Genomic DNA, 102,604 nt, shown 5'->3' on the forward strand with positions numbered 1-102,604 from the left:
TAGTGACACGCCACTTCGGCGTGCCCACAGGCATATCCGCAGGTCAACCTACATATTCGTGCCCTAGTCGGCACCGCCAACTGTGGAACTCAGGTAGGGGGCTGGCTGGACACCCGCCCCGCCCGGGAGGGTTCGATCGTCGCCGTCGCGGAGCCGGCCGTCGTCCGGGCCGCCCTCGTCTACGCGTTGGGGGCGCCGCCGTCGACGTACTGGAACGTCGACGTCCGCCCGCTCTCCACGGTCACGCTCACCGGCCTGCCGGGCCGCTGGAGCCTGCGCCTCGAAACAGGCCCCCGCTGACCGGATGAATCGTCCCGCCAGGAGGGTGCGCGACGTCTTCCCGCCGGTCCGACCAGTCGGTATGTTGCGCATCGACCCTGTACCACCAGGCATGCCCAGGCGAGGGAGGCCACCGTGCCGCAGATCCACGGCCACTGCGACGACCGATTCTCAGGTGTGCGCACCGCATTCGAAGCGAACTTCCTGGAGCGCGACGAACTCGGCGCGGCCGTCACCGTCCTGGTCGACGGGGAACCCGTGGCCGACCTCTGGGGCGGCTGGGCCGACGAGGCACGTACCCGCCCCTGGGAGCGGGAGACCCTGGTCAACGTCTGGTCCACCAGCAAGGGCCCGACCGCGCTCTGCGCCCACATCCTGGCCGACCGGGGACTGCTCGACTTCGACGCCCCCGTCGCCACGTACTGGCCGGAATTCGCGGCGGCCGGCAAGGAAGCCGTTCTCGTACGCCATCTGCTCTCGCACCGTTCGGGCGTGGCCGGGCTGCGCGAGCCCCACAGTCTGGCCGAGCTGTACGACTGGGAGGTGACCACCACCCGGCTGGCGGCGACCGGGCCCTGGTGGGAACCCGGAACCCGGTCCGGATATCACGCGCTCTCGTACGGCTTCCTGGTCGGTGAGGTCGTCCGCCGGATCACCGGACTGCTGCCGGGCGAGTTCCTCCGGCAGGAGGTCACCGGACCGCTCGGCATCGACTTCACCATCGGCCTGCCGGAGAAGGAGGCCGACCGTGTCGCGGAGCTCGTCGTGCCGAAGGCTGCTGCGGGCGAGCAGGCGGCGCTGTTCGCCCGGATGGCACCGGTGGCCGTCGCCTCACTGCTCAACCCGCCCACCGGTGCGGCCGCAGCCAACACGCCCGGGTGGCGGGCCGCCGAGATCCCCGCAGCCAACGGCCACGGCACCGCCAGGGCCGTCGCCGCGCTGCACGGGATCTTCGCCGGACGGGGCCGGCTCGGCGACCGGCGGATCCTCTCCGAGGAGGCGGCCGAGCGTGCCCGCGAGGGCCAGGGCAGCTGCCGGGACCTGGTCCTCGGCATCGGCTTCGACCACGAGACGGAGATCGCCCTCGGCCTGTGGCTGAGCGGCCCCCAGGGTTCGTACGGCCCCAACCCGCGCGCCTTCGGCCACGACGGCGCGGGCGGCTCCTGCGGCCTCGCCGACCCGGAGGCAGGTGTCGCCCTGGGGTACGTCATGAACCGGATGGGACCGCGCATCGCCGACGACCCGCGCAAGATGGCGCTGATCGAGGCGGTGTACGAGGCGCTCTGACGCGTGGGTGCGGCCGGGCCCCGGCCCGGCCGCAAGCTCACGTCACGGTCGGCGGCCACTCGAGCCTCGGCGCCGGCCACGAAGAGCCGTGTGCCGCGGCGGACCCGCGTGTGTGTCTGTATGGGGTGCCGGGTGCGGTTCAGGCGAGCTGTGTGGGCTCGTCCCGCAGTCCGGCCCCGATCTGCTCCCGGATTTCCTGGCCATCTGCATGACCGTGTACCGATATGGCCAGGTCACTGGTGGCGCGGTCCACTTCCTCCGGCTCACCGGAGAGGGCAAGGGCGCATTTCGTCTCGCTGGGGTACTCCCGGCAGTCGGTGACCTTCCGCATGAGGCACCTCCTTGCTCCCTTCCACTCTATTGCGGCCGCTCGCGCCGGGTCAGTCCTTCTGGCGTGCGGCGGCAGCAGCGAGCGTGACGGCCTCGGCGATGCCGGTCTCCGCGGTCGCCTTGTCGATGCCCAGCCCGCTCAGCACGCCCGAACCGTCCTCGTGCTCCAGCAGTGCGAGCAGGATGTGCTCCGTGCCCACGTAGTTGTGCCCCATCCGCAGGGCCTCCCGGAACGTCAGTTCCAGCACCTTGCGGGCCCCGGCGTCGTAGGGGATGAGCTCCGGGAGCTCGTCGGCCGCGGGCGGCAGCGCCGCGGTGGCGGCCTGGCGGACGGAGTCCAGCGGGACGCCCTGCGCCTTGATGAACGCCGCGGCGAGCCCGTCCGGCTCGCTGAGCAGCCCGAGCGCCAGATGTGCGGGCAGGATCTCGTTGTTCCCGGCGGTACGGGCCTCGTTCTGCGCGGCCATCACGACGTTCCGCGCCCGCGGGGTGAACCGGCTGAACCCCTGGCTGGGGTCGAGGTCCGACGGTTCGCCCGGGTCCTTGGCGACGAAGCGCTTCTGGGCCGCCTGCCGGGTGACCCCCATGCTCTTGCCGATCTCCGTCCAGGAGGCCCCGGAGCGCCGGGCCTGGTCGACGAAGTGGCCGATCAGATGGTCGGCCACGTCACCGAGGTGGTCGGCGGCGATGACCGCGTCCGTGAGCTGCTCAAGAGCGTCGGAGTGGACGTTCTTGATGGCCTCGATCAAGTCGTCGAGCCGGACCGGGTTCGTCATGCGTACGGGATTCGTCATGCGTCAACCGTAGGTTGACAGTCTTGCAGTGTCAACCTACGGTTGACGCTGCAACGAAGGGGCGGAGAGTACCGAGACGCACAGAGCGCGCCGGACCGGCGGGTGGCCGGCCCGACGCGCTCGGGTGCGGGTCGGAAGGAAAGGGGCGGTGTCGCGTCCGGAGGGGGCCGGGAGTCGTAGCTCTCCATCCCGGCCAGGCGCCTCAGGTGCGCCCGCGAGTCCCTCGTACGGTCAGAGGACGCCGCAGTCGGCGATGGTGACCTTCGCCCGGGTCTTGCCGCTCTGCGAGCCGTAGCTCTCGATCTTCTTGACCAGGTCCATGCTCTCCTGGCCGTCGACCTCGCCGAACACGACGTGCTTGCCGTCCAGCCACGACGTCACGATCGTGGTGATGAAGAACTGTGATCCGTTGCTGTTCGGGCCCGCGTTGGCCATCGAGAGCAGACCGGGCTTGGTGTGTGTGAGCTTGAAGTTCTCGTCGGCGAACTTCTCGCCGTAGATGCTCTTGCCGCCGCGGCCGTCGCCGCTGGTGAAGTCGCCGCCCTGGAGCATGAAGTCGGGGATGACCCGGTGGAAGGAGGAGCCCTTGTAGCCGAAGCCCTTCTCGCCGGTCGCCAGCGCGCGGAAGTTCTCCGTCGTCTTCGGGACCACGTCGTCGAACAGGTTGAACGTGATCCGCCCGGCGGGCTCGTCATTGATGGTGATGTCGAAAAAAACCTTGGTCGTCATGGTTCCATCCTGACATCCGGGCTGTCGGTCACCACCGCACGGGGTGGCCCGAGCGTCCGATCGCCCCGAGGCGGCCGGGTGGACCGCAGGCAGAATCCCTGCGCGCGGGGACGGCGCAACGGGCTGATGTCGCATCGGAAATGGTTGCACGGCGCCCCTTTGCCTCCGTCCGGATCGCAGTCCACACTGATACGTCGCGCACGGCCATCGCCCCCCTCTCCCGCGTCCCACCGCGGAAGCGAGCGGTACGTGCACACCCAGCCCCGCGAGACGGTGCCCCACCCCGGCTCCACCTCACCGGTCAAGGACGCCCATGCGACGCTCCACCCTCATCACCCGGGCCCTCGGCAGCACCGCTCGGGTCTGCGCCGCTGTGGCCCTGTCCCTGGTCTTCGTACGCCACGACGCGCCCGCCCCGCGCTGGGACATGATCGGGGCGCTCGGAGCGGCTGCCGTCACCGCCGGAGCCTGGGCGCTCGCCTGCCGTGCGGCGCCGCCGCTCGGCGCCGCGCCGTCCATCGCGGGAGGGCGGCCGCCGCTCCCGCACCGGCTCCCGCTGCCCGCTCGTGACGAGGCGCGCCCGTACCTGACCGGAACCCGCCCCCCGTCGTCCGACCGCGCGGTCCGGCGCCCGCCCCGCACCGCCAAGTTCGCCGCATCCGTGCACACCCGGATACTCGGTGGTGCCCTGCTCGCCGCCCTGCTCGCCGCACCGGTCCTGTACATCGGCCCCGACCGGCTGCCGGCCCTGCTCGGCTGGCTCCTGTGCGTTTCAGCGGCGGCGGCCCTGGTCGTCCTCGCGCTCCGCGGTATGGCAGAGGCGACCCGGTCGCTGCCCGAAGGCTTGTCCTGGACCGTGCAGGAGGAGTCGGACCCGTCGATCGCGTGACGCCGAGCCGCCGGCCACGTCCGGCTTTCCGGCTGCGAGTCCGGGCAGGTACGAGAAGGTGACCGCGGTGGTGTCCGGACCGTCGAGGCCGCTGCTGATCCAGCCTCGGCGTGCGTCCCACCGGCTCAGCAGCTCCGGCCGTTCCGTCAACCCTGCCTTTCCGCCAGTCCTCCCACACCACCTGTCTTCGTCGCCGCGAATAGCTTTGCATAAAACTGCAGCGATGCGTATAGTCATGCCATCGACGAGGAGGATTTCGATGCCGGTACGTGCAGCGGTAGCAGGAGCAAGCGGATACGCCGGCGGGGAGCTGCTCCGTCTGCTGCTGGTTCATCCCGAGGTCCGGATCGGTGCCCTCACCGGCAACACCAACGCGGGGCAGAAGCTCGGCGCCTTGCAGCCCCATCTGCGGCCGCTCGCCGACCGGGTGCTGCAGCCGACCACCACCGAGGTCCTCACCGGGCACGACGTCGTCTTTCTCGCCCTGCCGCACGGGCAGTCCGCCGCCGTCGCGCAGCAGCTCGGTGACGAGGTGCTCGTCGTCGACATGGGCGCCGACTTCCGGCTGAAGGACGCCGCCGACTGGGAGAAGTTCTACGGGTCGTCGCACGCCGGGACCTGGCCCTACGGTCTGCCCGAACTGCCCGGTGCCCGCGCGGCGCTGGCGGGGTCCAAGCGGATCGCGGTGCCCGGCTGCTACCCGACGGCCGTCTCCCTCGCACTCTTCCCGGCGTACGCGGCCCAGCTGGCCGAGCCCGAGGCCGTGATCGTCGCCGCGTCCGGTACCTCCGGGGCGGGCAAGGCGGCCAAGCCGCATCTGCTCGGTTCCGAGGTGATGGGCAACATGTCCCCGTACGGCGTCGGCGGTGTGCACCGGCACACCCCCGAGATGATCCAGAACCTCAGCGCCGCGGCCGGCGAACCGGTCACGGTCTCCTTCACGCCGACGCTCGCGCCGATGCCCCGCGGCATCCTCGCCACCTGCAGCGCGAAGGCGAAGCCGGGGGTGAGCGCCGAGTCCGTCCGTGCCGTGTATGAGAAGGCGTTCGCCGAGGAGCCGTTCGTCGACCTGCTCCCCGAGGGGCAGTGGCCCGCCACAGCGTCCGTCTACGGTTCCAACGCCGTACAGATCCAGGTCGCCTACGACGAGGCGGCAGGCCGGATCATCGTCATCAGCGCCATCGACAACCTCGCCAAGGGCACCGCCGGCGGCGCCCTGCAGAGCATGAACATCGCCCTCGGACTTCCCGAGGACACTGGTCTTTCCACGATCGGAGTGGCACCGTGAGCGTCACGGCAGCACAGGGGTTCTCAGCGGCGGGTATCGCCGCGGGGATCAAGGAGAGCGGCAACCCGGATCTGGCCCTCGTGGTCAACAACGGCCCGCGCCGCGCCGCCGCGGGAGTCTTCACCTCCAACCGCGTGAAGGCCGCCCCCGTCCTCTGGTCGGAGCAGGTCCTCAAGGGCGGCGAAGTCACCGCCGTCGTTCTCAACTCCGGTGGCGCCAACGCCTGTACGGGCCCGCAGGGCTTCCAGGACACCCACGCCACCGCCGAGAAGGCCGCCGAGGTCCTCATCGGCCACAGCGCCGGTGAGATCGCCGTCGCCTCGACCGGGCTGATCGGCACGCTGCTTCCGATGGACAAGCTGCTGCCCGGCATCGAGACCGCCGCCGCGGCGCTGAGCGAGCACGGCGGCGAGAAGGCCGCCATCGCGATCAAGACCACGGACACCGTCCACAAGACCGCCGTCGCGGGCGGCGCGGGCTGGACCGTCGGCGGGATGGCCAAGGGCGCGGGCATGCTCGCGCCGGGGCTTGCCACCATGCTGGTCGTCCTCACCACCGACGCCGATGTCGACGCCCCGGCGCTGGACACCGCACTGCGCGCCGCCACCCGCACCACCTTCGACCGGGTCGACTCCGACGGCTGCATGTCCACCAACGACACCGTGCTGCTGCTGGCCTCCGGTGCGAGCGGCATCACCCCGGAGCAGGACGAGTTCGCGGAGGCCGTACGGGCCGTCTGCGCCGACCTGGCCAGGCAGCTGATCGGTGACGCCGAGGGTGCCTCGAAGGACATCCGGATCGAGGTCATCAACGCTGCGACCGAGGACGACGCCGTCGAGGTGGGCCGCTCCATCGCGCGTAACAACCTCCTCAAGTGCGCCATCCACGGAGAGGACCCCAACTGGGGCCGGGTCCTCTCCGCGATCGGCACGACGAAGGCAGCCTTCGAGCCCGACCAGCTGAATGTCGCCATCAACGGCGTCTGGGTCTGCAAGAACGGCGGCGTCGGCGAGGACCGCGACCTCGTTGACATGCGGTACCGCGAGGTGGAGATCACCGCCGACCTCGCCGCCGGATCCGAGTCGGCCGTCATCTGGGCCAACGACCTCACCGCGGACTACGTCCACGAGAACAGTGCGTACAGCTCATGAGTGCGGCGCGGAAACACACCGCACTCCCGAAGGCGGAGATCCTCATCGAGGCGCTGCCCTGGCTCACCCGGCACAACGGTAAGACGGTCGTCATCAAGTTCGGTGGGAACGCCATGATCGACGAGGAGCTGAAGGCGGCCTTCGCCCAGGACGTCGTCTTCCTGCGGCAGGCCGGCCTCAAGCCCGTTGTCGTGCACGGCGGCGGCCCGCAGATCAGCGCCCAGCTCGACAAGCAGGGTCTGGTCAGCGAGTTCAAGGCCGGGCTGCGCGTCACCACGCCCGAGGCGATGGACGTCGTACGGATGGTGCTGGCCGGACAGGTCCAGCGCGAGCTCGTCGGCCTGCTCAACCAGCACGGCCCGCTCGCCGTCGGCATGACCGGCGAGGACGCCCACACCATCACCGCCACCCAGCACCGCCCCACCATCGACGGTGAACTCGTCGACATCGGCCGGGTCGGCGAGATCACCGCGATCGACACCGGGGCCATCCAGGCGCTGCTCGACGACGGCCGGATCCCGGTCGTCTCCTCCATCGCGCGCTCCGCCGACGACAACCACGTCTACAACGTCAACGCCGACACCGCGGCCGCCGCACTCGCCGCCGCGCTGAACGCCGAGACGCTGATGGTCCTCACCGACGTCGAGGGCCTCTACGAGGACTGGCCCAACAGCGACGACGTGATCAGCAGGCTCACCGCGACCGAGCTGGAGAAGCTGCTGCCGGAGCTGTCCAGCGGCATGGTCCCGAAGATGCAGGGCTGCCTGCACGCCGTACGCAACGGTGTCGAGACCGCCCGTGTGATCGACGGACGGGTCCAGCACTCGATCCTGCTGGAGATCTTCACCGACGAAGGCATCGGCACGATGGTCGTGCCCGACGCACCCGACGCACAGGGGGAAGCATGACCAACGCCGAGCTTTCGCAGCGCTGGCAGGGCTCGCTCATGGACAACTACGGCACCCCGCAGCTCTCCCTGGTCCGCGGCGAGGGCGCCCGGGTGTGGGACGCCGACGGGACCGAGTACCTCGACTTCGTCGGCGGCATCGCGGTGAACGCGCTGGGCCACGCCCACCCCGCCGTCGTCGAGGCGGTCTCCACCCAGATCGCTTCACTGGGCCATGTCTCCAACCTCTTCATCGCCGAACCGCCCGTCGCGCTGGCCGAACGGCTCCTCCAGCTCTTCGGCCGGACCGGCCGCGTCTATTTCTCCAACTCGGGCGCCGAGGCCAACGAGGCCGCCTTCAAGATCGGCCGGCTCACCGGGCGGACCCATATGGTCGCCACCGACGGCGGCTTCCACGGCCGGACCATGGGCGCGCTCGCCCTCACCGGCCAGCCGAACAAGCGCGGACCCTTCCTTCCGCTGCCGGGTGACGTCACGCATGTGCCGTACGGCGATGCCGACGCCCTCCGGGCCGCGGTGACCACCGACACCGCGTTGGTGATCATCGAGCCCATCCAGGGTGAGAACGGTGTGGTCGTCCCGCCCAAGGGCTATCTGGAGGCCGCCCGGGAGATCACTCGGGCCACCGGCACCCTGCTCGTCCTCGACGAGGTGCAGACCGGTATCGGCCGGTGCGGCCAGTGGTTCGAGCACCAGGCCCACCAGGGCGTCGAGCCCGACATCGTCACCCTTGCCAAGGGGCTCGGCGGCGGGCTGCCGATCGGCGCCACCGTCGCCTTCGGCGCGACGGCCGACCTGCTGAAGCCCGGCCAGCACGGCACGACGTTCGGCGGCAACCCGATCGCCTGCGCCGCCGGTCTCGCCGTTCTGGACACCCTCGCCGCCGACGGCGCCCTTGACCGGGTGAAGCGGCTCGGCGAGAGGATCCGGGACGGTGTCGAGGGCCTGGGGCATCCGTTGGTCTCCCACGTCCGTGGCTCGGGTCTGTTGCTGGGTATCGTGCTCACCGAGCCCCTTGCGCCTCAGGTGCAACAGGCGGCTCAGGGAGCCGGACTCCTGGTGAACGTGCCCGCCCCCGATGTCGTACGGCTCATGCCGCCGCTGATCATCGGTGACGCAGAGGTGAACGCGTTCCTGGAGGCACTGCCCGGCGCTCTCGACGCGGCACACGGGGACGGACAATCCGGAGAGAAGCGCTCCGGAGAATGAGGCGACGACGATGACCGAGGCGCAGGAATCCGAGTTCGGCGGGCCGTCCGTGCCGCAGACCCGCACGGCCCGCCACCGCCGGATCGTGGACATCCTGAACCGGCTGCCGGTGCGCTCGCAGAGCCAGCTGGCGAAGCTCCTGGCCGACGACGGACTGAGCGTCACCCAGGCGACGCTCTCCCGCGATCTGGATGAACTGGGCGCGGTGAAGATCCGCAACACCGGCGGCGAGCTGATCTACGCCGTGCCGAGCGAGGGCGGCTTCCGCACCCCGCAGGCGCCGCTCGGCGAGTCCGCCAAGGAGGAGCGGATGCGGCGCCTCTCCTCGGAGCTGCTCATCTCGGCGGAGGCCTCGGCCAACCTCGTGGTGCTGCGTACGCCCCCGGGCGCGGCCCAGTTCCTGGCCTCGGCCATCGACCAGGCGGAACTGCACGACGTCCTCGGCACCATCGCGGGCGACGACACGCTGATGCTGATCAGCCGCGACCCGGCAGGCGGTCAGGCGCTCGCCGACCACATGCTGCGGCTGGCGCAGAACAGTCGCTGACGGCCCGGAGAGACGGATCAGTAACGGGTGATCGCGGTCGCGCCCGAGCGGGTCCCGATCGCGATGTGGGGACGGCGGGCCGGGTCCGCCCAGGCCAGGATCCGGTCCATCGCCGCCGCGGGTACGGAGACACAGCCGGCGGTCGCACCGCTCCCGTTCACATGCAGGAATATCCCCGCACCCCGCCCGTGCACCGGCCGGTCGTAGTTGAACCCGATGACCAGTGCGCGGGCGTACTGCTTCGGGTACGCGACCAGATGCTCGGCCTCGCCGGCCCGGCAGTCCGCGGGCAGCGGTTCCACCCAGCGGTTGTAGGCGCGCGCCGCGTTGTCCTGACACCACCACGACCGGTCGCCGGCCTTGCGGTACGGATAGCGGTTCCCGGCCGGCGCCGCCTTGACGCCGAAGGCGTACGGCAGGTCGTACAGACCGGTGGGGGTGGTGTTCGTGCCCTGGACCCGCCGGTCCCCCTCGGTCAGCCCCTTCGCTCCGAACCGGGCCGACGCGGACCCGGCCCGTACCCACTTCCCCGACCGCAGGTCCCACCAGCTGACAGTGCCCGTGGTGGATCCCGTGCCGGGGGCCTCGGCCGTGATCAGCTGCGAGCCGCCGCCCGTGTCGGCCAGCCGCTCCGGGAGCGGGTACGCGTCGGCGGGGCGGGCCGCCGTCGAACCCACGAGGGCGAGCAGAACCGAACCGGTCACCAGAGATATGCGCATGGACCGGACCGTAGACCGGACGGCGCCGGCCCACCCCCGCACGTACTCCGTTCGGTCCAAGGGCTCAGCCTGCCGTGGGCATCACGGGCAGCGGAAGCGGGAGTCCCGGCAGCCCGTCGATGCTCGTCGCGATGTGCTCCTTCTTGTCGAAGTACTCGCTGAGCGAGGCGTCGTCCTCGCGCGCGAAGCGCTGGGCGTGCAGCGGCCGGTCCTCCTCGTAGGACATGTACGGCACCGCGAATCCGCAGGTGTCCCGGATCAGCTCGGCCGTCACCACGATGATCGCGCGGAGCCCGTGCGGGGCGGGGTCGACGGGAAAATGGCCGAGCAGCCCGGAGAACCGCGGATCGTCACGGAAGACCGGCTCACCGCGGCCGTGCACCCGCACGATGTTCGGCGGCCCCTGGAAGGCACACCACATCAGGGTGATGCGGCCGTTCTCACGGAGATGGGCCACGGTCTCCGCGTTGCTCCCGGCGAAGTCCAGATAGGCCACGGTCCGCTCGTCGACGACCGCGAAGGAGCCGCTGACACCCTTGGGGGAGAGGTTGACCGTGCCGTCACCGTCCAGGGGCGCGGTCGCGGTGAAAAAGATGTGCTGCTCTTCGATGAAGGTCCTGAGCCGGCCGTCGATACGTTCGTATGTCTTTCCCATGAGGCGATTATCGAGGCCAACCCGCGCTGCGGCGGGGTATTTCGGGTGGTGGGACGGAGGCCGTGCGCTGTCGTGCAGAACCGGGTCCGCGCCGGTCTTGTTCGCCGGACGCGCCCCGCGAACCAGCAACTTTGACAAACCATACGGAGGACTGCATAGTTATACCCACCAGTGAATGCACCGTAAGGAGAAACCCGTGACCGAGCGCGTCGTACTCGCCTACTCGGGCGGCCTGGACACCTCCGTCGCCATCGGCTGGATCGCCGAGGAGACGGGCGCCGAGGTCATCGCCGTTGCCGTGGATGTCGGCCAGGGCGGCGAGGACCTGGACGTCATTCGTAAGCGCGCGCTCGCCTGCGGTGCCGTCGAGGCCGAGGTCGCGGACGCCAAGGACGAGTTCGCCGAGGAGTACTGCCTCCCGGCGATCAAGGCCAACGCCCTCTACATGGACCGCTACCCGCTGGTGTCGGCGCTCTCCCGGCCGACCATCGTCAAGCACCTCGTCGCCGCCGCCAACAAGCACAACGCCGGCATCGTCGCCCACGGGTGCACCGGCAAGGGCAACGACCAGGTCCGCTTCGAGGCCGGCATCTCCGCGCTCGGCCCCGACCTGAAGTGCATCGCCCCGGTCCGTGACTACGCGATGACCCGCGACAAGGCGATCACCTTCTGCGAGGAGAAGAACCTCCCGATCGCGACCACGAAGAAGTCCCCGTACTCCATCGACCAGAACGTGTTCGGGCGCGCCGTCGAGACGGGCTTCCTGGAGGACATCTGGAACGCCCCGATCGAGGACATCTACGAGTACACCCAGAACCCGGCCACCCCGCGCGAGGCCGACGAGGTCGTCATCTCCTTCAAGGAGGGCGTTCCGGTCGCCATCGACGGCAGGCCCGTCACCGTCCTCCAGGCGATCCAGCAGCTCAACGAGCGGGCCGGCGCCCAGGGCATCGGCCGGATCGACATGGTCGAGGACCGGCTCGTCGGCATCAAGTCCCGCGAGGTGTACGAGGCCCCGGGCGCGATCGCACTGATCACCGCCCACCAGGAGCTGGAGAACGTCACCGTCGAGCGCGAGCTGGCCCGCTACAAGCGGCAGGTCGAGCAGCGCTGGGGCGAGATGGTCTACGACGGCCTGTGGTTCTCCCCGCTCAAGCGCGCCCTGGACGGCTTCATCAACGAGGCCAACCAGCACGTCACCGGTGACATCCGGATGACGCTGCACGCCGGCCGCGCCGTCGTCACCGGCCGGAAGTCCAGCGAGTCGCTGTACGACTTCAACCTCGCCACCTACGACTCGGGCGACACGTTCGACCAGTCCAAGGCGCAGGGCTTCATCGAGATCTTCGGCCTCTCGTCGAAGATCGCCGCCAAGCGTGACCTGGCCTGACGCCACCCCGTTTACGTCACCGCCTCCCCGTTCCTCCGCGGCGGGGAGGCGGTCGCACATCCACCCTCTTGTCTCTTGAGGAGCACGCAGTGAGCAACGGCAACGGCAACAGCGACGTACGCCTCTGGGGCGGCCGTTTCGCCGACGGTCCGGCCGAGGCGCTGGCCAAGCTGTCCGCCTCCGTCCACTTCGACTGGCGTCTCGCGCCGTACGACATCGCCGGCTCCCGCGCCCACGCGCGCGTTCTCAACAAGGCGGGGCTGCTCACCGAGGACGAACTGACCCGCATGATCGCCGGGCTCGACCAGCTCGAAGCCGATGTCGCCGACGGGTCGTTCACCGGCACCATCGCCGACGAGGACGTCCACACCGCGCTGGAGCGTGGACTGCTGGAGCGTCTCGGCCCGGACCTCGGCGGCAAGCTGCGCGCCGGCCGGTCCCGCAACGATCAGGTCGCCACACTCTTCCGGATGTACCTGCGTGACCACGCCCGGATCATCGGCGGTCTGATCGCCGGGCTCCAGGACGCGCTGGTCGGCCTCGCCGAGGCCCACCCGGACGTCGCCATGCCGGGCCGTACGCACCTCCAGCACGCCCAGCCCGTCCTCTTCGCCCACCACGTCCTGGCCCACGTGCAGTCCCTGTCCCGGGACGCCGAACGGCTGCGGCAGTGGGACGAGCGGACGGCCGTGTCCCCGTACGGCTCCGGCGCGCTCGCCGGCTCCTCGCTCGGTCTCGACCCGGAGGCGGTCGCCGCGGACCTCGGCTTCGAGCACGGATCCGTCGCCAACTCCATCGACGGCACGGCCTCCCGCGACTTCGTCGCCGAATTCGCGTTCATCACCGCGATGATCGGAGTCAACCTCTCCCGGATCGCGGAGGAGGTCATCATCTGGAACACGAAGGAGTTCTCCTTCGTCACCCTGCACGACGCCTTCTCCACCGGCTCCTCGATCATGCCGCAGAAGAAGAACCCGGACATCGCCGAGCTGGCCCGCGGCAAGTCCGGCCGGCTGATCGGCAATCTGACGGGTCTGATGGCCACGCTGAAGGCCCTCCCGCTCGCCTACAACCGCGACCTCCAGGAGGACAAGGAGCCGGTCTTCGACTCCTGCGACCAACTCGAGGTCCTGCTGCCCGCCTTCACCGGCATGATGGCCACGCTCACGGTCAACCGCGAGCGGATGGAGGAGCTCGCCCCGGCCGGTTTCTCGCTCGCCACCGACATCGCCGAGTGGCTGGTCAAGCAGGGCGTCCCGTTCCGCGTCGCGCACGAGGTCGCGGGCGAGTGCGTCAAGGAGTGCGAGCAGCACGGCATCGAGCTCGACGAGCTCACCGACGAGCAGTTCGCGAAGATCTCCGAGCACCTCACCCCCGAGGTCCGCACGGTCCTCGATGTGCCGGGCGCGCTCGCCTCCCGTGACGGACGCGGCGGTACGGCACCGTCGGCCGTCGCCGTGCAGCTTGCCGAGGTCAAGAACGACCTGGCGGCACAGCACGCCTGGGCCATCGCCCGTCAGTAGGCAGCAGGAAGGGCATTGCGGGCTACGTTGGTCGGGATGGAGTTACGGAACCGATCCTCGAGGAGCCCGCGATGCCCTTCGCCCGCCTGGCCTCAGCGACGACCCCGACCGCCCATATCGGGCTCGGCCTGGCCGCGGTCGGCAGGCCGGCCTACATCAATCTCCACCGGGACCGGGACCTGCCCGGGACCCGCAGCGTCGAGGCACTGCGCGAGCGCACCCATGAGCTTCTCGACGCCGCCTATGCGCAGGGCGTGCGCTACTTCGACGTCGCCCGCTCCTACGGTCGCTCCGAGGAGTTCCTCGGCGACTGGCTGACCGCCCGCCCGGACGTGCGCGACGTCGTCATCGGCAGCAAATGGGGCTACACCTACACCGCCGACTGGAGCGTCGACGCCGAGGCGCACGAGGTCAAGGACCACAGCCTCGCCACCTTCGAACGCCAGCGTGCCGAGACCGAGGCGCTGCTCGGCGACCGGCTCGACCTCTACCAGATCCACTCCGTGACAGCCGACAGTCCGGCCCTCACCGACAAGGAACTGCACGAGCGGCTCGCCGCCCTCGCCGCCGACGGGGTCACCGTCGGTCTCTCCACCAGTGGCCCCGGCCAGGCGGACGCCATCCGCGCCGCCCTCGCCGTCACCGTCGACGGCGAGCCTCTCTTCCGCACTGTCCAGGCCACCTACAACGCCCTCGAGACGTCGGCCGGACAGGCGCTCGCCGAGGCGCACGACGCCGGGCTGACCGTGATCGTCAAAGAAGCGATGGCGAACGGCCGACTGGCCGGAACGGAGGCTCCCGCCGTCGTCCAGGAGATCGCTGCCGAGGCGGGCCTCGGCAGCGACGCGGTCGCGCTCGCGTTCATCCTGCACCAGCCGTGGGCCGGCGTCGTCCTCTCCGGCGCGGCGACCGTCACCCAGCTCGTCGGCAACCTCCACGCCCCCGTCCTCGACCTCGACGAACAGCGGCGGGACCGGCTGGATGCGCTGGTGGAGGAGCCCGAAGCGTACTGGCGCCACCGCGCAGGGCTGCCCTGGAGCTGACCGGCGAAGTGCGCCCCGATTCCCTGATCACCGGTGCCTGCGCCACCTCGGTGTCACATCGGCCCTGCTCGATCCGTCAGTCCAGTGACGGAACACGACGGAGGAATGGGCCTGTGGACGAGAACGAGTTTCTGGCGGAACGCTTCGAGGAGAACCGGCCCCATCTGAAGGCCGTGGCCTACCGGATGCTCGGCTCGGCGACCGAGGCGGACGACGCCGTCCAGGAAGCCTGGATCCGGCTCAGCCGCTCCGGCGACCGGCAGATCGAGAACCTGGGCGGCTGGCTGACCACGGTCGTCGGCCGGGTCTGCCTGGACATGCTGCGCTCGCGCCGGTCCCGGCGCGAGGAATCCCTGGAGACGCAGCAGTCGGGCGCCGACGCCCCCGGGCCGGCCCTCGGCCCGCAGCCCGACAGCGACCCGGAACATCAGGCGCTGGTGGCCGACTCGGTGGGGCTGGCGCTGCTCGTGGTGCTGGAAACCCTGGACCCCGCTGAGCGGCTCGCCTTCGTGCTCCACGACATGTTCGCGGTGCCGTTCGACGAGATCGGTCGCATCATGGACCGGACCCCGGCCGCGGCCCGGCAGCTCGCCAGCCGGGCCCGCCGCCGCGTCCAAGGCGTGGACGTGGTGCCGGACCCCGATCTCGCCCGGCGGCGTGAGGTCGTCGACGCGTTCCTGGCGGCCGCCAGGGATGGTGACTTCGAGGCGCTCGTCGCCGTGCTCGCCCCGGATGTGGTGGCACGGTCCGACGGCGGCGCGGGCGGCGTCGGCGCTCCGTCGGTGGTGCGCGGGGCCGCTTCGGTCGCCCGCCAGGCGATCATGTTCGCACCGTTCGCGCAGTCGTCCCGGATGGCACTGGTCGACGGGGCCCCGGCGGTCATCTCGGTCCGCGAGGGACAGCGGTTCTCGGTCATGCGCTTCACGATCGAGCGCGGCAAGGTTGTCGAGCTGTACGTGATCAACGATCCGGCCCGTCTTCCCGAACTGGATCTGACCGTGCTGGGCGACTGAGGGCGATTGACCGGGGCGGGCCGGGGCCAGCGGCCGCCCCGGTCCGCCACGTCCGGCCGGCGTCAGGAGCTTGTGAGGATGACGAGTTGCTGGGTCGCTCGGGTCATCGCTACATAGCGGTCGACCGCTCCTTCGATGCCCTTGCCGAACGTCTCCGGGTCGATGAGGACGACCAGGTCGAACTCGAGCCCCTTCGACAGCTCCGGGGTCAGCGACCGGACGCGGGACGTCGTCCGGAATGTGGGATCGCCGATGACGCAGGCGATCCCGTTGGCGTGTGCGGCGAGCCAGGTGTCGAGGATCGAACTCAGATTCGCAGCAGATCCGTGTACGACCGGGACGTCGCTGCTGCGGATGGAGGTCGGCACGTTGGCGTCCGGGAGCACGGCCCGGATGACCGGCTCGGCTTCCGCCATGATTTCTTCCGGCGTCCGGTAGTTGATGCTCAGGGAGGCCAGGTTGATCCGGTCGAGCCCGATCCGCTCGAGCCGCTCCTGCCACGACTCCGTGAACCCGTGCCTGGCCTGGGCGCGATCCCCGACGATGGTGAAGCTCCGGGACGGGCACCGGAGCAGCAACATCTGCCACTCCGCGTCGGTCAGTTCCTGAGCCTCGTCCACGACGATGTGCGCGAACGGACCGGCGAGCAGGTCCGGTTCGGTGCCGGGCGATGCCGTCCCGTCGACCAGGGTGTCCTGAATGTCCTGCCCGCGGAGCATCGTCACCGCACCTTCACCGTCGTCATCGGCCTCGAGCAGGGCGTCGACGACCATGGTCATGTGCTCGCGTTCGGCGGCGACCGAGGCGTTGTGCCGACGCCTACGTCGCGACGCCTCCGGGTCGCCGACCCGCTGGCGTGCTGCGTCCAGGATCGGCAGGTCGGACACCGTCCAGGCCTGGGCGTCCGCGCGCTGCAACTGCTCAACGCCATCGGGGCTGAGCCAGGGAGCGCACTTCCGCAGGTAGGCGGGTACCGACCACAGGTCTCCGACGAGGTCAGCCGCTTCGAGCAGCGGCCACGCGCGGTCGAAGGCAGTGAGCAGCTCCCTGTTCTGCCGCAGCGACTTGCGGAGCAGGTCAGCCGAGCCGTCGCCGTCGTGCTTGTCCACCAGGATCGTGAGCAGTTCCTCCCAGACCTGGTCGCGCGCCTCGTTGTGCGGAGCACCGAGTCCTGCTGATTCGAACGCCACGGCCCAATCGTCGGCGCTCAGCCAGAGGTCGGACCACTGCGTCGTGATCGTCATCCCCTTGGTGGGCGGCTCCTCGTAGAACCTGACGGCGGTCTCGATCGCCTTCACCAGGTTCGCGGACGACTTCAGGAGGGCCACGTCCTGGTCGGCCTCGCGCGCTGCTGCGGCTCCCTCGGGGACGAGGTCCCGCAGGGTGCAGGTCTGCACGCCCTCCTCGCCGAGGCTGGGGAGGACGTCGGCGACGTAGCCCAGGTAGGGCTCGTTCGGACCGACGAACAGCACGCCGCCCCGGCGGTGACCGAGGCGAGGGTCGGAGTAGAGGAGGTAGGCGGAGCGGTGCAGAGCGACGACGGTCTTTCCCGTACCCGGACCGCCGTCGACGACGAGAGCGCCGCGGGATCCCGCGCGGATGATGGCGTCCTGGTCGGCCTGGATGGTGCCGAGCACGTCTCGCATCCGTGGCGACCGGTTGCTGCCCAGGCCGGCGATGAAGGCGGACTGGTCGTCGAGCGCGGCGTGCCCGGCAAACCCGTCCGCGGTGAACACCTCGTCCCAGTAGTCGCTGATCCGGCCGCGGGTCCAGCGATACCTGCGGCGGCTTGCCAGACCCATCGGGTTGCCGTGGGTGGCTCCGAAGAATGGCTCAGCCGCGGGAGAGCGCCAGTCGAGCAGCAGCCGACGACCCGCGCTGTCCGTCAGGCCAAGTCGTCCGACGTACACGGGGCTGTCCGCGCCGACCATGTGTCCGAGGCACAGGTCCAGACCGAAGCGACGCAGTGCGCGCAGACGAGCGGTCAGCCGGTGGATCTCCATGTCCCGGTCCATCGCCTGCCGGCCGATGCCGCCGGGCGCCTTGCGCTCGGCATCGAGGCGGTCGGACAGTTCGGCGATCGACTGCTCGAGGCACTCCGCGATGGCCGCGAAGTGCTGCTCGTCGCCGCTGATGAGCGTCGGGTCGGCCTTGGGGGAGAGGCGGCCGGGAAGGTCGAACGCGCTGGTGGTCAGGGGGTTCACGTCATCAGCTCCGATCTGAGGCCGCTTGCAACCATTGCGCGCAGCAAGGCGTCCGGACCGGCGGGACGCACCGGGGGCCATGACGAGCGGCGCTCCGCCTGACGTGGCCCCCGTGGCCGTTGCCGGTTCAAGTCGCCAGGGTTTGTGGGTTCTCGTGTTCTGGGTCCTGGCTCGACGATCCCGCGTGGTTCACGCGGACATGGGCGGCCTTTCTCGGCTGACCGCGTCGAGCAGCAGCTTCGCGGCCACCGTTGTCCCGTCGGTGCGGATCGTGCCGGCCACGGCGGTCGCTCGTGCGCGGGTCCCGGGGGTCAGGGCCGTTTTGAGCGCGGCCGACAGGGACGCGGTGGTCGGAGTCGGACCGTCGTGTGCCGCGCCGATGCCCAGGTCGGCCACCCGGCCGGCCCAGTACGGCTGGTCCGCCGCCTGGGGTACCACCACCTGGGGCGCGCCGGCCCGGGTGGCCGTCGTCGTGGTGCCCGCGCCGCCGTGGTGCACGACGGCGGCCACCCGGCCGAACAGTGCCTGCTGGTTGACCTCGCCGACGACGAAGCAGTCGTCCTGGTCGTCGATCAGGGCCAGGTCGGCCCAGCCGTGGGCGACGAGCGCGCGGCGGCCCTGCGCGCGGATCGCCTCGACGGCCACCTGTGCGACGTCCGTCGATGTGCGCATGGGCATGCTGCCGAAGCCGACGTACACCGGTGGTGTGCCGGCGTCCAGGAACGCCACCAACTCGGCCGGGAGCGGGCGTTCGTCCGGCAGGATCCACGCGCCGGTCTGGACGACGCCGAGGTCCGCCGGCTCCTGCCACGGGTCCAGGATCGGGTCCGTCGCCAGCCACGGCTGGTCGCCGATGACGTAGTCGCGGACGTTGTCCACCGGTGGCAGGCCGATCGACGCCCGGTTCGTGTTGAGCGCCGCACCGAACAGCGCGTTGATGCTCTGGGCGTCCAGGTCCCACAGCACCCGGTTGTCCGTCACCTCGGGCGGGAACGGCCGGCCCGGATACGCCAGCGGCGGGTGGTACCGCGACGGCAGAGTGAGCTGCTGGAAGGTCACGGACACGGAGCGGATGCCCAGTTTCTCGGCCACCGACCGCGCGCCGGCTGCGGCCGGCATCATGCCGGTCGCCACCAGTGCATCGCATCCCTCGGCCGCCGCGGTGACCGCGTCGAACTGCGCGGCGATCAACTCGGCTGCGCGCCGGGGCAGGGATGACGGCGGCGGCGCCCCGGTCGTCAGCGCGCGCGCCGACCGGCCGACCGGCACCAGCGGTACGCCGACACCGGCCAACCGCTGTGCGAAGTCCTCGTCCGGCGGCGCGCACACCCGCACCTCCGCGTCGAGTGCCCGCAACTGCACCGCGAGTCCCACCAGCGGTTCGACGTCCCCGCGCGACCCATACGTCGACAACAGCACACGCACTTCGTGACTCTCCCATTTCCGCAGGTTGTGGCTTCGGCCGACGATTCTGCGGCATGACCCGGGCCTTGCCGCAAGGCCCCCCGTGCGCTATACGTTGAGAGTGGAAAGGCGTGGGTACTCCCCTTTCCCTTTTGTCGTCCGCTGTGGACTGACGACCTCCGCGCGAAACGGCGGCGTGCCACGTACGGCGGTATGTCGGCCCAGGAGGATCTCCCATGAACCTGCGGATGCAGCCGCGGAACGAGAAGTTCCTCGCCCTCTTCACGAGCCACTAGCGGCCGGCGACCAGTCCGAGCCTGTCCGCGGAGGGGAACCCGGGGCATGAAGCAGCCGGCGGTACGCCCTTATCGCGCAGACGCGCGACGGTGCGCGAACCGGTGAATCGCGGACTCGCCGGGTCACGACGCGCCGGAGACGGCCCTGCGGGAGCCTAGGGTCGCTCGCATGACGACCATCGACCTGGCAGACCTCGGCCGACGGATCAAGCTGAAGTCGGCCGCGACCGTGGTGCCCCGGCTGACCCGCATCACGCCCGGCAACGACCTGGAACGACTGGGCAGTGACTACGGGGGGTGGTGGGTCCCCACCAGCCTGATCACGTCCGGTTCGGTGGTTTACGCCGCCGGCGCCGGAGAAGATGTCACCTTCGACCTCGCCCTGATCGAGCGGTTCGGTTGTGAGGTGTGGGCGATGGACCCCACCCCGCGCTCGATCGCGTTCGCTGCCGGCATCACCGAACCGCGTTGGCACTTCCTGCCGCACGGCCTGTGGCATCGCGACGAAATCCTCCATTTCCATCCCCCCGTCGACCCCGCTCACGTGTCCCACTCCGCCACCGAAGCGCGCGGCGGCCAGGGCCCGGGCTTCGACGCTCCGTGCTTCCGGCTGGCCTCGTTCATGAATCGGCTCGGACATCAGCGTGTCGACGTGCTGAAGATGGACATCGAGGGGGCGGAGGGGCCGGTGCTGGATGACATCTGCGCCGGCACGCTGCGGCCTCGCGTGCTGTGCGTGGAGTTCGACGCGCCGCAGAGTCCCTTTGCCCTGCGGCGTCGGCTGCGCCGTCTGGAGAACATCGGCTACCGGGTGCGGCGGACCGAGGGGCGCAATTACACCTTGACCCTGCGTCAGCCCCATCGGCTTCCGGTGCCCGGAAGCCGTCCCGGCGCCCGGTAGGTGCCGGCAATCAGCGCTTCGCACCGGAGGGCCCGGACAAGAATGAGACGATGATGTCTCATTTGAGTTATGCTTGTCTCATGACTGTCGACCGTGAGCAAGTGCTGCGCAGCGCGGCCGCTCTGCTGACCCGCAAATCGACCGCCACCATGGATGAGGTCGCGAAGGCCGCGGGGATCGGACGCGCCACCCTGCACCGGCACTTCGCCGGCCGGGACGCCCTGGTCAGAGCGTTGGAGAACCTGGGGATCCAGGAGTTCGAAGCGGCCCTCGACGCCGCCGCGCTCGACGAGGGGGCCTCGGAGCAGGCGCTGCGCCGGCTGATCGCTGCTGTCGAACCGAGCGCCGGACTGCTGTCCTTCCTCGTCACCGAGAACCAGCTCTTCGAGGGCGACGAGATCAATGAGGGCTGGAACCGGCTGGACGCGCGGGTCTGCGCCTTCTTCCGGCGCGGCCAGGAGCGCGGCGAGTTCCGGATCGACCTGACCCCCGCCTGGCTGACCGAGGCCCTGTACGGGCTCGTCTCCACCGGAGCCTGGGCCGTCCTGGCGGGCCGGGTCGCCGGACAGGACTTCCAGTACATGATCGTCGAGTTGTTGCTCGGCGGAGCACGCCGGAGCGTGGGGCAATGACCAGCATCGTCCAGCACGCGCAGACCTCGGACGAACTGCGCCGCCCCGGACGGTGGATCGCGCTGGCCGTGCTCGTCCTCGCCGTTCTGCTCGTGGCCATCGATGCCACGGTCCTGGGCCTTGCGACGCCGTTCCTCACGGAGGATCTGCAGCCGACCGGCACCCAGCTGCTCTGGATCGGCGACGTCTACTCATTCGTCATCGCCGGCCTCCTGGTCTCCATGGGCAGCCTCGGTGACCGCATCGGCCGCAAGAAGCTGCTGCTGAGCGGCGCCACCGCGTTCGGCGCGGTCTCCGTACTCAACGCGTACGCGAGCAGTCCCGAAATGATGATCCTGGCGCGGGCGCTGCTCGGCGTCGCGGGCGCCACTCTGATGCCGTCCACCCTCGCCCTGATCCGCAACCTCTTCAACGACCCGCGTGAGCGCTCATTCGCCATCGGTATCTGGGGTGCCATGGCCTCCGCGGGCGCGGCCGTCGGACCGGTCGTCGGCGGGTTCCTGCTGGAGCACTTCTGGTGGGGGTCGGTCTTCCTGATCAACCTCCCGGTGATGGCGGTCCTCGTGGTCGTCGGCATCAGGATGATTCCCGAGTCGAAGAACCCGGCGCCGGGCCCCTGGGACCTGAGGAGCGTGGTGCTCTCCCTGGTCGGCATGATCGGTGTCGTGTACGCCATCAAGGATCTGGCCGCGCACGGGACCAGCTGGGAGGTCACGGTCGCCGGCATCTGCGGTGCGGCCGCGCTCTACCGGTTCGTGCGCAGGCAGCTGGGGCTGCCGGATCCGCTGCTGGACATGCGGCTCTTCCACCACCGGGGTTTCTCGGGCGCGGTCCTGGCCGACCTGCTGACCATTCTCGGCCTGTCCGGGCTGGTCTTCTTCCTCTCCCAGTTCCTGCAACTGGTCCAGGGACGCGGCCCGCTGGAGGCCGGACTCGCCGAGCTGCCGGCCGCCGTCGGCGCGGTGACCTGCGGTCTGATCGCCGGCCGGGCCGCCCGCCGGTTCACGGTCCGGTTCGTGGTGTCCGCCGGACTCGCGGCGGTCGGCGTCGCGCTCGCCGCCGTCACCTTCGTCCACCAGGAGACCGGTTATCCGCTGATCGGTCTGCTGCTGCTGGTCGTCGGCATCGGCGCGGGCTTCGCCTTCACCGTGACCTCGGACGTGATCCTCTCCAGCGTTCCGAAGGAGCACGCGGGCTCCGCGTCCGCGGTCTCCGAGACGGCGTACGAACTCGGCGCGGCCCTCGGCATCGCCCTGCTCGGCTCCATCGTCACCGGCGTCTACCAGGACTTCGTCACCCCGCACGGGGTCCCGGCCGATGCCGCCGCGGCGGCCCACGCATCACTGGGCGGCGCCGCCGAAGCGGCTCACGGCCTCCCGGCGGAGCAGGCGCAGGCGCTGGTCTCGGCGGCGCAGGACTCGTTCGTCGACGGGCTGCACATCGCCGCGGGCATCGGCGCGGCGGTCCTGCTCGCGACCGCCGCCGCCGCTTGGTTCCTGCTGCGTGGCCAGGCGCTGGAGGAGGAGATCGAGCATCCGTAGAGCCACCCGCGCCCTGCGGTGCCTTCGGCCGTACGAGTGGTTGTGAGATACGGAAGGGCCCGTACCGCCAAGCGGGGTACGGGCCCTTCGGATGTTCTGCGGATCCGCCGGATCAGGCGGCCTTGGCCTTCGTCGCATACATGTCGACGTACTCCTGGCCGGAGAGCCGCATCACCTCGGCCATCACGGAGTCCGTCACCGCCCGCAGCACGTAGCGGTCGCGGTCCATGCCCTCGTAGCGGGAGAACTCCATCGGCCCACCGAACCGGACCGTCACCTTGCCGGGCCTGGGGAGTCCCGCACCACCGGGCTGCAGCTTGTCCGTGCCGATCATCGCGAACGGCACCACCGGCGCGCCCGTCATCAGCGTCAGCCGTGCGATGCCCGTACGGCCCCGGTAGAGCCGTCCGTCGGGGGAGCGGGTGCCCTCCGGGTAGATGGCGAACGCCTTGCCCTCCTCCAGCACCCGACGGCCCGTCATCAGCGCCGCGACACCGCCGCGTCCGCCGTCCCGGTCCACCGGGATCATGCCGCAGCCCGTGAAGAACCAGGCCATCATCCGGCCCTTGAGCCCCTTGCCCGTCACGTACTCGTCCTTGCCGATGTAGAACACCGGCCGGGCGCAGCAGATCGGCATGATCATCGAGTCGATGAACGTCAGATGGTTGCCCGCGAGGATCACCGGACCGTCTCCGGGGATGTTCTCCACGCCCTCCACCTGGGGGCGGAACATCAGGCGCAAGAGCGGTCCGAGCACTGCCTTGATGAGTGCGTGTCGGGACAACGGTTCCTCCGGTGTAGTGGCCAGGGTCGGCCGAGGCGCGGGATCGTGACGGTATATGCAGGTGGGGACGATACTCGTGGGTACTCGCTGATCGCACATCGGGTTCATCGAGTGGATACGCAGTGTTGACGTGTGTTTCCGCCATGTTCGTCCACGGGCTGCCATGCGGAAGGCGCAGCTCCCTACGATCGGGCCTCGCTCGACGGTGCCACACATCACATGCGAGGGAGCAGTCATGACAGAGCGCGCACAGGTGAACCCCGGTCGGCGGACCGTCCTGGGAGCGGGAGCGGCCGTACTCGGCGCAGCCGCCCTCGGACTGCCCGGCACGGCGAACGCGGCCGAGAACACGGCCGGGTCCGCCGACGGCCGGTCGGGCAGCCACGGTCACCGGCTGGACCTGCCGGTGCCGACCGTCATCGGGCACCGCGGCACCAGCGGCTACCGCCCCGAGCACACGCTCGGCTCGTACCAGCTGGCACTCGACATGGGCGCGCACATCATCGAGCAGGACCTGGTGCCCACCAAGGACGGCCACCTTGTCTGCCGTCACGAGAACGACATCACGGCCACCACCGATGTCTCCGCCCACCCCGAGTTCGCGAGCCGCAGGACGACGAAGACCGTCGACGGCGTCTCCCTCACCGGCTGGTTCACCGAGGACTTCACCCTCGCCGAGCTGAAGACGCTCCGTGCCAAGGAGCGCATCCCCGGCAACCGTCAGAAGAACACGCTCTACGACGGCCGCTGGGAGGTCCCCACCTTCGAAGAGGTGCTCCAGTGGGCCGACCGCGAGGGCCGCAGGCGTGGGAAGCAGGTCTGGCTGTACGTCGAGACCAAGCACCCCACCTACTTCCGCGGCCTCGGCCTCGGCCTGGAGGAGCCGCTCGCCAAGCTGCTGCGCCGCTACGACCGCCACCGCAAGCAGTCGCCGCTCATCCTCCAGTCCTTCGAGCCCACCAGCATCCAGCGGCTGTCGAAGCTCGTCGCCACCCCGCGCGTCGTCCTGCTCTCCGGCGCGGGATCGAAGCCCTGGGACTTCGTGGCGACCGGTGACCCGCGCACCGTCGACGATCTCGTGAAGCCCTCGGGGCTGGCGTGGCTGGCGTCCTTCGCGCAGGGCATCGGTCCCACCCTGGACCTGATCATCCCCAAGGACGCGTCGGGCCGGCTCGCCACGCCGACCACCCTGGTGAAGGACGCGCACGCGCAGGGTCTGATCCTGCACCCGTACACCATGCGCAACGAGAACACCTTCCTGCCCGCCGACTTCCGGCGCGGTACGGACCCCAACGCGTACGGCGACGCATTCGGCGCGTTCCGGACGTACTTCGCGACAGGCATTGACGGGATCTTCTCCGACAACCCGGACACGGCTCTGCTCGCCGCGGCCGACTTCACCGGGAACTGACACCGCCGCCCACGTCAGCACCCGGCCGGGCATGCCCCGGTCGGGTGGTGCGTCCCGCGGACGGCAACCGGCCGCCCGCCGGCCCGCGTCGGGTGGGGTATGACGCTCCTCGCAGACGCCCCCGCCCAGGCCCCCGCGGCCGTGGTCCACGCCCTGTACCCCCTCGTCAGCGCCGAGGCGACGGCCGAGGCGAGCGACGCGGCGGCGGGCGCGGCCGTCGAACCCGCCGATCTCGAACAGGCCGTGTGGCTGCGGCTGCTGGAGCTGCTCGCGGACCAGCGGCCACCGGCGGACCCGGCGCGCTGGGTCCGCGCCACCGTACGGGCGGAGGCGCGCCGCGCCCGCCGTACTGTCCTTCGCGAACGTCCGTACGCCGACGAGACCACCGCGGATCCTGCCCATTGCCCCGAGCGGCTGGCGGTCGGCGCCGACGAACGCAGGGCGCTGCACGTCGCGGTGGGCCGGCTGCCCGGCCGGTGCGCCGGGCTGCTCGCCGAGATGCTCGCCCCGGGCGACCCCACCTACCGGGAGATCGCAGGGAAGTTGGGTATGTCACAAGGTAGTTTGGGTCCGATCCGTTCCCGATGCCTTGGATGTCTGCGCAGAATGCTCGCGGCGGAGGTTGTCGTTCCTGAACTGCGGGGATAGGAGCTGTTAGGCAACCGGCGGATCAGGTGAGCGGGAGGCATGCACACATGGGCATGAGTGTGATCATCTCGGCGGCGACGACAGAGGACGCCGAACAGATCTTGAAGCTCCAGTACCTCTGCTTTCAGAGCGAGGCGGAGCTGTACGGGAACTACCGGATCGACCCGCTTGTGCAGACCCTCGAATCGGTCCGCGACGAACTGACCGCGAACCTGGTGTTCGTGGCGCGGCTCGGGGACGAAGTCGTCGGTTCGGTACGCGGATCCATCGATCCGGACGGCATCGGGCAGATAGCCAAGCTCTGCGTCCACCCCCGGCTCCAGGGGCATGGACTCGGCGCCCGGCTGCTGCGGGCCGCGGAGTCCGCACTCGCGGACGAGCGGTCGGCCACCCGTTTCCGGCTGCACACCGGGCACCGCAGCGAGACCAATCTGCGGCTCTACCGGCGGGCGGGTTACGCACCCGTGGGCAACACCACCGGTCAGGACGGCGTCCAGCTCATCCAGCTGGAGAAGGACGCCGCCGCGCCGGCCTACGTCGCCAGCGCCTGAGCGGAGACGACGCGGGCGTCACGCGTTCCTGGCGCGACGCAGCCAGATCATCCCGGTGACCGGCAGGATCACCGGGATGAACAGGTAGTCCCTGCCCAGGTACGACCAGACGGTGGCGTCCGCGAAGGCCGACGGCTCGACCAGCGTCCACGTGCCGATGAGCAGGACGCCCGCGAGCTCGGCGGCGCAGCACACCAGCGCCGTCCTGCGTGCCTTCTCACCGCCGCGCACCAGCGAATACGTGATGAAGCCGTACACCAGGGCGGCGACGGCCGACAGCACATAGGCGAGCGGCGCCCTGCCGAAGTCCAGGATCATCTGGACGATCGCGCGGGAGGCGGCCGCGACGGTGAACACCCCGTAGAACCAGACGAGTACGCGGCCGGGGCCGGACCCCAGCTCGAACCCGGCCTTCTGCCCGGATGCGGAACCACCGGATGCGGAACCGGGGGTGGTGTCGGTCTCGGCCACGGTCAGCTTCCCCAGATGTCGTAGAGCCGCACTTGCAGAACGGCCAGCACGACCGCGCCCGCCGCCACTGTCACCGAACCCCATCGGGTCCGCTCGGTCAGCGACAGGAAGCCTGCCGCGGGCACGGCGGCGAACGCCCCGATCAGATAGCAGATGAAGATCGTCATGCCCTGGTCCGGCCGCTCGCCCCGGGCCAGCTGCACGACCGCCACCACCAGCTGGGCCAGCGCCAGCAGCGACACCACGGCCATTCCGATGAAGTGCCAGTCCTTGGTCGGCTGGTCCCGGTAGGCGGCGAAACCGCACCAGGCGGAGAGGGCGAGCGCGGTCACGGCGACCGCGACCGTCAGGGCGTCAAGCATGAGCCGAGGGTATTACGGACCAAAAGGCCCCCTGCGTGCGCCCCCGTACCCGGGCGCTAGGGTCGGCGAACATGAAGATCCACGCCGAGGCCCTGCTGTTCGACAACGACGGAACGCTGCTCTCCTCCATCGAGTCCGTCCACCGCTGCTGGACCAGGTGGGCACAGGAGTACGGCGTCACGGCGGAGGACTTCTCCGGCGTCGAACTGCACGGCCGTACGGCCGTCGAGATCATCGCCGAGCTGCTGCCCACGGACCGGGTCGACGGGGCCGTGGCCCGTATCGAACAGCTGGAGGTCGAGGACGTCCCCGGCGGCGTCGTGGTGCTCCCGGGCACCAAGGAGCTGCTCGGTTCGCTGCCCGCGCACCGCTGGGCCGTCGTCACCTCCGCCACCCGCCCGCTGGGTGAGGCGCGGCTGCGCGAGGCAGGCATCGACTTCCCGGTGATGATCGCCGCCGAGGACATCACCCGGGGCAAGCCGGACCCGGAGCCGTACCTCCTCGCGGCCCGTCGCCTGGGCGTCGACCCGGCCCGCTGTGTGGTCTTCGAGGACGCCCCCGCCGGGCTGCGGGCCGGTCGGGCGGCCGGGATGACGACCGTGGCCTTGGCCACAACGCACGACCGCGCCGAGCTGGTCGCCGATGCGGTCGTCGCCGATCTCTCCGCCATATCGGTGCAGGTCACGGCTGCGGGAGTGGAAATCGCCATCGCGGACTGAACCGGCCGGCGCGACCGTCCACGCCTGTCCGCTATACGGACAGGCGGATCGGCCGGAACGTTACGTCTGTTTTACTTGGGGCATGACCACGACGAGCAACCGCACCCTTGCGACCGAGGCGATCACGACGCCCGGTGCTCGTTGTATGTGTCGAATGCGCGCCTTCTGAGGGCCCCCGCCTGAGCCTCGCGCCCCGAAGCGAGACCGAGCCACGCCGTCCGCGTCCAGCGGAACGAGCTGATCCCGCACGTACCTGCCCCGGCCGACCGCCGCCGCAGCCGTGCCGAGACCCACCGGCCGAACACCCGAGTCCGAACAGTCTCTTCAGACGAATGCCCCGTGCCCGGCGGACACCGCGCCGTGCACTCGACAGTGACGGAAACCCCTGTGATCACCACTACGGGCCTCACGAAGGTCTATCAGTCGCGCGGCCGCGAGGACACCGCCCTCGACGGCGTCGACCTGCATGTCCGCGAGGGCGAGGTGTACGGCGTCATCGGACAGAGTGGCGCCGGCAAATCCTCCCTGATCCGCTGCATCAACCTGCTGGAACGCCCCACCTCGGGCACCGTGACCGTGGCCGGCCAGGACCTCACCGCCCTCGCGGGCCGGGGCCGCCGGGCCGGCAAGGAGCTCCGCGAGGCGCGCAGCCGCATCGGCATGGTCTTCCAGCACTTCAACCTGCTGGCCTCGCGCAACGTCCAGGACAACATCGAGCTCCCGCTGGAGATCCTCGGCGTCTCCGGTCGCGACCGCACCCGCAAGGCCCTTGAACTTCTCGACCTGGTCGGCCTCACCGACAAGGCGAAGGCCTACCCCGGCCAGCTCTCCGGCGGTCAGAAGCAGCGCGTCGGCATTGCCCGGGCGCTGGCCGGAGACCCCAAGGTGCTGCTCTCCGACGAGGCGACGTCCGCCCTCGACCCCGAGACCACCCGCTCCATCCTCCAGCTGCTGCGCGACCTCAACCAGCAGCTCGGCCTGACCGTCCTGCTGATCACGCACGAGATGGACGTCGTCAAGACGATCTGCGACTCGGCCGCTCTCATGCAGAAGGGCCGCATCGTCGAGTCCGGCACCGTCGGCGAACTGCTCGCCACCCCCGGCTCCGAGCTGGCCCACGAGCTGTTCCCGGTCGGCGGTACGGCCTCCGGCCCCGACCGCACGGTCGTCGACGTCACCTTCCACGGCGAGTCCGCGACCCAGCCGGTGATCTCCCAGCTCTCCCGTACGTACAACATCGACATCTCGATCCTCGGTGCCGCGATGGACACCGTCGGCGGCAACCAGGTGGGCCGGATGCGCATCGAACTGCCCGGCCGCTTCGAGGAGAACGTCGTCCCGATCGGCTTCCTGCGCGAGCAGGGCCTGCAGGCCGAGGTCGTGGACACGGCCGCCGCCGACAGCATCCCCGCACAGACCCCCGCCGCACTCACCCAGACCCCGCCCACCAAGGAGGTGGCCAAGTGACCTGGTCCGAAATGCAGCCGCTGCTGTCCCAGGGAACCGTCGACACCCTCTACATGGTGCTGTGGTCCGCGGTCGTCACCGTCCTCGTCGGACTGCCGCTCGGCGTACTGCTGGTCCTCACCGACAAGGGCGGGCTGCTCCGGAACACCGTGGTGAACAAGGTCATCGGCGTGGTCGTGAACATCGGCCGCTCGCTGCCGTTCATCATCCTGCTGATCGCCCTGATCCCCTTCACCACCTGGGTCGTCGGCACCTTCATCGGCCCGACCGCGATGATCGTGCCGCTCGCCGTCGGCGCCATCCCGTTCTTCGCCCGGCTCGTCGAGACGGCGATCCGCGAAGTCGACCACGGGCTCGTCGAAGCCGTCCAGTCGATGGGCGGATCCATCCCGACGATCGTCCGCAAGGTCCTGCTGCCGCAGGCCCTGCCATCGCTCGTCTCCGGGGTCACCACCACCGTCATCGTGCTCATCGGCTACTCGGCGATGGCCGGCGCGGTCGGCGGCGAAGGGCTCGGCTCCAAGGCCGTCACCTACGGATTCCAGCGCTTCGACAACCGGTTCATGCTCATCACCGTCGCGCTGCTGATCGTCATCGTGACCGCGGTCCAGCTGATCGGCGACGTGGCCGGGCGCGTGCTGGCCCGCCGAGGCCGCACCGCCTCCTGAGACTTTCTCTCCGCTCACAAGCCCGAACTCCTTGTCCGGGCGTACCACCCTCACCACCGGAAAGAGGCACTTTTCGTGCGTAAGAACATCAAGATCACCGCAGCTGCCGCCGCCACCGCTGCCCTTGCCGTCGGCCTCACCGCCTGCGGCACGTCGTCCGACCCGGCCTCCAAGAGCGAGACCGGCGCCAAGGCCGACACCTCCAAGGCGCTCGTCGTCGCCGCGTCCCCGACGCCGCACGCCGACATCCTGAACTTCGTCAAGAAGAACCTGGCGGCAAAGGCGGGCCTCAAGCTGGAGGTCAAGGAGTTCACGGACTACGTCCTGCCGAACACCGCCACCGAGAACGGCCAGGTCGACGCCAACTTCTTCCAGCACGTGCCATACCTCGACGACTTCAACAAGAAGAACAGCACCCACATCGTCGCGGTCGCCGATGTGCACCTGGAGCCGCTCGGCCTCTACTCCAAGACGGTCAAGGACCTGGCGGACATCAAGGCCGGCCAGACCATCGCCGTGCCGAACGACACCACCAACGAGGGCCGCGCGCTCCAGCTCCTCGCCGCGAACGGTCTGATCACCGTCAAGGACGGCGTCGGCACCAACGCCAAGCTCAGCGACATCACGGACAAGAAGGGCCTGGAGTTCAAGGAGCTGGAGGCCGCAACCGTGCCCCGCGCCCTGAACGATGTCGACGCCGCGGTCATCAACGGCAACTACGCCATCGAGGCCAAGCTCCAGCCCGCCAAGGACGCCCTCGTGCTGGAGAAGGCGGAGGACAACCCGTACGCCAACATCCTCGCTGTGAAGGCGGGCAACGAGAAGGACGCCCGCGTCCAGAAGCTCGTGAAGCTCCTCCACTCCGACGAGGTCAAGAAGTTCATCGAGGACACCTACCAGGGCTCCGTCATCCCGGCCTTCGGTCCCGTCGCCAAGTCCTGACACCCGTACCGCATCCGCGTGGCCGAGCCCCGCGCACCCCACCGGGGTGTGCGGGGCTCCGCCGTGCGCACCCGGCCATGCACAACGTCCGCCCGATGCTGCATGCTGTGCCTTTACACGGTCTTCGGCATGGAGCTGCGCATGACTTCCACCTTTCCGTCCATCTCCATCAGCACGGATCGGTTGGTGCTGCGCCCGTTCGACATGGCGGACGTCCCGGCGTACATCGAGATGATGAACGACGAACTCGTCACCGCCTGGACGGAGGTGCCCCACCCCTACACCCAGGTCGACGCGGAACGCTGGGTCCGCCGGATCGCTCCCGCGCAGCGCACCAGCGGCGACGGCATCGTCTTCGCCGTCACCGAATTCCTCACCCAGCGCCTCGTCGGCTCGGTGCGGCTCCACAACACCGACTGGCGCACCCTCGCCACCGAGGCCGCGTACATCACCGCCCCCTGGGCCCGCGGTGAGGGATACGCCACCGAGTCCCTGCTCGCCCTCGCCCAGTGGCTCTTCCGCGACCAGGGCTTCGAGCGCATCGAACTGCGCACCGCCGCCGACAACACCGCCTCCCAGCAGGTCGCCCAGAAGCTCGGCTGCATCAGCGAGGGCGTCCTGCGCAACGCCCGGATAGCGCGGACCCAGACCGAGGACGGCGGCTGGACCGACATCAGGACCGATCTGATCGTCTGGGGGCTGCTCCCCGAGGACCTCGAAGGAGTCGCCGAGCAGCTGGCCGACGCAGGGGGCTACGGCACCTACAGCGACTGGAACTGACGCCGGAACCGACGCCGGGGACCGCACCGGTACGGACCAGCGGGGGACCAGGTACTCTCACCCTGCCCACCGCTCGTGGGCAGCCCCACCTGCGACAACTCCAGGAGACTGACGAAAGATGGCCGACCGGGTCACGGTGATCGGCTGGGACGGCTCGCCACTGACCGCAGCGGCCAAGGCCGCGCTCTCGGCCGCCACCCTCGTCGCGGGCGCCGCCCACCACCTCGCACTCCCCGAAGTCCCGGCAACCGCCGAACGGATCCGTCTCGGCTCCATCGACCTCGCCGCCCGCAGGATCGCCGGCCACCGCGGCAGCGCCGTGGTCCTCGCCGACGGCGACCCCGGCTTCTTCGGAGTCGTACGCAATCTCCGCGCACCCGAACACGGCCTGGAAGTCGAAGTCGTGCCCGCCGTGTCCGCCGTCGCCACCGCGTTCGCCCGCGCCGGAATGCCCTGGGAGGACGCCCAGATCGTCGTCGCCCACCCCCGCACCCTGCGCCGCGCCGTCAATGCCTGCCGCGCCCATCACAAGGTCGCCGTCCTCACCTCGCCGGGCGCGGGTCCCGCCGAACTCGCGCTGCTCCTCGAAGGCGTGCACCGCACCTTCGTCATCTGTGAGGAACTCGGCACCGCACGCGAGCAGGTCACCGTCGTCACCTCCGACAAGGCCGCCGACCACGTCTGGCGCGACCCGAACGTCGTGATCGTCATCGGTGGCGGCCCCGAGCAGCAGTCCACCGGCTCCTGGATCGCCGGCCGCCACCCCCAGGGCGTACGCGGCTGGGCGCTGCCCTCGGACGCCTACCCCGGCAGCGCGACGGACCCCCAAGGGGAGTCGGGCGAGGGCGAGTCCCCGGGGCTGCGGGCCGCCCAACTGGCCAGCCTCGGACCACGTACCGGTGACCTCGTCTGGGACATCGGCTCCGGCAGCGGAGCCCTTGCCGTGGAGGCTGCACGGTTCGGCGCGGCAGTCCTGGCCGTCGACAGCGACCCGGACGCCTGCGCCCGTACGGCGGCCGCGGCCCGGTCCTTCGGCGTACAGGTCCAGGTCGTCCAGGGCCGCGCCCCGCACGTGCTGGAGCGGCTGCCGGAGCCCGATGTCGTACGGATCGGAGGCGGCGGAGTCCCCGTCGTCACCGCTGTCGCCGACCGCAGGCCGGAGCGGATCGTCACCCATGCGTCGACCCGGGACGAGGCCGAAGCGCTCGGCGCGGCACTCGCAGAGAACGGCTACACCGTCGAGTGCGCCCTCCTCCAGTCTGTCGAACTCGACACGACCGCATGGTCGGAGCGCGAACGCTCGGTCGTGTTTCTGCTCTCAGCGCGGCGGTCGGACCTCGCCCCCTGACCCGGTCGGCGTACGGCGCGGGGTAGGCTGGCCGATCGTTGTACCGCACCCGGCCGTTCGTCGCTTCGTTCGTCAATGTCCGGAAAAGGGGACCGTTTTGGACCCCGTTGTGGTACGGCGGACCCGGGGGATGCGCAACGTGGCGCAGTCCACAGCGAGCCGTGGCGGAACTACCTGCCGCGGCGGCGAACGGCCGCGAGAATGTTGTATGTCCGCGATCGATTCGTGCCGCGCGGCGAGCCCGCTCGTTCTTCATGACGAGCGCCGGCGTGCCGTGTTCGGGCGTCCCGGGCGAAGGGCCGAAGGAGCACTGACGATGGGCGAGGGGTACGCATGAGTGACACCGGCCAGATCCCGGGCGAGGGACTGCCGGAGAACGCAGGCATGGTGGAGCAGCCGGGCATCCCCGCCCCGGGTGCGTACACCTACCTCGCTCCCTCCGAGCATGCGTCCGAGGACGACGACCTCCTGCTGATGCCGAGCCCGCAGGGCGCCTGGAGCGAACCGCATGTCGCACCGGCCCCCGGCCAGCCGGTGGACGGCGGCGCCGTGCAGGTGCCGGTGCCGCCGGACGGGCAGGCCGCGTACCAGGCGCAGCCGCAGGGCCATGTCGGCGGTCTGCAGGCCGTGCAGGCCCAGGGGCCCGTCCAGGTCCAGGAGGCGCCGGACCCGGCTGTGTACGCCGTGCAGCAGGCTGTGGCCGGAGCGATGACCGAGACCGGGCAGGGCACACACGAGTCCGGCGGCCGTGACTCGGGTGCCGTCGATCTCAATGGCGTACGCATGCCGGCACCGGCCCCCGCTGCCGCACCGGTCGCGGTGGCGCAGACCGCCGCCCCCGTGCGTCGGCCGCTGCACCGCGGCCCGGCTTCGGGCGAGTCGACCCCGTCGTACGGCGGGACGCCGACCGGCGGTGTGGTCCGTTCGCTCGCCGACCGCGGACCCGCGGACGCACCGCAGACCCAGATGCCCGCACGGCACGCGGGACCGCCCGCCACCGGTCCCGAGTACCTCGACCTGCCGGGCCCGCAGCTCGGTGAGATCCCGCCGCAGGCCGGGAGCCCCTGGGCGGCCCAGGCGCCGGAGCGGTTCGCGGCGCGCGTGGCAGTGGCAACGGGAGCCGTGACCGCGGAAGCGGCCGCAGAAACGGTCGTCCCGGAGCCGGTTGCCGAGCCGATGCAGGTCGCACAGCCGGTGGAGGCCACCCCGCCGGCCGTACCCGCCGCTGCCGAGCCTTCCGTGGACGGCGACGCGTCCCTCGGCCGGTTCGTGGCCGTGGAGGGATCCGTGCCGACGACTCCGCACCTGGCCCCGACGCCGGTCGTGGAACAGGTCGTCGTGGAACACGCCGTCACGGAGCAGGCCGTCACGGAGCAGGTCGCGCAGCCGCAAGCTGTCGTCGAGCCCGCGCCCGAACCCGCACCCGTACCGGAACCCCAGGCCCCGCCCGAGCAGGTGGCGATCGTCATCGAGCCCGTACGGGCCCCGGTTGTCGAGACCCCCGAGCCCGTCGAAGCCGCACCTGCCGTGACCGAAATGCCCGCGCCCGAACCGGTGGTCGTCCCCGAACCGGTGGTCGTTCCCGAGCTCGTCGTCGTGGCCGAGCCCGACGCCGTACCGGTCGTTGCGTCGCCGGAGCCGGTCGCCGCTCCGGAAGAACCCGTCCTCGCGCCCGCCGCCGTGACCGCCCCCGAACCGGTCCGCGAGCCCGAGCCCGAGACCGGTCCCGAGGTCATCGAGACCCCGGACCTCACACCCACCGACGCCGGCCCGGACGCCGAGGCGCCCGCACCGGACCAGGAGCCCACGGAGCCGGTCCGGATCCCGGCTGCGGAGACCCCGGTGGCCGAGGCGCCGCAGCCCGCCGCGGAGACTCCCGACCGCGCCTCCGCACCCGCGCCCGGATACGACGACGCCGAGCGCGAAGCCGTGCTGCGGGTCATGCGCGAACGCCGCGACATCCGCAACGGCTTCCGCAGCGACCCCATCCCGCACGAGGTTCTGCTCCGCGTCCTCGAAGCCGCGCACACGGCGCCCAGCGTCGGCCACTCGCAGCCCTGGGACTTCGTCGTCATCCGCTCCGCGGAGACCCGCCGCTCCATGCACGAACTGGCGCAGCGTCAACGCGACGCGTACGCCAAGTCGCTGCCCAAGGGCCGGGCCAAGCAGTTCAAGGAACTGAAGATCGAGGCCATCCTCGACACCCCGGTGAACATCGTCGTCACCGCCGACCCCACCCGCGGCGGCCGCCACACCCTCGGGCGGCACACCCAGCCGCAGATGGCCCCGTACTCCTCGGCGCTCGCCGTCGAGAACCTGTGGCTCGCCGCCCGCGCGGAAGGCCTCGGTGTCGGCTGGGTCAGCTTCTTCGACGAGCGCGAGATGGTCCGCGCGCTGGGCCTGCCCGAGCACCTCGAAGTCGTCGCGTACCTCTGTGTCGGATACGTCGACGAATTCCCCGAGGAGCCCGAGCTGATGCAGGCGGGCTGGTCCAAGCGGCGCCCGCTGTCCTGGGTCGTCCACGAGGAGACGTACGGTCGCCGCGCGCTGCCCGGTGAGGAGCCGCACGACCTGCTGCAGGAGACCATCTCCAACATCCGTCCGCTGGACGCCAAGGCGCTCGGCGAGGCCTGGGAACGCCAGAAGCGGATGACCAAGCCGGCGGGCGCGCTCGGCATGCTGGAGATCATCTCCGCGCAGTTGTCGGGTCTCTCCCGGATGTGCCCGCCGCCGATCCCGGAGCCCGCGGCCGTCGCGATCTTTGCGGGGGATCACGGGGTGCACGCCCAGGGCGTCACCGCGTGGCCGCAGGAGGTCACCGGCCAGATGGTCGCCAACTTCCTCGGCGGCGGCGCGGTCTGCAACGCATTCGCGGCCCAGGTCGGCGCCGAGGTGTGCGTCGTCGACGTCGGCGTCGCGACGGAGCTGCCTGCGACGCCGGGCCTGCTGCCCCGCAAGGTGCGCGCCGGAACGGCCGACTTCACGACCGGGCCGGCCCTCACCCGTGAAGAGGTCCTCGCGGCCATCGAGGTCGGCATCGAGACGGCCCGCGATCTGGTGGCAGCGGGCAACAAGGGCCTGCTCACCGGTGAGATGGGCATCGCCAACACCACCGCTTCCGCCGCGCTGATCTGCGTGTACACGGGCATGGACCCGGCCGAGGTGACCGGTCGTGGCACCGGCATCAACGACGAGATGCACGCCCGCAAGGTCGACGTCGTCCGCCGGGCCCTCGAACTGCACCAGCCCGACCCGTCCGACCCGATCGGCGTACTTGCCGCGGTCGGCGGCCTGGAGCACGCCGCGATGGCGGGCTTCCTGCTGGGCGGTGCGTCGCTGCGTACGCCCGTCATCCTGGACGGGGTGAGCGCGGGCGCCGCCGCCCTGGTCGCCCGGGCGATCGCCCCCGAGGCCCTCGCCGCCTGCATCGCCGGTCACCGCAGCGCGGAGCCCGGCCATGTTGCCGCGCTCAACAAGCTGGGCCTTCGTCCGCTGGTCGACCTCGACCTCCGCCTCGGCGAGGGCACGGGTGCGCTGCTGGCGCTGCCGATCGTGCAGAGTGCGGCAAGGGCGATGCACGAGGTGGCGACGTTCGACTCGGCAGGCGTCACCGAGAAGTAGCGCCCGGGCATGGCCGGCCTCGCCGGCGCTCGAGACGAGGGGACCGGGGCGGAGCGCCCCGGTTCCGGGAGGGGGCGGGCAGGGGACGGCTCCGCGCAGCGGCCCCTTCGCCCGCCCCACCGCCCCGACCCGTGGCCCGCCCACCCCGTATCGTGGATCCGCACCCGCAAAACCGCACGTCACAGCCGCTCCACCGCTGCAGCGGCCCGCACCCCGCACCGCCCGAGGAGCCCGCACCGTCATGGCCGAGCACGCCGATCACCCCGCGTACCCCGTCGGACTGCGCCTGAGCGGGCGCCGCGTCGTCGTCGTCGGCGGCGGCCAGGTCGCGCAGCGCCGACTTCCCGCACTCATCGCGGCGGGCGCCGACATCACCCTCGTATCGCCGTCCGCGACGCCGTCCGTCGAGGCGATGGCCGACGCCGGTGAGATCCACTGGGAGCGCCGCCGGTACGAGGACGGGGACCTCACCGACACCTGGTACGCGCTCATCGCCTCCGACGACGCCGCCGCGAACGACGCCGCGTCCGCCGAGGCCGAACGCACCCGCACCTGGTGCGTGCGCAGTGACAACGCCGATGTGGCCACCGCCTGGACCCCGGCCACCGGCCGCAGCGAAGGGGTGACCGTCGCCGTCCTCTCGACCGATGCGCAGGGGCGCGACCCGCGCCACTCCGCCGCCGTCCGCGACGCCATCGTCGAGGGTCTGCGCGACGGCACGCTCGCCGCCCCGCACCACCGCACCCGCCCCGCCCCCGGCGTCTCCCTGGTCGGTGGCGGCCCCGGTGACCCCGACCTGATCACCGTGCGCGGGCGGCGCCTGCTCGCCGAGGCGGATGTCGTCATCGCCGACCGGCTCGGCCCGCGCGACCTGCTCGACGAACTGCCGCCGCACGTCGAGGTGATCGACGCCGCGAAGATCCCGTACGGCCGCTTCATGGCGCAGGAGGCGATCAACCAGGCGCTCATCGAGCACGCCAAGGCCGGCAAGGCCGTCGTCCGGCTCAAGGGCGGCGACCCGTTCGTCTTCGGCCGGGGCATGGAGGAGGCGCAGGCGCTCGCCGCCGAGGGCATCCCGTGCACCGTCGTCCCCGGCATCTCCAGCTCGATCTCCGTACCCGGCGCGGCCGGAATCCCCGTCACCCACCGGGGGGTCGCCCACGAGTTCACCGTTGTGAGCGGCCATGTCGCCCCTGACGACGAGCGTTCGCTGGTCGACTGGGCGGCCCTCGCGCAGCTGCGAGGCACCCTCGTGCTGCTGATGGCCGTCGACAAGATCGGCGCCATCGCCAAGGCCCTCATCGCCCACGGCAAGTCGCCCGAGACGCCGGTCGCACTGGTTCAGGAGGGCACCACGGCGGCGCAGCGCAGAGTCGACGCGACCCTTGCGACGGTCGGCGAACGGGCCGCCGCCGAAGAGGTACGCCCCCCGGCCGTGATCGTCATCGGTGACGTCGTCGCGGTCGGTACGGACACCCTCCCGAACCCCGCCGAGTAACCAGCGGTAACGGATCTTCTTCCAAGCCGTTGGCACCACACACCGGACAAGGCAGTATCAACCTGTGGCAGATCTCATCACCGTCGACGACCCCGACGACCCGCGCCTGCGCGACTACACGGGCCTGACCGACGTCGAACTCCGGCGCAGGCGAGAGCCCGCCGAGGGCCTCTTCATCGCCGAGGGTGAGAAGGTGATCAGACGCGCCAGGCACGCCGGGTACGAGATGCGGTCCATGCTGCTCTCGGCGAAGTGGGTCGATGTGATGCGCGACGTCATGGACGAGGTCCCGGCCCCGGTCTACGCGGTCAGCCCGGAGCTCGCCGAGCGCGTCACCGGCTACCACGTGCACCGTGGCGCGCTCGCCTCCATGCAGCGCAAACCACTGCCGGCAGCCGACGAACTGCTGACGAAGACCCGCCGGGTCGTCGTCATGGAGTCGGTCAACGACCACACCAACATCGGGGCCATCTTCCGCAGCGCCGCCGCCCTCGGCATGGACGCGGTGCTGCTCTCCCCGGACTGCGCGGACCCCCTTTACCGGCGCTCCGTCAAGGTCTCCATGGGCGCGGTCTTCTCCGTCCCGTACGCGCGTCTCGACAGCTGGCCCAAGGCCCTGGAGACCGTACGGGAGGCGGGTTTCAAGCTCCTGGCGCTGACCCCCGACGACAAGGCCAGCAGTATCGACGAGGCGGCGCCGCACCGGATGGACAAGGTGGCGCTGATGCTCGGCGCCGAGGGCGACGGACTGTCCCGGCAGGCCCTGGTCGCTGCCGACGAGTGGGTACGCATCCCGATGGCGCACGGCGTCGACTCGCTGAATGTGGGCGCGGCCGCCGCCGTTGCGTTCTACGCGGTGGCGACGGGCCGCCCGCAGGACTGACCGGCCGCTTCCCGGCGTCTACTGCTGCGGCAGCAGGTGCTGCTCCTGGTGCTGGTCCTGCTGTCCCGGGACCTGTGTGGCGCCCAGCCCACGGGCCGGTCCCTGGCAACCCTGCGCCGCCGCGATCCCCAGCGCCACCAGCAGCGTCACCACGACGAAGACGACGAGACGCTGCCGCAGCAGCCGCGGGTTGGCGGGGCGCCGGCCCGTCGACGTCGTACGGACCCCGGGCCGGGTCCCCGGACGCCCCTTCGTGCCGTTCGTCCCGTTGGTGCCCTGGGGGCGCTTGCCGGAGCGCGTGGTGTTGCGCGGCGGCTGCGGCCGCGAACCGCCGGTACGGGGTGACGCGGTGCGCGAGGGCGCCGTCTGCCGGCTCTGCGGTCGCGGCGCCGGAGCGCTTGCCGCACGCCGGGTCTGCTGTTCGGTGTACGGGCCGTCGAGCCGGCCGGTCGGCCGGTCCAGCTCCTGCGCCGAGCGCTGCACGGGCGGCCGGCTCTCGTGCAGTCCCTGCGCCTCGCGGGCCGCGATCTCCTTGAGCCGCATGGAGAGTTGAAGCGTGCTCGGACGCTCCTCCGGGTCCTTCGCCAGACAGGCGCTCACCAGCGGCGCCAGCGCGTCGTGCACCTCGTACAACTGCGGTTCCTCGTGCACCACGCGGTACAGCATCACCTCGGAACTGCCGTGCCCGAAAGGCGAGTCGGCCGTTGCCGCGTACGCCAGCGTGGCACCGAGCGAGAACACGTCCGTCGCGGGTGTGACCGCCGCGCCCCGCACCTGCTCGGGCGCCAGGAACCCGGGCGAGCCCACGGCCGTACCGACATGCGTGAGCGTGCTCGCCCCGGTCGCCCAGGCGATCCCGAAGTCGATGATCCGGGGGCCCTTGGGGGAGAGGAGGATGTTCGACGGCTTCAGATCACGGTGGACGACACCGGCCTCGTGCACCGCCACCAGACCCTCGGAGAGTGCCGCCCCGATCGACGCCACCTCGGCCGCCGACAGCGGACCTTCCTCGGCCACCTTGTCGTGCAGTGAGGGGCCGGGGACGTACTGCGTGGCGAACCACGGGCGGTCCGCCTCCAGATCGGCCGCCACCAGACGTGCCGTGCAGCCGCCGCGAATCCGCCGCGCCGCCGACACCTCGCGCGCGAAACGCGAACGGAATTCCTGGTCCTCGGCGAGATCCGGGCGGATCACCTTGAGCGCCACCCGCTGGCCGCGCCGGTCCGAACCCAGATAGACGACACCCATGCCGCCCGCTCCGAGTCGCCTGTGCAGCCTGAACGAGCCGACGACACGCGGGTCCTCGCGCCGGAGCCGCATCATCGCCATGTCTGCCCATCCCCGCTGCCTGGTCCGCCTGACGTGGCACAGCTTACGTACCCGTTGCCCGGCGCGCTCAGAGGCCGCGCCCTCGTCCGCCCATCGATTGTCAGTGCCGGGTGGGAAACTTGAAGAGTGGTCAGGGAGCCGCGGATCCACGCTCCCCGGCCCGTGCGAGATCTCAAAGGTCCGTCGCAGAAGGGGGATTGGATCAGTGAAGGGCGATCGAGTCGAAATAGTCGTGGATGCCGGAGACACGACGCGTACCTACGAAGTGGTGGCCGGCAGAGCGGGTCGCCGGGTGGAGACAGCCGTCCGCCGAGGGGTGGTCGAAGTGAGTGAAGTCACTCGCAACGGCTCCGTGGTCCGCACCGCCCGCTTCATGGCGGCCAGGGTGCTCGCCCTGGTCGAACAACCGGTTCCCCGGGAGGACGCATCCGAGCGTCCCCTCCGGGATGACCCCAAGGTCTAGTGCCCGATCTCCACCCAGGGGAGTACGCCGACCACCGACGGCTCATCCTCCGGGAGGCCCGGCATTCGATACGCGGGCATGACGCCCCGTGCCCCGGGCGTCCCTAATGTTGAAGTCGAGCGGCGGGCGTTGCACTCGTCCCCCGAGGTCAGGCACCCGCCGCTCCCACAACAGGTCAGGAGAGAAACCATGACGGACACGGCAGCGCGGACGATGATCCGTACGCAGGGGCGCAGGGCACATGCCGCGTTCGGCAGCCGTCCGTCGTCCGGTACGCGCCACCCGCTGGTGGCGACGGCCATGGTTCTTCCTCTGGCGGCCCTGCTCGTAGTCGTCTTCGGCGGCTGGGACGCAGTGGTCACACAGGCGTCGTCCGTGGGCGTGATGCTGGGGCGCTGAGCGGCGCCCCGGGTCCGGAAGAGCGGTCCGGACCGGGACATCGGGCCAACAACCCCGTGGGGACGGGGGTGCGGCAGACGGCAGCGTTTGTCCGGTCAGCTGGGGAGCTGACCGGACATCGCGCTTTCCGGGGGCCTTCGCGTCCGGCCGCGCAGCGCCCTGCCGGGTACGGTCGTCCGGCCGGCGCGCTGTCCGGAGGCCTCCGGCTCGACACTCGGCGCCGCACTGTGGCGTGCGCGGCGGCGCGTACGCTCTTCGGCGGGCCCGGACGGACCGGCCCGCACCTGCTGACACCGGGGGAGACCGTGACCACCGCAGTCGTGCGCGCGCTGGGCGCCCTCGCCCATGACGCGGCCCACCCGTCCACGGGCGCCAAGGCCCCGTGCGTCTGCCCGGCACCGGCGGTGCTCGCGGACCGCGCCGACGGCACAGTCGTCCGCAGCGGTCAGGTGGTCGCGAAGGCTCACGCCCCGGACACCGATACCACGGCCCTGGCCGCCCGCCTTGCCCTGGCGGCGTCCCCCGCGCTGACCGGTGTCCTCCTGCCGCCCGTACCCCGGCCCGCCGGGCACACCGCCCCCAACCCCACGGTGCACGGCCGCTCCGTGACCCTGTGGCCCCACGGCGAACCCGTCGACCCCGAAGACCCCGACGCCGCCCCCTGGGAAGAGGCCGCCGTCCTCCTGGCCCGGCTCCACCGCACCGCACCCCCGGCCCTGCCGGAGGTCCCCGCGATGCGCGGCCCCGCGAAGGCTGCACGCGCCGTGGCCCGGATGTGTGCCGCCCGGCCCGGCGACCCGGCCACCGTCCCCGTACGCGAAGCATGGCGGCGGCTGCCCGCCTGGGCCCGCGACGAGGCCGCCGCGCCCCCGCACCGCTCGCGCTTCCTCTGTCACGGTGATCTGCACCTCGGTCAGCTCGTCCGCCACCCCGCCCCGCACGGCCCGTGGCTGCTGATCGACGTCGACGATCTGGGCCTGGGCGACCCCGCCTGGGACCTCGCGCGCCCCGCCGCCTGGTACGCGGCAGGGCTGCTGCCCCCCGAGATCTGGCTGCGCTTCCTGGACGCCTACCGGGCAGCCGGCGGGCCGGCCGTACGCGCCGATGGCGACCCCTGGCCCGAACTGGACGTCCCGGCCCGCACCCTGACGGTGCAGACCGCCGCGCTGGCGTTCGCCAAGTCCGCCGCGGAGGGGCGAACTCCGGATGAAGTGGAACAGACGATGATCGACACCTGTGCCCGAATTGCGTCCCTCCCGCACGAGTTGGCCGCCGAACACTCGACGTAGGGTGAACCGATCGTCTCCGGGCATGAATTCCGGAGACGGCGAATCGACGGCGAGGAGCTGAGCCGACCATGCAGTGTCCCAAGTGCCACGCACAGATGCAGACATACAACCGCAATGGCATCCAGATCGAGCAGTGCAGCGGCTGCCGGGGGATATTCCTCGACTACGGCGAGCTGGAGACCCTGACCCGCATCGAGGCGCAGTGGACGCAGCAGGCGCCGCCCGCGCCGCCGGCCCCCCAGGCCTACCCGGCCGCACCTGCCCCCGCCTGGGGCGCCCCGCAGCAGCACGGCGGCCACCACGGCGGTCACCACCGGCACAAGAGCTTCGGGCACATGCTCTTCTCCTCCTGACCGGCCGACCATGCTGCGGGCCCGGACGTGCTGTCTCCGGGTCCGCAGCGTGCACGGCCCGGCGGCCGTGCATACCGTCGACAAAGTTTCGTCGGGCATCTGTGCAGCGGCATGGTTGATCCTTAAAGTTCCGGCCCATGACCTTCCTCGACAGGTCCCGGACCGTCGCACCACCCGGCTGGAGCCGCTGGCTGGTCCCGCCCGCCGCCCTCGCGGTGCATCTCTCGATCGGGCAGGCCTATGCCTGGAGCGTGTTCAAGCCGCCGCTCGAATCGGCTCTCGAACTTTCCGGCACCGCCAGCGCACTTCCGTTCCAACTTGCCATCGTCATGCTCGGTCTCTCCGCGGCCTTCGGCGGCACGCCCGTCGAACGCAACGGACCGCGCTGGGCGATGTTCGTCTCCCTCGTCTGCTTCTCGTCCGGTTTCCTCGTCGCCGCCCTCGGCGTGGCCACCGGTCAGTTCTGGCTGGTCGTCCTCGGCTACGGTTTCATCGGCGGTATCGGACTCGGCATCGGCTACATCTCGCCGGTCTCCACGCTCATCAAGTGGTTCCCCGACCGCCCCGGCATGGCCACCGGCATCGCCATCATGGGCTTCGGCGGCGGAGCGCTGATCGCCTCGCCCTGGTCGACCGGGATGCTCGAGACCTTCGGTACCGACAGTGCGGGAATCGCCACTGCCTTCCTGATCCACGGTCTCGCCTATGCCGGTTTCATGGCGCTCGGCGTCCTCCTCGTCCGCGTGCCCCCCGACGGCTGGCTTCCGGCCGGCCGTCAGGCGGAGACAGCGCCCCGCCGCCTCGTCACCACGGCCCAGGTCTCCGCCCGCAACGCGCTGCGGACGCCGCAGTTCTGGTGTCTGTGGGTGGTGCTCTGCATGAACGTCACCGCGGGCATCGGCATTCTGGAGAAGGCCGCCCCCATGATCTCGGACTTCTTCACGGGCACCTCCGCCCCGGTCACGGTCTCCGCCGCGGCAGGCTTTGTCGCCCTGCTCTCCCTGGCCAACATGACCGGCCGGCTCCTCTGGTCCTCGACCTCGGACCTCATCGGCCGCAAGAACATGTACCGCATCTATCTCGGCGTCGGCGCCCTGATGTATCTCACGATCGTCGAGTTCGGCAGCTCCAAGCCGCTCTTCATCTGCTGTGCACTGGTGATTCTCTCGTTCTACGGGGGCGGATTCGCCACGGTCCCCGCCTATCTGCAGGACCTCTTCGGTACGTATCAGGTCGGCGCCATCCACGGACGGCTGCTCACTGCCTGGTCCACCGCCGGCGTCCTCGGCCCGCTGATCGTCAACTGGGTGGCGGACGCGGGCGAGCGGGCGGGCCGCAGTGGGTCCGGCCTGTACACGACATCGCTGACGATCATGATCGGGCTGTTGATCGTCGGCTTCGTCGCCAACGAGCTCGTACGCCCCGTCCACCCACGCTTCCACGAGGCAGCGGAGAGGAAGACCCGTGCACACCAGCAGTCGTAGAACCCTCACCGCCGTGGTCTGGCTCTGGGTCGCCCTGCCGTTCGCCTATGGGCTGTACGAACTGATCAGCAAGGCCACCCAACTCTTCACCGGCTGACCCCGGTCGCTCGGGCCCACCCCGGAAACGACGTAGCCCCGGTCGTCTGGACGACCGGGGCTACGGCTGGTGCGCGATACTGGGATTGAACCAGTGACCTCTTCCGTGTCAGGGAAGCGCTCTCCCGCTGAGCTAATCGCGCAGGGTGAACCTGCGTGTACTGCGTGCGCGATACTGGGATTGAACCAGTGACCTCTTCCGTGTCAGGGAAGCGCTCTCCCGCTGAGCTAATCGCGCGGGGGGATCCTTGCGGACCAGTGGACGATACTGGGATTGAACCAGTGACCTCTTCCGTGTCAGGGAAGCGCTCTCCCGCTGAGCTAATCGTCCTTGGAGGTGGAGACGGGATTTGAACCCGTGTAGACGGCTTTGCAGGCCGTTGCCTCGCCTCTCGGCCACTCCACCAGGAGTGCAGGGGTTCGGGAAAAGCTCCCCCACTTCGAGCGGACGACGAGATTCGAACTCGCGACCCTCACCTTGGCAAGGTGATGCTCTACCAGCTGAGCCACGTCCGCTTGTCGTTTCCGTTTCACTTGCGTGTCCCGGCGACGTGTTGAACTCTAGCGGATTCCCGGGCCAGTACAAAAACGCGTTTGTGCAGCGTGCTGCGGTGCGTTCGCCCCGGCGCAGGTCACCGCGGGCCGTCCTAGACTCAGCAGCGTGCACGACCTCGCTCCAATGGCCCGCTTCGGCGGCCTCATCGCGTCCGATCTGCAGGACGTGACCAGTGATCCCGCCGCCCTCGACTCGTCCGGCTTCTGGGCTGTATGTGCCGATTTCGAGGGTGGCCTCGTCTGCGCCCGCTTCGGCACCGTACGGACCGCGCCGGTGCCCGCGCCGGTGCCCGCGCCGGTGCCCGGCGCCTGGCGTGGACCCGGAGCCGGCGACTGGACCTCGTCCCTGGACCGGGCCGCGTACACCGCCGGGGTACGCCGCATCCGGGAGTACATAGCGGCGGGCGAGGTCTATCAGGCCAACCTCTGCCGGGTGATGACCGCGGTGCTGCCGGACCCGGCCGCCGCGGACGTCGACGCCCTCACCGCGCTGCTGGCGCTCGGTAACCCCGCCCCCTATGCGGGAACGATCCGGCTGCCCGCGCACGGCGTGGAGATCGCCACCGCGTCCCCCGAACTCTTTCTGAAGCGGGACGGCCGGACCGTCGAGTCCGGACCGATCAAGGGCACCGGCCGCACGGAGGCCGATCTGCTGGAGAAGGACCACGCCGAGAACGTGATGATCGTCGACCTGGTACGCAACGACTTGGGCCGGGTCTGCGCCACCGGCTCGGTCACCGTCCCCGACCTCTGCGTGGTGGAGAAGCACCCGGGGCTCGTCCATCTCGTCTCCACCGTGCGCGGCCGCCTTGCCGACGGCGCCGGCTGGCCCGAACTGCTCGCCGCCGCGTTCCCGCCGGGTTCCGTCACCGGGGCACCCAAGTCCAGCGCCCTACGGATCATCGACTCACTGGAGACCGCGCCCCGCGGTCCCTACTGCGGTGGCATCGGCTGGGTCGACGCCGACCGCTCCACCGCCGGCCTCGCCGTCGGCATCAGGACCTTCTGGGTCGACCGCACCGAAGCCGCTCCGGTCCTCCGGTTCGGCACCGGGGCCGGCATCACCTGGGGCTCCGACCCGGAGCGCGAATGGGACGAGACCGAGCTCAAGGCGGAACGGCTGCTCGCTGTAGCGTCGGGCGCTCACCAAGCGACTGGAAGGACCGCGTGATGAGGATCTGGGTCAACGGCGCACTGCGCGACGAGGCCGACGCCAAGGTGTCGGTGTTCGACCACGGACTGACGGTGGGCGACGGCATCTTCGAGACCGTCAAGACCACCGCCGGCCGGCCCTTCGCCCTCACCCGGCACCTCGACAGGCTGACCCGCTCGGCCCGCGGCCTCGGCCTGCCGGACCCCGACCTCGACGAGGTGCGCCGGGCCTGCGCCGCGGTCATCGACGCCAACCCCATGGAGCTCGGCCGGCTGCGCATCACGTACACCGGCGGGCTCTCCCCGCTCGGCTCCGACCGTGGCAACGACGGGGCGGGCCTCGTCGTCGCCCTCGGGGAGTCCACCCGACGCCACGACACCACCGCCGTGATCACCGTCCCCTGGACACGCAACGAGCGAGGCGCGCTCGCCGGGCTCAAGACCACCTCGTACGCGGAGAATGTCGTCGCCCTCGCCCGCGCCCATGAACGGGGCGCCTCGGAGGCGCTCTTCGCCAACACTGTCGGGCAGCTCTGCGAAGGCACCGGAACCAACGTCTTCGTCGTCCTCGACGGGCAGCTGCACACCCCGCCGGTCTCCTCCGGCTGTCTCGCCGGGATCACCCGCGCGCTGGTCGTCGAGTGGGCGGGGGCGCACGAGACCGAACTGTCCATGGATGTGCTGGAGCACGCCGAGGAGGTGTTCGTGACCTCGAGCCTGCGGGACGTCCAGGCCGTCCACCGGATCGACGACCTGGAGCTGCCCGGCATGCCAGGGCCCGTGACGGCGAAGGCCATGCGGGTCTTCGACGAGCGTGCCGGGAACGACCTCGATCCGTGAGGCCGGTCCGTCCACCGGCCGGATCCGCAAAATCGGGTGACGGGCCGCGGTTCAGCGGATAGAACACCGGTGATGACCACGACCCTCCGGCCGACCGGGCCGATCCAGCAAGGCGCCGACGGCGCGAGGACCCGCGCGTACGACGTGTGCGACAACGGACGCCCGGTCGGCGTCGTCGAGATCGGCACCGACCCGGGGTTCGGAGCAAGGGCGGGGGTGCTCCGTTCCCTGCGGATCGACGAACCGAACCGCAGGCGCGGCCGCGGCACCATCGCGGCACTCGCCGCCGAGGAAGTGCTGCGCGGCTGGGGGTGCTCCCGGCTTGAGCTCTCGGTCAGGACAGAGAACACGGCCGGACAGCGGCTCGCTGCTGCGCTCGGCTACACCGAGCGCAGCAAGAACATGATCAAGGATCTGCCGCAGACCCCTCCCGCACTGCCGGGCGGCGTCACCGGGCGACCGATGACACAGGAGGAGTTCGCGCGGTGGGAGAGCACCGCCATCACCGGCTACGCGGAGACCTGGATCGCCCGCGGCGTCCCGGCGGACGAGGCCATGCGGAAGGCCGAGATCTCCCACCGGACGTATCTGCCGCACGGACTCGCCACGGAGAGCGCGCATCTGCACACCCTGGTCCATGAGGACGACGGGACCGTGGGACATGTCTGGGTGTCGAGGTTCGAGATGCACCCGGGGACGGTCGTCGGATACGTCTTCGATGTCGAGGTGCGGGAGGAGTTCCGCGGCCGGGGCTACGGCCGGGCGCTGATGCTGGAGGCGGAGCGCATCGGGCTGGCCGCCGGGGACGAGCGGATCGGTCTGCACGTCCTCTCGTCCAACACCCCGGCGGTCCGGCTGTACGAGTCGCTCGGTTACGAAGCGACCCAGTACAACCTCGTCAAGGCGCTGTAGCCGGCGGCAGGTCGACCCCGGCTGCGGAGAGGGCGCCGTCAGGACTGCTCGGCGATCAGCCGGTCGGCGATCTCCTCGATCCGCTCGCGCAGCCCGTCCTGATTCTTGCTGCCGTCCAGCGTCTCGCCGCCGATCACATACGTGGGGGTGCCGGTCACGCCGATGGCCTTGCCCTCGGCCTGGTCGGCGTCGATGATCAGCATGTGCCGCCCGTCGATCAGGGCGGTGTCGAACTCCTCGGCGTCCAGGCCGAGTTCACGCGCCACCTCGATCAGCAACGGCTCGCCCGTGCGGCCGAGCTCGTCGGTCCTGGCGAGCACGGCCTCGATGTACGACCAGTCCTTGCCCTGCTCCGCGGCCTCCTCGGCGGCCTGCGCCGCGGCATAGGCGTGCTTGTGCTTCTCCAGCGGGAAATGCCGCAGGCGCACGTCGAGCCGGTCGCCGTACCGGGCGCGCAGGGCGTCCACATCGGCGAGGGCGCGGTGGCAGTCGGGGCACTGGAGCTCGCACCAGACGTCGAGGACGACCGGGGCTGCGGGGGTGGAATCGCTCATGCTGCCAGTCTCCCAGGGCCCGCGTGTGCGTCCCAATCGGCCTCCGCACCGGTCCCGATCGATCGGTATGCGACGGGCTCCGGTGGGTATCCGGCCGGGCCCCGGTCGGCACCAGGGGAGGATCCCGGCCCTGAAATGTCCCTGATGTGGGCCTGGATCATGGCCACCCGCCGGGTGGGCGGTGCAGGATGGAAGGGACGTTTCCCCGTGCGCTTGGAGGCCCCGATGCTTGCCGAGACCATTTGCTCCGCGGTGTCCGCGGCGGGCTTGGGCATCGCCGCCGTGACCGCGTACCGGAAGCGCTTCCTGGCCGCGACCCGGATCGCCGCCTACTCCCTGGTCCCGATCGGTCTGGTGCTGACCGGGGTCGTCCAGTGGGTCTCCGACATCGCCTTCCAGCCCAGCGTCTGGCTCGGCTTCGGGCTGCTCGGGCTGGCCTGGCTGCTCTTCATGACCACACGTGCGATCGAACACCGTGGTGTCGGCACCCGCAGGGAACGCAAGGCCGCCGCACAGGCGGCGCAGCGTGACGCCGTCGCGCCCGCCGCTTCGGCGCCCTCCCTGGGGGGTGGCGTACCGGCGGGCCGGCCGCAGGCGAAGCCGGAGCCGGAGCCGAAGCGGCAGGCCGCTGCCGCGGGCGAGGACTTCAGCGACATCGAGGCCATCCTGAAGAAGCACGGCATCTGAGATCCGGCCCGCAGGCAGGCCACCGGGGGCGGGTGGGTGATGAATCGGCGGTGAATCGATTCATAAGTGATCCTTGTCGCCCTCCCGTGATCCTTGACGCTCTACGGGGATGGGGTTAGCGTCCCCGTCGGATTGAAACAATTCAGGTAGGGCAGGGCGAGTGGCGCGTGTGGCAGGGATCAAGGATGTGGCCCGGCAGGCCGGAGTCTCCGTGGGCACCGTGTCCAATGTGATCAATCGGCCCGAAGCGGTGCTGCCGGAGACCCGCGCCAGGGTCCTGGCCGCGATCGAGGAGCTCGGGTACGTACGCAGCGAGTCCGCGCGCCAGCTCAGGGCCGGCCGCAGCCGGATCATGGCGCTGCTGGTCCTCGACATGGGCAACCCGTTCTTCGTCGACGTGGCCCGGGGCGCCGAGCGTGCCGCGCGGCAGGCCGGCCTCGGGGTGATGGTCTGCAACAGCGGCCAGAGCCCCGCGGAGGAGGCGGAGTATCTGGGGCTCTTCGCCGAGCAGCGGGTGTGCGGTGTGCTGGTCACGCCGGCCGATGCGACCGGCCGCAATCTGGAGGCGTTCAGACGCCACCGCATCCCCTTCGTGCTGGTGGACCGGGTCGCGTCCTCCACCGGGACCTGTGCGGTCTCCGTCGACGACGTGCGGGGCGGCGCCCTCGCCGTCGGTCACCTCGTCTCGGCCGGGCACCGCGCGGTCGCGTACGTCAGCGGCCCCGGCGACCTTCACCAGATCAGGGACCGCCGCGAGGGTGCCCTGTCGGCTCTCGCCGGGGCCGGGCTGGGGCCCGAGGCGCTCGTCGAGATCCCCTCCGATCGCCTGGACGTGACGGCGGGCCGCGACGCCGGGGCCCGGCTGCTGGGGCTCGTGCCCCGGCCGACCGCCGTGTTCTGCGCCAACGACCTGCTGGCTCTCGGTGTACTGCAGTCGCTGTACGCGGCCGGGGTGCGGGTGCCGCAGGACATCGCCATCGTCGGGTACGACGACATCGAATTCGCCGCCGCTGCTGCCGTACCGCTCACCTCGGTCCGCCAGCCCGCCGTGGTGATGGGCCGGCTGGCCGCGGAACTGCTGCTGGAGGAGGCGGACGACGAGGACGGCACGCACGAGCACCGCAGCGTGGTGCTCCAGCCGGAGCTCGTCGTGCGCGCCTCCAGCGCGGCGCCGCACTGACCCGGGCCGCCGCGCGGTTCCCCGCCCGCGCCCGGGATTGGCTTCCTTCCGTGTTCCTTGTCCGTCCCTTCCTGCCGCATGTCCGAAACGGAGACGCCGTGCCGCTGTTCGATCTGCCTCTGGACCAACTCCGCGACTACCGACCGGAGTCCGGCGAACCCGCCGACTTCGACGCCTTCTGGAAGCGCACCCTCGACGAGTCTTCCGCGTTCCCGCTCGACCCCGAATTCCAGCCGTACGACGCGGCGTTGAGCACGGTCGACGTACACGACGTGACCTTCTCCGGCTGGGGCGGTCACCGCATACGTGCCTGGCTGAACGTTCCCGCGGGCGCCGAGGGCCCCCTTCCGTGCGTCGTCCACTACCTCGGCTACGGCAGTGGCCGCGGACTGCCGCACGACCACCTGGTGTGGCCCGCGGCCGGCTGGGCCACCCTGCTCGTCGACACCCGGGGCCAGGGCGCCGTCAACAGCCACTCGGCGGGCTCCACGCCCGACCCGCACGGCGGCGCCAACCCGCAGTCGCCCGGCTTCATGACCCGCGGCATCCTCGACCCCGACGCGTACTACTACCGTCGCGTGTTCACCGACGCGGTACGCGCCGTCGAGGTGGCCCGCACGCACCCGTCCGTCGACCCGGACCGGATCGTCGTGCACGGCGGCAGCCAGGGCGGCGGCATCGCCCAGGCGGTGGCCGGGCTCAGTCCGTACGTGAAGGCCGCGCTGATCGACGTACCGTTCCTGTCCCACTTCCGGCGGGCCGTCGAGATCACCGACAAGGACCCGTACCAGGAGATCGTGCGCTTCCTCGCCACCCAACACGGCCTCGCCGAGCAGGTGTTCTGTACGCTCTCCTACTTCGAGGGCATGAGCTTCGCCACCCGGGCGACCGTCCCGGCGCTCTACTCGGTGGCGCTGATGGACACCATCTGCCCGCCGTCCACCGTCTTCGCCGCTTACAACCACTGGGCGGGCCCGAAGGAGATCGAGGTCTACCCCTGGAACAACCACGAGGGCGGCTCATCGGCCCACCGCGCCGTCCAGCTGCGCATGTTGCGCGATCTCGGCTAGCGGTACGGGGGCGGGGAGCGCGCCGAAACCGGGCCGCGGTCCCGAATATGTGACGGCGGATCGGACGCCGGAGCGAATCCTCTCGGTCATGGAGAGGGTGAACTCCCGTCACAAAAAGGCGTGTTGAGCGCCAATGGGGTCCGGTCTGCGTCATGATCGTCCCGAGATGGTGGACACCTCCCGGGGCGATGCCCCCGCACCCCCTGACGAAGAGCCGCGTGGCTGCCTCTTCGCGCTGTCCCAGCCCCCTCTGATGATCTTCCTCACGGTGGTCGGCGGCCTGCTGCTGATGGCCGCGTTGCACGATCTCTTCCTGCTGTGAGCGGGCGATGAACCGGGCGGTGAGCGGTCAGCCGGCCGCTTCCCTGCGGCGCGCCCGGTATGCGGCGACATGCAGCCGATTACCGCAGGTGCGGCTGGAGCAGTACCGGCGGGAGCGGTTGCGGGACAGATCGACGAACGCGTCCCGGCAGTCCGGTGCCTCGCAGCGCCGCAGCCGCTCCTGCTCGCCCGCCACGACGATGAAGGCCAGCGCCATGCCGCAGTCGGCCGCGAGATGGTCGGCGATCGACGCGTCCGGTGCGAAGTAATGCACATGCCAGTCGTAGCCGTCGTGGTTGCTGAGCTGCGGTGTGGTGCCCGCGGCGGCCACGAGGTTGTTGACGAGACCGGCGGCGATCCGGGTGTCTCGTGTCGCGAAGATCTCCGCGAAGCGGGTCCGTACATCGTGTACGGCCCGCAGGTCCTTCTCGCCGAGGTCGTCCACCCCGCTGATGCGGTGCCGCCGGGCGAATCCGTACAGCGCTTCGATGTCGGCGAGACCGTCGTTCCGTTCGCCCTCCGGCGGGTCGGTCTCCGGTGCGGTGTTCACCAGATCGACCACCGTGTCGAGGGCGATCCGGGTGTCGTGGGGGATCAGCACGCTTTCGCTCCCTGGCCTCCGGCGAGCGGGCGCCCGCCGATGCCGGCTGACTCTACTGGCTCGGCGAAGGCGCACAGGGGCCCGAGAGGGCCCGTGGGGCCGGCGAGGAGCGCTTACCGGCCATGGGGTGGGCGCCAGGGGGCCGGGGGAGACGTACGGGGGCACTGAGGGCGCGCTGGGACATCCCAGGCACGGATCGGTGGGCCGGATGTGCGCCGGTGCGCGCCGGCGCACATCGCGCCGACGCCGTGACCACGGTGGTTTCCGTGGTCACGGCGTCGGTGTCTGCCCTATGTGGTTGTCTGCGCGGTACCGTCGCCCCGAGTCGGACGGCGCCGTGCAGCTCTCGATCTGGCTCAGCTCTCGGCCAGGATGTGTGAGAGCTCCGTATCGAGGTCGAAATGACGATGCTCGGTGCCGGGCGGCACTGCGGCGTCGGTCCTCTTCAGGAACGACTCCAGGGCCCTCGCCGGGGCCTCGAGCAAGGCTTCGCCCTCTGGGGAGCTCAGCGCGATGCAGACGACGCCCTGGCCGTGACTACGGGATGGCCAGACGCGGACGTCTCCGGTGCCGGTGGGCCTATGCAGCCCCTCGGCAAGGAGGTCGCGGGCGAATACCCATTCGACCGTCTCCTCCGCTCCGGTGTGGAAGGTGGCGTGCACGGCATACGGATCGGCCGTGTCATACCGCAGGCCCGCGGGTACAGGCAGTGAGGACTCGCTCGACACAACGAGGCGCAGGTGCAGCTCGCAGCTGACCGTGGTGTTCATAAGCGCCAGGGCCTTTCGCTCAGTGTGCGCTCGGGGATTCGCACGTCGGCGAAATCGACATGCCACCTACGGTGGCGTTGTAAACCCCTCTGACCTTTTTGTGGTCCTTCAGGTAGCTCGTACAGCGGTGTGTAACTTTGGGTCATGCGGCCATTCCGGTGACAAAGACCGTTCCGGTAGGTTGGGCCCTATGAATGCGGAGAGTGACGCGCGGGACGAGGTCGCCGCACCGGCGGCCCGGGAGTCCGCTGCGGGGGATGTGACGCCGGACGTCACGGAGGGTGCGGCTAAGGGTGAGCGGGAGCTCGGCTCGCGGGCGCCCGGCTTCATCAAGGCGTCCAAGGTGCTCCACCTGAGCTGGCAGGTCGGCGTCTTCGTGGCCGGCCTCGCCGTGGTCGTGGCCGGCATCATCCTGCTGCCGCTGCCCGGGCCCGGCTGGCTGGTGATCTTCGGCGGTATGGCGATCTGGGCGACCGAGTTCGTCTGGGCGCAGCTGGTGCTGCGCTGGACCCGCCGCAAGGTCACCGAGGCGGCGCAGAAGGCGCTCGATCCCAAGGTCCGGCGGCGGAACATCATCCTCACCGTGGTCGGGCTGGTGATCATCGCCGTGCTGGTCGGGATCTATGTCTGGAAGTTCGGGATCGTGATGCCGTGGAAGATCCACGAGTGACCCCAGCATGGTCGGAAGGCACCGCTGACATGGGGTAATGTTTGCCGTGCGCCGGGGCGATTAGCTCAGTGGGAGAGCGCTTCGTTCACACCGAAGAGGTCACTGGTTCGAAACCAGTATCGCCCACCCGGACAGAGGGTCCGTGAGACTGCAGAGTCTCACGGACCCTCTGCGTTTCCCATGCGCCCGGTGCCGTCGACCCCGTACGGGGTTGAAGCGCTTCGAACGAATTCGGCCCCGTCCACCGTCGTCGGCAGCGAGGCCGACCGGGCCTGCACCGACGACACCGCGCTGGACGGACTCGCCGCCATCGAGAACCTCGCACTCCTCGGTGACCGGATGTCGGTCTGAGGCGGCCGAAGCACGCCCAGGGCCGGGCCTCGATCATGTCAGCGCATCCGGCCCAGGGCGTCCTTCAGCCGCCGCGCATCGCGCAGCCGCTGCTCGTACGTCGCCCCGACCGCCAGCAGCAGCAGACCGGCCAGCGCGGGCGGCAGCCAGCGCGGCAGCGCACCCACGACCTGGACCACATACGGCGCCAGTTCGTGCAGCGCGTCCATCGCCAGCACCGCCCCACCGAGCAGCAGCAGGGCCTGCAGCCGCAGCCGCGCCCCGGCCAGTGTGATGACCAGCGCCGCCACCCCCAGCAGCAGCGGCCGCACCCACGAGGGGTCGACCCAGGCCGCGAAGAGGCTCGGCACCAGTGTTGCTGTATGGCCCGCCCCGTAGGCCGCCCATGAGGACGCCGCCGGATCACGGCGCCCGCGCAGCACACCGACCGCCAGCGCGGGCACCGTCACCGGCAGGGTGTACGCCTCCGGCGTCGACACGTCCGAAGCCGACAGCCGCACCCAGGTCGCCAGGACGAACAGGACCACCGCCACATACCCGGCCACCGGCCGCCGTTCCGCACGCACGGCCGTGCCCGCCGCCAGCACTCCGCACAGCGCGAGAACCAGGGCCAGGAACGGCGCATCCGGCACGGCCATCGCGACCGCCACCGCACCCGCGACAGCGCCGGTCGGCTCGACCGGCAACGCCGACGGGCCGTTCCGCAGCCGCGCCCCGAGCAGCACCGTCACCGTGGGGACGACCAGCATGAGCGGCGCCGCCCGGTACGTCGCCAGCTCCAGCGACGCCCCGACCGCACCGGCAAGCACCATCGCGCACACCACGGCCGCACACGCCGGCACCGCCTGCCTCACCCGGATCGCCGGCGCCGCATCGGTACGCGTCCCCACCGCCGCCGCCCCGAACAGCACCAGCAGCGCCCCGAACACCGCATACGTGGCGGGCTCCACGGCCAGCGACAGCACCCCCGCACTCACCGCCCCGACCACAGCGCACACCAGCGCGGCCGACGCGACAGGGTCCCCGCCGCGGCGCACCCCCCGTACTGCCACGGCGAGGAGCGCCGCGACCAGCACCGAATGCACCGTCACCGCCACCGCGTACGGGGTGTCCAGCGCAACCGGCAGCACCAGCAGCCCTGTCCAGCCGAGCACCAGCGCACTCGCACCCGCCGCACCCCGCCATGTCGCACCGGGGGAGACCACCGCCCCGGCCGTCCGCACACACCACGTCCACCAGCGGTACGCCGCTCCCGCCAGACCGGCCACCACCAACAGCAGCACCGGCGCGGTGGAGAGCTGCGACCACTCCATGTCCTCCAGCCCCAGTGCACCGCGAGCACGGCCCGCCGGTGCACCCGGCCACACCGCGGTCACCCGCGACACCGGACCCACCAGCGTCATCCCGACTGCAGGCGCCGCGGCCAGCACCGACCCCGCGACCACCACCCCCGACGCCCACAGCACTCCCTGCCCCGCCGGTCGCGGCAGCGGAGCCCGTACCGCCGCCAACAGCACGAGAGCGCACAGCAGATACACCGGAACCGACCAGTCCTGAGCAGCCCCCGCACGCAGCACACCGCCCACCCCGGCCACGACGGCAAGCCCGGCCAGCAGCCCACCGGCCACCGCGAACTCCTTCGGCGCCCGCCACACCCCGAACAGCGCGACCGCCGCCCCCGCCAGCAACAGCGCCGCGGGCGCCACCGCCGCCCGCGGCGCATCGGCCGTCACCGACAGCACCAGAGCCACCAGCAGCCCGGCCGACCCTGTCAGACATCCACCGACGGCCGCGGTCACCCGCACCGCAACGCCCTTGCCCCACAGGGCGATCGCACAGTCCAGCGCCGCCGTCAGCAGCATCGCCCCACCGAAGACCGATGCCTGCGCACCCACCGCCCAGGCCCACAGCACCAGCGTGAACTGCACGCTCACCACGGCCATCGGCAGCGGCAGACGCAGCTTGCCGAGCGCCAGACCGTACGCCGCCCACAGAACGGCCAGCACCGCCGATGCGGCCGAGGCGAACCCGAGACCGCCGGTGTCCGGCGCCGCCACCCGGTGCAGTGCATAGGCATCCAGCACCATCAGCACCAGCGCGAGCGCGCCCAGCGACTCGGCCGTCGACGACAGCCCACGGCGCAGCAGCACGGGGGGCGCGGCCAGCGCGGCGACCGTCACCAGAGCGAGTACCGCTGAGCGGCCGCCGATCCCCATCTGACCCCAGCTGACCAGGGTGAACGCGATCGCCGCGATCGTCAGCAGCAGACCGCCCAGGGTCAGCAGCACATTCTGCGCGCTGCGCGGCGGCACCGGGGCCGCCGAGGGGAAGGGGAGTGCGAACGGGGCCGGGGCCGGCCGTCCTGGCGGTGCGGCGGGAGGCGCGGCCGCCGGCTGCAGAACACTCAGCAGCCAGGCACGACGGGTCAGCAGCTGTATCCGGCGGGCGTCCAGCCGGGCCAGTTCACGGTCGAGGAGCGCCAATTCCTCGGCGGGCGGCGGCACATGTTCCATAAGCGGGAGTGTGGCGCGGCCCACAGGTCCGGACATGCGCTCGCGTACTCAGTTGCCGGACTGAGTATGCGCAGACTGGGACCCATGGACTGGAGTCACTACCGTTTTGTGAGTGTCTGGGATGTATCCGCCCCACCCGCTGTCGTGTATGGAGTCCTCGAACGCGCCGAGGAGTACCCGCGATGGTGGCCGCAGATCCGCGAGGTCGCCACGGTCGACGACGCCACCGGGACCATGCGGATCCGCTCCTTCCTCCCGTACGACCTCGTCATGACCGTCCGCGAGAGCCGCCGCGACCCGGCGGCCGGAGTGCTGGAAGTGACCCTCGGTGGCGACCTCGACGGCTGGGCCCGCTGGACCGTCACCGCACACGGCACCGGCGCCCGAGCCACGTACGAGCAGGAGGTCGAGGTGCGCCGGACGATGATGCGGCTGCTCGCGGTGCCGGGACGTGCGGTGTTCCGGGCGAACCACGCGCTGATGATGCGGGCCGGGCGCCGCGGACTGGCGGCCCGTCTTGAAGGAGTTTGAACCACACCCGCCGAGCCCTGTATGGTTCAGTGCGTTCCCGGGCGATTAGCTCAGTGGGAGAGCGCTTCGTTCACACCGAAGAGGTCACTGGTTCGAAACCAGTATCGCCCACCCCGGGAGAGGCCGGTCCGTCAGCACCATCGACGGACCGGCCTCTGCATGTCCGGATCACGATCACGGGACCGGCTTCCGCCGGTCCGCGATCATGCCGCCGCCGGGAGTTCCGGACGCAACGGCCACGCCGGATCCACCGCCTCCGGCGTACCGCTCTTCGCGAACCAGGCCTGCAGCCCGCGCGCCTGCGCCGCATGCCAGACTGCCTGCAAGGCATGCAGCTCCGCCGGGGACAACCGCTCCAGACGCGACGAGAAGCGCCGCCCCACCGCCCGCACCAGTTCCAGCGACGCCGCCGCATCGGCCGCCGCGTCATGGGCGCCGTCCAGCACTACCTCGTACAGCGCACAGAGATCGGTGAGCGTGCGCCGGCCCTTGCGGTAGCGGTCCAGATGCTTGTCCAGCACTCGCGGATCCAGCACGCACAGCGGCGTGTTCTCCAGATACCCGGCCAGCGACGACGCCCGGTGCCGCTTCAGCTCCCGGTCCAGCAGCGTCAGATCGAACGGCGCGTTCATCACGACGAGAGGGCGTCCGGCCGCGCACTGCTCGGCCAGTGCCCTGGCTATCTCCTCCACCACCGGCGCCGGCCACCGGCCGTTGCGCTGGAGGTGGTCGTCGGTCAGACCGTGGATCTCGGTGGCCCCCACGGGCACCGGCACCCCCGGATTCACCAGCCAGCGGGTGACGCGCATGCGTCCGCCCGCCGTGTCCTGGACGACGAGGGCGGCCGAAACGATGCGGTCCTCCTCGACGTCGACTCCCGTTGTCTCGGTGTCAAAAGCGGCCAGTGGCCCTTCATACCAGTGAGTCATCCCCGAACTCCTCGTGCCCGACCGGCAGATGGCGTGATTCCCCTGCCCGATTCGGTGATACCCGGGCCCTTTGCCTGATACGCCGTTTGCGGGCCGCTCCGTGCGGTGACAACACAGGTGAGGGGCGCGGAAGTTGCCCCGACCACTCACCAACCGAACAAACCGAACGGCACAGCCCGGAAGGCATACGGAGCCATGGCGCTCGCGCAGCCCGAATCAGGGGGCCCCTCCCGTGCCGAAGGCTACGGGGGAGGGCTGTTGCCCCAGCAGATCGCTCCGCTGCGCGGCACACTAGCCACCACCGCCTGCATGGAGACCCTCCAGGTGGGCTACTTGCACGCGGTCGCGGCCGCGGCGGGGTGCTCCCTGTCGCAGCCTTTCCCCGACAACGGCATCGACTGGCATGTCAGCCACGGCGCCCCCGGTCACCTCGTCGACGACGAGGTGACCATAAAGGTGCAGCTGAAATGCACCTATCAGATACCGCCGCACCCGACCGGACCGACGTTCGCCTTCACGCTGGACAACGCCCACCTCGTGAAGCTCGCCCGGACGCCCGTGTCGGTTCACAAGATCCTGGTCGTGATGGTTGTGCCCCGCAGCCAGGACGACTGGCTGCGGGCCGGCCACGACAGGCTGGACCTGCGGCACTGCTGCTACTGGACCAACCTGGCCGGCCATGCGGTGACAGGCCGGCACAGGACCACTGTGCGGATCCCGACCACGCGCATATTCGACGACCGCGCGCTCTGCGAGATCATGACGCGGGTCGGGGCGGGAGGGAGACCCTGATGCACCGGCCGATGGACGAGCCCGCCGACGCAGTGATGCCGTCGGGCACGCGACCACACCCCAGCGAGACCGTGGGCCACTGGCCCACGGTGCTGCCGCCCGTGGGGGACATCCCCGATCCCGCCCGCGTCGACCCCGCGGTCCTCGGCGCCCTGCTGGACCGGCACGGCTGGCGCCGCCGTGGCGGCGCGGCCGGACGCTACAGCCGATGGACCCCGCCGGGAACCGTGGCACCTTCCGGCGGCGGTACGAGCCTCCTGGTACCCGACACCACGGCCTTCCCCGACAGCGAGGACCTCCTCGCCGAGGCGCTCACCGCGCTCGCCCGCAGCGCAGCACCCTCCGCCCGCGACGTCCTGGTCTCCCTCGCCGTGCCCAGCGACGAGATCCGCTGGTGGCGCGATGTCCCCGACGGTGCGGCCGGCGCCGCGGGCGCCGCCGGGGCGGCCAGCTGGAGCGGTGCCGAACAGCTGCGCGCCGCGGCCCGGCAGATCCTTCTCGCCGGGGCGCTCGCCGTGCGGGGGCGCACCGGCTTCCACGGTGCACGCCACCGCCGCAGGGCCCTCGCCGCGCTCGAAGGCATCCTCGTCGGACCCTCGCCGGGCGGCCGTGACCTCACCGCGTATCTCCCCGTCGAACCGGGTCGCGCCGTCTCCGTGCGGCTGTACCACGCCCTGTACGCCACCCGCGAAGCCATCGACTTCCAGCGCGCCACCGGGGGCATGGAAGCCTTCGACGGCGCCGTCGAGGCCGGTGTCAGCCGGGAGCTGACCCAGGCCGTCATCGCCCTGGTCCGTGGCTCGGAAGGGACGAGGATCTCCCTCGCCTGGGCACCCGCCGCGGGAACGCCCGAAGGCTGCCCCGCCCGCCCCGAACCGGTCGAGTTCTCACCCGGCGACCTGCCCGCCCTGCGGCTGGCGGGCGCTCGCTACATCGAGGACGAACCGGCCGTCACCGTACGGATCACCGGGGCCGTGGTCCGGATGCGCCGCTCGGGACCGCGCGGCGCCGGCATCGTACGGCTGCGGGTCCTGGCGGGCGCCGAGGTCCCGCACGTACGGCTGGAGCTCGACGAGGAGGCGTACCGGATCGCCGGCCACGCCCATCTCGTCGGGCTGCCGATCCGGGTGGAGGGGCGGCTGGAGAGCCGGGACGGCTTCCGGCGGCTGACCCGGGCCTCTCAGGTGGTACCCGTACAGGTCGACGAGGCGGAACGGGACCGGCTGATGAAGTCGCTCCAGGAGAACCTCGACTTCTTCGAGGAGGCCTGCACGGGCGAATAGGCGCACCGTGCCGGGCAGGCGAGCGGCCGGAGCGAACCCTTTCGCAAAGGGGGCCGTCGGCTCGGTACGATTCGTCTTGCGTGCGCAGTGGAACAGGGCGCGCACCCCCTTCAGTCAGGAGAGACCGGTGTCAGACGTCCGTGTGATCATCCAACGCGATTCCGAGCGGGAAGAGCGCGTGGTGACGACGGGCACTACGGCTGCCGAGCTCTTCCCCGGCGAGCGCACCGTCATTGCCGCCCGGGTCGCCGGTGAGCTGAAGGACCTCGCGTACGCCGTCGCCGACGGCGAGGTCGTCGAGCCCGTCGAGATCTCCTCCGAGGACGGCCTGAACATCCTCCGGCACTCCACCGCGCATGTCATGGCGCAGGCCGTGCAGGAGCTCTTCCCCGAGGCCAAGCTCGGCATCGGCCCGCCGGTCAAGGACGGCTTCTACTACGACTTCGACGTCGAGAAGCCGTTCACGCCCGAGGACCTCAAGGCCATCGAGAAGAAGATGCAGGAGATCCAGAAGCGGGGACAGCGGTTCTCCCGCCGGGTCGTCACCGACGAGGCCGCCCGCGAGGAGCTGGCCGACGAGCCGTACAAGCTGGAGCTCATCGGCATCAAGGGTGCCGCCTCCACGGACGACGGCGCGGATGTCGAGGTGGGCGGCGGCGAGCTGACCATCTACGACAACCTGGACGCCAAGACCGGTGACCTGTGCTGGAAGGACCTCTGCCGGGGTCCGCACCTGCCGACCACCCGGAACATCCCGGCGTTCAAGCTGATGCGGAACGCCGCGGCGTACTGGCGGGGCAGCGAGAAGAACCCGATGCTGCAGCGCATCTACGGCACCGCCTGGCCCACCAAGGACGAGCTCAAGGCGCACCTGGAGTTCCTGGAGGAGGCCGCCAAGCGCGACCACCGCAAGCTCGGCAACGAGCTGGACCTCTTCTCCTTCCCCGACGAGATCGGCCCCGGCCTCGCCGTCTTCCACCCCAAGGGCGGCATCATCCGCCGGGCGATGGAGGACTACTCGCGCAAGCGGCACGAGGAAGAGGGCTACGAGTTCGTCTACTCGCCGCACGCCACCAAGGGCAAGCTCTTCGAGAAGTCCGGCCACCTGGACTGGTACGCCGAAGGCATGTACCCGCCCATGCAGCTCGACGACGGGGTGGACTACTACCTCAAGCCGATGAACTGCCCCATGCACAACCTGATTTTCGACGCCCGCGGCCGCTCCTACCGTGAACTGCCGCTGCGTCTCTTCGAGTTCGGCACGGTGTACCGCTACGAGAAGTCGGGTGTGGTGCATGGCCTGACCCGCTCGCGCGGCTTCACGCAGGACGACGCGCACATCTACTGCACCAAGGAGCAGATGGCGGAGGAGCTCGACAAGACGCTCACCTTCGTCCTGAACCTGCTGCGCGACTACGGTCTGACCGACTTCTACCTGGAGCTCTCCACCAAGGACCCGGAGAAGTTCGTCGGCTCGGACGAGATCTGGGACGAGGCCACCGAGACGCTGCGCCAGGTGGCCGAGAAGCAGGGCCTTCCCCTGGTCCCCGACCCGGGGGGCGCCGCGTTCTACGGCCCGAAGATCTCGGTCCAGTGCAAGGACGCCATCGGCCGCACCTGGCAGATGTCGACCGTGCAGCTCGACTTCAATCTGCCGGAGCGCTTCGACCTGGAGTACACCGGCCCCGACGGGACCAAGCAGCGCCCGGTCATGATCCACCGGGCTCTGTTCGGCTCCATCGAGCGGTTCTTCGCCGTGCTGCTGGAGCACTACGCGGGTGCATTCCCGGTGTGGCTGGCCCCGGTCCAGGCGGTCGGCATCCCGATCGGCGACGCGCACATCCCGTACCTCCAGGAGTTCGCGGCGGCGGCCAGGAAGAAGGGGCTGCGGGTCGAGGTGGACGCCTCGTCCGACCGCATGCAGAAGAAGATCCGCAACCAGCAGAAGGCCAAGGTTCCCTTCATGATCATCGCGGGCGACGAGGACATGGCCAACGGTGCCGTCTCCTTCCGCTACCGCGACGGATCGCAGGAGAACGGCATCCCGGTCGACGAGGCCATCGCCAAGATCCAGAAGGCCGTCGAGGACCGCGTCCAGGTCTGACCGGCCGACCGGGGCTCCAGGGGTCCACGCAGCGCTAGCCGCTCTGCGTGGGCCCCTTCTCGTCCTCCCGGGTGAACACCTGCACCAGCCATGACGAGAACGAACCCGTCACTGCCCCCAGCAGCGCCAGACCGCAGACCATCAGCCCCGTGGCGACGGTCCTGCCGCCCGGCGTGACCGGGACCGCGTCGCCGTACCCCACTGTGGTGAGCGTCTCGCACGCCCACCACACCGCGTCGCCGAACGTACGGATCGTGGCGCCCGGAGCGTCGTGCTCCTGGTGGTACACGGCCAGCGCGGCCGAGAATCCGAGCAGCAGGGCGGTCATACCGGCGTAGGCGATCACCCGGGCGTACAGACTCAGCCGTGGCTGCTCCCTTCGCCGCTGGAGGGCCGTGTAGAGCCGGATCAGGCGCAGCGGCCGCAGCAGTGGAAGGACCAGCACCACCGTGTCCAGCCAGTGGATGCGCAGGAACCGCAGGCCCTGGCCGCTGAGCCGGATCCGTACGACGTAGTCCACCGCGAAGAGCAGCCAGGTGGAACAGACCAGGATCAGGGCGAGGCCGCGCCAGGGCTGGGCGTCGTGGGGGGCGAGGACCCGGCCCGCGTACCCGATGAGGAAGACCAGCGACGCGATGAAGAGCGGTACTTCCGTGTGCTGCTCCCAGCGGCTGAACCGCAGGGGGGTGGAGTCCGTGGGCCGGTCGCTCATCGCCTCAGCATCGCTGTCCGCCGGCCGGTGCGGCCCCGGCGACACGCTCGGCGGGAGTGAAGCAATATGCTGATCGGCATGACGACTGAGCCGGAGCAGCAGATCGGAGTGGGAACGCCCGACGCGTTCCAGCGCCTGTGGACGCCTCACCGGATGGCGTACATCCAGGGTGAGAACAAGCCGACCGGCCCCGAGGCCGGCGACGGCTGTCCGTTCTGTGCGATCCCGGCGAAATCGGACGAGGACGGACTCGTCGTGGCGCGCGGCGAGAAGGTCTATGCCGTGCTCAACCTGTATCCGTACAACGGCGGCCACCTCATGGTGGTGCCGTACCGGCATGTCGCCGACTACACGGAGCTGGACGGTCCGGAGACGCTCGAGCTGGCCGACTTCACCAAGCGCGCGATGTCGGCGCTGCGGACGGCCTCGGGGGCGCACGGCTTCAACATCGGGATGAACCAGGGAGCGGTGGCGGGCGCGGGCATCGCTGCCCATCTGCATCAGCACCTGGTGCCGCGCTGGGGTGGCGACACGAACTTCATGCCGGTGGTGGGACATACGAAGGTGCTGCCGCAGCTGCTGGCCGACACCCGGAAAATGCTGGCGGACGCCTGGCCCGCGGGCTGAGTCGAGCCGTACGTGTGTGGGGCGCCCCGGAGTGGTCCGGGGCGCCCCACACACGTATCCGGTGCGTCTCTATGCGTCGTACACGTCGGCCTTCTTCGGCGTCGGGTCCTGCACGAATCCGCTGAGAATCATGGAGCGGTTGTCGAAACGCTCCGTGTCGACGCCGTTCTCGTCGAGGACGCGGAGCGCCGCGGTGTGCACGGCCCGCAGGACCGGGGTGGCGGCGCGGATCGCGTCGTCCGCCATGAAGCGATGGCGCCACGGCTTCTCGGCCCAGGCGTGGCGCACGCCGAACGGCTCCGGGAGGGTGATCTTGCCGCCCAGGTAGTCGAGCAGTGGCGGATACCAGGTGAAGGGGGCGCGCAGGGCCAGGCGGACGACCTCCTTGGACTCCACCAGCGGGAGCGTGATCTTGCGGGTCTCCCAGAACCTGACCGTCTTGTTGACCGTCTTCTCCTTGGCTTTCGGCTTGCTCGTGAAGAGCGAGTGGACGGGGCCCAGGGCGTGCCCGGTGACCTCGATCCGCAGCGTTTCGTGGAGCACCGTGACAGTGATCATCATGGTGATCACCAGCTGACCGTCCCAGAGGGTGAACTGGACGCCCAGGTAATGCCGGTCACCGCTGCCGAACTGCTGGTGGTTGCAGATCCGCTGTATCTCGTGCGGCTTGATCTGGAAGGTGGCGACGTCCTCGCCGTCCGGGCGGGTGACCTCGTCGGCGTTCTCGCCGACGGGCGAGACGATCCAGTGCGTGACCGACGGGGTGGGGAAGCCGCCGGTGTGCAGTGGTCCGCGTTCCAGCATCTTGAGCTGGTCATGGATGACGCGTATGAGGTCCCAGCTGCGGAACTGGTGGAATTCCTTGCCGGGTTCCTTGGAGACGAGCTCCTCGGCGAGCTGCCAGCTGCCCCAGCGGGTTCCCATGCCGAGGATGCCCTTGGGGCCGGCATAGAAGACGGAGTTGGACTGCTGCTCGGCCGCCAGCTTCTCCAGGCCCTGGCGGAGCGCCTCGCGGGCGGTCTCGTTCGGGTTCTTCGGTACGGCCTCGGGGATCTTGGCGATGACACCGCCGCCGGTGAGCAGCCCTTCCCAGCGGGCGCGCATGTCCTTGGCGGACGTCTCGGCGATCCGTTTGGCGATCAGCCAGCCGATGACGGGGGCGACGATCATGGCGCGCAGGTACAGCGCAAGGAGTCCGGTGGCCGGCAGTTTGATCAGGAAGAACAGGGCCACGATGCCGATGAGGGGGAGCAGGGCGATGCCGAGGGCGCTGAGGGCCTTGTCCTTGGTCGCGCCCAGGCCGTCGCGGAGACGGAACGCGAGGACCCACAGGAGCAGTCCGGGCAGGAAGAGGAAGCCGAAGAGCAGGGTGACCAGGGTAAGTTTGGTGTCCCGGGCCTTGCGGAGCCGGGTCGCGGACAGGCAGTGCTCGACGACGGTCTGCGGGTCCGTGCCGAATGACTGGATGAGGGCCTTGCGGGCGCCGCCCAGCATGCGTTCCTGGACGGCGCGGGAGAAGGCCTCGCCGAGGTTGGGGGCGAAGTATTTACTCTTGAAGAGCTTGGACCGGCCCTCCTCGATCTTGGACTTGTGCCACTCGCTGTCGGCCTTGAGGATGTCTTCCACCGGGCTGTCGCGGTATGCGGCGGAGGCCAGGGCGTTCGTCGCCACCGCCTGTCCGGCCGCACCCTGGAGCGGGATCTGCGCTCCGGGAGAGAAATCGAATCCGCCGTTGGCCACTGTCGCCCCCACTTGCCGCCAAAGATCTGCTCCCGCGGCTGTTTCCCAACTGCCGTGCCCGGCACACCTTCTGAGCTGGGACCACAGCGTATCGTCCGGATCCATAGGCTGCCCGCCCTTGTGGACAAGGACGGGCAGCGCTGTCGGTTATGTACCGTTTGAGGCTTTTTCCTGCTCTTCGCGGATGCGGTCCGCGAGCTGTGGCGGCATCGCTTCGTGCCGGGCGTACGACCGGTCGAAGCGGCCGGTGCCGTGCGACAGGGAGCGCAGGTCGACCGCGTACCGGCCGATCTCCAGCTCCGGCACTTCGGCCCGTACGAGGGTGCGTCCCGGTCCCGACTGCTCGGTGCCGACCACGCGCCCGCGCCGCCCCGACAGATCGCTCATCACCGGTCCCACAAAGTCGTCGGGGATCAGGACCTGGACCTCGGAGACGGGTTCGAGGAGCTGGATACGGGTGTCCGCGGCCGCTTCCCGCAGCGCCAGTGCGCCCGCCGCCTGGAACGCGGCATCGGACGAGTCCACGGAGTGCGCCTTCCCGTCCCGCAGGGTGATCCGGACGTCGACGAGGGGATGGCCGGCCGCCACTCCGCGGGCGGCCTGGGCGCGTACCCCCTTCTCCACGGACGGGATGAACTGGCGCGGTACCGCTCCGCCGACCACCTTGTCGACGAATTCGATGCCCGAACCGGGGGGCAGCGGCTCCACGTCGATCTCGCAGATGGCGTACTGGCCGTGGCCTCCGGACTGTTTGACGTGCCGGCCGCGGCCGGTCGACGGGCCGGCGAACGTCTCGCGCAGGGGCACCCTGTGCGGTACGGAGTCGACCTGGACCCCGTATCGGGTGCGCAGCCGGTCCAGGGCCACGTCCTGATGGGCTTCGCCGAGGCACCACAGGACGACCTGATGCGTGTCCTGGTTCTGTTCGAGGCGCATGGTCGGGTCTTCGGCGACGAGCCGTGCGAGCCCCTGGGAGAGCTTGTCCTCGTCCGCCTTGCTGTGTGCCTCGATGGCGAGCGGCAGCAGCGGGTCGGGCATGCTCCAGGGCTCCATCAGCAGCGGATCCTCCGGCGCCGAGAGGGTGTCCCCGGTCTCGGCGCTGCCCAGTTTGGCGACGCAGGCCAGATCTCCGGCGATGCAGCTGGTCAGAGCGCGCTGCTGCTTGCCGAACGGGGCGGAGAGAGCACCGACCCGGATCTCCGCGTCATGGAAGGGACGGGGTTCGTGGCCGGGGTCGGTGAGGCCGTGGCCGAGGACATGGACGGTTTCGTCGGGGCGGAGGGTGCCGGAAAAGACGCGGACGAGTGAGACGCGTCCGACGTACGGGTCGGAGGCCGTCTTGACCACCTCGGCGACCAGCGGTCCTCCGGGGTCGCAGGCCGGGGCGGGACGCAGGGCGCCCTGCGGGGTGGTGACGGCGGGCAGCGGCCGCTCCAGCGGGGTCGGGAAGCCGCCGGTGATCAGATCGAGGAGTTCGACGGTGCCGATGCCCTGGCGGGCGCCGTCGGCGGCGGGTGCCGCGGTGAGGACGGGGTGGAAGGAACCACGGGCGACGGCGCGCTCCAGGTCGTCGATGAGGGTCTTGATGTCGATGTCCTCGCCGCCGAGGTAGCGGTCCATCAGGGTCTCGTCCTCGCTCTCGGCGATGATCCCTTCGATCAGCCGGCTGCGGGCGTCCTGGAGCGGTGTCTGCTGGTCGTCGGCCGGCGGGGTCTCCTTCCGCTCGCCGGAGGAGTAGTCGAAGATCCGCTGCGAGAGGAGTCCGGTGAGTCCGGTCAGCGGGGCGTGCCCGTCCGGGCCCTCGGGGCCGAGCACCGGGAGATAGAGCGGCAGTACGGCGTCGGGGTCGTCGCCGCCGAAGATCTCCCCGCAGACCCGGGTCATCCCGTCGAAGGAGGTGCGCGCGGTGTCGAGGTGGGTGACGACGATCGCGCGTGGCATGCCGACGGCGGCACACTCCTCCCACACTGCGCGGGTGGTGCCCGCCACGGCGTCGGCCTCCTGGGCCGCCGAGACAACGAAGAGGGCCGCGTCCGCTGCCCGCAGACCGGCCCTGAGTTCCCCGACGAAGTCGGCGTATCCGGGGGTGTCCAGCAAATTGATCTTGTACCCGTCCCATTCGACGGGGACCACGGAGAGCTGTACGGAGCGCTGCTGGCGGTGTTCGATCTCGTCGTAGTCGGAGATCGTCCCGCCGTCTTCGACCCGGCCGGCCCGGTTGACCGCTCCGGCGGTCTGTGCGAGGGCTTCGACGAGGGTGGTCTTGCCTGAACCGCTGTGGCCGACCAGCACCACATTCCGTATGGAGGAGGGCCGGTGGGCCGTCGCTGCTCTGCCGGCGGCCCCGGTGTGTGCGTGTGCCTTGTCGCCCATGATGTGCCTCCCGGTGGAGTGCGCTGTGCGGGGAGCTTGCCTGGCGCGTTGGGGGGATGAGGGGCGCGGGCACGGGGGAGCCGCCGCGGCGGCTTCGGCGACGCCCGCGGTAATTCGAGCTTTCCACTCAGGCCGGGTTGCGTCCATACGTCGTACGCCAACGCACCTGGACGGGTGCCCGGAGGATGGACCTCTGCACTGGTGACTACGATGGGCCCGCCGGTGGCCGACAGGGCCGCGCGGCCCACCGACCCCTCGGGAAGGCCATGCTGAACAAGTACGCGCGTGCATTTTTTACGCGTGTCCTCACACCGTTCGCCGCACTGCTGCTCCGTCTCGGCGTGAGTCCTGACGCGGTCACGCTCATCGGTACGGCCGGCGTGATGGCAGGTGCGCTGGTCTTCTTCCCCATGGGGGAGTTCTTCTGGGGCACGATCGTCATTACGATCTTCGTCTTCTCCGACCTCGTCGACGGGAACATGGCCCGGCAGGCCGGTATCTCCAGCCGCTGGGGCGCGTTCCTGGACTCGACCCTGGACCGGGTCGCCGACGGGGCCATCTTCGGCGGGTTCGCGCTCTGGTACGCGGGCAACGGTGACGACAACGTGCTGTGCGCCGTGGCGATCTTCTGCCTGGCGAGCGGCCAGGTGGTCTCGTACACGAAGGCCCGCGGCGAATCGATCGGCCTACCGGTCGCGGTCAACGGTCTGGTCGAGCGTGCCGAGCGGCTGGTGATCTCGCTGGTGGCGGCCGGGCTGGCCGGGCTCCACACGTTCGGTGTGCCCGGGATCGACATCCTGCTGCCGATCGCGCTGTGGATCGTCGCCGTCGGCAGTCTCGTGACGCTCGTGCAGCGGGTGGTGACCGTGCGCCGCGAGTCCGCGGAGGCCGACGCGGCCGCCGCGGCGGCGGACCGGGGGAGCGAGGCCGCACAGTGAGCGGCGCCCAGGGGGAGTCGAAGCCGGGGCTGAAGGAACGGCTGACCGACGGCCTGTACGGGCTCGGCTGGGGTGCGGTCAAGAAGCTCCCCGAACCGGTCGCGCGGGCCCTCTTCCGTACCCTCGCCGACCAGGTCTGGAAGCGGCGCGGCAAGAGTGTGCTGCGGCTGGAGGCGAATCTGGCGAGGGTGGTGCCGGACGCGAGCCCGGACCGCCTCGCCGAGCTCTCCAGGGCCGGGATGCGCTCGTACATGCGCTACTGGATGGAGTCGTTCCGGCTGCCGATGTGGAGCCCGGAGCGGATCAGCGCCGGCATAGACGTGACGGACGCCCACAGGCTGACCGGCGGTCTCGACGCCGGACGCGGTGTGATCCTCGCCCTGCCGCACCTGGCCAACTGGGACCTGGCCGGGGCCTGGGTCACCACCGATCTGAAGGTGCCGTTCACCACGGTCGCCGAGCGGCTGAGGCCCGAGTCGCTGTACGACCGGTTCGTCGCCTACCGCGAGGGCCTCGGCATGGAGGTCCTGCCGCACACCGGCGGGTCCGCCTTCGGCACCCTGGCACGGCGGCTGCGCGACGGCGGTCTGGTCTGTCTGGTCTCCGACCGCGATCTCTCCGCATCCGGCGTCGAGGTGACGCTCTTCGGCGACACGGCACGGATGCCCGCCGGGCCCGCGCTGCTGGCCCAGCAGACCGGTGCGCTGCTGCTGCCCGTGACTCTCTGGTACGACGGGACTCCGGTGATGAAGGCGCGGATCCACCCGGCCGTCGAGGTACCCGAGTCAGGTACGCGCACCGAGAAGACTTCTGTGATGACACAGGCGCTGGCCGATGCCTTCGCCACCGGAATCGCGGAGCACCCGGAGGACTGGCACATGCTGCAGCGGCTCTGGCTCGCCGACCTCGAACCCCGAGGGGAGAAGCCATGAAGATCGGCATCGTCTGCCCGTACTCCTGGGACGTACCGGGCGGTGTGCAGTTCCACATCCGCGACCTGGCCGAGCACCTGATCCGCCTCGGCCACCAGGTGTCGGTACTGGCCCCCGCCGACGACGAGACGCCGCTGCCGCCGTACGTGGTGTCGGCTGGCCGGGCCGTGCCCGTCCCGTACAACGGCTCCGTCGCCCGGCTGAACTTCGGATTCCTTTCCGCGGCGCGGGTGCGCCGCTGGCTGCACGACGGCACCTTCGACGTGATCCACATCCATGAGCCGACCTCGCCGTCGCTGGGGCTGCTCGCCTGCTGGGCCGCGCAGGGGCCGATCGTCGCCACGTTCCACACCTCCAACCCGCGTTCCCGGGCGATGATCGCCGCGTACCCGATCCTGCAGCCCGCGCTGGAGAAGATCAGCGCGCGCATCGCAGTGAGCGAGTACGCGCGCCGGACCCTGGTCGAGCACCTCGGCGGTGACGCGGTGGTCATTCCGAACGGGGTCGATGTCGGCTTCTTCGACAAGGTCGAGCCCAAGCCCGAATGGCAGGGCGGGACGATCGGCTTCATCGGGCGCATCGACGAGCCGCGCAAGGGCCTGCCCGTCCTGATGAGGGCACTGCCCGCGATCCTCGCCGCCCGCCCGGACGCCAGGCTGCTGGTGGCGGGCCGGGGCGACGAGGAGGAGGCTGTCGCCTCGCTGCCCGCGGAGATGCGCGAGCGCGTCGAATTCCTCGGCATGGTGAGCGACGAGGACAAGGCACGGCTGCTGCGCAGTGTCGATGTGTACGTGGCCCCCAACACGGGCGGCGAGAGCTTCGGGATCATTCTGGTCGAGGCCATGTCGGCGGGCGCACCGGTCCTCGCCAGCGATCTGGACGCGTTCGCACAGGTGCTGGACCTGGGGGCGGCGGGCGAGTTGTTCGCCAATGAGGACGCGGATGCGCTGGCGAAGGCGGCGATCCGGCTGCTCGGCGATCCTGAGCGGCGTGCGGAGCTGAGCAAGCGGGGCAGCGCGCATGTGCGGCGGTTCGACTGGTCGACGGTGGGGGCGGACATCTTCGCGGTGTACGAGACGGTGACGGACGGGGCCGCATCGGTGGCGACGGACGAACGCACTGGGCTGCGGGCCCGGTTCGGGCTGGCCCGCCCCTGAGGCCGGATGGTCGGGCTGGTGCGGTCCGGGTTTCACGTGGTCCTGCTCGGGGTGGTCCGGGCTTCATGTGGTCCTGCTCGGGGTGGTCCGGCTCCGGGCCGTAGACCACAGGCCTGTGCACCTCAGGGCCGTGCACCCCGGGCCCGTCCGTGCCAGGCCTGTCCGGCGCGATCGAGGACCGTGGGCCGGCGCCGCCGTCCCGGGCCGGTGCGCGGGCCGGAGGGCCGGGCAGCGCGCGCCCGACGGTAGCCTTGCGGCCCGTGACCGAAACCCTCATCTGGATCGCCGTCGCGCTCGTCGCGATCGGCCTGTACCTCAGCTGGACCGCCGGACGGCTGGACCGGCTGCACACGCGGATCGACGCCGCCCGCGCCGCCCTCGACGCACAACTGCTGCGCCGCGCCTCGGTCACTCAGGAACTGGCCACGTCCGGTGTCCTCGACCCGGCCGCGTCCATCGTGCTGTACGAGGCCGCGCACGCGGCCCGGCAGTCGGAGGAGGAGCACCGCGAGGTCGCGGAGAGCGAGCTCAGCACCGCACTGCGAGCGGTGTTCGGCGAGCCGGCCCAGGTGGAGGCCGTGAAGGAGATCCCTGGCGGCGAGGAGGCCGCGTCCGAGCTGGCCGCGGCCGTGCGCCGGGTCCCGATGGCGCGGCGGTTCCACAACGACGCGGTGCGCGCGGCGCGTGCCCTGCGTAGGCACCGCACGGTGCGCTGGTTCCGGCTTGCCGGGCACGCGCCGTTCCCCCTGGCCTTCGAGATGGACGACGAGCCGCCGGTCGCGCTGGCGGACCGCCCGGTCAGCTGACATGTGAACGGGCCGCCATCGGGCCCTTGTACGGCCGCCGCGTCGCGCCCCGTACAGGGGCCCTGCTCGTCCCGCACGCGACTGCCGCTCGTGCCGAGTGGGGCCCCGCTCCCCGTCCGCACAAGGCGCGCTGTTCACCCCGTAAGCGGCCGTACGTCGCCAAAACGATCCACCGGCCTGCCATTGGCCCTTGCTGTGGACTGGTCCCGAGGAGTTTGCTCAGCAGAGCACCAACGAGCACTATCAGCATCTTTTTCTCCGAGTGAGGTCGATCCGTGTCCACGCTTCCCAGCACCCCGCAGTCCACCGACTCCCCGGCGACCGGCACCGCCCGCGTCAAGCGCGGCATGGCCGAGCAGCTCAAGGGCGGCGTGATCATGGACGTCGTCAACGCCGAGCAGGCGAAGATCGCCGAGGATGCGGGCGCGGTGGCCGTCATGGCCCTCGAGCGGGTGCCCGCCGACATCCGCAAGGACGGCGGCGTGGCCCGGATGTCCGACCCCAACATGATCGAAGAGATCATCGAGGCCGTCTCCATCCCCGTGATGGCGAAGTCCCGCATCGGCCACTTCGTCGAGGCCCAGGTCCTGCAGTCCCTCGGCGTCGACTACATCGACGAGTCCGAGGTCCTCACCCCGGCCGACGAGGTCAACCACAGCGACAAGTTCGCCTTCACCACGCCGTTCGTCTGCGGTGCCACCAACCTGGGCGAGGCGCTGCGCCGCATCGCCGAGGGTGCGGCCATGATCCGCTCGAAGGGCGAGGCCGGCACCGGCAACGTCGTCGAGGCGGTCCGCCACCTGCGCCAGATCAAGAACGAGATCGCCCGGCTGCGCGGCTACGACAACAACGAGCTGTACGCCGCGGCCAAGGAGCTCCGCGCCCCGTACGAGCTGGTCAAGGAGGTTGCCGAGCTCGGCAAGCTGCCCGTCGTCCTGTTCTCCGCGGGTGGCGTCGCCACCCCGGCGGACGCCGCGCTGATGCGCCAGCTGGGCGCCGAGGGTGTCTTCGTCGGCTCCGGCATCTTCAAGTCCGGCGACCCGGCCAAGCGTGCCGCCGCCATCGTGAAGGCCACCACCTTCTACGACGACCCGAAGATCATCGCGGACGCCTCCCGCAACCTGGGCGAGGCCATGGTCGGCATCAACTGCGACACCCTGCCCGAGACCGAGCGCTACGCCAACCGCGGCTGGTAGTCACTGATGAGCGACACCCCTGTGATCGGAGTCCTGGCTCTTCAGGGCGACGTACGGGAGCACCTGATCGCCCTGGCCTCGGCTGATGCCCTGGCCAGGCCGGTCCGGCGCCCCGAGGAGCTCGCCGAGGTCGACGGTCTCGTCATCCCCGGCGGCGAGTCCACCACCATGTCCAAGCTGGCCGTCCTGTTCGGCATGCTGGAACCGCTGCGCGAGCGGGTACGCGCCGGAATGCCGGTCTACGGCACCTGCGCGGGAATGATCCTGCTGGCCGACAAGATCCTCGACCCGCGCTCGGGCCAGGAGACCATCGGCGGCATCGACATGATCGTGCGCCGTAACGCCTTCGGGCGGCAGAACGAGTCCTTCGAGGCGGCCGTCGAGGTCACCGGAATCGACGGCGGTCCGGTCGAGGGCGTCTTCATCCGGGCACCCTGGGTGGAGTCGGTCGGCGCGCAGGCCCAGGTCGTGGCCGAGCACGGCGGTCACATCGTCGCCGTACGGCAGGGGAACGCCCTGGCGACGTCATTTCACCCGGAACTGACCGGGGACCATCGAGTTCACGCGTTCTTCGTCGACATGGTGCGCGCAGTCTGCTGACTCGATCCCGGTAGGATCTCTCGGGTTCGTTAAGAAATTGGTGACGCGAAGGAGACAGGCAGATGTCCGGCCACTCTAAATGGGCTACGACGAAGCACAAGAAGGCCGTGATTGACGCCAAGCGCGGCAAGCTCTTCGCGAAGCTGATCAAGAATATCGAGGTCGCGGCCCGTACCGGCGGTGTGGACCCCGAGGGCAACCCGACCCTCGTCGACGCGATCCAGAAGGCCAAGAAGAGCTCCGTCCCGAACAAGAACATCGACTCCGCGGTCAAGCGCGGTGGCGGTCTCGAAGCGGGCGGCGTCGACTACCAGACGATCATGTACGAGGGTTACGGCCCGAACGGTGTCGCGGTGCTCATCGAGTGCCTCACCGACAACCGCAACCGTGCCGCCTCCGACGTGCGGGTCGCGATGACCCGCAACGGCGGTTCGATGGCCGACCCGGGTTCGGTCTCGTACCTCTTCAACCGCAAGGGCGTCGTCATCGTCCCCAAGGGCGAGCTGACCGAGGACGACGTCCTCGGTGCGGTGCTCGACGCGGGCGCCGAGGAGGTCAACGACCTCGGTGAGTCCTACGAGGTCGTCAGCGAGGCCACCGACATGGTCGCGGTCCGTACCGCGCTCCAGCAGGCCGGCATCGACTACGACTCCGCCGAGGCCAACTTCCTGCCCACCATGCAGGTCGAGCTGGACGAGGAAGGCGCGCGCAAGATCTTCAAGCTGATCGACGCGCTGGAGGACAGCGACGACGTGCAGAACGTCTTCGCCAACTTCGACGTCTCGGACGAGGTCATGGAGAAGGTCGACGCCTGAGGCGCACTCACCACAGCCTCTGCGCACGGGCCGACGGGGACACACCCCGTCGGCCCGTCGCATTGTCAGTGCGAGCCGATAGCCTGCGGGAACAGTTGACCGATCGGCAGAGGGGGCGCTTCATGCGGGTACTGGGCGTGGACCCGGGGCTGACCCGGTGCGGTGTCGGCGTCGTCGAAGGCGTCGCGGGCCGCCCCCTGACGATGCGCGGGGTCGGCGTCGTGCGCTCCCCGGCCGATGCGGAGCTCGGCCACCGGCTGGTCGCCATCGAGCGGGGCATCGAGGAGTGGCTCGACGAGTACCGTCCCGAATTCGTCGCCGTGGAGCGGGTGTTCAGCCAGCACAACGTCCGTACGGTGATGGGCACCGCCCAGGCCAGTGCGGTCGCCATGCTCTGCGCGTCCCGCCGCGGCATCCCCGTCGCCCTGCACACCCCCAGTGAAGTCAAGGCCGCCGTCACTGGCAGCGGCCGCGCCGACAAGGCGCAGGTCGGGGCCATGGTCACCCGGCTGCTGAGGCTCGACGCCCCGCCGAAGCCGGCCGACGCGGCCGACGCGCTGGCCCTCGCCATCTGCCATATCTGGCGGGCCCCGGTCGTCAACCGCCTCCAGCAGGCGCATGCGGCAGCGGCCGCGGCCCGCACCCCGCGCGTTCCCCGTACCCCCGCAGCTCCCGTCCGGAAGGTCCCCCGATGATCGCCTTCGTCAGCGGCCCCGTCGCCGCGCTCGCCCCGACCACGGCCGTGATCGAGGTCGGTGGCATCGGCATGGCCGTCCAGTGCAGCCCCCACACCCTCGCCGACCTGCGGATCGGCCAGCAGGCCAGGCTGGCCACCTCCCTCGTCGTGCGGGAGGACTCGCTGACGCTCTACGGCTTCGCCGACGACGACCAGCGGCAGGTCTTCGAGCTCCTGCAGACCGCCAGCGGCGTCGGCCCGAGGCTCGCCCAGGCGATGCTGGCCGTGCACAGCCCGGACGCCCTGCGCCTCGCCGTCTCCGCCGACGACGAGAAGGCGCTCACCGCTGTCCCCGGCATCGGTAGGAAGGGCGCGCAGAAGCTCCTCCTCGAACTGAAGGACAGGCTCGGCGAGCCCGTCGGCGCCCACATCGGCCGACAAGGCATCGGCACCGCCGTCTCCTCCTCCTGGCGCGAGCAGCTGCAGGCCGCCCTGATCGGCCTCGGCTACGCGACCCGTGAGGCCGACGAAGCGGTCTCCGCCGTCGCCCCGCAGGCCGAGGCCGCCCTTGCCGAGGGCGCCCAGCCGCCCGTACCGCAGCTGCTGCGCGCCGCACTGCAGACCCTCAACCGCGCACGCTGACCCGACGCGACACCCCCGACGCACGGGCATCGCACGGCCCGGCACCGAAACACCGAGGCGGAACTGACCGAATGAACTGGGACGAGACCGGACCCGACACCGACGAGCCGCTCGACGAGCGCCTCGTCGACGCCGGCGCGGACGGGGAGGACACCGCGGTCGAAGCCGCCCTGCGGCCGAAGGACCTCGACGAGTTCGTCGGCCAGGAGAAGGTGCGCGAACAGCTCGACCTGGTCCTGAAGGCGGCCCGCGCCCGCGGCGCCACCGCCGACCACGTCCTGCTCTCCGGCGCCCCCGGCCTCGGCAAGACCACCCTCTCCATGATCATCGCCGCCGAGATGGGCGCCCCGATCCGGATCACCTCCGGTCCCGCCATCCAGCACGCGGGCGATCTCGCCGCGATCCTCTCCTCCCTCCAGGAGGGCGAGGTTCTCTTCCTCGACGAGATCCATCGCATGTCACGGCCCGCCGAAGAGATGCTCTACATGGCGATGGAGGACTTCCGGGTCGATGTCATCGTCGGCAAGGGGCCCGGCGCCACCGCCATCCCGCTGGAGCTGCCGCCCTTCACCCTGGTCGGCGCCACCACCCGGGCCGGACTCCTGCCGCCCCCGCTGCGGGACCGCTTCGGTTTCACCGGCCACATGGAGTTCTACGCCCCCGCCGAGCTGGAACGCGTCATCCACCGCTCCGCCCGCCTCCTCGACCTCGCGATAGACGCCGAGGGCGCCGCCGAGATCGCCGGCCGCTCCCGCGGCACGCCCCGTATCGCCAACCGGCTGCTGCGCCGCGTCCGCGACTATGCCCAGGTCAAGGCGGACGGCCGGATCGACCGCACCGTCGCCGCCGCGGCCCTCGGGGTGTACGAGGTCGATGCCAGGGGCCTGGACCGGCTGGACCGGGCGGTGCTCGGCGCACTGCTGAAGCTTTTCGGCGGCGGCCCGGTCGGCCTGTCCACCCTCGCGGTGGCTGTGGGGGAGGAGCGCGAGACGGTCGAGGAGGTCGCGGAGCCCTTCCTGGTACGGGAAGGGCTGCTGGCCAGGACGCCGAGGGGCCGGGTCGCCACCCCGGCGGCCTGGACCCATCTGGGTCTCGTCCCCCCGCCTCATGGCGGAAAGGGACAACAGGGTCTTTTTGGGGCGTGATGCGTCACAGGTTGGCCCAGATCTGGAACCACGGTGCCATGCTGGGCGTTGTTCCATCGATGCGGACTCGCTTAGACTCCGCCGATGCCGTCCGTACAGGGCGGCGTACCCACCCCCGTAGATCAGGCCGCATTTCAGCGCGGTCGTGCGAAGGAAACTCGTCCCGTGAATCCCGTGACTCTCCTCCCCTTCATCGTGCTCATCGGGGCCATGTTCCTGATGACCCGGTCCGCCAAGAAGAAGCAGGCTGCCGCCGCGCAGATGCGCAACGAGATGCAGCCCGGCACCGGCGTCCGGACGATCGGGGGCATGTACGCCACCGTCAAGGAGCTGCACGACGACACGGTTGTCCTTGAGATCGCACCCGGCGTCCACGCCATCTACGGCAAGAACGCCATCGGCGCCGTCCTCGACGACGCGGAGTACAACCGGATCGTCCACGGTGACGGCGACGACATCGACGGCGCGATCGTGCCGGACGACGCCTCCTCGCTGACCGAGACGGCCGGCTCCGACAAGCCCGTCGAGGCCGACGCGGACGAGGACTCCTCGGACGACGCCAAGATCGACCTGGGCAAGAAGGCCGACGACGTCGAGCCGAAGGACGCCAAGGCCGACAAGAAGTCCGAGGACAAGGCCGACGGCGAGGCCGACGCGAAGTAGGTCACGACCCGGGGGATGCTGTGAGCCCACCGGCGTCCGGCATCCCCCAGAACGTGCGGTCTTCTGCGGGGGCAGGTCCCCACAACACTTCGTGGCCGCTCGGGCGCGTACCCGGCGCGGGGCGGTTGGACAGGGAGAAACGAGAAGGTGGCAGCACCGAAGAAGGGCCGAGGGCCGTCCGGCGGCCAGGGCAGGCCGGGGCGTGCCCTGGCTCTGATCCTGATCGCCATGGTCGCGCTCGCCGGCGGGATGTTCTTGTCCGGTCACACCACGCCTCGGCTGGGTATCGACCTGGCGGGCGGCACGTCGATCACGCTCAAGGCGAAGAGCCAGCCCGGCAAGCCCGACGCGATCAACCCGACCAACATGGACACCGCGGTCAGCATCATCGAACGCCGTGTCAATGGTCTGGGTGTCTCCGAGGCCGAGGTCCAGACCCAGGGCCGGGACAACATCATCGTCAACATCCCCAAGGGGACGAACTCGAAGCAGGCCCGGGAACAGGTCGGTACGACCGCCCAGCTCTACTTCCGGCCCGTGCTCACCGTAACCGCAGGCCAGGCCACGCCCACGGACACCGCCAGCCCGTCGGCATCGGGCTCGGCCAAGCCGAGCGCGTCGCCCAGCAACAAGGAGACAGCCTCCGGTTCGAAGGCCACCCCCTCGGCCAGCGCCACCACCCAGGGCCGCGCGGTCACCGGCGCCCTGACGAAGGACACGTCGCCCAGCGCCAGCGCCTCCGGCGCGCCGAAGGCGTCCGCGAGCCCCTCGGCCTCGGTCGACCCGGCCACCGCCGAGCTCCAGAAGCGGTTCGCCGCTCTGGACTGCTCCACCAAGGCGGGCCGTGCGAAGGCCGGTGCCAACGCGAAGCCCACCGACACCACGATCGCGTGCAGCTCCGAGGGCGACGCCAAGTACGTCCTCGGCCCGGCCGAGGTCTCCGGTACGGACGTGGACAGCGCCAAGGCCGCGATCGACCAGCAGCGCGGCATGTGGATCGTGCAGATGGACTTCACCGACAAGGGCTCGAAGAAGTTCCAGCAGATCACCTCCAAGCTGTCCCAGCAGCAGTCGCCGATGAACCAGTTCGCCATCGCGCTCGACGGCGAGGTCGTCTCCGCGCCCCAGGTGAACGAGACGCTCAGCGGCAGCGCCGAGATCTCCGGCAGCTTCACCCAGCAGTCCGCCCAGGACCTGGCGAACGTGCTGTCGTACGGTGCGCTCCCGCTGTCCTTCGACGAGGACACGGTCACCACCGTCACCGCCGCGCTCGGCGGTGAGCAGCTCCAGGCGGGCCTGATCGCCGGTGCGATCGGTCTGGCCCTGGTCGTCATCTACCTGGTGGCCTACTACCGCGGCCTTGCGCTCATCGCGCTCCTGAGCCTCCTGGTCTCCGGCATCCTGACCTACACGCTCATGTCGCTGCTCGGCCCGGCCATCGGCTTCGCGCTGAACCTCCCCGCGGTCTGTGGTGCCATCGTGGCGATCGGTATCACCGCGGACTCGTTCATCGTGTACTTCGAACGCATCCGGGACGAGATCCGCGACGGCCGCACGCTGCGTCCGGCCGTCGAGCGTGCCTGGCCGCGTGCCCGGCGCACCATCCTGGTCTCCGACTTCGTGTCGTTCCTCGCCGCCGCGGTGCTCTTCATCGTCACCGTCGGCAAGGTCCAGGGCTTCGCCTTCACACTGGGTCTCACCACGCTGCTCGACGTGGTCGTGGTGTTCCTCTTCACCAAGCCCGTCATGACGCTGATGGCCCGTACGAAGTTCTTCTCCGGCGGTCACCCGTGGTCCGGCCTGGACCCGAAGCGGCTCGGCGCCAAGCCGCCGCTGCGTCGCACGCGTCGTGTCAACGCCCCCACCGACCCGAAGGAGGCGTGAGATGTCGCGACTCGGCAGTCTCGGCTCCCGGCTCTACCGCGGCGAGGTCGGTTACGACTTCATCGGCAAGCGCAAGATCTGGTACGGCATCTCGATCCTGATCACCATCACGGCTGTCGTCGCCCTGGCGGTCAGCGGCCTCAACATGGGGATCGAGTTCAAGGGTGGCGCGGTCTTCACCACTCCGTCGACCAGCGCCTCGGTCGCCCAGGCGGAGGAATCCGCAGTCTCCGCCTCCGGCCACCAGGCGATCGTCCAGAAGCTCGGCAACGGCGGTCTGCGTATTCAGATCACCGAAGTCGACCTGGCGAAGTCCGACGCGATCAAGGCGGATCTCTCCAAGGACCTCAAGGTCCCCGAGGAGAAGATCAATGCCGACCTGGTCGGCCCCAGCTGGGGTGAGCAGATCGCCAACAAGGCCTGGACCGGCCTCGGCATCTTCATGATCCTCGTGGTGATCTACCTGGCCATCGCGTTCGAGTGGCGGATGGCGATCGCGGCCCTGGTCGCGCTGATCCACGACATCACGATCACGGTCGGTATCTACGCCCTGGTCGGCTTCGAGGTCACCCCGGGCACCGTGATCGGTCTGCTGACCATCCTCGGTTACTCCTTGTACGACACGGTCGTCGTCTTCGACAGCCTCAAGGAGGGCACGAAGGGGATCACCAAGCAGACCCGCTGGACGTACAGCGAGATCGCCAACCGCTCGATCAACGGCACGCTGGTGCGTTCCATCAACACCACCGTCGTGGCGCTGCTGCCGGTCGCCGGTCTGCTGTTCATCGGTGGCGGTGTCCTCGGCGCCGGCATGCTGAACGACATCTCGCTGTCGCTCTTCGTCGGTCTCGCCGCCGGTGCGTACTCCTCGATCTTCATCGCCACCCCGCTGGTCGCCGACCTCAAGGAACGCGAGCCGCAGATGAAGGCCCTGAAGAAGCGGATTCTCGCCAAGCGCGCGGCGGCTGCCGCCAAGGGCGAGTCAGCCGATGACGAGCAGTCGTACGGCGACGACGTCCCTGCGACCACCGCACCCGCCGCTGCGGTGGTCGGCCAGCGCCAGCAGCCCAGGGGCCACGGCCGGACCCCGGGGAAGCACTGATGACCAGCACCACCGAGAGCATCAGGGAACTGCTGCTCAGCCGGATCCGTGACGTGGCGGACTACCCGAAGCCGGGGGTGATGTTCAAGGACATCACCCCGCTGCTCGCGGACCCGGTCGCGTTCACGGCTCTCACCGACTCCCTCGCGGAGCTGTGCGTCCGGCACGGTGCCACGAAGATCGTCGGTCTGGAGGCGCGTGGCTTCATCCTGGCCGCGCCGGTCGCGGTCCGGGCCGGGCTCGGTTTCGTACCCGTCCGCAAGGCCGGGAAGCTGCCCGGAGCCACGCTCAGCCAGGCGTACGAGCTGGAGTACGGCACCGCGGAGATCGAGGTCCACGCCGAGGACCTCGCCCCCGACGACCGGATCATGGTCATCGACGACGTCCTCGCCACCGGCGGCACCGCCGAGGCCTCGCTGGAGCTGATCCGGCGGGCCGGTGCCCAGGTCGCGGGCGTCGCGGTCCTCATGGAGCTCGGCTTCCTCGCCGGCCGGGCCCGGCTGGAGCAGGGGCTCGCGGGTGCCCCGCTGGAGGCTCTGATCACGATCTGAGCGTCGCCCGCAGTAGCGGACCGTACGCGGACGGCACGCCTGCACACGCAGGACGGGCACCCGGGAACAGCCGGGTGCCCGTCCTGCGTTGTGAAGGGTCTCACCGTCCCCGGGGGAGGTCCGGCCGCAGGGTCGATACGATGGTCTTCCGGGTGTCCGGATCCGCACGAGGAGCGCTCTTGCCAGACGAGGCCCAGCCAGTCGCCGCCCCGCAGCCCGATAAGCCCGCGGCGGTCCCAGCCACGCCCGGGAAGAAGCAGCCCGCGGCGAAGGAGAAGCCGAAGCCCCCGGCCCCCGAACCCGTGCGCAGCCCGGCGCAGGCGCCTATCAAGGCGAACGGGTCCGCCGCCGACCGGCCCGCCCCCGCTGCGCCGCCGACCGCCCCGAAGCCCCCGGCCAAGCCCGCCGTCAAGGCCGTGGCACCGGCCGGCGCCGTGGCTCGTGCCGGCGGCTCCTCCAACCGGGTACGGGCCAGGCTCGCCCGGCTCGGGGTGCAGCGCTCCAGCCCGTACAACCCGGTCCTCGAACCGTTGCTGCGCGCCGTCCGCAGCAACGACCCCAAGATCGAGACGTCCACGCTGCGTCAGATCGAGCGCGCCTATCAGGTCGCCGAGCGCTGGCACCGCGGCCAGAAGCGCAAGAGCGGCGACCCGTACATCACGCACCCGCTGGCCGTCACGACGATCCTCGCCGAACTCGGCATGGACCCGGCGACGCTGATGGCGGGACTGCTGCACGACACGGTGGAGGACACCGAGTACGGCCTCGACACGCTGCGCCGCGACTTCGGCGACCAGGTCGCGCTGCTCGTCGACGGCGTCACCAAGCTCGACAAGGTCAAGTTCGGCGAGGCCGCGCAGGCCGAGACCGTACGCAAGATGGTCGTCGCCATGGCCAAGGACCCCCGGGTCCTCGTCATCAAGCTCGCCGACCGGCTGCACAACATGCGCACCATGCGCTATCTCAAGCGGGAGAAGCAGGAGAAGAAGGCCCGCGAGACGCTCGAGATCTACGCGCCCCTGGCACACCGCCTGGGCATGAACACCATCAAGTGGGAGCTGGAGGACCTCGCCTTCGCGATCCTCTACCCCAAGATGTACGACGAGATCGTCCGTCTCGTCGCCGAGCGGGCGCCCAAGCGCGACGAATACCTCGCCATAGTGACCGACGAGGTCCAGGCCGACCTGCGCGCCGCCCGGATCAAGGCCACCGTCACCGGGCGCCCGAAGCACTACTACAGCGTCTACCAGAAGATGATCGTGCGGGGCCGGGACTTCGCCGAGATCTACGACCTGGTGGGCATCCGCGTCCTTGTCGACACCGTCCGGGACTGCTACGCGGCACTCGGCACCGTGCATGCGCGATGGAATCCGGTCCCCGGCCGGTTCAAGGACTACATCGCGATGCCCAAGTTCAACATGTACCAGTCGCTGCACACCACGGTGATCGGTCCCAGCGGCAAGCCCGTCGAGCTGCAGATCCGCACCTTTGACATGCACCGCCGCGCCGAGTACGGCATCGCCGCGCACTGGAAGTACAAGCAGGAGGCCGTCGCGGGCGCCTCCAAGGTCCGTACCGACGTACCGAAGAACACCGGCCGCGGCCAGGACACCGTCAACGACATGGCGTGGCTGCGCCAGCTCCTGGACTGGCAGAAGGAGACCGAGGACCCCAGCGAGTTCCTGGACTCGCTGCGCTTCGACCTCTCCCGCAACGAGGTCTTCGTCTTCACGCCCAAGGGCGACGTCATAGCGCTCCCCGCAGGTGCGACACCGGTCGACTTCGCGTACGCCGTGCATACGGAGGTCGGCCACCGGACCATAGGAGCACGGGTCAACGGGCGGCTCGTCCCGCTCGAATCGACCCTCGACAACGGCGACCTGGTGGAGGTCTTCACCTCCAAGGCGGCCGGCGCGGGACCGTCCCGGGACTGGCTCGGCTTCGTCAAGTCGCCGCGCGCCCGGAACAAGATCCGCGCCTGGTTCTCCAAGGAGCGCCGCGACGAGGCGATCGAGCAGGGCAAGGACGCCATCGCGCGCGCCATGCGCAAGCAGAACCTGCCGATCCAGCGGATCCTGACCGGCGACTCCCTGGTCACGCTCGCCCACGAGATGCGCTACCCCGACATCTCGTCGCTGTACGCGGCGATCGGCGAGGGCCATGTCGCGGCCGCGGGCGTCGTGCAGAAGCTGGTGCAGGCGCTCGGTGGGGAGGACGCCGCCAACGAGGACCTCGCGGAGAGCTCGCCGCCGTCCCGCAGCCGCCTCAAGCGCCGGTCCAACACCGATCCCGGTGTGGTCGTCAAGGGCGTCGAGGACGTCTGGGTCAAACTGGCGCGCTGCTGTACGCCCGTCCCCGGCGACCCGATCATCGGCTTCGTCACCCGTGGCAGCGGCGTCTCCGTGCACCGCGCCGACTGTGTCAACGTCGACTCGCTGTCGCAGCAGCCGGAGCGGATCCTCGAGGTCGAGTGGGCACCCACCCAGTCCTCGGTCTTCCTGGTCGCCATCCAGGTCGAGGCCCTGGACCGGTCGCGGCTGCTCTCGGACGTCACACGTGTCCTGTCCGACCAGCACGTCAACATCCTGTCGGCGGCTGTGCAGACCTCGCGGGACCGGGTGGCCACCTCGCGCTTCACCTTCGAGATGGGCGACCCGAAGCACCTCGGCCACGTTCTGAAGGCCGTACGGGGCGTGGAGGGCGTCTACGACGTCTACCGAGTGACCTCGGCCCGCAGGCCGTAACGCGCTCGGGGCACACACGAGGCAGGGGCTCCCGTACGACACGTACGGGAGCCCCTGCCTCGTGTTGCGGTACCTGTCAGCCGCCGAACTCCTCCAGGCCCTTCAGCGCCTGGTCCAGCAGCGCCTGGCGGCCCTCCAGCTCACGGGCCAGCTTGTCGGCCCGGGCGTTGTTGCCCGCGGCGCGCGCCGTGTCGATCTGCGTACGCAGCTTGTCCACAGCAGCCTGCAGCTGACCGGTCAGACCCTCGGCGCGCGCACGCGCCTCCGGGTTCGTCCGGCGCCACTCGGACTCCTCAGCCTCCTGGAGGGCCCGCTCCACCGCCTGCATCCGCCCCTCGATCTTCGGGCGGGCGTCACGCGGCACGTGGCCGATGGCCTCCCAGCGCTCGTTGATGGCACGGAACGCGGCCCTGGCCGCCTTCAGGTCCTTCACCGGCACCAGCCTCTCGGCCTCGACCGCGAGCTCCTCCTTCAGCTTGAGGTTCTCGCCCTGCTCCGCGTCCCGCTCGGCGAAGACCTCACCGCGGGCGGCGAAGAAGACGTCCTGCGCACCGCGGAAGCGGTTCCACAGATCGTCCTCCGCCTCGCGCTGGGCGCGGCCCGCCGCCTTCCACTCCGTCATCAGGTCGCGGTAGCGCGCGGCCGTCGCCGCCCAGTCGGTGGAACCCGACAGTGCCTCGGCCTCGACGACCAGCTTCTCCTTGGCCTTGCGGGCCTCCTCGCGCTGGGCGTCCAGCGAGGCGAAGTGGGCCTTGCGGCGCTTGGAGAACGCCGAGCGGGCGTGCGAGAAGCGGTGCCACAGTTCGTCGTCCGACTTGCGGTCGAGCCGCGGCAGGCCCTTCCACGTGTCGACGAGCGCCCGCAGCCGCTCGCCCGCGGAGCGCCACTGCTCGCTCTGCGCCAGCTCCTCGGCCTCGACGACCAGCGCCTCCTTGGCGTGCTTCGCCTCGTCGGTCTGCTTCGCCTTCTGGACCTTGCGCTCCTCGCGGCGGGACTCGACCGTCGCGACCAGCGCGTCCAGCCGCTTCCGCAACGCGTCGAGGTCACCGACCGCGTGATGCTCGTCGACCTGCTGACGCAGATGCTCGATGGCGGTCGTTGCGTCCTTCGCCGACAGGTCGGTGGTCTTCACCCGCCGCTCGAGGAGGCCGATCTCGACCACGATGCCCTCGTACTTGCGCTCGAAGTAGGCCAGAGCCTCCTCGGGTGAGCCGGCCTGCCACGATCCGACAACCTGCTCGCCATCGGCTGTACGCACGTACACGGTGCCCGTCTCGTCGACGCGGCCCCACGGGTCGCTGCTCACAGCGCCTCCTCCACCTGATGCCTGTGAGAGGGTTCGCCCCCCTGGCATCGTCCACAGTTTCCTGGGGCGGGCTGCGCGCCCGCCCTGCACAACGCCAATCTAGGCGACCGGCCGCCCGGCTGTCCGCACTCAGCGCGGCCGAATTCTTCGGCCCGCACCCCGACGGCCGGACCGGGCTCGCCGGACCGGCCGCCCCGGTCGGCTCAGGCCTTGTCGACGGCCGCCTTCGAGATGGTGACGGCCTTCTTCGGGGCACCGTCGGCCGCGCCACCGGTGACACCGGCGGTCCCGACCGTCTTCACGGCCTTCAGCGAGGCGTCGTCCATCGTGCCGAACGGCGTGTAGCTCGGCGGCAGTTTGCTGTCCTTGTACACCAGGAAGAACTGGCTGCCACCGGTGTGCGCCTGACCCGTGTTGGCCATCGCCACCGTGCCCGCCGGGTACGTCACCGTGCCGTCCTTGCCCGCCTTGCCCAGCGCGGTCAGGTTCTCGTCCGGGATCGTGTAGCCCGGGCCGCCCGTGCCGTCGCCCTTGGGGTCACCGCACTGCAGGACGAAAATGCCCTGCGTGGTGAGCCGGTGACACTTCGTACCGTCGAAGAAGCCCTTGTCCGCGAGCGACTTGAACGAGTTCGTCGTGTGCGGCGTCTTCGCCGCGTCCATCGTGAACGCGATGTCGCCCTGGCTCGTCTTCAGCGACATCGTGTACTTCGACTTCTTGTCGATCTTCATCGCGGGTTCGGGCGCACTGCTCTCGCTCGCCGAGGGCGAGGCGGAGGGGGACGGGCTGGTGCTCGACGACGCGTCGTTCTTGTCCTTGTCGTCGCCGCCGAGGGAGACGAACGCGGCAACTCCGACGACCGCCACCACGGCCAGCGCGGACGCGATGACGGCGGTAAGTCGCCTGGTCCTGCTGCGGGCCTCCTCCCGGCGCTGCTGCTGCCGCTCGAACTTCTCCCTGGCGAGCTGCCGCCGCCGCTGATCGCTGCTGACCACCGGGTGATCTCCTTGTACGTCGTGTGATCGGGCCTGGGTTGCCCCGTACCGTATATGGGTTAGCTGTGGAATGAGGAGCGCCGGTAGGCTCTGAACTGCCGCGACCTGCTCAGCCGCAGTCGGCCGCACCCCTCCGTCGGACGACCATTAAGGACGATCGTGCTCATTGCCGGGTTCCCCGCCGGGGCCTGGGGGACCAATTGCTACGTGGTCGCCCCCGCCGCAGGTGAGGAGTGCGTGATCATCGACCCGGGCCACCAGGCCACCCAGGGAGTCGAGGATGCGCTGAAGAAGCATCGGCTGAAGCCTGTCGCCGTTGTGCTCACCCACGGGCACATCGACCATGTCGCCTCGGTCGTCCCGGTGTGCGGTGCACACGACGTCCCCGCCTGGATCCACCCCGAGGACCGGTACATGATGAGCGACCCGGAGAAGGCCCTCGGCCGCTCCATCGGGATGCCGCTCATGGGCGAGCTGACGGTGGGGGAGCCGGACGACGTCAAGGAGCTGAGCGACGGTGCGCAGCTGTTGCTGGCCGGTCTGGAATTCGGTGTCTCACATGCGCCCGGCCATACCAAGGGGTCGGTGACGTTCAGGATGCCCGAGGCCGCGGATGTTCCGCAGATCCTCTTCTCGGGCGACCTGCTGTTCGCCGGCTCCGTCGGACGCACCGACCTGCCCGGCGGCGACCACGCCGAGCTGCTCGAGTCGCTGGCCCGTGTGTGCCTGCCGCTCGACGACTCGACCGTGGTGCTGTCCGGCCACGGCCCCCAGACGACCATCGGCCGCGAGCGCGCCGCGAACCCGTATCTGCACGGGCTGGACGCGCCCCGACGAGGAATGTGACGAGAGTTAGAACCGTGAGCACCTTCAAGGCCCCCAAGGGCACGTACGACCTGACCCCGCCCGACTCCGCGACGTACCTCGCGGTGCGCGAGGCGCTCTCCGCACCGCTGAAGAACTCCGGCTACGGCTACATCGAGACGCCTGGCTTCGAGGACGTCGCACTCTTCTCGCGCGGAGTCGGTGAGTCCACCGACATCGTGACCAAGGAGATGTACACCCTCACCACCAAGGGTGGGTCCGAGCTGGCGCTGCGTCCCGAGGGCACCGCGTCCGTGCTGCGCGCCGCACTGGAGGCCAACCTCCACAAGCTCGGCAACCTGCCGGTCAAACTCTGGTACTCCGGCTCGTACTACCGCTACGAGCGCCCGCAGAAGGGCCGCTACCGGCACTTCTCGCAGGTCGGTGCCGAGGCGATCGGTGCCGAGGACCCGGCACTGGACGCCGAACTGATCATCCTGGCCGACCAGGCATACCGCACGCTGGGCCTGCAGAACTTCCGGATCCTGCTGAACTCGCTGGGCGACAAGGAGTGCCGTCCCGTCTACCGGGACGCGCTCCAGGAGTTCCTGCGCGAGCTCGACCTGGACGACGAGACCCGCCGCCGTATCGACCTCAACCCGCTGCGGGTCCTCGACGACAAGCGCCCCGAGGTACAGAAGCAGTTGACCGGCGCGCCGGTCCTGCGCGACTACCTGTGCGACGCGTGCAAGGCGTACCACGAGGAGGTCCGCGATCTGCTGACCGCGGCGGGTGTCCTGTACGAGGACGACGAGAAGCTCGTCCGCGGCCTCGACTACTACACCCGCACCACCTTCGAGTTCGTCCACGACGGACTCGGCTCGCAGTCCGCAGTCGGCGGCGGCGGCCGCTACGACGGCCTGTCCGAGATGATCGGCGGCCCGGCGCTCCCGTCGGTCGGCTGGGCGCTCGGCGTGGACCGTACGGTGCTCGCGCTGGAGGCCGAGGGCATCGAGCTCGAACTGCCCGCGTCCACCAGCGTCTTCGCGGTGCCGCTCGGCGAGGAGGCCCGTCGGGTGCTGTTCGCCAAGGTGACGGAGTTGCGCCGAGCGGGCGTCGCCGCCGACTTCGCGTTCGGCGGCCGCGGCCTCAAGGGCGCGATGAAGAGCGCCAACCGGTCCGGCGCCCGCTTCACCGTCGTCGCGGGCGAACGCGATCTCGCCGAGGGTGTGGTCCAGCTGAAGGACATGCAGTCGGGTGAGCAGCAGCCGGTCGCGCTCGACGCGCTGGTCGCCGAGGTCCAGCGGAAGCTGGCCTGATCCACCGTTTCCGACTGTGCCCGCTCGGTCCACCGGGCGGGCACAGTGCGTCACCGCCCCCGTGCCGTCAACTCTGCAGGAGTAGGTTCATCCTGGCGGGCGAGACCGAACCGGGAAGACGGCAGTCGGCAGTGGAAGCCGGGGCGGCGGCCCCGTCGTGGCTGCCCGCCGCCCGTAACGCCTGCACAGCTACCGCAAGGTTCGGTCATGGCGGGGAGCGGCTCGCGGAGCCGCGTGCTCCGTGCCGCCCGCGCATGCGTCTCTCCGTACACCTTTATGTCCATCGAACGGATGACTGGTGAGGCGGTGCGGCACAATGACCATGCCCAGCAGGCCACTCACTGATGGAACGGCGATATGACGACTGCAGCGGTTGACCATCCCTCCTCGGACCAGGACGAGGACGGCCGGAAGAGGACTATCGGCGGCAGTCGCGCGTTCGCACTGCTGCTGGTGATCACCGGTGCCGCCGGTCTCCTCGCCGCCTGGGTGATCACGATCGACAAGTTCAAGCTGCTCGAGGACCCCAGCTTCACCCCCGGCTGCAGCCTCAACCCCGTGGTCTCGTGCGGCAACATCATGAAGAGCGAGCAGGCGTCCGCCTTCGGGTTCCCGAACCCGATGCTGGGACTCGCCACCTACTCCGTCGTCATCGGGATCGGCCTGGCCCTGCTCGCCGGCGCCCGCTTCCGCACCTGGTACTGGCTCGGCCTCAACGCGGGCACGCTGTTCGGCGTCGGCTTCTGCACGTGGCTGCAGTACCAGTCGCTGTACAACATCAACTCGCTCTGCCTGTGGTGCTGCCTGGCCTGGGTCGCCACGATCTTCATGTTCTGCTACGTCACCACGCACAACATCAAGCACCGGATCGTGCCCGCACCGAACTGGCTGCGCAACGCACTGACGGAGTTCCACTGGGTGCCGCCGGTCCTGTGGGTCGGCATCATCGGCATGCTGATCCTGACCCGCTGGTGGGACTTCTGGACCAGCTGACCGTCTGGGAGCAGGGAGCAGGGAGCAGGGACCGGCCCGGCCGGGCTGTCAGTGCCGTGACATAGGCTTCAAAACGTGGAGCCCGACCTCTTTACCGCAGCCGCCGAAGACCGCCAGGAGAAGGACCCGTCCAGCAGCCCCCTCGCTGTCCGGATGCGCCCTCGCATCCTCGACGAGGTCGTCGGCCAGCAGCATCTGCTGAAGCCGGGCTCGCCGCTGCGCCGCCTCGTCGGCGAAGGGAGCGGCGGGCCCGCCGGCCCGTCGTCGGTGATCCTCTGGGGCCCGCCGGGCATCGGCAAGACGACTCTGGCGTACGTGGTCAGCAAGGCCACCAACAAGCGCTTCGTCGAGCTCTCCGCGATCACTGCGGGGGTCAAGGAAGTACGGGCCGTCATCGAGGGCGCCCGCCGCGCCACCGGTGGCTACGGCAAGGAGACCGTCCTCTTCCTCGATGAGATCCACCGCTTCTCCAAGGCCCAGCAGGACTCACTGCTGCCGGCCGTGGAGAACCGCTGGGTGACGCTGATCGCCGCGACGACCGAGAACCCGTACTTCTCGATCATCTCGCCGCTGCTGTCGCGCTCGCTGCTCCTGACACTCGAATCGCTCGACGACGACGATCTGCGCGCCCTGATGCGCCGGGCCCTGACCGACGAGCGCGGCCTCGGCGGCGCGGTCACACTGCCCGAGGATGCCGAGGCGCATCTGCTGCGTATCGCGGGCGGTGACGCGCGGCGCGCGCTGACGGCGCTGGAGGCCGCGGCCGGTGCGGCCCTCGCCATGCAGGAGACGGAGATCACCCTCAGGACGGTCGAGGCGACCGTCGACCGGGCGGCCGTGAAGTACGACCGGGACGGCGACCAGCACTACGACGTGGCGAGCGCGCTGATCAAGTCGATCCGCGGCTCCGACGTGGACGCCGCGCTGCACTACCTGGCCCGGATGATCGAGGCGGGGGAGGACCCGCGGTTCATAGCCCGGCGGCTGATGATCTCCGCCAGCGAGGACATCGGCCTCGCCGACCCGACGGCGCTGCCCACTGCGGTCGCCGCCGCCCAGGCCGTCGCCATGATCGGCTTCCCGGAGGCGGCGCTCACCCTCAGCCATGCCACGATCGCGCTGGCGCTCGCACCCAAGTCCAATGCGGCGACGCTGGCGATCTCCGCCGCCCAGGAGGACGTGCGCAACGGCCTCGCGGGCCCGGTGCCGGCCCATCTGCGCGACGGCCACTACAAGGGGGCCGCCAAGCTGGGCCATGCGCAGGGCTACGTCTATCCGCACGATGTCCCCGGCGGGATCGCCGCCCAGCAGTACGCCCCGGACGCGGTCGACGACAAGCGCTACTACCGGCCCACGCGGTACGGCGCGGAGGCGCGGTACGCGGACGTGGTGGACCGGGTCCGCGACCGGCTCGGCCGCGGTGGCTCCGACGCCGCGACGGACGCCTAGAGCCGCTCGTACGGCGGTGGGGCGCCCGTTCAGCGTGCGGCCGCTTCGAACAGCGTGTGCATCGCGTGGCGCAGCTCGGTGACGTCGCGCACCGGCTCGGGAAATTCGAAGCGTGCGTCGAAGCACCGCCCGTCGGCCTCGCAGCAGCGCACCCGCAGCCCGTGCCGGTCGAGCGCGACCGGCACGACCGAGGGCCGGTGGGCCGCGCAGCTGTCGTCCGCCCGCTCGCCCAGCAGCCCGCAGAGCAGCGCCACCTGTTCACCGTGCGCCGCGTGCAGATGCTGCAGCAGCTCCGCCTCGTGGGCGACGAGCGGGTCGGCGGCGGCGTCCCGGAATTCCTCCGGCTCCACGTCCTGGGCGCCCCACAGGTCGTCGACGTACGCCTCACCGGTCTCCAGCCGCAGCATCATCCGTCCGGGCCCGGCCATTCCCGGTACGGAGGTGAGCCAGCCGGAGACCCATCCGCGGCCGCGGATGCGGTGCGGTACGGAGACCGGCGCAACGTCCGTGATCTCCAGCACAGCGGTCAGCTCGTCGTCCTGGGCGTGCGTGGCGGCCCGTACGGCCGGGGAATCAGCGGGAAATTCGAGGAACAGATCGCCCTCGGGTCCTACGCTGCGGTCCAGCGGCACCAGCTGGTCGAAACCGGCGGCGGTGAGCCCGGGGATGAGCAGTACCGCCGAACAGGTACTCTGTACGAGAGTTCGTGTGCGCTCGGCTGCTGACGGCATCCGTGTGTTTTCAAGCCCGCTGGGACGCGGCTGACCACGATCTGATCGGTCCTCCGTCGTATCGACGCCTTCGATTGCGTCGACGCTGTCAGTGCTGTCCGTGACGTGTGTGGTGTTCCCAGGGCGAGACATGCGATCTCCTTGAGTAAGGTGAGCCTAACCTAACCCACAACGGAGGTCTGGAGAACGTGCCTAATCAGTCGCGTCCCAAGGTCAAGAAGTCTCGTGCGCTCGGCATCGCCCTGACGCCGAAGGCCGTCAAGTACTTCGAGGCCCGCCCCTACCCGCCGGGCGAGCACGGCCGTGGCCGCAAGCAGAACTCGGACTACAAGGTCCGTCTGCTCGAGAAGCAGCGTCTGCGCGCCCAGTACGACATCAGCGAGCGCCAGATGGCGCGCGCCTACGACCGCGCCAAGAAGGCCGAGGGCAAGACGGGCGAGGCGCTCGTCGTCGAGCTCGAGCGCCGTCTCGACGCGTTGGTCCTGCGTTCGGGCATCGCCCGCACGATCTACCAGGCCCGCCAGATGGTCGTCCACGGCCACATCGAGGTCGACGGCCGCAAGGTCGACAAGCCGTCCTTCCGCGTCCGTCCCGACAACGTCGTGATGGTCCGCGAGCGCAGCCGCGACAAGCACCCCTTCCAGGTTGCCCGCGAGGGTGGTTACGCCCTCGACGGCGAGACCCCGCGCTACCTGCAGGTCAACCTGAAGGCCCTGGCCTTCCGCCTGGACCGGGACCCGAACCGCAAGGAGATCCCGGTGATCTGCGACGAGCAGCTCGTCGTCGAGTACTACGCCCGCTGATCCAGGCGTAGCCGCTCTCACCAGCGATCGGGCCCGCCCCTCCCCGAAGTCGGGGAGGCGGCGGGCTTCCGCGTTCTGTCGCCCGGGGGCGGTACGGGAGCGGGCCGCTGCCCCTCCGGGCCCGTCCGGTCCAGGGGCCGGCACGCCAGCGCCCGCGCCACCGCCGCGTCCGGATCCAGCTGCGCACCCGCCCGCCGCCCCGATTCGTACGGTGCGTCGCCCAGCTCCCGCCGCGCCAGCTGCTCGCACTCCGCCCGCGGCCTTCCGTAGTACGCCGAACCGAACAGCGGCAGCCCCACCGACGGCCAGATCCGCTCGGCGGCCCCCTGCAGCACCGCCGCCTCCGCCGCATCCCCCTCGACCGCCGTCACCAGTGCCAGCAGTTCCATGGTGAGGACGGACCCGAGCAGGTCATGGAAGGCGTGGCCGATCGCCAGGGACTCCCTGAGCAGCTCCCGGGCGCGCTCCGGCCGCCCCTGCTGCAGCTGCGCGTAGGCCAGCACATAGAGCGCGTACGAGAGCGCCCACCGCTCCCCGCGGTCCTCGCAGACCTCCCTGACCTCTTCGCAGATCTCCGCCGCGGCCTCCAGGTCCCCGCGGAACCCGACCGCCATCGCCAGCTCGATCTGGGCCATCAGCACATTGCTGTTCAGCTCGCCGAGGTCCCGGTAGCGCACCAGCGCGTCCTGCAGCAGCTCCTCCGCGCGGACCATGTCGTCCGTGACGAGGGCCAGACAGCCCGTGCGGTGCACCGCGTAGGCCTGGGCCGCCGCGTCACCGGTCCGGTCCGCCTCCTCCCGGCACTCCTGCAGCGCGGAGATCGCACCGGCCGCGTCCCCCTGCACCACGGCCACATACCCGAGCACCCACAGCGCCTTGAGCCGGGAGGGTTCGTACGGTGTCTCCTCCTCCAGTACGCGGTTGAGCCAGTGCCGACCCTCCGAGAGGCGCCCGCAGCCGACCCAGAGGAACCAGAGCGTGCCCGCCAGGTACTGCGCCAGATGGGCCTCGTCCGGGCACTCCAGCGAACACTCCATCGCCCGGCGCAGATTGGGCAGTTCGCTCTCGGCCCGGGCCGCCACCTCGCCCTGCCGCGAGCTGAACCAGTCGAGCTCGCACCAGGTGGCGAGCCCCAGGTACCAGTCCCGGTGGCGCCGTCGCAACCGGTCCGTGTCGCCGGTGGCGGCCAGCCAGTCGGCGCCGTACTCGCGCACCGTGTCCAGCATCCGGTAGCGGGTGCCCACCGCCGAGTCCTCGCGCAGCACCACGGACTGCGCCAGCAGCCCCGTCAGCACATCGAGCACCGACTCGGCCGGCAGTTCGGGGCCGCTGCAGATGTACTCGACCGCCTCCAGGTCGAACTGCCCGGCGAAGACCGACAGTCGCGCCCACAGCAGCCGCTGCTCCGGGGCACACAGTTCATGGCTCCAGCCGATGGCCGTACGGAGCGTCTGGTGGCGCGCCAGTGCGCTGCGGCTGGCGCCGGTCAGCAGTCGGAAGCGGTCGTCCAGACGCTGCACCACCTGCTCCGTGGACAGGGCGCGCAGCCGCCCGGCGGCCAGTTCCAGCGCGAGCGGGATTCCGTCCAGCCGACGGCACAGCTCCCGCGTCGATCCGCGGTTGTCCTCCGTCAGCCGGAACTCCGGGCGCACCGCCGCTGCCCGCTCCGCGAACAGCATCATGGCGTCCTCGTCGGTCATCGGCGCGAGCGGGTAGGTGAGCTCGCCGTCCAGTTCCAGGGGCTGGCGCCCGGCAGCCAGCACCTGCAGCCGCGGGGCCCGGCGCAGCAGTGCGCACACCAACTCGGCACAGGCGTCGACAATTTGCTCGAAGCCGTCGAGCACCAGCAGGAGCCGGCGTTCGGCGAGATGTTCGAGGAGCGTCGTGCGGGGCGGGCGGCTGGTGTGATCGGTGAGTCCCAGGGCGTCGACCACGGCCTGTTCCAGCATTCCGGAGTCCTGGACAGTCGACAGCTCCACCATCCAGACCCCGTCGCAGTACCGTTTCTGCAGGAGAGCGGCAGCCCGGGTGGCACACCGGGTCTTCCCCACGCCACCCACTCCGACCACGGTGACCAGTCTCGATTCCGTCAGCAGGCGGCCCAGGTCGGCCAACTCCTCGTCACGTCCCACGAATCGGTTCAGTTCCACCGGGAGATTGCCGCGGGCCGCGGTGCCGGGGCCCGGAGCGGCGGGGGAATCGTCGGGGGAGGGGCAGGGGCGCTGGGAGCGTCGCATGAAACACGCAGAGTACTGGTCCGGCAGCTCTCCGTACAATCTCCCTTGTGCAACTCCCGCTCCACCCATCCGTAATGCGGTAGGGGGCGCGCTCCCCGGCGCGATAGGGTCGGGAGACGACGATTCGACAAGCCAGAGAGCGGTGCAACGTGTCCGGTGGAGAGGTGGCCGGGATCCTGGTGGCCGTCTTCTGGGCGATCCTGGTCTCGTTCCTCGCCGTCGTCCTGGTGAGGCTGGCCCAGACGCTCAGGGCGACCACCAAGCTCGTGGCGGAAGTGACCGAGCAGGCGGTTCCGCTGCTCGCCGACGCCTCCGCGACTCTGCGCTCGGCGCAGACTCAACTCGACAAGGTCGACGCGATCGCGACGGACGTCCAGGAGGTCACCTCCAACGCCTCGGCGCTCTCCACCACCGTGGCATCGACCTTCGGCGGCCCGCTGGTCAAGGTCGCCGCGTTCGGTTACGGAGTGCGGCAGGCCATCGGCCGCCGGACCTCCCCGGAAGCCGAGCCGGCCCGCCGCGCGCCGCGTCGCACGGTGATTGTCGGCCGTACGGTGCCGTCCGCCCGGGCCAAGAAGCGGGGCGGCAGAAACTCCCGCGGATCGAAGGACTGACGCAGCGATGTTCCGCCGTACGTTCTGGTTCACCGCCGGCGCAGCCGCCGGTGTCTGGGCCACCACCAAGGTCCACCGGAAGCTCAAGCAGCTGACCCCCGAGAGCCTCGCGGCGCGCGCCGCCGACAAGGCGATCGAGAGCGGTCACAAGCTCAAGGACTTCGCCCTCGACGTCCGTGACGGCATGGTCAGGCGCGAGGCCGAACTGGGCGAGGCGCTGGGCCTGCAGGCATCGGTCGACCCCGAGCTTCCCGTACAGCGTCATGTCGCGGTCGAAGCGGCCGAACCCGCCCGGGCCGCCGACGCGACCGCCCACCGCAAGCTCCCCTACAACTCGTACAACGACAACTCGTACAACCGGAATGAGGACCACTGATGGAGTCGGCTGAAATTCGTCGCCGCTGGCTGAGCTTCTTCGAGGAGCGCGGGCACACCGTCGTGCCTTCGGCGTCGCTCATCGCGGACGACCCGACTCTGCTGCTGGTCCCCGCGGGCATGGTCCCCTTCAAGCCGTACTTCCTCGGCGAGGTCAAGCCGCCCGCCCCGCGCGTCACCAGCGTGCAGAAGTGTGTGCGTACGCCGGACATCGAAGAGGTCGGCAAGACCACCCGGCACGGCACCTTCTTCCAGATGTGCGGGAACTTCTCGTTCGGCGACTACTTCAAGGAAGGGGCCATCAGTTACGCCTGGGAGGCTCTCACCACCTCCGTGGCGGACGGCGGCTTCGGTCTCGACCCCGAGCGACTGTGGATCACGGTCTACCTCGACGACGACGAGGCCGAGCAGATCTGGCGCGACAAGATCGGCGTCCCGGCCGAGCGCATCCAGCGGCTGGGCAAGAAGGACAACTTCTGGTCCATGGGCGTCCCCGGCCCGTGCGGCCCGTGCTCCGAGATCAACTACGACCGCGGCCCCGAGTTCGGCGTCGAGGGCGGCCCGGCCGTCAACGACGAGCGGTACGTGGAGATCTGGAACCTGGTCTTCATGCAGTACGAGCGGGGCGCCGGCGACGGCAAGGAGGACTTCCCGATCCTCGGTGACCTGCCGTCCAAGAACATCGACACCGGCCTCGGCCTCGAGCGCCTCGCGATGATCCTGCAGGACGTGCAGAACCTGTACGAGATCGACACCTCGATGGCCGTCATCGACAAGGCCACCGAGCTGACCGGGGTGCGCTACGGCGAGAACCACACCTCCGACGTCTCGCTCCGGGTCGTCACCGACCACATGCGTACGTCCGTCATGCTCATCGGCGACGGTGTCACCCCCGGCAACGAGGGCCGCGGCTACGTCCTGCGCCGCATCATGCGCCGCGCCGTCCGCAACATGCGCCTCCTCGGCGCCACCGGCCCGGTCGTCGCCGAGCTCGTCGACACGGTCATCAAGTCGATGGGCCGGCAGTACCCGGAGCTGATCACCGACCGCAAGCGCATCGAGACTGTCGCCCTCGCCGAAGAGGCCGCCTTCCTCAAGGCCCTCAAGGGCGGCACCAACATCCTCGACACCGCCGTCACCGAGACCAAGGCCGCCGGCGGCAAGGTCCTCGCCGGCGACAAGGCGTTCCTGCTCCACGACACCTGGGGCTTCCCGATCGACCTCACCCTGGAGATGGCCGCCGAACAGGGCCTCGCTGTGGACGAGGACGGCTTCCGCCGCCTGATGAAGGAGCAGCGGGACCGCGCCAAGGCCGACGCCAAGGCCAAGAAGACCGGTCACGCCGACCTGTCCGCCTACCGTGAGGTGGCCGACAAGTCCGGCTCCACGGAGTTCACCGGCTACACCTCCACCGAGGGCGAGTCGACCGTCGTCGGCCTCCTCGTCGACGGGATCTCCTCGCCCGCCGCCACCGAGGGCGACGAGGTCGAGGTCGTCCTCGACCGCACGCCGTTCTACGCCGAGGGCGGCGGCCAGCTCGCCGACCAGGGCCGGATCCGGCTCGACACCGGCGCCGTCATCCAGGTGCGCGACGTCCAGCAGCCGGTCCCGGGCGTCTCCGTCCACAAGGGCACGGTCCAGGTCGGCGAGGTGACGGTCGGCTCCACCGCCTACGCCGCCATCGACACCACCCGCCGCCGCGCCATCGCCCGCGCGCACAGCGCCACGCACCTCACGCACCAGGCGCTGCGCGACGCCCTCGGCCCGACGGCCGCCCAGGCCGGTTCGGAGAACTCGCCGGGCCGCTTCCGCTTCGACTTCGGTTCGCCCGCCGCCGTCCCCGGAACGGTCCTCACCGACGTCGAGCAGAAGATCAACGAGGTTCTCTCCCGGGAGCTCGACGTCCAGGCCGAGGTCATGTCGATCGACGAGGCCAAGAAGCAGGGCGCCATCGCCGAGTTCGGCGAGAAGTACGGCGAGCGGGTCCGAGTCGTCACCATCGGCGACTTCTCCAAGGAGCTGTGCGGCGGTACGCACGTCCACAACACCGCCCAGCTGGGTCTGGTGAAGCTGCTCGGCGAGTCGTCCATCGGCTCCGGTGTGCGCCGTATCGAGGCCCTCGTCGGCGTCGACGCGTACAACTTCCTCGCCAGGGAGCACACGGTCGTCGCCCAGCTCCAGGAGCTGGTCAAGGGCCGCCCCGAGGAGCTTCCGGAGAAGGTCTCCGCCATGCTCGGCAAGCTGAAGGACGCCGAGAAGGAGATCGAGAAGTTCCGCGCGGAGAAGGTCCTCCAGGCCGCCGCCGGACTCACCGAGTCCGCCAAGGACGTACGCGGTGTCGCGCTGGTCACCGGCCAGGTGCCGGACGGGACGTCCGCCGACGACCTGCGCAAGCTGGTCCTGGACGTCCGGGGCCGCATCCAGGGCGGCCGCCCGGCCGTCGTGGCCTTGTTCACCACGGCCAACGGTCGCCCGCTGACCGTCATCGCCACCAACGAGGCCGCCCGCGAGCGTGGCCTCAAGGCCGGTGACCTGGTCCGTGCGGCTGCCAAGACCCTCGGTGGCGGTGGCGGCGGCAAGCCGGACGTCGCCCAGGGCGGTGGCCAGAACCCCGCTGCCATCGGTGAGGCCGTCGCCGCTGTCGAGCGCCTCGTCACCGAGACGGCGTGACGGCGGGAGTGACGCACATGCGCCGCGGACGTCGCCTCGCGATCGACGTCGGGGATGCCCGGATCGGGGTCGCCTCGTGCGACCCCGACGGGATCCTCGCGACGCCGGTGGAGACCGTGCCGGGACGCGACGTCCCGGCCGCCCACCGGCGGCTCGGACAGATCGTCGAGGAGTACGAGCCCATCGAGATCATCATCGGTCTGCCCAGATCCCTGGGCGGCGGTGAGGGGCCCGCCGCGGCCAAGGTCCGGCTCTTCGCCCAGGAGGTCGCCCGCTCGGCCGCACCCATTCCGGTGCGATTGGTGGACGAGAGGATGACCACAGTGACGGCGAGCCAGGGACTGCGCGCCTCAGGTGTGAAGTCCAAGAAGGGCCGGTCTGTCATCGACCAGGCTGCCGCTGTGGTGATCCTCCAGAATGCTCTGGAGTCGGAGCGGGCGTCAGGTAAAGCTCCGGGCGAGGGCGTCGAAGTGGTTGTCTGATCGCGATACGGTAACGTTCCGCGCGATGCGGCGGTGTTCGAACAAACACCGCACAGCAAAGAGGCGGAAGTTCGTCTCGCGGCTCTAGGGGATCGATGACTGAGTATGGCCGGGGCCCCGGCTCCGAACCGTGGCATCCCGAAGATCCCCTCTACGGGGACCAGGGATGGGATGGCCAGCAGGCTGCCCACGGCCAGAGCCAGTACGGCAGCCCGCAGCAGTCCTATCCGCAGGACCCCTATGCCCAGCAGCAGCCGCAGCAGTACCCCCAGCAGCACCAGCAGTACGGCGGCTCTCCGCAGGGCCCGTACGCGCAGGACCCGTATGCGCAGCAGCAGCAACAACCACAGCAGCCGTATGACCCGTACGCGCAGCAGCATGACCCGTACGCCCAGCAGGCCCCGCAGCAGCCGCATGACCCGTACGCCCAGCAGGCCCCGCAGCACCAGCAGTACAACGGCGGCTGGGACACCGGTCAGCAGCCCGCGGCTATGCCGCCGTACGACGGCCATCCGCAGGACGCGTACGGGAACCGGCAGGACGCCTACGGCGCATCGCACGACTCCTACGGCACTCCCGAGGCATACCCGCCGCCGCAGCCCCCGGGCCGGCGCGAGACCGCGCCCGAACAGGTCCCACCGCGTAACCCCGACTGGGACCCGGACGAGCCCGAGGAGGAGACGCATCCCTTCTTCACGGGCGTCGACGACGACCGCGATGTCCGGCGGCCCCGCGACGACGATGGCGAGTACGACGACGACCCGCGTGAGTCGCGCAGGGGCGGCGGCAGCGAACGCCGCGGCAAGGGCAAGAAGCAGAGCCGCAACGGCTGCGCCTGCCTCGTCGTCTCCCTGGTCCTCGTCGGCGGTCTCGGCGGGGCGGGCTACTTCGGCTACACGTACTGGCAGAAACAATTCGGCGCCGCACCCGACTACTCGGGCCAGGGCTCCGGCAGCGTCGAGGTGGAGATCCCGAAGCTCGCCCCCGGCAACGAGATCGGCAACATTCTCAAGGAGAAGGGCGTCGTCAAGAGCGTCGACGCCTTCATCGCGGCGCAGGCCGAGAACCCCAAGGGGAAGTGGATCCAGGCGGGCGTCTATGTCCTCAACGAGCACATGTCCGCGGCCGAGGCCGTGAAGATGATGCTCGACCCGAAGAGCCAGAATCTGCTGATCATTCCTGAGGGCACCCGCAACAGCAGGGTCTACGCGATGATCGACAACAGGCTGGGCGTCAAGGCCGGAACCACCAAGGGCGTTGCCAAGTCCAAGGCCGACAGCCTCGAAATGCCCGACTGGGCGGACGGGCACAAGGATCTCATCGACCCGCTGGAGGGCTTCCTCTACCCGGCGGCTTACCCGGTGACCAAGGGCATGAAGCCGGAGGACGTCCTCAAGAAGATGGTCTCCCGGGCCGACGAGGAGTACGACAAGGTCGATCTCGAAGGTGCCGCCAAGAAGTACGACCTGGACGGCCCCTGGCAAGTGCTCACCGTCGCCAGCCTCGTCCAGGTCGAAGGCAAGACGCACGGCGACTTCCGCAAGATGGCCGAGGTCGTCTACAACCGCCTCAAGCCCAGCAACACCCAGACGAACCAGCTGCTCCAGTTCGACTCTTCCTACAACTACCTCAAGGGGAAGAGCGACATCAAGATCAGCGAGGCGGAGATCAACGGGAACAAGAGCCCGTACAACACCTACACGCGCAAGGGCCTCACCCCCGGCCCCATCAGCAACCCGGGCAGTGACGCACTGGCCGCCGCGCTGAGTCCGACGAAGAACGGCTGGCTCTACTTCGTCGCCACCGATGGGCAGCACAAGACCGAGTTCGCCAAGACGTACGGCGAGTTCCTGAAGCTCAAGAAAAAGTTCGATGCCATCGACTGACGGGCGCCACCGGGCAGCCGTCCTCGGCTCGCCCATCGCCCACTCCCTCTCCCCGGTCCTGCACCGGGCCGCGTACGCCGAGCTCGGCCTCACCGGATGGTCGTACGACCGCTTCGAGATCGACGAGGCCGCGCTCCCCGGCTTCATCGAGGGACTCGACGCCTCCTGGGCCGGGCTGTCGCTGACGATGCCGCTGAAGCGCGCGATCATCCCGCTGCTGGACTCGGTCAGCGTGACCGCGTCCTCCGTCGAGGCCGTCAACACCGTGGTCTTCACCGAGGACGGCCGTCGCGTCGGTGACAACACCGACATCCCCGGCATGATCGCCGCGCTGCGTGAGCGCGGCGTCGAGAAGGCCGACTCGGCCGCCGTCCTCGGCGCCGGAGCCACCGCGTCCTCCGCGCTCGCCGCGCTGTCGGAGATCTGCACGGGTCTGGTCACGGCATACGTACGCAGCCGCGAGCGCGGTGACGAGATGCGCGGCTGGGGCGAGCGTCTCGGGGTCGACGTACGGATCGCCGACTGGGCGGACGCGGAGCAGGCGCTGCGCGCACCCCTGGTGATCGCCACCACGCCGGCCGGCACCACGGACGCGCTCACCGGTGCGGTGCCGGCGGCTCCCGGCACGCTGTTCGATGTGCTGTACGAGCCCTGGCCGACCGGACTCGCCGCAGCCTGGTCGGCCAGGGGCGGCGCAGTCGTCGGAGGTCTGGATCTTCTGGTGCACCAGGCTGTCCTCCAGGTCGAGCAGGTGACGGGGCGCAGGCCCGCGCCGCTCGACGTCATGCGCAGAGCGGGCGAGCAGGCGCTCTCGGAGCGGTGACAGTGGGCCGCCGGGAGCAGGCCTCTAGGATCCGATCAAAACCAGGGGGCCGTTCGATGGTGCAGGGGTAACGCAGGCGTCTGGCAGGGCAGAGAACTTTAACGGCGTTGTGTACGACAGCGGTTTCGGCTGGTCGGGAACGTGAGGAAAGCCGTACGGGTTGGGATGGTTGGGAAGCGATCCTTGGCCTGTACGGCTCTCTCGAGTGGTATCTGCACGGGCATCTCGAGGCGTCGACTCGGGGCGCTCATCGCCGAGGCCATGAGCGTCTGCGCGCCGAGGCCGGCGGACCCAGCCATCAACTGGTCTTCACCGACCGGGTGATCGCGACCCCTAGTGATCCTGCGGTTCCAGTTCCGCACGCCACCCTCGCCGTCTTCTACGGCGTGGACCCCTCCACCGTCACGCGGGCGTCCATGAGATCCGTCGGCTCCTGGCGGCGTGGGGCTTCGCGGTCCCCGGCGAGGCGGGACTGCGTCTGCACGCGCTGGCCGATGTCTTCGCCTACGCCACCGCGAAGGGTGTTGAGCTGCGCCTGGACGGCACCGAGGTACGGGTCCGGCGCCCGAAGGCGGGCCGCCCGGCCGGCGTGCGTTCGTATCCGGCAAGATGCGGCAGAACACCACGAAGGACAGCTGGCCCGTTACCCCGGGAATGTGCTGACGCCTCGCTCCTGCACCACTTTCACCAGGTGGCCGTGAAGGCTCTGCCGCATCCGGCTGTTCTCTGCCGTCGGCCGACTGGTCACCACCGGTCGGCCTCGTCGGCTCAGGCTCGCCCGCACCTGGCCCTGGGTCGATGTGATCACCGACGTGCTAGATCGGCTCCAGACCCTGCCGCACCCCGGATGAGATGACCAGCGGACTCAACCGTCCCGATGAGCATGGTCAACGCCACCGGAACCGTGGACTCCGGAGCGTACGCGACGCGACAGCCGGCCGTCTGCCTGCCCGGATCCCGAAAACCACGACCAGTCACACCACGAAAGGTCCGTCAGCTTGCTGACGGACCTTTCGTGAACGATCGAGGCTGAATTAGTACTTGGGGGACCCTGTAAGCTCCCACGGAGCAAGCATGCCCAAGCCGTCGTTGTTGATGTCGTAGACCACTTTGCCATCCGCTGTGTACTTATTGGTGCCACTCGCGTATTTGGTGGTGCAGGCGTAGTAGCCGCTGTAATTTTGGTTGATCGCTCCGGTAAGGAAACAGGTAGTTGTCTCCACGGCGGAGTCGTTTTGCTCGAGCCTTGAGAGGACTTCAAAATCATCGAAGTCGTTGACCACGCCGTCGCCATGAAGCCAACTTATTCGCAAATTGGCGCGACTAGATGAATGAGTCCAAGGGATGGCCTGCGGACATGGCACGAGGGCGTCCAGTGTCGATGTGTGACGGACGACGTGAACACCCTCGCAACAGCACTCTATGCCCGGATCGACGACGAGTTGAAGGCTTCGCCATGGCTGGCCCCCTGGCGTCCGAAGGCCGGGATCACGCCCACGCTCAGTGACGCGGAACTGCTGACGCTCGCCGTGATGTCAGCGCTGCTCGGCTACACCTCCGAGCGGCGCTGGCTGCGCCGCGTCGACCGTGACTTCCGCGGCCTGTTTCCTTATGTGCCCCAGCAGTCCGGCTACGGCAAGCGGCTACGTGCCGCATCATCCCTGCTCACCAGCATGATCCGGATCCTTGCCCGGGACACTTC

General features: G+C 70.2%; 95 protein-coding genes, 7 tRNA genes and 3 pseudogenes. 76 read left to right on the plus strand and 29 right to left on the minus strand.

All coding sequences use genetic code 11. The features are described 5' to 3' along the window. Positions 1-90: 90 nt before the first annotated feature. Both ABZV38_RS17615 and ABZV38_RS17620 read left to right on the plus strand, forming a co-directional pair. A pseudogene (locus tag ABZV38_RS17615) lies at positions 91-300 on the plus strand (histidine phosphatase family protein); the annotation flags it as partial. A 114-nt stretch (positions 301-414) separates the two neighbouring features. Beyond that, a complete protein-coding gene (locus ABZV38_RS17620) occupies positions 415-1,566 on the plus strand; it encodes a serine hydrolase domain-containing protein (RefSeq protein ID WP_356327950.1) in 1,152 nt (383 codons plus the stop codon). 139 nt (positions 1,567-1,705) lie between these two features. On the opposite strand, the gene ABZV38_RS17625 is transcribed toward ABZV38_RS17620, so the two are convergent. The 3 genes from ABZV38_RS17625 to ABZV38_RS17635 form a co-directional block, all read right to left on the minus strand. After that, positions 1,706-1,897, minus strand: coding sequence for a DUF1059 domain-containing protein (locus tag ABZV38_RS17625; RefSeq protein WP_356327952.1), 192 nt, complete (start codon positions 1,895-1,897; stop codon positions 1,706-1,708). Positions 1,898-1,946: 49 nt separating this feature from the next. Then, complete coding sequence (locus ABZV38_RS17630) at positions 1,947-2,690, minus strand: Clp protease N-terminal domain-containing protein (RefSeq protein ID WP_356327953.1); 744 nt, start codon at positions 2,688-2,690, stop codon at positions 1,947-1,949. Positions 2,691-2,921: 231 nt separating this feature from the next. Then, positions 2,922-3,419: a peptidylprolyl isomerase gene (locus tag ABZV38_RS17635; RefSeq protein ID WP_326602605.1), complete on the minus strand. Its 498-nt coding sequence runs from the start codon at positions 3,417-3,419 to the stop codon at positions 2,922-2,924. Between the two features lie 313 nt (positions 3,420-3,732). On the opposite strand from ABZV38_RS17635, the gene ABZV38_RS17640 reads away from it, so the two are divergent. The 6 genes from ABZV38_RS17640 to ABZV38_RS17665 all read left to right on the plus strand — a co-directional run bounded on the left by ABZV38_RS17640 (position 3,733) and on the right by ABZV38_RS17665 (position 9,410). Further along, positions 3,733-4,308, plus strand: a complete 576-nt coding sequence (locus ABZV38_RS17640) for a hypothetical protein (protein ID WP_356327955.1) — start codon at positions 3,733-3,735, stop codon at positions 4,306-4,308. A gap of 259 nt (positions 4,309-4,567) precedes the next feature. Continuing rightward, positions 4,568-5,596 (plus strand): N-acetyl-gamma-glutamyl-phosphate reductase, encoded by a 1,029-nt coding sequence (gene argC, locus ABZV38_RS17645; protein ID WP_356327957.1) that lies wholly within the window; start codon positions 4,568-4,570, stop codon positions 5,594-5,596. After that, positions 5,593-6,747: a bifunctional glutamate N-acetyltransferase/amino-acid acetyltransferase ArgJ gene (argJ, locus tag ABZV38_RS17650; protein WP_356327959.1), complete on the plus strand. Its 1,155-nt coding sequence runs from the start codon at positions 5,593-5,595 to the stop codon at positions 6,745-6,747. Before argC ends, argJ begins: the two co-directional genes overlap by 4 nt. Further along, a complete protein-coding gene (argB, locus tag ABZV38_RS17655) occupies positions 6,744-7,655 on the plus strand; it encodes an acetylglutamate kinase (protein ID WP_356327961.1) in 912 nt (303 codons plus the stop codon). Before argJ ends, argB begins: the two co-directional genes overlap by 4 nt. Continuing rightward, positions 7,652-8,863 (plus strand): acetylornithine transaminase, encoded by a 1,212-nt coding sequence (locus ABZV38_RS17660; RefSeq protein ID WP_356327963.1) that lies wholly within the window; start codon positions 7,652-7,654, stop codon positions 8,861-8,863. Before argB ends, ABZV38_RS17660 begins: the two co-directional genes overlap by 4 nt. A 10-nt stretch (positions 8,864-8,873) precedes the next feature. Further along, positions 8,874-9,410 (plus strand): arginine repressor, encoded by a 537-nt coding sequence (locus ABZV38_RS17665; RefSeq protein ID WP_356327964.1) that lies wholly within the window; start codon positions 8,874-8,876, stop codon positions 9,408-9,410. A gap of 17 nt (positions 9,411-9,427) precedes the next feature. Here the strand turns inward: ABZV38_RS17665 and ABZV38_RS17670 are convergent, their stop codons facing one another. After that, a complete protein-coding gene (locus ABZV38_RS17670) occupies positions 9,428-10,129 on the minus strand; it encodes a L,D-transpeptidase family protein (protein ID WP_356327966.1) in 702 nt (233 codons plus the stop codon). 64 nt (positions 10,130-10,193) lie between these two features. Then, entirely contained in the window at positions 10,194-10,784 is a 591-nt protein-coding gene (locus ABZV38_RS17675; RefSeq protein WP_356327968.1) for a pyridoxamine 5'-phosphate oxidase family protein, read from the minus strand. 196 nt (positions 10,785-10,980) lie between these two features. On the opposite strand from ABZV38_RS17675, the gene ABZV38_RS17680 reads away from it, so the two are divergent. From ABZV38_RS17680 to ABZV38_RS17695, 4 genes are all read left to right on the plus strand, one after another. Then, on the plus strand, positions 10,981-12,174 hold the full coding sequence (locus tag ABZV38_RS17680; protein WP_356327969.1) for an argininosuccinate synthase: 1,194 nt from the start codon (positions 10,981-10,983) through the stop codon (positions 12,172-12,174). Positions 12,175-12,263: 89 nt separating this feature from the next. Next, complete coding sequence (argH, locus tag ABZV38_RS17685; RefSeq protein ID WP_356327971.1) at positions 12,264-13,697, plus strand: argininosuccinate lyase; 1,434 nt, start codon at positions 12,264-12,266, stop codon at positions 13,695-13,697. Positions 13,698-13,768: 71 nt separating this feature from the next. Continuing rightward, entirely contained in the window at positions 13,769-14,740 is a 972-nt protein-coding gene (locus ABZV38_RS17690) for an aldo/keto reductase (RefSeq protein ID WP_356327973.1), read from the plus strand. A gap of 113 nt (positions 14,741-14,853) precedes the next feature. Next, positions 14,854-15,753 (plus strand): sigma-70 family RNA polymerase sigma factor, encoded by a 900-nt coding sequence (locus tag ABZV38_RS17695; RefSeq protein WP_356327975.1) that lies wholly within the window; start codon positions 14,854-14,856, stop codon positions 15,751-15,753. Between the two features lie 62 nt (positions 15,754-15,815). Here the strand turns inward: ABZV38_RS17695 and helR are convergent, their stop codons facing one another. Together helR and ABZV38_RS17705 are read right to left on the minus strand one after the other, a co-directional pair. Then, a complete protein-coding gene (gene helR, locus ABZV38_RS17700; protein WP_356327977.1) occupies positions 15,816-17,957 on the minus strand; it encodes an RNA polymerase recycling motor ATPase HelR in 2,142 nt (713 codons plus the stop codon). 189 nt (positions 17,958-18,146) lie between these two features. Beyond that, positions 18,147-19,382 (minus strand): glycosyltransferase, encoded by a 1,236-nt coding sequence (locus ABZV38_RS17705; protein ID WP_356327979.1) that lies wholly within the window; start codon positions 19,380-19,382, stop codon positions 18,147-18,149. A gap of 444 nt (positions 19,383-19,826) precedes the next feature. Here ABZV38_RS17705 and ABZV38_RS17710 point away from each other — a divergent pair, with 444 nt between their 5' ends. The 3 genes from ABZV38_RS17710 (at position 19,827) to ABZV38_RS17720 (ending at position 22,731) form a co-directional block, all read left to right on the plus strand. Beyond that, the gene (locus ABZV38_RS17710) at positions 19,827-20,558 is read left to right on the plus strand and encodes an FkbM family methyltransferase (RefSeq protein WP_356327981.1); all 732 of its coding nucleotides are present in this window, start codon (positions 19,827-19,829) and stop codon (positions 20,556-20,558) included. 80 nt (positions 20,559-20,638) lie between these two features. Next, positions 20,639-21,190: a helix-turn-helix domain-containing protein gene (locus ABZV38_RS17715; RefSeq protein WP_356327983.1), complete on the plus strand. Its 552-nt coding sequence runs from the start codon at positions 20,639-20,641 to the stop codon at positions 21,188-21,190. Beyond that, a complete protein-coding gene (locus ABZV38_RS17720) occupies positions 21,187-22,731 on the plus strand; it encodes an MFS transporter (RefSeq protein WP_356327985.1) in 1,545 nt (514 codons plus the stop codon). The genes ABZV38_RS17715 and ABZV38_RS17720 overlap by 4 nt, the downstream gene beginning before the upstream one ends. A 112-nt stretch (positions 22,732-22,843) precedes the next feature. Here ABZV38_RS17720 and ABZV38_RS17725 read toward each other — a convergent pair whose 3' ends face one another. Continuing rightward, positions 22,844-23,515 (minus strand): lysophospholipid acyltransferase family protein, encoded by a 672-nt coding sequence (locus ABZV38_RS17725; RefSeq protein WP_356327987.1) that lies wholly within the window; start codon positions 23,513-23,515, stop codon positions 22,844-22,846. A gap of 235 nt (positions 23,516-23,750) precedes the next feature. Here ABZV38_RS17725 and ABZV38_RS17730 point away from each other — a divergent pair, with 235 nt between their 5' ends. The 3 genes from ABZV38_RS17730 to ABZV38_RS17740 all read left to right on the plus strand — a co-directional run bounded on the left by ABZV38_RS17730 (position 23,751) and on the right by ABZV38_RS17740 (position 26,125). Then, positions 23,751-24,926, plus strand: coding sequence for a glycerophosphodiester phosphodiesterase (locus tag ABZV38_RS17730; RefSeq protein WP_356327989.1), 1,176 nt, complete (start codon positions 23,751-23,753; stop codon positions 24,924-24,926). A gap of 99 nt (positions 24,927-25,025) precedes the next feature. Further along, positions 25,026-25,574: a sigma-70 family RNA polymerase sigma factor gene (locus ABZV38_RS17735; RefSeq protein WP_356327991.1), complete on the plus strand. Its 549-nt coding sequence runs from the start codon at positions 25,026-25,028 to the stop codon at positions 25,572-25,574. 47 nt (positions 25,575-25,621) lie between these two features. Next, positions 25,622-26,125: a GNAT family N-acetyltransferase gene (locus ABZV38_RS17740; RefSeq protein ID WP_356327993.1), complete on the plus strand. Its 504-nt coding sequence runs from the start codon at positions 25,622-25,624 to the stop codon at positions 26,123-26,125. Between the two features lie 18 nt (positions 26,126-26,143). Here ABZV38_RS17740 and ABZV38_RS17745 read toward each other — a convergent pair whose 3' ends face one another. Next, positions 26,144-26,596: a hypothetical protein gene (locus ABZV38_RS17745; RefSeq protein WP_356327995.1), complete on the minus strand. Its 453-nt coding sequence runs from the start codon at positions 26,594-26,596 to the stop codon at positions 26,144-26,146. A gap of 2 nt (positions 26,597-26,598) precedes the next feature. Beyond that, positions 26,599-26,958: a hypothetical protein gene (locus ABZV38_RS17750; protein WP_356327997.1), complete on the minus strand. Its 360-nt coding sequence runs from the start codon at positions 26,956-26,958 to the stop codon at positions 26,599-26,601. Between the two features lie 71 nt (positions 26,959-27,029). Here ABZV38_RS17750 and ABZV38_RS17755 point away from each other — a divergent pair, with 71 nt between their 5' ends. From ABZV38_RS17755 to ABZV38_RS17795, 9 genes are all read left to right on the plus strand, one after another. Next, on the plus strand, positions 27,030-27,677 hold the full coding sequence (locus ABZV38_RS17755; RefSeq protein ID WP_356327999.1) for an HAD family hydrolase: 648 nt from the start codon (positions 27,030-27,032) through the stop codon (positions 27,675-27,677). Positions 27,678-28,064: 387 nt separating this feature from the next. Further along, positions 28,065-29,144, plus strand: coding sequence for an ATP-binding cassette domain-containing protein (locus ABZV38_RS17760; protein ID WP_356328001.1), 1,080 nt, complete (start codon positions 28,065-28,067; stop codon positions 29,142-29,144). Then, positions 29,141-29,812, plus strand: coding sequence for a methionine ABC transporter permease (locus ABZV38_RS17765; RefSeq protein ID WP_356328003.1), 672 nt, complete (start codon positions 29,141-29,143; stop codon positions 29,810-29,812). The genes ABZV38_RS17760 and ABZV38_RS17765 overlap by 4 nt, the downstream gene beginning before the upstream one ends. Before the next feature lie 75 nt (positions 29,813-29,887). After that, the gene (locus ABZV38_RS17770) at positions 29,888-30,754 is read left to right on the plus strand and encodes a MetQ/NlpA family ABC transporter substrate-binding protein (protein WP_356328005.1); all 867 of its coding nucleotides are present in this window, start codon (positions 29,888-29,890) and stop codon (positions 30,752-30,754) included. A 102-nt stretch (positions 30,755-30,856) separates the two neighbouring features. Further along, positions 30,857-31,534: a GNAT family N-acetyltransferase gene (locus tag ABZV38_RS17775; protein ID WP_356328007.1), complete on the plus strand. Its 678-nt coding sequence runs from the start codon at positions 30,857-30,859 to the stop codon at positions 31,532-31,534. A gap of 118 nt (positions 31,535-31,652) precedes the next feature. Continuing rightward, a complete protein-coding gene (gene cbiE, locus ABZV38_RS17780; RefSeq protein WP_356328009.1) occupies positions 31,653-32,882 on the plus strand; it encodes a precorrin-6y C5,15-methyltransferase (decarboxylating) subunit CbiE in 1,230 nt (409 codons plus the stop codon). Between the two features lie 333 nt (positions 32,883-33,215). Beyond that, positions 33,216-36,503, plus strand: coding sequence for a nicotinate-nucleotide--dimethylbenzimidazole phosphoribosyltransferase (gene cobT, locus ABZV38_RS17785; RefSeq protein ID WP_356328010.1), 3,288 nt, complete (start codon positions 33,216-33,218; stop codon positions 36,501-36,503). A gap of 241 nt (positions 36,504-36,744) precedes the next feature. Beyond that, positions 36,745-38,001 carry a uroporphyrinogen-III C-methyltransferase gene (gene cobA, locus ABZV38_RS17790; RefSeq protein ID WP_356328012.1) on the plus strand — a complete coding sequence of 419 codons (1,257 nt, stop codon included), beginning with the start codon at positions 36,745-36,747 and terminating at the stop codon, positions 37,999-38,001. A 64-nt stretch (positions 38,002-38,065) separates the two neighbouring features. After that, positions 38,066-38,884, plus strand: a complete 819-nt coding sequence (locus tag ABZV38_RS17795) for an RNA methyltransferase (protein ID WP_356328014.1) — start codon at positions 38,066-38,068, stop codon at positions 38,882-38,884. Between the two features lie 18 nt (positions 38,885-38,902). Here the strand turns inward: ABZV38_RS17795 and ABZV38_RS17800 are convergent, their stop codons facing one another. After that, on the minus strand, positions 38,903-40,213 hold the full coding sequence (locus ABZV38_RS17800) for a protein kinase (RefSeq protein WP_356328016.1): 1,311 nt from the start codon (positions 40,211-40,213) through the stop codon (positions 38,903-38,905). Between the two features lie 205 nt (positions 40,214-40,418). Between ABZV38_RS17800 and ABZV38_RS17805 the strand changes: the two genes are divergently transcribed. From ABZV38_RS17805 to ABZV38_RS17825, 5 genes are all read left to right on the plus strand, one after another. Further along, positions 40,419-40,676, plus strand: a complete 258-nt coding sequence (locus ABZV38_RS17805) for a hypothetical protein (protein ID WP_356328017.1) — start codon at positions 40,419-40,421, stop codon at positions 40,674-40,676. 189 nt (positions 40,677-40,865) lie between these two features. Next, the gene (locus ABZV38_RS17810; protein WP_356328018.1) at positions 40,866-41,075 is read left to right on the plus strand and encodes a hypothetical protein; all 210 of its coding nucleotides are present in this window, start codon (positions 40,866-40,868) and stop codon (positions 41,073-41,075) included. Between the two features lie 305 nt (positions 41,076-41,380). Further along, positions 41,381-42,364 (plus strand): aminoglycoside phosphotransferase family protein, encoded by a 984-nt coding sequence (locus tag ABZV38_RS17815; protein ID WP_356328019.1) that lies wholly within the window; start codon positions 41,381-41,383, stop codon positions 42,362-42,364. Between the two features lie 68 nt (positions 42,365-42,432). Continuing rightward, the gene (locus ABZV38_RS17820; RefSeq protein ID WP_356328021.1) at positions 42,433-42,717 is read left to right on the plus strand and encodes a zf-TFIIB domain-containing protein; all 285 of its coding nucleotides are present in this window, start codon (positions 42,433-42,435) and stop codon (positions 42,715-42,717) included. 137 nt (positions 42,718-42,854) lie between these two features. Further along, positions 42,855-44,201: an OFA family MFS transporter gene (locus ABZV38_RS17825; RefSeq protein WP_356328023.1), complete on the plus strand. Its 1,347-nt coding sequence runs from the start codon at positions 42,855-42,857 to the stop codon at positions 44,199-44,201. Between the two features lie 164 nt (positions 44,202-44,365). Here ABZV38_RS17825 and ABZV38_RS17830 read toward each other — a convergent pair. The 5 genes from ABZV38_RS17830 to ABZV38_RS17850 form a co-directional block, all read right to left on the minus strand. Next, positions 44,366-44,440, minus strand: a tRNA-Val gene (locus ABZV38_RS17830). 23 nt (positions 44,441-44,463) lie between these two features. Then, positions 44,464-44,535 (minus strand) — tRNA-Val (locus ABZV38_RS17835). Between the two features lie 21 nt (positions 44,536-44,556). Continuing rightward, a tRNA-Val gene (locus tag ABZV38_RS17840) sits at positions 44,557-44,628 on the minus strand. 1 nt (position 44,629) lies between these two features. Next, positions 44,630-44,703, minus strand: a tRNA-Cys gene (locus ABZV38_RS17845). 37 nt (positions 44,704-44,740) lie between these two features. Beyond that, a tRNA-Gly gene (locus ABZV38_RS17850) sits at positions 44,741-44,813 on the minus strand. Positions 44,814-44,976: 163 nt separating this feature from the next. On the opposite strand from ABZV38_RS17850, the gene ABZV38_RS17855 reads away from it, so the two are divergent. From ABZV38_RS17855 to ABZV38_RS17865, 3 genes are all read left to right on the plus strand, one after another. After that, the gene (locus ABZV38_RS17855) at positions 44,977-46,023 is read left to right on the plus strand and encodes a chorismate-binding protein (RefSeq protein ID WP_356328104.1); all 1,047 of its coding nucleotides are present in this window, start codon (positions 44,977-44,979) and stop codon (positions 46,021-46,023) included. Next, positions 46,023-46,844: an aminodeoxychorismate lyase gene (locus tag ABZV38_RS17860; RefSeq protein WP_356328025.1), complete on the plus strand. Its 822-nt coding sequence runs from the start codon at positions 46,023-46,025 to the stop codon at positions 46,842-46,844. The genes ABZV38_RS17855 and ABZV38_RS17860 overlap by 1 nt, the downstream gene beginning before the upstream one ends. Before the next feature lie 72 nt (positions 46,845-46,916). After that, positions 46,917-47,756: a GNAT family N-acetyltransferase gene (locus ABZV38_RS17865; protein ID WP_356328027.1), complete on the plus strand. Its 840-nt coding sequence runs from the start codon at positions 46,917-46,919 to the stop codon at positions 47,754-47,756. Between the two features lie 38 nt (positions 47,757-47,794). Here the strand turns inward: ABZV38_RS17865 and ABZV38_RS17870 are convergent, their stop codons facing one another. Next, positions 47,795-48,310: a DsbA family protein gene (locus tag ABZV38_RS17870; protein ID WP_356328029.1), complete on the minus strand. Its 516-nt coding sequence runs from the start codon at positions 48,308-48,310 to the stop codon at positions 47,795-47,797. A 225-nt stretch (positions 48,311-48,535) separates the two neighbouring features. On the opposite strand from ABZV38_RS17870, the gene ABZV38_RS17875 reads away from it, so the two are divergent. The 4 genes from ABZV38_RS17875 (at position 48,536) to ABZV38_RS17890 (ending at position 51,569) form a co-directional block, all read left to right on the plus strand. Then, positions 48,536-48,997: a hypothetical protein gene (locus ABZV38_RS17875; RefSeq protein WP_356328031.1), complete on the plus strand. Its 462-nt coding sequence runs from the start codon at positions 48,536-48,538 to the stop codon at positions 48,995-48,997. A gap of 160 nt (positions 48,998-49,157) precedes the next feature. Beyond that, positions 49,158-50,177, plus strand: coding sequence for a LacI family DNA-binding transcriptional regulator (locus tag ABZV38_RS17880; RefSeq protein ID WP_356328033.1), 1,020 nt, complete (start codon positions 49,158-49,160; stop codon positions 50,175-50,177). 98 nt (positions 50,178-50,275) lie between these two features. After that, positions 50,276-51,247 carry an acetylxylan esterase gene (locus ABZV38_RS17885; protein WP_356328035.1) on the plus strand — a complete coding sequence of 324 codons (972 nt, stop codon included), beginning with the start codon at positions 50,276-50,278 and terminating at the stop codon, positions 51,245-51,247. 166 nt (positions 51,248-51,413) lie between these two features. Then, positions 51,414-51,569: a hypothetical protein gene (locus ABZV38_RS17890; RefSeq protein ID WP_356328037.1), complete on the plus strand. Its 156-nt coding sequence runs from the start codon at positions 51,414-51,416 to the stop codon at positions 51,567-51,569. Between the two features lie 27 nt (positions 51,570-51,596). Here the strand turns inward: ABZV38_RS17890 and ABZV38_RS17895 are convergent, their stop codons facing one another. Both ABZV38_RS17895 and ABZV38_RS17900 read right to left on the minus strand, forming a co-directional pair. Further along, positions 51,597-52,169: a CGNR zinc finger domain-containing protein gene (locus ABZV38_RS17895; protein WP_356328039.1), complete on the minus strand. Its 573-nt coding sequence runs from the start codon at positions 52,167-52,169 to the stop codon at positions 51,597-51,599. 356 nt (positions 52,170-52,525) lie between these two features. Further along, positions 52,526-52,939: an SsgA family sporulation/cell division regulator gene (locus ABZV38_RS17900; RefSeq protein WP_003959770.1), complete on the minus strand. Its 414-nt coding sequence runs from the start codon at positions 52,937-52,939 to the stop codon at positions 52,526-52,528. A 190-nt stretch (positions 52,940-53,129) separates the two neighbouring features. On the opposite strand from ABZV38_RS17900, the gene ABZV38_RS17905 reads away from it, so the two are divergent. From ABZV38_RS17905 to ABZV38_RS17915, 3 genes are all read left to right on the plus strand, one after another. Then, on the plus strand, positions 53,130-53,609 hold the full coding sequence (locus ABZV38_RS17905) for a TIGR02611 family protein (RefSeq protein ID WP_356328041.1): 480 nt from the start codon (positions 53,130-53,132) through the stop codon (positions 53,607-53,609). A 54-nt stretch (positions 53,610-53,663) separates the two neighbouring features. After that, positions 53,664-53,735, plus strand: a tRNA-Val gene (locus ABZV38_RS17910). Positions 53,736-53,798: 63 nt separating this feature from the next. Next, positions 53,799-53,960, plus strand: coding sequence for a hypothetical protein (locus ABZV38_RS17915; protein ID WP_356328109.1), 162 nt, complete (start codon positions 53,799-53,801; stop codon positions 53,958-53,960). A 38-nt stretch (positions 53,961-53,998) separates the two neighbouring features. On the opposite strand, the gene ABZV38_RS17920 is transcribed toward ABZV38_RS17915, so the two are convergent. Continuing rightward, on the minus strand, positions 53,999-56,473 hold the full coding sequence (locus ABZV38_RS17920) for a hypothetical protein (protein ID WP_356328043.1): 2,475 nt from the start codon (positions 56,471-56,473) through the stop codon (positions 53,999-54,001). A gap of 84 nt (positions 56,474-56,557) precedes the next feature. Between ABZV38_RS17920 and ABZV38_RS17925 the strand changes: the two genes are divergently transcribed. Both ABZV38_RS17925 and ABZV38_RS17930 read left to right on the plus strand, forming a co-directional pair. Continuing rightward, positions 56,558-57,004 (plus strand): SRPBCC family protein, encoded by a 447-nt coding sequence (locus tag ABZV38_RS17925; protein ID WP_356328045.1) that lies wholly within the window; start codon positions 56,558-56,560, stop codon positions 57,002-57,004. A 39-nt stretch (positions 57,005-57,043) separates the two neighbouring features. Then, positions 57,044-57,115: transfer RNA gene (locus ABZV38_RS17930), tRNA-Val, on the plus strand. A gap of 92 nt (positions 57,116-57,207) precedes the next feature. Here the strand turns inward: ABZV38_RS17930 and ABZV38_RS17935 are convergent. Then, the gene (locus ABZV38_RS17935; protein ID WP_356328046.1) at positions 57,208-57,933 is read right to left on the minus strand and encodes a 3'-5' exonuclease; all 726 of its coding nucleotides are present in this window, start codon (positions 57,931-57,933) and stop codon (positions 57,208-57,210) included. A 195-nt stretch (positions 57,934-58,128) separates the two neighbouring features. Between ABZV38_RS17935 and ABZV38_RS17940 the strand changes: the two genes are divergently transcribed. From ABZV38_RS17940 to thrS, 3 genes are all read left to right on the plus strand, one after another. Beyond that, positions 58,129-58,725 (plus strand): DUF4365 domain-containing protein, encoded by a 597-nt coding sequence (locus ABZV38_RS17940; protein WP_356328048.1) that lies wholly within the window; start codon positions 58,129-58,131, stop codon positions 58,723-58,725. Next, positions 58,725-60,008, plus strand: coding sequence for a hypothetical protein (locus ABZV38_RS17945; RefSeq protein ID WP_356328050.1), 1,284 nt, complete (start codon positions 58,725-58,727; stop codon positions 60,006-60,008). Before ABZV38_RS17940 ends, ABZV38_RS17945 begins: the two co-directional genes overlap by 1 nt. 127 nt (positions 60,009-60,135) lie before the next feature. Next, entirely contained in the window at positions 60,136-62,112 is a 1,977-nt protein-coding gene (thrS, locus tag ABZV38_RS17950) for a threonine--tRNA ligase (protein ID WP_356328051.1), read from the plus strand. 34 nt (positions 62,113-62,146) lie between these two features. Here the strand turns inward: thrS and ABZV38_RS17955 are convergent, their stop codons facing one another. Beyond that, complete coding sequence (locus ABZV38_RS17955; RefSeq protein ID WP_356328053.1) at positions 62,147-62,824, minus strand: potassium channel family protein; 678 nt, start codon at positions 62,822-62,824, stop codon at positions 62,147-62,149. 66 nt (positions 62,825-62,890) lie between these two features. Between ABZV38_RS17955 and ABZV38_RS17960 the strand changes: the two genes are divergently transcribed. Next, positions 62,891-63,451, plus strand: a complete 561-nt coding sequence (locus ABZV38_RS17960) for an HIT domain-containing protein (RefSeq protein ID WP_356328055.1) — start codon at positions 62,891-62,893, stop codon at positions 63,449-63,451. A 69-nt stretch (positions 63,452-63,520) separates the two neighbouring features. Here ABZV38_RS17960 and ABZV38_RS17965 read toward each other — a convergent pair whose 3' ends face one another. Next, on the minus strand, positions 63,521-65,191 hold the full coding sequence (locus ABZV38_RS17965) for a hypothetical protein (protein WP_356328106.1): 1,671 nt from the start codon (positions 65,189-65,191) through the stop codon (positions 63,521-63,523). Between the two features lie 147 nt (positions 65,192-65,338). After that, positions 65,339-67,564, minus strand: a complete 2,226-nt coding sequence (locus ABZV38_RS17970; protein WP_356328056.1) for an elongation factor G-like protein EF-G2 — start codon at positions 67,562-67,564, stop codon at positions 65,339-65,341. A gap of 266 nt (positions 67,565-67,830) precedes the next feature. On the opposite strand from ABZV38_RS17970, the gene pgsA reads away from it, so the two are divergent. The 15 genes from pgsA (at position 67,831) to ABZV38_RS18045 (ending at position 83,415) form a co-directional block, all read left to right on the plus strand. Then, positions 67,831-68,502, plus strand: a complete 672-nt coding sequence (gene pgsA, locus ABZV38_RS17975) for a phosphatidylinositol phosphate synthase (protein ID WP_277325135.1) — start codon at positions 67,831-67,833, stop codon at positions 68,500-68,502. After that, a complete protein-coding gene (locus ABZV38_RS17980) occupies positions 68,499-69,434 on the plus strand; it encodes a phosphatidylinositol mannoside acyltransferase (RefSeq protein WP_356328058.1) in 936 nt (311 codons plus the stop codon). Before pgsA ends, ABZV38_RS17980 begins: the two co-directional genes overlap by 4 nt. Continuing rightward, on the plus strand, positions 69,431-70,591 hold the full coding sequence (locus ABZV38_RS17985) for a glycosyltransferase family 4 protein (RefSeq protein ID WP_356328060.1): 1,161 nt from the start codon (positions 69,431-69,433) through the stop codon (positions 70,589-70,591). The genes ABZV38_RS17980 and ABZV38_RS17985 overlap by 4 nt, the downstream gene beginning before the upstream one ends. Before the next feature lie 260 nt (positions 70,592-70,851). Continuing rightward, positions 70,852-71,397, plus strand: coding sequence for a hypothetical protein (locus ABZV38_RS17990; RefSeq protein ID WP_352266156.1), 546 nt, complete (start codon positions 70,852-70,854; stop codon positions 71,395-71,397). Between the two features lie 275 nt (positions 71,398-71,672). Further along, the gene (pdxS, locus tag ABZV38_RS17995) at positions 71,673-72,593 is read left to right on the plus strand and encodes a pyridoxal 5'-phosphate synthase lyase subunit PdxS (RefSeq protein ID WP_356328062.1); all 921 of its coding nucleotides are present in this window, start codon (positions 71,673-71,675) and stop codon (positions 72,591-72,593) included. A 6-nt stretch (positions 72,594-72,599) separates the two neighbouring features. Continuing rightward, on the plus strand, positions 72,600-73,193 hold the full coding sequence (pdxT, locus tag ABZV38_RS18000; protein ID WP_356328063.1) for a pyridoxal 5'-phosphate synthase glutaminase subunit PdxT: 594 nt from the start codon (positions 72,600-72,602) through the stop codon (positions 73,191-73,193). Between the two features lie 62 nt (positions 73,194-73,255). After that, on the plus strand, positions 73,256-74,008 hold the full coding sequence (locus ABZV38_RS18005) for a YebC/PmpR family DNA-binding transcriptional regulator (protein WP_030918812.1): 753 nt from the start codon (positions 73,256-73,258) through the stop codon (positions 74,006-74,008). 122 nt (positions 74,009-74,130) lie between these two features. After that, positions 74,131-74,703 (plus strand): crossover junction endodeoxyribonuclease RuvC, encoded by a 573-nt coding sequence (gene ruvC / locus ABZV38_RS18010; protein WP_356328065.1) that lies wholly within the window; start codon positions 74,131-74,133, stop codon positions 74,701-74,703. After that, positions 74,700-75,326 (plus strand): Holliday junction branch migration protein RuvA, encoded by a 627-nt coding sequence (gene ruvA, locus ABZV38_RS18015; protein ID WP_356328067.1) that lies wholly within the window; start codon positions 74,700-74,702, stop codon positions 75,324-75,326. The genes ruvC and ruvA overlap by 4 nt, the downstream gene beginning before the upstream one ends. Positions 75,327-75,397: 71 nt before the next feature. Beyond that, a complete protein-coding gene (ruvB, locus tag ABZV38_RS18020) occupies positions 75,398-76,471 on the plus strand; it encodes a Holliday junction branch migration DNA helicase RuvB (RefSeq protein ID WP_356328069.1) in 1,074 nt (357 codons plus the stop codon). Between the two features lie 165 nt (positions 76,472-76,636). After that, entirely contained in the window at positions 76,637-77,134 is a 498-nt protein-coding gene (gene yajC, locus ABZV38_RS18025) for a preprotein translocase subunit YajC (protein WP_356328071.1), read from the plus strand. A 147-nt stretch (positions 77,135-77,281) separates the two neighbouring features. Continuing rightward, positions 77,282-79,018, plus strand: a complete 1,737-nt coding sequence (secD, locus tag ABZV38_RS18030) for a protein translocase subunit SecD (RefSeq protein WP_356328073.1) — start codon at positions 77,282-77,284, stop codon at positions 79,016-79,018. A 1-nt stretch (position 79,019) separates the two neighbouring features. Continuing rightward, on the plus strand, positions 79,020-80,120 hold the full coding sequence (secF, locus tag ABZV38_RS18035) for a protein translocase subunit SecF (RefSeq protein WP_356328075.1): 1,101 nt from the start codon (positions 79,020-79,022) through the stop codon (positions 80,118-80,120). Then, a complete protein-coding gene (locus ABZV38_RS18040; protein WP_356328076.1) occupies positions 80,120-80,671 on the plus strand; it encodes an adenine phosphoribosyltransferase in 552 nt (183 codons plus the stop codon). The genes secF and ABZV38_RS18040 overlap by 1 nt, the downstream gene beginning before the upstream one ends. 179 nt (positions 80,672-80,850) lie before the next feature. Further along, entirely contained in the window at positions 80,851-83,415 is a 2,565-nt protein-coding gene (locus ABZV38_RS18045) for a bifunctional (p)ppGpp synthetase/guanosine-3',5'-bis(diphosphate) 3'-pyrophosphohydrolase (RefSeq protein WP_356328078.1), read from the plus strand. A gap of 76 nt (positions 83,416-83,491) precedes the next feature. On the opposite strand, the gene ABZV38_RS18050 is transcribed toward ABZV38_RS18045, so the two are convergent. Continuing rightward, positions 83,492-84,721, minus strand: a complete 1,230-nt coding sequence (locus tag ABZV38_RS18050; RefSeq protein ID WP_356328080.1) for a DUF349 domain-containing protein — start codon at positions 84,719-84,721, stop codon at positions 83,492-83,494. A gap of 203 nt (positions 84,722-84,924) precedes the next feature. After that, positions 84,925-85,716, minus strand: a complete 792-nt coding sequence (locus tag ABZV38_RS18055; protein ID WP_356328082.1) for a peptidylprolyl isomerase — start codon at positions 85,714-85,716, stop codon at positions 84,925-84,927. A 159-nt stretch (positions 85,717-85,875) separates the two neighbouring features. Here ABZV38_RS18055 and ABZV38_RS18060 point away from each other — a divergent pair, with 159 nt between their 5' ends. The 4 genes from ABZV38_RS18060 to ABZV38_RS18075 all read left to right on the plus strand — a co-directional run bounded on the left by ABZV38_RS18060 (position 85,876) and on the right by ABZV38_RS18075 (position 90,281). Continuing rightward, a complete protein-coding gene (locus ABZV38_RS18060) occupies positions 85,876-86,562 on the plus strand; it encodes an MBL fold metallo-hydrolase (RefSeq protein ID WP_356328084.1) in 687 nt (228 codons plus the stop codon). A 14-nt stretch (positions 86,563-86,576) separates the two neighbouring features. Then, a complete protein-coding gene (gene hisS / locus ABZV38_RS18065; protein WP_356328085.1) occupies positions 86,577-87,839 on the plus strand; it encodes a histidine--tRNA ligase in 1,263 nt (420 codons plus the stop codon). Between the two features lie 357 nt (positions 87,840-88,196). Continuing rightward, a complete protein-coding gene (locus ABZV38_RS18070; protein WP_356328087.1) occupies positions 88,197-88,832 on the plus strand; it encodes a vitamin K epoxide reductase family protein in 636 nt (211 codons plus the stop codon). 75 nt (positions 88,833-88,907) lie between these two features. Next, positions 88,908-90,281, plus strand: coding sequence for a replication-associated recombination protein A (locus ABZV38_RS18075; RefSeq protein WP_356328089.1), 1,374 nt, complete (start codon positions 88,908-88,910; stop codon positions 90,279-90,281). Between the two features lie 29 nt (positions 90,282-90,310). On the opposite strand, the gene ABZV38_RS18080 is transcribed toward ABZV38_RS18075, so the two are convergent. Beyond that, positions 90,311-91,012 carry a DUF2470 domain-containing protein gene (locus ABZV38_RS18080; protein WP_356328091.1) on the minus strand — a complete coding sequence of 234 codons (702 nt, stop codon included), beginning with the start codon at positions 91,010-91,012 and terminating at the stop codon, positions 90,311-90,313. 188 nt (positions 91,013-91,200) lie between these two features. On the opposite strand from ABZV38_RS18080, the gene rpsD reads away from it, so the two are divergent. Continuing rightward, positions 91,201-91,815, plus strand: coding sequence for a 30S ribosomal protein S4 (gene rpsD / locus ABZV38_RS18085; protein WP_352304525.1), 615 nt, complete (start codon positions 91,201-91,203; stop codon positions 91,813-91,815). Between the two features lie 17 nt (positions 91,816-91,832). Here the strand turns inward: rpsD and ABZV38_RS18090 are convergent, their stop codons facing one another. Beyond that, a complete protein-coding gene (locus ABZV38_RS18090; protein WP_356328092.1) occupies positions 91,833-94,052 on the minus strand; it encodes an NB-ARC domain-containing protein in 2,220 nt (739 codons plus the stop codon). A 164-nt stretch (positions 94,053-94,216) separates the two neighbouring features. Between ABZV38_RS18090 and ABZV38_RS18095 the strand changes: the two genes are divergently transcribed. From ABZV38_RS18095 to ABZV38_RS18125, 7 genes and pseudogenes are all read left to right on the plus strand, one after another. Beyond that, the gene (locus tag ABZV38_RS18095; protein WP_356328107.1) at positions 94,217-94,666 is read left to right on the plus strand and encodes a DUF948 domain-containing protein; all 450 of its coding nucleotides are present in this window, start codon (positions 94,217-94,219) and stop codon (positions 94,664-94,666) included. A gap of 7 nt (positions 94,667-94,673) precedes the next feature. Further along, positions 94,674-95,042 (plus strand): DUF6167 family protein, encoded by a 369-nt coding sequence (locus ABZV38_RS18100; RefSeq protein ID WP_356328093.1) that lies wholly within the window; start codon positions 94,674-94,676, stop codon positions 95,040-95,042. Next, positions 95,042-97,711: an alanine--tRNA ligase gene (gene alaS / locus ABZV38_RS18105; protein WP_356328095.1), complete on the plus strand. Its 2,670-nt coding sequence runs from the start codon at positions 95,042-95,044 to the stop codon at positions 97,709-97,711. The genes ABZV38_RS18100 and alaS overlap by 1 nt, the downstream gene beginning before the upstream one ends. After that, the gene (ruvX, locus tag ABZV38_RS18110; protein WP_356328097.1) at positions 97,708-98,193 is read left to right on the plus strand and encodes a Holliday junction resolvase RuvX; all 486 of its coding nucleotides are present in this window, start codon (positions 97,708-97,710) and stop codon (positions 98,191-98,193) included. Before alaS ends, ruvX begins: the two co-directional genes overlap by 4 nt. 95 nt (positions 98,194-98,288) lie before the next feature. Beyond that, positions 98,289-100,079, plus strand: a complete 1,791-nt coding sequence (gene mltG, locus ABZV38_RS18115) for an endolytic transglycosylase MltG (protein ID WP_356328099.1) — start codon at positions 98,289-98,291, stop codon at positions 100,077-100,079. After that, positions 100,066-100,902, plus strand: a complete 837-nt coding sequence (locus ABZV38_RS18120) for a shikimate dehydrogenase (protein WP_356328101.1) — start codon at positions 100,066-100,068, stop codon at positions 100,900-100,902. The genes mltG and ABZV38_RS18120 overlap by 14 nt, the downstream gene beginning before the upstream one ends. A 710-nt stretch (positions 100,903-101,612) precedes the next feature. Then, positions 101,613-101,753 (plus strand): annotated as a pseudogene (locus tag ABZV38_RS18125) (IS1380 family transposase); the annotation flags it as partial. Positions 101,754-101,936: 183 nt separating this feature from the next. On the opposite strand, the gene ABZV38_RS18130 reads toward ABZV38_RS18125, so the two are convergent. Next, a complete protein-coding gene (locus ABZV38_RS18130) occupies positions 101,937-102,185 on the minus strand; it encodes a hypothetical protein (RefSeq protein ID WP_356328102.1) in 249 nt (82 codons plus the stop codon). 102 nt (positions 102,186-102,287) lie between these two features. Between ABZV38_RS18130 and ABZV38_RS18135 the strand changes: the two are divergent. Continuing rightward, positions 102,288-102,604 (plus strand): annotated as a pseudogene (locus tag ABZV38_RS18135) (IS982 family transposase); the annotation flags it as partial.

This window comes from Streptomyces sp. NPDC005181 (assembly GCF_040608395.1).
In the GTDB taxonomy this organism is placed as follows: Bacteria; Actinomycetota; Actinomycetes; order Streptomycetales; family Streptomycetaceae; genus Streptomyces.

Coding starts and splice junctions, on each gene's coding strand:
- argB (WP_356327961.1), top strand. CDS start 6,744: ATGAGTGCGGCGCGGAAACACACCGCACTCCCGAAGGCGGAGATCCTC.
- ABZV38_RS17755 (WP_356327999.1), top strand. CDS start 27,030: ATGAAGATCCACGCCGAGGCCCTGCTGTTCGACAACGACGGAACGCTG.
- ABZV38_RS17730 (WP_356327989.1), top strand. CDS start 23,751: ATGACAGAGCGCGCACAGGTGAACCCCGGTCGGCGGACCGTCCTGGGA.
- cbiE (WP_356328009.1), top strand. CDS start 31,653: ATGGCCGACCGGGTCACGGTGATCGGCTGGGACGGCTCGCCACTGACC.
- ABZV38_RS17945 (WP_356328050.1), top strand. CDS start 58,725: ATGCACCGGCCGATGGACGAGCCCGCCGACGCAGTGATGCCGTCGGGC.
- ABZV38_RS17665 (WP_356327964.1), top strand. CDS start 8,874: ATGACCGAGGCGCAGGAATCCGAGTTCGGCGGGCCGTCCGTGCCGCAG.
- ruvB (WP_356328069.1), top strand. CDS start 75,398: ATGAACTGGGACGAGACCGGACCCGACACCGACGAGCCGCTCGACGAG.
- ABZV38_RS17960 (WP_356328055.1), top strand. CDS start 62,891: ATGCTGATCGGCATGACGACTGAGCCGGAGCAGCAGATCGGAGTGGGA.
- ABZV38_RS17970 (WP_356328056.1), bottom strand. CDS start 67,564: ATGGGCGACAAGGCACACGCACACACCGGGGCCGCCGGCAGAGCAGCG.
- ABZV38_RS17955 (WP_356328053.1), bottom strand. CDS start 62,824: ATGAGCGACCGGCCCACGGACTCCACCCCCCTGCGGTTCAGCCGCTGG.
- ABZV38_RS18120 (WP_356328101.1), top strand. CDS start 100,066: ATGCCATCGACTGACGGGCGCCACCGGGCAGCCGTCCTCGGCTCGCCC.
- ABZV38_RS17935 (WP_356328046.1), bottom strand. CDS start 57,933: ATGACTCACTGGTATGAAGGGCCACTGGCCGCTTTTGACACCGAGACA.
- pdxT (WP_356328063.1), top strand. CDS start 72,600: ATGAGCGACACCCCTGTGATCGGAGTCCTGGCTCTTCAGGGCGACGTA.
- ABZV38_RS17925 (WP_356328045.1), top strand. CDS start 56,558: ATGGACTGGAGTCACTACCGTTTTGTGAGTGTCTGGGATGTATCCGCC.
- ABZV38_RS17690 (WP_356327973.1), top strand. CDS start 13,769: ATGCCCTTCGCCCGCCTGGCCTCAGCGACGACCCCGACCGCCCATATC.
- ABZV38_RS17750 (WP_356327997.1), bottom strand. CDS start 26,958: ATGCTTGACGCCCTGACGGTCGCGGTCGCCGTGACCGCGCTCGCCCTC.
- ABZV38_RS18080 (WP_356328091.1), bottom strand. CDS start 91,012: ATGCCGTCAGCAGCCGAGCGCACACGAACTCTCGTACAGAGTACCTGT.
- ABZV38_RS17860 (WP_356328025.1), top strand. CDS start 46,023: ATGAGGATCTGGGTCAACGGCGCACTGCGCGACGAGGCCGACGCCAAG.
- alaS (WP_356328095.1), top strand. CDS start 95,042: ATGGAGTCGGCTGAAATTCGTCGCCGCTGGCTGAGCTTCTTCGAGGAG.
- cobT (WP_356328010.1), top strand. CDS start 33,216: ATGAGTGACACCGGCCAGATCCCGGGCGAGGGACTGCCGGAGAACGCA.
- ruvC (WP_356328065.1), top strand. CDS start 74,131: ATGCGGGTACTGGGCGTGGACCCGGGGCTGACCCGGTGCGGTGTCGGC.
- ABZV38_RS17940 (WP_356328048.1), top strand. CDS start 58,129: ATGGCGCTCGCGCAGCCCGAATCAGGGGGCCCCTCCCGTGCCGAAGGC.
- ABZV38_RS17720 (WP_356327985.1), top strand. CDS start 21,187: ATGACCAGCATCGTCCAGCACGCGCAGACCTCGGACGAACTGCGCCGC.
- ABZV38_RS17715 (WP_356327983.1), top strand. CDS start 20,639: ATGACTGTCGACCGTGAGCAAGTGCTGCGCAGCGCGGCCGCTCTGCTG.
- ABZV38_RS17825 (WP_356328023.1), top strand. CDS start 42,855: ATGACCTTCCTCGACAGGTCCCGGACCGTCGCACCACCCGGCTGGAGC.
- ABZV38_RS17865 (WP_356328027.1), top strand. CDS start 46,917: ATGACCACGACCCTCCGGCCGACCGGGCCGATCCAGCAAGGCGCCGAC.
- ABZV38_RS17890 (WP_356328037.1), top strand. CDS start 51,414: ATGGTGGACACCTCCCGGGGCGATGCCCCCGCACCCCCTGACGAAGAG.
- pgsA (WP_277325135.1), top strand. CDS start 67,831: ATGCTGAACAAGTACGCGCGTGCATTTTTTACGCGTGTCCTCACACCG.
- ABZV38_RS17640 (WP_356327955.1), top strand. CDS start 3,733: ATGCGACGCTCCACCCTCATCACCCGGGCCCTCGGCAGCACCGCTCGG.
- ABZV38_RS17710 (WP_356327981.1), top strand. CDS start 19,827: ATGACGACCATCGACCTGGCAGACCTCGGCCGACGGATCAAGCTGAAG.
- ABZV38_RS17625 (WP_356327952.1), bottom strand. CDS start 1,897: ATGCGGAAGGTCACCGACTGCCGGGAGTACCCCAGCGAGACGAAATGC.
- ABZV38_RS17855 (WP_356328104.1), top strand. CDS start 44,977: ATGGCCCGCTTCGGCGGCCTCATCGCGTCCGATCTGCAGGACGTGACC.
- ABZV38_RS17740 (WP_356327993.1), top strand. CDS start 25,622: ATGGGCATGAGTGTGATCATCTCGGCGGCGACGACAGAGGACGCCGAA.
- secF (WP_356328075.1), top strand. CDS start 79,020: ATGTCGCGACTCGGCAGTCTCGGCTCCCGGCTCTACCGCGGCGAGGTC.
- ABZV38_RS17875 (WP_356328031.1), top strand. CDS start 48,536: ATGCTTGCCGAGACCATTTGCTCCGCGGTGTCCGCGGCGGGCTTGGGC.
- ABZV38_RS18100 (WP_356328093.1), top strand. CDS start 94,674: ATGTTCCGCCGTACGTTCTGGTTCACCGCCGGCGCAGCCGCCGGTGTC.
- ABZV38_RS17630 (WP_356327953.1), bottom strand. CDS start 2,690: ATGACGAATCCCGTACGCATGACGAACCCGGTCCGGCTCGACGACTTG.
- ABZV38_RS17820 (WP_356328021.1), top strand. CDS start 42,433: ATGCAGTGTCCCAAGTGCCACGCACAGATGCAGACATACAACCGCAAT.
- ABZV38_RS17635 (WP_326602605.1), bottom strand. CDS start 3,419: ATGACGACCAAGGTTTTTTTCGACATCACCATCAATGACGAGCCCGCC.
- ABZV38_RS18005 (WP_030918812.1), top strand. CDS start 73,256: ATGTCCGGCCACTCTAAATGGGCTACGACGAAGCACAAGAAGGCCGTG.
- ABZV38_RS17800 (WP_356328016.1), bottom strand. CDS start 40,213: ATGGCGATGATGCGGCTCCGGCGCGAGGACCCGCGTGTCGTCGGCTCG.
- ABZV38_RS17660 (WP_356327963.1), top strand. CDS start 7,652: ATGACCAACGCCGAGCTTTCGCAGCGCTGGCAGGGCTCGCTCATGGAC.
- argC (WP_356327957.1), top strand. CDS start 4,568: ATGCCGGTACGTGCAGCGGTAGCAGGAGCAAGCGGATACGCCGGCGGG.
- cobA (WP_356328012.1), top strand. CDS start 36,745: ATGGCCGAGCACGCCGATCACCCCGCGTACCCCGTCGGACTGCGCCTG.
- ABZV38_RS17810 (WP_356328018.1), top strand. CDS start 40,866: ATGACGGACACGGCAGCGCGGACGATGATCCGTACGCAGGGGCGCAGG.
- ABZV38_RS17920 (WP_356328043.1), bottom strand. CDS start 56,473: ATGGAACATGTGCCGCCGCCCGCCGAGGAATTGGCGCTCCTCGACCGT.
- ABZV38_RS17900 (WP_003959770.1), bottom strand. CDS start 52,939: ATGAACACCACGGTCAGCTGCGAGCTGCACCTGCGCCTCGTTGTGTCG.
- ABZV38_RS17735 (WP_356327991.1), top strand. CDS start 25,026: ATGACGCTCCTCGCAGACGCCCCCGCCCAGGCCCCCGCGGCCGTGGTC.
- ABZV38_RS17670 (WP_356327966.1), bottom strand. CDS start 10,129: ATGCGCATATCTCTGGTGACCGGTTCGGTTCTGCTCGCCCTCGTGGGT.
- mltG (WP_356328099.1), top strand. CDS start 98,289: ATGACTGAGTATGGCCGGGGCCCCGGCTCCGAACCGTGGCATCCCGAA.
- ABZV38_RS17775 (WP_356328007.1), top strand. CDS start 30,857: ATGCTGTGCCTTTACACGGTCTTCGGCATGGAGCTGCGCATGACTTCC.
- ABZV38_RS18090 (WP_356328092.1), bottom strand. CDS start 94,052: ATGCGACGCTCCCAGCGCCCCTGCCCCTCCCCCGACGATTCCCCCGCC.
- ABZV38_RS17870 (WP_356328029.1), bottom strand. CDS start 48,310: ATGAGCGATTCCACCCCCGCAGCCCCGGTCGTCCTCGACGTCTGGTGC.
- ABZV38_RS17675 (WP_356327968.1), bottom strand. CDS start 10,784: ATGGGAAAGACATACGAACGTATCGACGGCCGGCTCAGGACCTTCATC.
- ABZV38_RS17985 (WP_356328060.1), top strand. CDS start 69,431: ATGAAGATCGGCATCGTCTGCCCGTACTCCTGGGACGTACCGGGCGGT.
- ABZV38_RS18040 (WP_356328076.1), top strand. CDS start 80,120: ATGACCAGCACCACCGAGAGCATCAGGGAACTGCTGCTCAGCCGGATC.
- ruvA (WP_356328067.1), top strand. CDS start 74,700: ATGATCGCCTTCGTCAGCGGCCCCGTCGCCGCGCTCGCCCCGACCACG.
- ABZV38_RS18070 (WP_356328087.1), top strand. CDS start 88,197: ATGACGACTGCAGCGGTTGACCATCCCTCCTCGGACCAGGACGAGGAC.
- ABZV38_RS17905 (WP_356328041.1), top strand. CDS start 53,130: ATGAATGCGGAGAGTGACGCGCGGGACGAGGTCGCCGCACCGGCGGCC.